This window comes from Lacinutrix sp. C3R15 (assembly GCF_018860825.1).
In the GTDB taxonomy this organism is placed as follows: Bacteria; Bacteroidota; Bacteroidia; order Flavobacteriales; family Flavobacteriaceae; genus Oceanihabitans.
Genome location: NZ_JAHKPZ010000023.1, coordinates 1 through 115,343, shown reverse-complemented (window position 1 = coordinate 115,343; position 115,343 = coordinate 1). Strand labels below are relative to the sequence as shown.

96 protein-coding genes and 2 tRNA genes (1 of these 98 running past the window's edge) are annotated in these 115,343 nt (G+C 31.6%); 40 read left to right on the top strand and 58 right to left on the bottom strand.

The window, feature by feature from the left end:
* Together KO494_RS16105 and KO494_RS08300 are read left to right on the top strand one after the other, a co-directional pair.
* Positions 1–5,788, top strand: partial view of an HYR domain-containing protein gene (locus KO494_RS16105; protein WP_215967140.1) — the 3' portion only. Its footprint begins 296 nt before the window's first position; only the last 5,788 of its 6,084 coding nucleotides appear in the window; its start codon lies beyond the left edge, outside the window; its stop codon occupies positions 5,786–5,788.
* A gap of 11 nt (positions 5,789–5,799) precedes the next feature.
* Complete coding sequence (locus KO494_RS08300) at positions 5,800–6,573, top strand: T9SS type A sorting domain-containing protein (RefSeq protein ID WP_215967139.1); 774 nt, start codon at positions 5,800–5,802, stop codon at positions 6,571–6,573.
* On the opposite strand, the gene KO494_RS08295 is transcribed toward KO494_RS08300, so the two are convergent.
* From KO494_RS08295 to KO494_RS08280, 4 genes are all read right to left on the bottom strand, one after another.
* Positions 6,563–7,258: a peptidoglycan DD-metalloendopeptidase family protein gene (locus tag KO494_RS08295; protein ID WP_215967138.1), complete on the bottom strand. Its 696-nt coding sequence runs from the start codon at positions 7,256–7,258 to the stop codon at positions 6,563–6,565. The two genes, KO494_RS08300 and KO494_RS08295, sit on opposite strands and share 11 nt — an antisense overlap.
* An 80-nt stretch (positions 7,259–7,338) precedes the next feature.
* Positions 7,339–8,844 carry a hypothetical protein gene (locus KO494_RS08290; RefSeq protein ID WP_215967137.1) on the bottom strand — a complete coding sequence of 502 codons (1,506 nt, stop codon included), beginning with the start codon at positions 8,842–8,844 and terminating at the stop codon, positions 7,339–7,341.
* Positions 8,845–8,856: 12 nt separating this feature from the next.
* Positions 8,857–9,420 (bottom strand): hypothetical protein, encoded by a 564-nt coding sequence (locus tag KO494_RS08285; protein WP_215967136.1) that lies wholly within the window; start codon positions 9,418–9,420, stop codon positions 8,857–8,859.
* Positions 9,404–9,955, bottom strand: coding sequence for an RNA polymerase sigma factor (locus KO494_RS08280; protein ID WP_215967135.1), 552 nt, complete (start codon positions 9,953–9,955; stop codon positions 9,404–9,406). The genes KO494_RS08285 and KO494_RS08280 overlap by 17 nt, the downstream gene beginning before the upstream one ends.
* A 174-nt stretch (positions 9,956–10,129) precedes the next feature.
* Here KO494_RS08280 and KO494_RS08275 point away from each other — a divergent pair, with 174 nt between their 5' ends.
* From KO494_RS08275 to KO494_RS08260, 4 genes are all read left to right on the top strand, one after another.
* Positions 10,130–10,684, top strand: a complete 555-nt coding sequence (locus KO494_RS08275; RefSeq protein WP_215967134.1) for a DUF2911 domain-containing protein — start codon at positions 10,130–10,132, stop codon at positions 10,682–10,684.
* Positions 10,685–10,788: 104 nt separating this feature from the next.
* The gene (gene meaB / locus KO494_RS08270; RefSeq protein ID WP_215967133.1) at positions 10,789–11,862 is read left to right on the top strand and encodes a methylmalonyl Co-A mutase-associated GTPase MeaB; all 1,074 of its coding nucleotides are present in this window, start codon (positions 10,789–10,791) and stop codon (positions 11,860–11,862) included.
* A gap of 205 nt (positions 11,863–12,067) precedes the next feature.
* Positions 12,068–13,027 carry a nucleoside hydrolase gene (locus KO494_RS08265; RefSeq protein WP_215967132.1) on the top strand — a complete coding sequence of 320 codons (960 nt, stop codon included), beginning with the start codon at positions 12,068–12,070 and terminating at the stop codon, positions 13,025–13,027.
* 12 nt (positions 13,028–13,039) lie between these two features.
* Positions 13,040–14,035: a phosphotransferase gene (locus tag KO494_RS08260; protein ID WP_215967131.1), complete on the top strand. Its 996-nt coding sequence runs from the start codon at positions 13,040–13,042 to the stop codon at positions 14,033–14,035.
* A 112-nt stretch (positions 14,036–14,147) separates the two neighbouring features.
* On the opposite strand, the gene KO494_RS08255 is transcribed toward KO494_RS08260, so the two are convergent.
* Positions 14,148–15,089 carry an NAD(P)-dependent oxidoreductase gene (locus KO494_RS08255; protein WP_215967130.1) on the bottom strand — a complete coding sequence of 314 codons (942 nt, stop codon included), beginning with the start codon at positions 15,087–15,089 and terminating at the stop codon, positions 14,148–14,150.
* A gap of 185 nt (positions 15,090–15,274) precedes the next feature.
* Here KO494_RS08255 and KO494_RS08250 point away from each other — a divergent pair, with 185 nt between their 5' ends.
* The 3 genes from KO494_RS08250 to KO494_RS08240 are packed head-to-tail and all read left to right on the top strand — an operon-like array spanning position 15,275 to position 18,235.
* A complete protein-coding gene (locus tag KO494_RS08250; protein ID WP_215967129.1) occupies positions 15,275–15,988 on the top strand; it encodes a glycosyltransferase family 2 protein in 714 nt (237 codons plus the stop codon).
* A complete protein-coding gene (locus KO494_RS08245; RefSeq protein ID WP_215967128.1) occupies positions 15,988–16,620 on the top strand; it encodes a lipid-A-disaccharide synthase N-terminal domain-containing protein in 633 nt (210 codons plus the stop codon). The genes KO494_RS08250 and KO494_RS08245 overlap by 1 nt, the downstream gene beginning before the upstream one ends.
* Entirely contained in the window at positions 16,604–18,235 is a 1,632-nt protein-coding gene (locus KO494_RS08240; protein ID WP_215967127.1) for a glycosyltransferase family 39 protein, read from the top strand. Before KO494_RS08245 ends, KO494_RS08240 begins: the two co-directional genes overlap by 17 nt.
* 7 nt (positions 18,236–18,242) lie before the next feature.
* On the opposite strand, the gene KO494_RS08235 is transcribed toward KO494_RS08240, so the two are convergent.
* The 16 genes from KO494_RS08235 to bshC form a co-directional block, all read right to left on the bottom strand.
* Positions 18,243–18,668 carry a response regulator gene (locus tag KO494_RS08235; RefSeq protein ID WP_215967126.1) on the bottom strand — a complete coding sequence of 142 codons (426 nt, stop codon included), beginning with the start codon at positions 18,666–18,668 and terminating at the stop codon, positions 18,243–18,245.
* A gap of 2 nt (positions 18,669–18,670) precedes the next feature.
* Positions 18,671–20,539 carry a PAS domain-containing sensor histidine kinase gene (locus KO494_RS08230; RefSeq protein ID WP_215967125.1) on the bottom strand — a complete coding sequence of 623 codons (1,869 nt, stop codon included), beginning with the start codon at positions 20,537–20,539 and terminating at the stop codon, positions 18,671–18,673.
* 328 nt (positions 20,540–20,867) lie between these two features.
* The gene (locus KO494_RS08225; protein WP_215967124.1) at positions 20,868–21,446 is read right to left on the bottom strand and encodes a phosphatase PAP2 family protein; all 579 of its coding nucleotides are present in this window, start codon (positions 21,444–21,446) and stop codon (positions 20,868–20,870) included.
* Between the two features lie 156 nt (positions 21,447–21,602).
* A complete protein-coding gene (locus tag KO494_RS08220; protein WP_215967123.1) occupies positions 21,603–21,830 on the bottom strand; it encodes a hypothetical protein in 228 nt (75 codons plus the stop codon).
* Entirely contained in the window at positions 21,817–23,202 is a 1,386-nt protein-coding gene (locus KO494_RS08215; RefSeq protein WP_215967122.1) for an MATE family efflux transporter, read from the bottom strand. The genes KO494_RS08220 and KO494_RS08215 overlap by 14 nt, the downstream gene beginning before the upstream one ends.
* A 57-nt stretch (positions 23,203–23,259) precedes the next feature.
* Positions 23,260–24,015 (bottom strand): hypothetical protein, encoded by a 756-nt coding sequence (locus tag KO494_RS08210; protein WP_215967121.1) that lies wholly within the window; start codon positions 24,013–24,015, stop codon positions 23,260–23,262.
* A gap of 4 nt (positions 24,016–24,019) precedes the next feature.
* Positions 24,020–24,961 carry a nitronate monooxygenase family protein gene (locus KO494_RS08205; RefSeq protein ID WP_215967120.1) on the bottom strand — a complete coding sequence of 314 codons (942 nt, stop codon included), beginning with the start codon at positions 24,959–24,961 and terminating at the stop codon, positions 24,020–24,022.
* Between the two features lie 196 nt (positions 24,962–25,157).
* Positions 25,158–26,345 carry a tRNA 2-thiouridine(34) synthase MnmA gene (mnmA, locus tag KO494_RS08200; protein WP_215967119.1) on the bottom strand — a complete coding sequence of 396 codons (1,188 nt, stop codon included), beginning with the start codon at positions 26,343–26,345 and terminating at the stop codon, positions 25,158–25,160.
* Positions 26,346–26,679: 334 nt separating this feature from the next.
* The gene (locus KO494_RS08195) at positions 26,680–27,378 is read right to left on the bottom strand and encodes a toxin-antitoxin system YwqK family antitoxin (RefSeq protein ID WP_215967118.1); all 699 of its coding nucleotides are present in this window, start codon (positions 27,376–27,378) and stop codon (positions 26,680–26,682) included.
* A gap of 99 nt (positions 27,379–27,477) precedes the next feature.
* Positions 27,478–29,376, bottom strand: a complete 1,899-nt coding sequence (yidC, locus tag KO494_RS08190) for a membrane protein insertase YidC (RefSeq protein ID WP_215967117.1) — start codon at positions 29,374–29,376, stop codon at positions 27,478–27,480.
* A 100-nt stretch (positions 29,377–29,476) separates the two neighbouring features.
* Positions 29,477–31,093: a CTP synthase gene (locus KO494_RS08185; protein WP_215967116.1), complete on the bottom strand. Its 1,617-nt coding sequence runs from the start codon at positions 31,091–31,093 to the stop codon at positions 29,477–29,479.
* 347 nt (positions 31,094–31,440) lie between these two features.
* Positions 31,441–31,674: a DUF3820 family protein gene (locus tag KO494_RS08180; protein WP_371742858.1), complete on the bottom strand. Its 234-nt coding sequence runs from the start codon at positions 31,672–31,674 to the stop codon at positions 31,441–31,443.
* A 2-nt stretch (positions 31,675–31,676) separates the two neighbouring features.
* Positions 31,677–32,213, bottom strand: a complete 537-nt coding sequence (locus KO494_RS08175) for a DUF922 domain-containing protein (RefSeq protein WP_215967115.1) — start codon at positions 32,211–32,213, stop codon at positions 31,677–31,679.
* A gap of 1 nt (position 32,214) precedes the next feature.
* Positions 32,215–34,152 (bottom strand): LysM peptidoglycan-binding domain-containing protein, encoded by a 1,938-nt coding sequence (locus KO494_RS08170; protein WP_215967114.1) that lies wholly within the window; start codon positions 34,150–34,152, stop codon positions 32,215–32,217.
* A gap of 228 nt (positions 34,153–34,380) precedes the next feature.
* A complete protein-coding gene (gene guaA / locus KO494_RS08165) occupies positions 34,381–35,916 on the bottom strand; it encodes a glutamine-hydrolyzing GMP synthase (RefSeq protein ID WP_215967113.1) in 1,536 nt (511 codons plus the stop codon).
* Positions 35,917–36,126: 210 nt separating this feature from the next.
* On the bottom strand, positions 36,127–37,734 hold the full coding sequence (bshC, locus tag KO494_RS08160; RefSeq protein WP_215967112.1) for a bacillithiol biosynthesis cysteine-adding enzyme BshC: 1,608 nt from the start codon (positions 37,732–37,734) through the stop codon (positions 36,127–36,129).
* Between the two features lie 155 nt (positions 37,735–37,889).
* On the opposite strand from bshC, the gene KO494_RS08155 reads away from it, so the two are divergent.
* Positions 37,890–38,645, top strand: coding sequence for a GDSL-type esterase/lipase family protein (locus KO494_RS08155; protein ID WP_215967111.1), 756 nt, complete (start codon positions 37,890–37,892; stop codon positions 38,643–38,645).
* A gap of 1 nt (position 38,646) precedes the next feature.
* On the opposite strand, the gene rimO is transcribed toward KO494_RS08155, so the two are convergent.
* Positions 38,647–39,948 carry a 30S ribosomal protein S12 methylthiotransferase RimO gene (gene rimO / locus KO494_RS08150; RefSeq protein WP_215967110.1) on the bottom strand — a complete coding sequence of 434 codons (1,302 nt, stop codon included), beginning with the start codon at positions 39,946–39,948 and terminating at the stop codon, positions 38,647–38,649.
* 129 nt (positions 39,949–40,077) lie between these two features.
* Between rimO and KO494_RS08145 the strand changes: the two genes are divergently transcribed.
* Both KO494_RS08145 and KO494_RS08140 read left to right on the top strand, forming a co-directional pair.
* Positions 40,078–41,154 (top strand): serine hydrolase, encoded by a 1,077-nt coding sequence (locus KO494_RS08145; RefSeq protein ID WP_215967109.1) that lies wholly within the window; start codon positions 40,078–40,080, stop codon positions 41,152–41,154.
* A 200-nt stretch (positions 41,155–41,354) separates the two neighbouring features.
* Entirely contained in the window at positions 41,355–43,538 is a 2,184-nt protein-coding gene (locus KO494_RS08140) for a T9SS type B sorting domain-containing protein (protein WP_215967108.1), read from the top strand.
* 123 nt (positions 43,539–43,661) lie between these two features.
* Here KO494_RS08140 and ftsY read toward each other — a convergent pair whose 3' ends face one another.
* The 8 genes from ftsY to KO494_RS08100 all read right to left on the bottom strand — a co-directional run bounded on the left by ftsY (position 43,662) and on the right by KO494_RS08100 (position 48,819).
* On the bottom strand, positions 43,662–44,636 hold the full coding sequence (gene ftsY / locus KO494_RS08135; protein ID WP_215967107.1) for a signal recognition particle-docking protein FtsY: 975 nt from the start codon (positions 44,634–44,636) through the stop codon (positions 43,662–43,664).
* 281 nt (positions 44,637–44,917) lie between these two features.
* The gene (locus tag KO494_RS08130; protein WP_215967106.1) at positions 44,918–45,070 is read right to left on the bottom strand and encodes a DUF4295 domain-containing protein; all 153 of its coding nucleotides are present in this window, start codon (positions 45,068–45,070) and stop codon (positions 44,918–44,920) included.
* Positions 45,071–45,107: 37 nt separating this feature from the next.
* On the bottom strand, positions 45,108–45,290 hold the full coding sequence (gene rpmG, locus KO494_RS08125) for a 50S ribosomal protein L33 (RefSeq protein WP_215967105.1): 183 nt from the start codon (positions 45,288–45,290) through the stop codon (positions 45,108–45,110).
* A gap of 25 nt (positions 45,291–45,315) precedes the next feature.
* A complete protein-coding gene (gene rpmB, locus KO494_RS08120) occupies positions 45,316–45,552 on the bottom strand; it encodes a 50S ribosomal protein L28 (RefSeq protein ID WP_072351244.1) in 237 nt (78 codons plus the stop codon).
* Positions 45,553–45,630: 78 nt separating this feature from the next.
* Positions 45,631–46,881 carry a competence/damage-inducible protein A gene (locus KO494_RS08115; protein ID WP_215967104.1) on the bottom strand — a complete coding sequence of 417 codons (1,251 nt, stop codon included), beginning with the start codon at positions 46,879–46,881 and terminating at the stop codon, positions 45,631–45,633.
* Positions 46,881–47,222 carry an Hpt domain-containing protein gene (locus KO494_RS08110; protein WP_215967103.1) on the bottom strand — a complete coding sequence of 114 codons (342 nt, stop codon included), beginning with the start codon at positions 47,220–47,222 and terminating at the stop codon, positions 46,881–46,883. The genes KO494_RS08115 and KO494_RS08110 overlap by 1 nt, the downstream gene beginning before the upstream one ends.
* On the bottom strand, positions 47,223–47,834 hold the full coding sequence (locus KO494_RS08105) for a fumarylacetoacetate hydrolase family protein (protein WP_215967102.1): 612 nt from the start codon (positions 47,832–47,834) through the stop codon (positions 47,223–47,225).
* Positions 47,835–48,042: 208 nt separating this feature from the next.
* Positions 48,043–48,819: a 3'-5' exonuclease gene (locus KO494_RS08100; RefSeq protein WP_215967101.1), complete on the bottom strand. Its 777-nt coding sequence runs from the start codon at positions 48,817–48,819 to the stop codon at positions 48,043–48,045.
* A 69-nt stretch (positions 48,820–48,888) separates the two neighbouring features.
* Here KO494_RS08100 and KO494_RS08095 point away from each other — a divergent pair, with 69 nt between their 5' ends.
* Entirely contained in the window at positions 48,889–49,512 is a 624-nt protein-coding gene (locus KO494_RS08095) for a glutaredoxin (protein WP_215967100.1), read from the top strand.
* A gap of 83 nt (positions 49,513–49,595) precedes the next feature.
* On the opposite strand, the gene KO494_RS08090 is transcribed toward KO494_RS08095, so the two are convergent.
* From KO494_RS08090 to recR, 3 genes are all read right to left on the bottom strand, one after another.
* Positions 49,596–50,918 (bottom strand): dihydrolipoamide acetyltransferase family protein, encoded by a 1,323-nt coding sequence (locus tag KO494_RS08090; RefSeq protein ID WP_215967099.1) that lies wholly within the window; start codon positions 50,916–50,918, stop codon positions 49,596–49,598.
* 102 nt (positions 50,919–51,020) lie between these two features.
* The gene (locus KO494_RS08085; protein WP_215967098.1) at positions 51,021–52,118 is read right to left on the bottom strand and encodes a glycosyltransferase family 2 protein; all 1,098 of its coding nucleotides are present in this window, start codon (positions 52,116–52,118) and stop codon (positions 51,021–51,023) included.
* An 8-nt stretch (positions 52,119–52,126) separates the two neighbouring features.
* Positions 52,127–52,744 carry a recombination mediator RecR gene (gene recR, locus KO494_RS08080; protein WP_215967097.1) on the bottom strand — a complete coding sequence of 206 codons (618 nt, stop codon included), beginning with the start codon at positions 52,742–52,744 and terminating at the stop codon, positions 52,127–52,129.
* An 81-nt stretch (positions 52,745–52,825) separates the two neighbouring features.
* On the opposite strand from recR, the gene KO494_RS08075 reads away from it, so the two are divergent.
* Positions 52,826–54,262 (top strand): sodium:solute symporter, encoded by a 1,437-nt coding sequence (locus KO494_RS08075; protein WP_215967096.1) that lies wholly within the window; start codon positions 52,826–52,828, stop codon positions 54,260–54,262.
* Positions 54,263–54,286: 24 nt separating this feature from the next.
* Here the strand turns inward: KO494_RS08075 and KO494_RS08070 are convergent, their stop codons facing one another.
* Entirely contained in the window at positions 54,287–54,649 is a 363-nt protein-coding gene (locus KO494_RS08070) for a CoA-binding protein (protein ID WP_215967095.1), read from the bottom strand.
* Positions 54,650–55,086: 437 nt separating this feature from the next.
* Positions 55,087–56,097 carry a 3-oxoacyl-ACP synthase III family protein gene (locus KO494_RS08065; protein ID WP_215967094.1) on the bottom strand — a complete coding sequence of 337 codons (1,011 nt, stop codon included), beginning with the start codon at positions 56,095–56,097 and terminating at the stop codon, positions 55,087–55,089.
* Between the two features lie 213 nt (positions 56,098–56,310).
* Here KO494_RS08065 and htpG point away from each other — a divergent pair, with 213 nt between their 5' ends.
* The 14 genes from htpG (at position 56,311) to KO494_RS07995 (ending at position 76,369) form a co-directional block, all read left to right on the top strand.
* Positions 56,311–58,221 carry a molecular chaperone HtpG gene (gene htpG, locus KO494_RS08060; protein ID WP_215967093.1) on the top strand — a complete coding sequence of 637 codons (1,911 nt, stop codon included), beginning with the start codon at positions 56,311–56,313 and terminating at the stop codon, positions 58,219–58,221.
* Positions 58,222–58,451: 230 nt separating this feature from the next.
* Positions 58,452–60,674, top strand: coding sequence for an ATP-binding protein (locus tag KO494_RS08055; protein ID WP_215967092.1), 2,223 nt, complete (start codon positions 58,452–58,454; stop codon positions 60,672–60,674).
* A gap of 89 nt (positions 60,675–60,763) precedes the next feature.
* Positions 60,764–61,726: a tRNA-dihydrouridine synthase gene (locus KO494_RS08050; protein WP_215967091.1), complete on the top strand. Its 963-nt coding sequence runs from the start codon at positions 60,764–60,766 to the stop codon at positions 61,724–61,726.
* A 242-nt stretch (positions 61,727–61,968) separates the two neighbouring features.
* Entirely contained in the window at positions 61,969–63,030 is a 1,062-nt protein-coding gene (locus KO494_RS08045) for a hypothetical protein (protein WP_215967090.1), read from the top strand.
* Positions 63,031–63,055: 25 nt separating this feature from the next.
* Positions 63,056–66,508: a pyruvate carboxylase gene (locus tag KO494_RS08040; protein WP_215967089.1), complete on the top strand. Its 3,453-nt coding sequence runs from the start codon at positions 63,056–63,058 to the stop codon at positions 66,506–66,508.
* Between the two features lie 208 nt (positions 66,509–66,716).
* Entirely contained in the window at positions 66,717–68,549 is a 1,833-nt protein-coding gene (locus KO494_RS08035; RefSeq protein ID WP_215967088.1) for a Xaa-Pro dipeptidyl-peptidase, read from the top strand.
* A 1-nt stretch (position 68,550) separates the two neighbouring features.
* Positions 68,551–69,132 (top strand): tRNA-(ms[2]io[6]A)-hydroxylase, encoded by a 582-nt coding sequence (locus tag KO494_RS08030; RefSeq protein ID WP_215967087.1) that lies wholly within the window; start codon positions 68,551–68,553, stop codon positions 69,130–69,132.
* A gap of 23 nt (positions 69,133–69,155) precedes the next feature.
* Complete coding sequence (locus KO494_RS08025) at positions 69,156–69,716, top strand: hypothetical protein (protein WP_215967086.1); 561 nt, start codon at positions 69,156–69,158, stop codon at positions 69,714–69,716.
* Between the two features lie 117 nt (positions 69,717–69,833).
* Entirely contained in the window at positions 69,834–70,511 is a 678-nt protein-coding gene (locus KO494_RS08020; protein WP_215967085.1) for a carboxypeptidase-like regulatory domain-containing protein, read from the top strand.
* Positions 70,512–70,525: 14 nt separating this feature from the next.
* The gene (locus tag KO494_RS08015; protein WP_215967084.1) at positions 70,526–71,287 is read left to right on the top strand and encodes a transglutaminase domain-containing protein; all 762 of its coding nucleotides are present in this window, start codon (positions 70,526–70,528) and stop codon (positions 71,285–71,287) included.
* Positions 71,278–71,532 (top strand): hypothetical protein, encoded by a 255-nt coding sequence (locus tag KO494_RS08010; RefSeq protein WP_215967083.1) that lies wholly within the window; start codon positions 71,278–71,280, stop codon positions 71,530–71,532. The genes KO494_RS08015 and KO494_RS08010 overlap by 10 nt, the downstream gene beginning before the upstream one ends.
* Before the next feature lie 75 nt (positions 71,533–71,607).
* A complete protein-coding gene (locus KO494_RS08005; RefSeq protein ID WP_215967082.1) occupies positions 71,608–73,866 on the top strand; it encodes an FUSC family membrane protein in 2,259 nt (752 codons plus the stop codon).
* Between the two features lie 108 nt (positions 73,867–73,974).
* On the top strand, positions 73,975–75,216 hold the full coding sequence (locus KO494_RS08000; RefSeq protein WP_215967081.1) for a DEAD/DEAH box helicase: 1,242 nt from the start codon (positions 73,975–73,977) through the stop codon (positions 75,214–75,216).
* Positions 75,217–75,385: 169 nt separating this feature from the next.
* On the top strand, positions 75,386–76,369 hold the full coding sequence (locus KO494_RS07995; protein ID WP_215967080.1) for a carboxypeptidase-like regulatory domain-containing protein: 984 nt from the start codon (positions 75,386–75,388) through the stop codon (positions 76,367–76,369).
* Between the two features lie 4 nt (positions 76,370–76,373).
* Here the strand turns inward: KO494_RS07995 and KO494_RS07990 are convergent, their stop codons facing one another.
* The gene (locus KO494_RS07990; RefSeq protein ID WP_215967079.1) at positions 76,374–77,039 is read right to left on the bottom strand and encodes a M15 family metallopeptidase; all 666 of its coding nucleotides are present in this window, start codon (positions 77,037–77,039) and stop codon (positions 76,374–76,376) included.
* Between the two features lie 59 nt (positions 77,040–77,098).
* Here KO494_RS07990 and KO494_RS07985 point away from each other — a divergent pair, with 59 nt between their 5' ends.
* The 4 genes from KO494_RS07985 (at position 77,099) to KO494_RS07970 (ending at position 81,401) form a co-directional block, all read left to right on the top strand.
* Positions 77,099–77,692, top strand: a complete 594-nt coding sequence (locus KO494_RS07985; RefSeq protein WP_371742859.1) for an alpha-ketoglutarate-dependent dioxygenase AlkB — start codon at positions 77,099–77,101, stop codon at positions 77,690–77,692.
* Positions 77,693–78,066: 374 nt separating this feature from the next.
* Positions 78,067–78,990, top strand: coding sequence for a S9 family peptidase (locus tag KO494_RS07980; RefSeq protein ID WP_215967077.1), 924 nt, complete (start codon positions 78,067–78,069; stop codon positions 78,988–78,990).
* A 309-nt stretch (positions 78,991–79,299) separates the two neighbouring features.
* Positions 79,300–80,610: a DUF819 domain-containing protein gene (locus KO494_RS07975; RefSeq protein WP_215967076.1), complete on the top strand. Its 1,311-nt coding sequence runs from the start codon at positions 79,300–79,302 to the stop codon at positions 80,608–80,610.
* A 98-nt stretch (positions 80,611–80,708) separates the two neighbouring features.
* A complete protein-coding gene (locus KO494_RS07970; protein WP_215967075.1) occupies positions 80,709–81,401 on the top strand; it encodes a DUF4369 domain-containing protein in 693 nt (230 codons plus the stop codon).
* Positions 81,402–81,691: 290 nt separating this feature from the next.
* Here KO494_RS07970 and KO494_RS07965 read toward each other — a convergent pair.
* The 13 genes from KO494_RS07965 to KO494_RS07905 form a co-directional block, all read right to left on the bottom strand.
* A tRNA-Thr gene (locus tag KO494_RS07965) sits at positions 81,692–81,765 on the bottom strand.
* Positions 81,766–81,823: 58 nt separating this feature from the next.
* The gene (locus KO494_RS07960) at positions 81,824–82,093 is read right to left on the bottom strand and encodes a hypothetical protein (protein ID WP_215967074.1); all 270 of its coding nucleotides are present in this window, start codon (positions 82,091–82,093) and stop codon (positions 81,824–81,826) included.
* 27 nt (positions 82,094–82,120) lie between these two features.
* Positions 82,121–83,086, bottom strand: coding sequence for a type I phosphomannose isomerase catalytic subunit (locus KO494_RS07955; protein WP_215967073.1), 966 nt, complete (start codon positions 83,084–83,086; stop codon positions 82,121–82,123).
* Between the two features lie 9 nt (positions 83,087–83,095).
* Entirely contained in the window at positions 83,096–83,506 is a 411-nt protein-coding gene (locus KO494_RS07950) for a 6-carboxytetrahydropterin synthase (protein ID WP_215967072.1), read from the bottom strand.
* 1 nt (position 83,507) lies between these two features.
* Positions 83,508–84,029, bottom strand: a complete 522-nt coding sequence (gene idi, locus KO494_RS07945; protein WP_215967071.1) for an isopentenyl-diphosphate Delta-isomerase — start codon at positions 84,027–84,029, stop codon at positions 83,508–83,510.
* A 59-nt stretch (positions 84,030–84,088) separates the two neighbouring features.
* Complete coding sequence (locus KO494_RS07940; RefSeq protein ID WP_215967070.1) at positions 84,089–84,364, bottom strand: ATP-dependent Clp protease adaptor ClpS; 276 nt, start codon at positions 84,362–84,364, stop codon at positions 84,089–84,091.
* A 53-nt stretch (positions 84,365–84,417) separates the two neighbouring features.
* Entirely contained in the window at positions 84,418–85,254 is an 837-nt protein-coding gene (prmA, locus tag KO494_RS07935; RefSeq protein WP_215967069.1) for a 50S ribosomal protein L11 methyltransferase, read from the bottom strand.
* A gap of 45 nt (positions 85,255–85,299) precedes the next feature.
* Positions 85,300–86,100 (bottom strand): class I SAM-dependent methyltransferase, encoded by an 801-nt coding sequence (locus tag KO494_RS07930; protein ID WP_215967068.1) that lies wholly within the window; start codon positions 86,098–86,100, stop codon positions 85,300–85,302.
* Positions 86,101–86,850 carry a triose-phosphate isomerase gene (gene tpiA, locus KO494_RS07925; RefSeq protein WP_215967067.1) on the bottom strand — a complete coding sequence of 250 codons (750 nt, stop codon included), beginning with the start codon at positions 86,848–86,850 and terminating at the stop codon, positions 86,101–86,103. It lies immediately after the preceding gene.
* A gap of 117 nt (positions 86,851–86,967) precedes the next feature.
* A complete protein-coding gene (locus KO494_RS07920) occupies positions 86,968–87,459 on the bottom strand; it encodes a TlpA disulfide reductase family protein (RefSeq protein WP_215967066.1) in 492 nt (163 codons plus the stop codon).
* A gap of 86 nt (positions 87,460–87,545) precedes the next feature.
* Positions 87,546–88,622, bottom strand: coding sequence for an ABC transporter permease (locus tag KO494_RS07915; protein WP_215967187.1), 1,077 nt, complete (start codon positions 88,620–88,622; stop codon positions 87,546–87,548).
* 95 nt (positions 88,623–88,717) lie between these two features.
* Positions 88,718–90,040 (bottom strand): BT_3928 family protein, encoded by a 1,323-nt coding sequence (locus KO494_RS07910; protein WP_215967065.1) that lies wholly within the window; start codon positions 90,038–90,040, stop codon positions 88,718–88,720.
* A gap of 91 nt (positions 90,041–90,131) precedes the next feature.
* Positions 90,132–90,668 (bottom strand): DUF1599 domain-containing protein, encoded by a 537-nt coding sequence (locus KO494_RS07905; RefSeq protein ID WP_215967064.1) that lies wholly within the window; start codon positions 90,666–90,668, stop codon positions 90,132–90,134.
* Positions 90,669–90,935: 267 nt separating this feature from the next.
* Here KO494_RS07905 and folP point away from each other — a divergent pair, with 267 nt between their 5' ends.
* The 3 genes from folP to KO494_RS07890 are packed head-to-tail and all read left to right on the top strand — an operon-like array spanning position 90,936 to position 93,276.
* A complete protein-coding gene (gene folP / locus KO494_RS07900; RefSeq protein WP_215967063.1) occupies positions 90,936–91,760 on the top strand; it encodes a dihydropteroate synthase in 825 nt (274 codons plus the stop codon).
* Positions 91,760–92,455, top strand: coding sequence for a hypothetical protein (locus tag KO494_RS07895; protein WP_215967062.1), 696 nt, complete (start codon positions 91,760–91,762; stop codon positions 92,453–92,455). Before folP ends, KO494_RS07895 begins: the two co-directional genes overlap by 1 nt.
* A 35-nt stretch (positions 92,456–92,490) precedes the next feature.
* A complete protein-coding gene (locus KO494_RS07890; RefSeq protein WP_215967061.1) occupies positions 92,491–93,276 on the top strand; it encodes a diadenylate cyclase in 786 nt (261 codons plus the stop codon).
* Between the two features lie 79 nt (positions 93,277–93,355).
* Here the strand turns inward: KO494_RS07890 and KO494_RS07885 are convergent, their stop codons facing one another.
* Positions 93,356–95,125 carry an ABC transporter ATP-binding protein gene (locus KO494_RS07885; RefSeq protein ID WP_215967060.1) on the bottom strand — a complete coding sequence of 590 codons (1,770 nt, stop codon included), beginning with the start codon at positions 95,123–95,125 and terminating at the stop codon, positions 93,356–93,358.
* Positions 95,115–95,864 (bottom strand): tRNA pseudouridine(38-40) synthase TruA, encoded by a 750-nt coding sequence (truA, locus tag KO494_RS07880; RefSeq protein ID WP_215967059.1) that lies wholly within the window; start codon positions 95,862–95,864, stop codon positions 95,115–95,117. Before truA ends, KO494_RS07885 begins: the two co-directional genes overlap by 11 nt.
* Before the next feature lie 143 nt (positions 95,865–96,007).
* Here truA and KO494_RS07875 point away from each other — a divergent pair, with 143 nt between their 5' ends.
* On the top strand, positions 96,008–96,499 hold the full coding sequence (locus KO494_RS07875) for a metallophosphoesterase (RefSeq protein ID WP_215967058.1): 492 nt from the start codon (positions 96,008–96,010) through the stop codon (positions 96,497–96,499).
* Between the two features lie 53 nt (positions 96,500–96,552).
* Here the strand turns inward: KO494_RS07875 and KO494_RS07870 are convergent, their stop codons facing one another.
* The gene (locus tag KO494_RS07870) at positions 96,553–96,963 is read right to left on the bottom strand and encodes a DUF4293 domain-containing protein (RefSeq protein WP_215967057.1); all 411 of its coding nucleotides are present in this window, start codon (positions 96,961–96,963) and stop codon (positions 96,553–96,555) included.
* A gap of 198 nt (positions 96,964–97,161) precedes the next feature.
* On the opposite strand from KO494_RS07870, the gene rho reads away from it, so the two are divergent.
* Together rho and KO494_RS07860 are read left to right on the top strand one after the other, a co-directional pair.
* Positions 97,162–98,814 (top strand): transcription termination factor Rho, encoded by a 1,653-nt coding sequence (gene rho, locus KO494_RS07865; RefSeq protein WP_215967056.1) that lies wholly within the window; start codon positions 97,162–97,164, stop codon positions 98,812–98,814.
* Positions 98,815–99,276: 462 nt separating this feature from the next.
* On the top strand, positions 99,277–102,414 hold the full coding sequence (locus KO494_RS07860; RefSeq protein WP_215967055.1) for a T9SS type B sorting domain-containing protein: 3,138 nt from the start codon (positions 99,277–99,279) through the stop codon (positions 102,412–102,414).
* 252 nt (positions 102,415–102,666) lie between these two features.
* On the opposite strand, the gene KO494_RS07855 is transcribed toward KO494_RS07860, so the two are convergent.
* The 4 genes from KO494_RS07855 to proS form a co-directional block, all read right to left on the bottom strand.
* Positions 102,667–103,137, bottom strand: a complete 471-nt coding sequence (locus KO494_RS07855; protein WP_303427421.1) for a GrpB family protein — start codon at positions 103,135–103,137, stop codon at positions 102,667–102,669.
* A 275-nt stretch (positions 103,138–103,412) separates the two neighbouring features.
* Positions 103,413–103,664 carry a 30S ribosomal protein S20 gene (gene rpsT / locus KO494_RS07850; RefSeq protein WP_215967053.1) on the bottom strand — a complete coding sequence of 84 codons (252 nt, stop codon included), beginning with the start codon at positions 103,662–103,664 and terminating at the stop codon, positions 103,413–103,415.
* Positions 103,665–103,696: 32 nt separating this feature from the next.
* A tRNA-Glu gene (locus tag KO494_RS07845) sits at positions 103,697–103,768 on the bottom strand.
* Between the two features lie 172 nt (positions 103,769–103,940).
* Complete coding sequence (proS, locus tag KO494_RS07840) at positions 103,941–105,419, bottom strand: proline--tRNA ligase (RefSeq protein ID WP_215967052.1); 1,479 nt, start codon at positions 105,417–105,419, stop codon at positions 103,941–103,943.
* Between the two features lie 101 nt (positions 105,420–105,520).
* On the opposite strand from proS, the gene KO494_RS07835 reads away from it, so the two are divergent.
* Together KO494_RS07835 and KO494_RS07830 are read left to right on the top strand one after the other, a co-directional pair.
* On the top strand, positions 105,521–106,498 hold the full coding sequence (locus tag KO494_RS07835; RefSeq protein ID WP_215967051.1) for a hypothetical protein: 978 nt from the start codon (positions 105,521–105,523) through the stop codon (positions 106,496–106,498).
* A 98-nt stretch (positions 106,499–106,596) separates the two neighbouring features.
* Positions 106,597–108,135 carry an OmpP1/FadL family transporter gene (locus KO494_RS07830; protein ID WP_215967050.1) on the top strand — a complete coding sequence of 513 codons (1,539 nt, stop codon included), beginning with the start codon at positions 106,597–106,599 and terminating at the stop codon, positions 108,133–108,135.
* A gap of 80 nt (positions 108,136–108,215) precedes the next feature.
* Here KO494_RS07830 and KO494_RS15985 read toward each other — a convergent pair whose 3' ends face one another.
* Both KO494_RS15985 and KO494_RS15980 read right to left on the bottom strand, forming a co-directional pair.
* The gene (locus KO494_RS15985) at positions 108,216–113,657 is read right to left on the bottom strand and encodes a T9SS type B sorting domain-containing protein (RefSeq protein WP_252730353.1); all 5,442 of its coding nucleotides are present in this window, start codon (positions 113,655–113,657) and stop codon (positions 108,216–108,218) included.
* A 248-nt stretch (positions 113,658–113,905) separates the two neighbouring features.
* The coding region (locus KO494_RS15980) for a T9SS type B sorting domain-containing protein (protein WP_252730352.1) at positions 113,906–115,343 on the bottom strand (1,438 nt) is incomplete at its 5' end.

Here is a 115,343-nt window from a genome sequence, read left to right as displayed (position 1 = left end):
ACAACAACGTTTAATAACAGGAATTGTTACTGCAGGAACGCCTACAAATCCTATTTTATACGTAACCTCATCAGACTTTTTATTTGGTGGTGGTGGCGCTGGTAGTGACACTAACCTAGACACCAATTCTGGTATTCTATCTAAATTAGAATGGAATGGTACTTCTTGGGATAAAGTAGACCTTATAAGAGGATTACCTCGATGCGAAGAAAATCATGCCATCAATGGTATGGACACTTTTGAACGCGCAGGAAACAAATACCTATTAATTGTGCAAGGTGGTAATACCAACAAAGGAGCACCAAGTAATAATTTTGCTGGCACTCCTGAGTATTTTCTTTCTGCTTCTATGCTTATTGTAGATTTAACTCAGTTAGAAGGTATGCCTACCTATACAGACCCAAGAAACAATACCGATTACGTATATGATTTACCTACACTTAATGACCCAACAAGATTAGATATAGATAAAACACATGCAGATTTTCCATATCCTGTAGGGCATCCTTTACGAGATGCAACCATAGATATAAACGATCCTTTTGGAGGAAACAACAGTTTAAACCAAGCTTTTCCAGAAGCTGGAGGCCCAATACAATTATTTGCTCCTGGTTTTAGAAATGCTTATGATGTTGTAGTTACCGACAACGGAAGAATCTACACTTCAGATAATGGACCTAACTCCCTTTGGGGAGGCGTTCCTAAAATTTATGACAGCGCAACAGACACCTTTTTAGGAGACGAAAGCACAGTTACTTACGATCCTTTAAATCATTACATAAAAAATGAAATGAATGAATCTGGAAGTAGTTTAATTGGCGATCCTTTACATTTTGTAGGTACAATAAACGATCCTAATAAAACATATTACGGAGGACATCCAATTCCTATTAATGCCTTTCCTTCTCGAGCAGAAGTAATTGCCTATGAAAAAATTAATGGTTCCTGGGTTGCTACTAGTACCAACACCTTACAATCTTTATTAACAGGAACTTCGGGATATTTTAATACTTCTTTTTCTATTAGTGATTTCCCAGATGACCCTCGTTTTGGAGAATACCTTGTAGATGAGCCTGTTGGCAGCACTAAAGTAAACATTCTAGATGTTAGACCCTCTTCTACCAATGGTATACTAGAGTTTAAAGCATCTAATTTTAGCGGTATTATGCAAGGCAACATCTTAACCGCTTCTTTTAATGGAGACATTAACAGATATGCACTAAATGCTGCTGGAGACACTGTTTTAGAGCAAGAAATTATTTTTAGTGGTTTTGGCGCTTTACCTTTAGATATTACAGCGCAAGGAGATACAGATATTTTTCCTGGTACTGTTTGGGCTGCTACTTATGGAGCAAATAACATTACTATTTTTGAGCCTTCTGATTTAGATTGTGCGCAACCAGGAGAACCAGAATACGACCCTCTTGCAGATAATGATGGTGATGGTTTTTCTAACCAAGATGAAATTGATAATGGCACAAACATTTGTTCTCAAGGGAGCAAACCTAACGATAATGATGGTGATTTTATTTCAGATTTAAATGATCCTGATGATGATAATGATGGCATATTAGACGTTAATGACGCTTTTGCTCTAGATGCTAATAACGGTTTAAACACGAACCTTCCTGTTCATTTTGCTTTTTGGAATAACGATCCTGGAACTGGTTTTTTTGGCTTAGGTTTTACAGGTTTGATGTTAGACCCTTCTGGAAGCACAGACTACTTAACACAATTTGATGAAGCAGACCTTTCCTTTGGAGGTGCTGCTGGTAAGGCTACAGTAGATTATGTAACTATTGGTGATGCCATAACTAATAATCAAGATAATGGGTTTCAATTTGGTGTACAAGTAGATAGCAATTCTAATCCTTTTACTATTCAATCTAAAATAGAATCTCCATATTTTGGTATTAATGGTTCACAAACACAACCCGTAGATTTTCAATCCTGTGGTATTAGTTTTGGTAATGGTGATCAAGATAATTATTTAAAGCTTGTTTTAATGAATGGCGTTAGTAATGCCGATACTGTAAATGGCTTACAAGTACTATTAGAAAATAATGGCGTGGTAACCATAAACAACACTTATGATGTTCCTAATATTTTAGATGCTGGCTCTGTAAACCTATATTTTAGTATAGATCCTTCTGCAAATACAGCGCAACCATTTTACTCTATAGATGACGGACAAACATTAATTGTTTTAGGAAGCCCCATAACCTTGCCGCTAAATTTTTTAGATGCTACAGATAATAAAGGCTTAGCAATTAGTATTATTTCTACCGCTAGAGATACTGGCGCTTCTGCAAACCCTTTTACTGCTACCTGGGATTATATTGAAGTTTACGAAAACCAAAACGGTATATTAGCAGCTACACCTAATCCATTAGATTTTGGATTAACTCCTACCACAAATTCTTTAAGAACAAAACCACTTAATATTAGTAATGAAGGAGGTCCAACAGATGACGCCATAACCATAACTGCTCTTAATTTTACTGGTACAGATGCTGCTATGTTTGCTACAGATATTGCTTTGCCTTTAACTATTAATGCAGGAACGAATGAAGATATTCCGATACACTTTATTTCTAATAGTAATATAGGTGTTAAAAATGCTTCTTTAGAAATTGTACATTCTGGAAACAACTCTCCTATTTCCATAAGTGTTACAGGTGAAATTACAGACACTTATTCTCCTTTAGTTAGAATAAATGCAGGAGGCCCTTTAGTTGCTGCATCAGATGCTGGCCCAGACTGGGAGGCAAACGATACAAACGGAACGTTTACTGGTACATCGTATGCAGTTTCTTCTGGATCTAGATACAATATTTCTACGCTTGACTACACAGCTAAAGACGCATCAATACCTTCATATATAGACCAAACAACCTACGAAACAGTAATGAATTCACAACGTAGCATTAGCGTGACTTCAATTCCTATGATATTTTCTATTCCTGTACCTAACGGAGATTATATTGTTAATTTTTATGTCGCTAATTTATACAATGGTACTTCAGATCCTGGTGAAAGAATTTATAGTGTAGACATTGAAAACCAACGCTTTTTACAAAATTTTGACCCTTCAGCAACCTATGGACATCGTGTTGCTGGTATGATTCAACACAATGTGCTTGTATTAGATGGTATTTTAGAAATTGAATTTTTCAGAAATATTGAAAACCCAATGGTAAATGCTATTGAAATATTGGCACTACAAGGTTCTGATATTATTATAGATCCTATTGCTGATATTACTAGTTGCGCCTCAGAAATTTCTGATTTTTCAGTTATTGCAAATGGTGGTGATGCTAACGAAAACTTCACTTACTCTATTAGTGGACAACCAAGCGGACTGCAAATGGAACCAACTAACGGGCTTATTTTTGGTACTATTGATTCTAGTGCTACTACAGGAGGATTAAATAGTGATGGTGTACACCAAGTAACTGTTACTGTTTCTAAAACAGGAAGTACAGATGCTATTGAAACTTTTATCTGGACCGTTATTGAAGACACTGAAGTTCCTATAATTACATGTCCTGAAAATATTACGCAAACAGCAGATGCAGCGCTTTGTGAAGCTACAGTAACGATTACAGAACCTACTGCAACCGATAATTGCGCTACTAGCATTACCTATTCTGGTGTTCGTGATGACGCCTTATTATTAACCGATCCTTATCCTGTTGGTGTTACAACCATTACCTGGACTGCAACAGATGCTTCTGGTAATGAATCTATAACTTGCGAACAGACTATTACAATTACAGAGGATGAAGCACCTGTAATTACTTGTCCTGAAGATATAACACAAGCCGCAGACACAGGACTTTGCGAAGCTACAGTAACGATTATAGAACCTACTGCAACCGATAATTGTTCTGCAGGCATTACCTATTCTGGTGTTCGTGATGATGCCTTATTACTAACAGATGCTTATCCTGTAGGTGTCACAACCATTACCTGGACTGCAACAGATGCTTCTGGAAATGAATCTTTAACTTGTGAGCAGACAGTAACCATTACAGAGGATGAAGTACCTGTAATTGTATGCCCTGAGGATATAACACAAACAGCAGACGCAGGACTTTGTGAAGCTACAGTAACGATTATTGAACCTACTGCAACCGATAACTGTTCTTCAGGCATAACCTATTCTGGTGTTCGTGATGATGCCTTATTGTTAACAGATGCTTATCCTGTTGGAGAAACAACCATCACCTGGACAGCTACAGATACTTCTGGAAATGAATCTATAACTTGTGAGCAGACTATTACAATTACAGATGATGAAGTACCTGTAATTACTTGTCCTGAAGATATAACACAAGCCGCAGACGCAGGACTTTGTGAAGCTACGCTAACGATTATAGAACCTACTGCAACCGATAATTGCGCTACTAGCATTACCTATTCTGGTGTTCGTGATGACGCCTTATTATTAACAGATACTTATCCTGTTGGAGACACAACCATTACCTGGACTGCAACAGATGCTTCTGGTAATGAATCTATAACTTGCGAACAGACTATTACAATTACAGATGATGAAGCACCTGTAATTACTTGTCCTGAAGATATAACACAAGCCGCAGACACAGGACTTTGCGAAGCTACGCTAACGATTACAGAGCCTACTGCAACCGATAATTGCGCTACTAGCATTACATATTCTGGTGTTCGTGATGACGCCTTATTGCTAACAGATCCTTACCCTGTTGGTGACACAACCATTACCTGGACTGCAACAGATGCTTCTGGTAATGAATCTATAACTTGTGAGCAAACAATAAGCATTACAGAAGATGAAGTACCTGTAATTACCTGTATGGAGAACATAACACAAACTGCAGACACTGGATATTGTGATGCTAACGTAACAATTATAGAACCTACAGCAACCGATAATTGTTCTGCAAATATTACCTACACAGGAGTACGAAGTGACGCCCTTTTACTAACAGATCCTTATCCTGTAGGTGATACAACTATTACCTGGACAGCTACAGATACTACAGGTAACGACTCAAGTACTTGTGAACAGACTATTACAATTACAGATGATGAAATACCTGTAATTACATGTCCTGCTGATATTGTTGAAACTATCCCTAATGGTACAACAGAGGCATCTATAACAATTATAGAACCTACAGTTACAGAAAATTGCACAGGAGCAATTACGTATACTGGCATACGAGACGATGCTTTATTACTTTCAGATCCATATCCTCTAGGAGATACCATTATAACCTGGACAGCAACAGATGCTTACGGAAACGTATCTACTTCATGTAATCAAACTATAACTGTAAAATCAACTTATATATTACACTTAAATGTTTCGCTACAAGCAAGAACCGATTATACTGGTAATTATACAGTTATTATTTATGATGAAAATGACTTAGTAAATCCTGCTTACAGTTTAAATGCAACTGCCAACCCTGTTGGAGCATTAATTTTAAGCACAGAAATTCTGCCAGGAAATTATAAAGTATTAGTAAAACACCCAATGTATTTACAACGTCTTTTAAATGTTAGTTTAACAGGAAATCAAACAGAAACAGTAAGCCCATTATTAGCAGGTGATGCTAATAATGATAACACGGTCTCTTTTTTAGACTATGGTATATTATCTAGTACCTACGGTTTAAATTCTACACAGATTGGTTATGATAGTCGCGTAGATTTTGACAATAACCAAACCATAAACTTTTTAGACTACGCCATAATTACTGGAAACTATAGCCTAACTGGAGAAACACAAAACGATTAAAAATTATAATTATGAAAAACATGCAAAAACTCAGACAAAAAATAGTATTCATACTAGGATTATTAATTTGCTCTTTAAGCTCATTTGCACAAACCGTTGACTTAGTCGCAAGTGTAGATGCTACTCCTCCTTTAGAGGTTGGAGAAACCTTTACCTATACACTTGAAGCTGTTGCAGGAACGACACCATACAGAGTGGTACAAATTTATTTAAACTACAATGATTCTGCTATACAATTAAATAGCTTTACTCCTGACAATACGTATTTAGATGCAATACAAACGATTACCTCAGAATCTGGATTGATAAAATACTCTGCTGGTAATTTATTTAACGACGTAACCGGAACCTCAACTGTATTTACTGCTGTTTTTGAAGTAGTTGCCACTTCTGAAAACATATTGATTACTCATGACATAGCATCTAATGGAAACCCTAATGGCAGTGGAGTAGCAAACACTAGCGGTATAGATATTTTAGGAACAGCAAACGACATAATATTAGCTACACTTACTACTGAAGAAAATAACTTTACTTCTAGTATTTCGGTATTTCCAAACCCTGTAAGCGATGTGATGTATATAAAAACAAATACCGTTTCAAATATTAAAAACATAAAAATACATACACTAGACGGTAAACTTATACAACAAATTAAAAATAAGAATATGAATGGTAATTCTATTGCTATTCCTATAAAACATTTAGAGGAAGCCTTATATTTTGTAACAATCACCTCTGTAGATGATGCAATTGCTACATTTAAAATATTAATCAATAATTAAGTTTAAGTAATGTGTTAGGATCTGGGCAGTTTATTTTAAATCTGTCCAGATTTTTTTTGCTGCAAACACCAGGATAATCGCCTACGTTATTTTCTAAATCTTTAATAATTTGAAAGTGTAGATGTGGTGCATAATCTCCATTAACAGAAGCATCTCCTAAAGTTGCAATACACTCTCCAGCTTTAAAATATTGCCCAACTTTTAAACCTTGAATGGATGCTACACTTAAATGTCCATACAGAGTGAAGAATTCTTCCTCATTAATAATGTGTTTTAAAATTATGGTTGGCCCATAATCTCCATAATGGGTATTATTTTTAAAACTATGTACAGTGGCATCTAAAGGAGTTAGTATTTTGGTTCCTGCAGCAACCCATAAATCTACACCTAGATGTATATTGCGTTCCTCCTCATTATTTTCTTGGTTAAAATAGGTACTACGCTTATAGATATTACGTTGTTCTAAATAGCCACCAAAGGCTATTTTTTTATGATGTTTTTGAAGATAGCGATCTATATATTCCTGCCAAGCAAGAGAAGAAGAAACATTAAAAGTATTTAGATCTATATTGTTTTCAGATACATTGATAGCAATATATTGCGATATGGGAATAGTTGCATCTATTACATGAATTGGCAGCGTAGAGATATTATTTAAGAGAGCGAAAAAATCTTTAGATTTCATTAGAAATTAGTTTCTTTCAAAAGTAAGCATAAATGTATAAAACTTGAAATCTATACTGTTTGTCTTTAGCATAAATACACTTATTTTTTTATTACCACATTACTATATTTTGCATTAATCACTATGGTTTTGTTACTATCACTATTTACTGTTTTACTAGAAGTACTTTTGTTATTAAATAAAGATTTTGTGCCTTTATAAAACAAGTTATAATCTGCTTGAGGCAGTTTTACATTAGCTTCGCTGTTTTCTAACATGAGACTAATATTTTTAAAATCATTAGAGATATTACCAATAACCAAATCACCAAAACTACCATCAATAACTGCCGTACTAGAAACAGTATTTATAGTAACATTTGAAGAGTTTGCACTTAACACTAAGCTATTTGCTTTTTCTATTTTTGCCTGATCTACATAATTTAGTTTTAATTCGCCTGCATTCCAGTTAACAATTGTTACCGGTGAATAAGAAATATTGATGGAAGACTGGCTTCCATCAATACTTTGCATTACTACTTTAGAGTGTGAAATATCTGCCTTGGCATTGTGTATTGAAGATGTAAGAATAAGTGCACCATGTCTTACATTCATTTTTAGTTTGGCATTTTTAGGCATTTTAATTTTAATAATCTTTTTTACTTTTAAGTTTGATGTTCTATAAGCAGAAAACGCATCTTCTGTAGCATTCTCATGGTTTGATTCTTCACCTAAAGAGCGCTCTAAAGATTCTTCAATACGCCTTCCTAATGCTTCTCCCCAAGCTTCTACATTTTCTTCAAAGTCACTTTCTTCTATAGATTTTTCAAGGTTTTCGGCCCAAGCTTCCATCTTTTTTTCAAAACTTTCACCAAAGGCTTCTCCCCATTCTTCCATTCGTTGTTCCAATTCATCGCCAAACTGTTCTTCAAAATTGTTACCAAATTTTTCTCCCCAAGCTTCCATTTTCTTTTCATAATCTTTCCAATCTTCTTCATCAAAATTTTTAGCCCAATTTTCCATTTTATTAGAATATGATTTTCCGTATTTGTCTTCGTATTCCTGGCTCCATTTTTCTAAATAATCCTCCCCTTCTTCCTGGTACTTTTCATAATCAAAATTAAAGTTAGTCATTCCTTCTGGCAATTCTGGAAGGTTTGGCATTTTTGGCATATCCTTAATATTTAAAGATTCCATAATCCCTTCAACCAAAGGCATTACTGGCAAGTCTGCTAATTTAAATTCTAATTCTTTAAGCGCCTCTAAGGAGTTATCATCAAAAAGAGCAATACCTTCATTAGACCAAGAGTTTAAAGACTCCTCTGTATTTATAGTTACCAATTGCTTAGTACCATCTACTTGTACTTGCCAAGCGTCATAAACTTTTTGCAATGCTTCTTTAGATAACTGATCGCTTTCTATATAAGCTTCTATTTCAATAATATCTTTATTCCATGTTTCTATTTCAACATTGGTATGGCTTGTATTTATAGCTATTGTAGCATTTTTATCTACATGTATAGACTTTGCTGTTTTTTCTAGTTTTTGTTGTGCTGTACTACTTATAGTTACAAAAAACAGAAGTATTGTTATTTTTATAGTGTTCATTTTTATATGTTTTTAAATTACGTCTTGATTGGTATCTAGCGTACTTAATGTTTTTAATTGTTCTTTTAATCTGTGTAATAAGTTTAATCTAAATTTTAAATTATCAATAAGCGCATTAATGGTTTGCTCTGTTGGCCCATCTTGGGTTAACTCTACAGATAATTTGTTGTATTCTTTTTTTAAATCTTCTAATCGCTGTACGTAGCCATCAAACATTTCTTTGTTTTCTGGTGTTAATTTTACTTTTGATAGTTCAAGATTTATATTTGCTAAATAATAATCTTCTACCTTTTTTAAATCTGGCGAGACATCTCCTAAAGTTTTAGTAGCAACTACCGTTTTTGTAGTAGTTGGTACTTGTACCAAAGGAGTATTAAAATACGTATAGACACCAAAACTTAAACCAACAAACACAGCAACACTTGCTGCTATTTGCAACCAATAATAGTTTGGTTTTTGCTTTTCTGGTAAAGCCTTGTTTAGTTTATCTAGAAATCTGGCTTCATGATTTTCTGGCATTTTAGTGTTTTGCTCTTGCAAATCTTGCTTTAATAAATCTCTAATATCTTGTGCCATCTTTTTTGTGTTTTAATAATTCTTGCAATTTTTGTTTTCCTCTAGATAATTGCGTTCTAGATGCAACTTGTGATATGTTTAATATTTCAGAAATTTCCTGATGATCATAACCTTCCATTAAAAAAAGCATTACTACATATCTATATTTATCGGATAAAGTATTAATAGCGTTTTTAACTTCTGTAATGGTAATTGCATCATCTACTAACCATTTGTCGTCGTTTGGAGTATCAATTACTTTTAAGTGCACTTCTTCTAAAGCAATAATTTGTTGCTTTTTAGATTTTATATAATCAATACTCTTATTAACAACAATGCGTTTTAACCAAGCTCCAAAAGTAACTTCTGCCTTGTATTGATGTAGTTTAGCAAACGCTTTAATAAAAGCCTCTTGCACTACATCTTCTGCCGCTGCTGCATCCTTTACAAATCGATGCGCAACAATATACATACCATTGCAATACTGGTTGTACAACTGCATTTGTGCTAGCCGATTGTTCTGTTTGCATTTTTCAATGATTTCTGTTTGAAACACGCTTTTATCTTTTGTTTTAGGTTGGTTTAATTTAAAGACGATTAAAAAATGATTGTGTTGCAAAAAAGATACTATTTTTTTAAAAATATGTTAAGAAAACCGCCTTAGCTTTTTAAAGATGCTTACTTTAAAGTATCTTTACACGGTTAATTTATTTAAAACAAACAAATAAAAATGAATAGGTTTTTAAAGTGGCTTATAGGCATATTAGCTATTGCATTGGTTGCAGTTTCTATATATTCATATAAAAACGATGGTTTATTTAGCAAAAAATTAAGCCCTGAAAAAACAGTGAGTTTTCAGGTAGAAGATATTAAGCTACGTGTTTTTTACAACAGACCATCTAAAAGAAATCGTGAAATTTTTGGAGCACTAGTACCTTATAATCAAGTTTGGCGTACAGGAGCAAATGAAGCGACTACTTTTGAAACTAATAAATCCTTAAAAATAGGCAAAGATTCGCTTCCTGCAGGAAAATATACTATTTGGACCATACCTAATGATACAGCGTGGAATGTAATGTTTAACTCAAAACAATATCCTTGGGGAGTAGACATGGAGATGAAACCTATGCGTGTTCCAGAATTTGATGTTGTAAACATTAGCGTACCTGTTAAAAAAATTGATACTAATGTAGAGCAATTTACTATTGGTTTTGACAATTCTACAGACAACCTGTCTTTAACAATGGCTTGGGATGACACAATGGTTGTGGTGCCATTGAAATAAGTTTACTTCACAGTATACAACTGCGCAGCTACCATTGAAATAATTAGTTATAAATTGATACAAAAGCCAAAAACATTTTATTTTAGCAATTAAAAAAAACAATATTGGCAAAACAAAAAAAATCTGCATTACAAGAACAAGAAGGGGTTTCACAAAGTGAAATCACCAATGCTAGTTCTATAAATAAAATTAAACAAAAACGTAAAGCACAACCAAGTGCTGCAGATTTAGTTTCGCAAATTTTAAAAGGAAACATTACCGCTTTAAGTAGAGCTATTACTTTAGTTGAGAGTAAAAACACCTCACATTTAGAAAAAGCAAACACCATAATTAAAGCTTGTTTACCACATGCTAACAAATCTATTCGCATTGGTATTACTGGAGTTCCTGGAGTTGGAAAAAGCACTTTTATTGAAGCTTTTGGATCTTATTTAACTGCTCAAGGAAAGAAAGTTGCCGTATTAGCAATTGACCCAAGTAGCTCATTAACCAAAGGAAGTATTCTTGGAGACAAAACCAGAATGGAAGACTTGGTAAAAGACAAAAATGCCTTTATAAGACCCTCTCCTTCTGGAGAATCTCTTGGTGGAGTTGCCAGAAAAACACGTGAAACTATTATTCTTTGTGAAGCTGCTGGTTTTGATACTATTATTATTGAAACGGTTGGTGTTGGCCAAAGCGAAACTGCGGTACACAGTATGGTAGATTTCTTTTTACTGCTAAAACTTGCAGGTGCAGGAGATGAGTTACAGGGTATAAAACGAGGTATTATTGAAATGGCAGATGCCATTGCTATTAATAAAGCAGATGGTGAAAATGCTAAAAGTGCAAAACTTGCTAAAGTAGAATTTAACAGAGCGCTGCACCTCTATCCTGAAAAAGATTCTTCCTGGCAACCAAAAGTAACTTTATGCAGTGCTTTACATAACCAAGGAATTGATAGTATCTGGAAAATAATTCAAGACTATATTAAAATTACTACCAAAAACAACTACTTAAACCACAACCGAAACGAACAGAATAAGTTTTGGCTCATTCAAACCATTGAAGAGCAATTAAAAAGTTCCTTTTTTAATGATGCTAAAATTAAGGATGCTTTACAAAAACAATTGCAACTTATTGAAGAAAACAAAACCACTCCTTTTGCGGCTGCAGATTATTTATTAGCATTAAAATAAAACCGTTTACTATAGGTTTAAAATTACTATTCGTTATAAAAGCAGTATTCTTTATAAAAAAACATTTCTTTATTAGTAATAAACTGTAGTTTTTACGACTCATACTTTTCATGTGCTTTTACTTCCCTAGTATAAACGTTACTAGTATTTTAAACACACATACCCTTTAATTAACCAACACCATAAAAGCACTTAGACTATTTTTATGATTTTTTACAAGTTTTTAAACCGAAGCAGACTATTAAAAAAAGGAAGCTTTTTCTTTTTTAGTGTTCTTTTTCTTTTTTGTTGTCTTTCTGTAAAAGCACAAGAAACCAACAAATTAAATTTAATTATTGATGCAGATACTGCAAATGAAGTAGATGATTTATACGCTATTGTAAGCGCTATTTTAGAACCTGCATTTAATCTACTAGCAATAAACTCAGCACAATTTCACACGTCTCCATTAGCTTCTGAAAACACAGTACTAGAAAGCCAGAAAATTAATGAAGAAATCATACAATTGATGCATGTTAAAGGAATTGCACTTCCGTTAGGAAGTAATACACCTTTAAAAGAATATGATAAACCAATGTCTTCTGAAGCTTCTCAATTTATCATAGAAACAGCGCATAAAATGAAACACAATGAAAAATTACATGTGGTTATTTTAGGCGCATGCACTAATGTTGCTTCTGCTATTTTAGAAGACCCTTCGATAATTTCTAAAATAAAAGTACATTATCTAGGCTTTTGGCACACTCCTAACACCAATGTATATAATAAAAAAGAATTTAATTCTGGCAATGACCCTATTGCTGTTGAAGTTTTACTCAATACCAAAACGTTAGATTTTAATGTAATGACAGCTACCACAAGTCAGCATTTAGTATTTACAAAACAAGAAGTAGATAGCCATTTAAAAAACAAAAAAGGGATAGCTAGTTATTTAGTAAACAGATGGGAAACATACGCTCGTTGGTGGACTAAAGAAGATCCTGAAAAAGAAAAATGGATTATGTGGGATGTTGCTATAATTGAAGCCTTAGCGCATCCAGAATTATCTACCATAAATTATTTTTTAACTCCACCTGAAAACACACAACGTAGCATTGGTATACACACTAAAATAGATGTAAATGCAATGACAACGCATTTCTGGAATACTTTAAAAAACCTATAATTACACACTTTTATGTTTATTGACCTACAAACTCCTAAGGAGGATATTAAAAAATTATTACAAGAAATTAATTTTTTTAATACTACCAATGAATACATAATAAATATTACCAAACCTGGTGAAGGTAATATGAATGTGGTTTTGCGTATTGAAACCAATATGCGTTCTTTTATTGCAAAACAATCGCGACCGTTTGTACAAAAGTATAAAGATATTGAAGCACCAATAAAGCGTATTGATGTGGAATATCAATTTTACAAAACCATTTCTAGCAATGCGTTACTAAACAAACATTTTCCTAAGGTTTTAAAATATAATGCCGAAAACCATTTACTAATTCTTGAAGATTTAGGCGCATGTGAAGACATGACTTATTTATATAATACTAGAACATTAGAAACAAAGCAACTGGAATTACTGGTTCAAATTGTTGCTAATATTCATAACGCAAAGGCACCTAAAGACTATCCGGAAAATAAAGAATTACGCTTATTAAATTACCAACATATTTTTGAACTACCATTTATAGAAAACAATGGTTTTTCTTTAAATGAAATACAAGCAGGATTAGAAACGCTTTCTTTACCTTATAAAAAAGATGCAGTACTAAAACAGAAAATTAAGGAGATTGGAAGTCAATATCTATCTGAAGGCACCACCTTAATACATGGTGATTTTTATCCTGGAAGCTGGATGACAAAAAACAATCAAATATATAGTATTGATCCAGAGTTTAGTTTTTTAGGTTTTAAAGAGTTTGATCTTGGTGTTCTTGCAGCGCATTCTATTTTAATATTACAGAATAAAAGTGCACTTGCTTTTATTAAAAAAAGCTACCCAAGTACTATAAACGCCATACTTTTAGAACAAGTTACAGGTATAGAAATTATGCGTCGCTTAATTGGTTTGGCGCAACTACCTATTACACGATCTCTAAAAGAAAAAGAAAACTTACTACAATTAGCATATACATTAATAATGAAAGGCACGACTAAAACAGATACTTAATAAATAAACCTTTAAAAGTTAAGTAAACAAAAAAGCACTGTTTTAAAAACAGTGCTTTTTTTTATAATAAAATATAGAACGATTTACATAGAAATAGCTCTAAAACAAAATTCTATAAAAAATTCTCTTTATACCAATTCACCTGAGATTCTACACCTTCTAACAAGGTAGTTTTCGGATTGTAATTTAGTAACTTTTTAGCCTTATCAATATTTGCTTTTGTACGTAATTGGTCTCCTACTCTAGCTTCTACATGATCTATAGTAATAGATTTTCCTATTACTTTTTCAACAGCCTCAATACCTTCTTGTGTAGTATGTTCTACCTCTGTACCAAGATTAATAATTTCACCATCTACTTTTTCTTCATTAGTAACAACAGCCACAACGCCATCTACAATATCACCTACATAGGTAAAGCTACGCAAGTGTGTTGCACTACCACTATATAAAGGAAAAGCATCTTTATTATATGCACAGGCAATTAACTTGGTGTACATTTTCTCTGGTCTTTCACGAGGTCCAATTACCGAGTATAAGCGCAAAGAACATGCTTTAAAGACTTTTTCTCTACTTTTTTGAAGCACTAACTGCTCTGCTGCTAATTTAGTAACGCCATAATGCGAAGCTGGTTTTGGAGCTACATTTTCAGGAAAAGTAGCCTCTAATCCGTAAATAGAAGAAGTTCCTATATTTACAAACAATTCTAAATCACTTAAAGTAAGCGCATAATCTATCAGGTTTTTAGTAGCAATTATATTGTTACTAAAATAATCTTCAAACGTAGATGTTTTAGATATTCCTGGCTGTGCAGCGTAATGAAAGATATAGTTTATGTCTTTTGGTAAAACTTCAGCTAAATCAGTATCACGCAAATCTTTATTTATAATGGTAATACCTTTTTCTGCAAGGGCTTTTTCATTTAACTTTTTTAGTTCTATACTATAATATGGTGAAAAATTATCTACACCAACAACTTCATGCCCTAAGTCTTTTAAACGTTCTGCTGTATGTGAGCCAATAAAACCTGCTGCTCCTGTTATTAAAATTTTCATGTGTCTATTCTATTTTTTTTTAACGGTCACATGGTGCTCCCATATGTAGTCAGGTCTTTTTTTATCAAAAGATCTTTATGGAAGGTTCATATAAAAGTATTATACTACAAAGAAACATATTTTTTTTTACAAAGAATTTCTATTGCCAAAAAAAGAATACATTTGCATTAATAAGTTTACATGATATGAATTTTGCTTTTACCATAGTTGTACCTGTTTATAATGAAGAAGATAATTTATTACGTGTTGAAAAAGAATTACTCTCCTATACAAAAATAGCCACAAAACCTACAAAAATTCTATTTGTTAATGATGGCTCTAAAGACAAAAGTCAGGAAATTATTGAAACTATTTGCAACAGAAACACAGTGTTTTCCTTTATTTCTTTTAAAGAAAACAGAGGCTTAAGCGCTGCTATTAAAGCTGGATTTGATCATACTACCACAGCACTTGTGGGTTATATTGATAGTGATTTACAAACTGCTCCTGAAGATTTTAATTTGCTGTTAGAGCATATTGACACTTATGATTTAGTTACAGGAGTTCGTGCTAAACGAAAAGATAGTTTTGTAAAAAACATGTCTTCTAAAATAGCAAACGGAATTAGAAGAAGTTTTACGCATGATGGTATGGATGATACTGGTTGCCCTTTAAAAGTTATAAAAACCGAATATGCCAAACGCATACCAATGTTTAAAGGTTTACATAGATTTTTACCAGCCATGATATTGTTGCAAGATGGTAAAATTACACAAATTCCTGTACAACATTTTCCTAGAATTGCTGGTCAAGCAAAATTTGGTGTTTGGAATAGATTACTTGGTCCTTTAGCAGATTGTTTTGCCTATTTATGGATGAAGAAAAAATACATTAATTACACCGTTTCAAAACAAGGATAATGAGTAACTGGCTAGTATATAGCATTGGGTTTGCTGCACAAATATTATTCTCTTCCAGACTAATTATACAATGGATAACTAGTGAAAAACAAAAAAAGGTTATTACACCAACCTTATTTTGGACCCTTAGCTTATTTGCCTCTTTTTTACTTTTTGTATATGGCTATTTACGTGATGATTTTGCTATTATGCTGGGTCAAGGACTTACCTATTTTATTTATATAAGAAATTTACAACTACAAAACCAATGGCAAAAATTTCCGAAAGTTTTTCGTTGGTTTTTACTTTTTGTTCCTGTTTTTATTTCTATCTTTTATTTTAATAATAATACCATAGATGTAGAACGCTTGTTTAAAAATGAAGCTATTCCGTTTTGGTTATTGCTTTTGGGTATTGTTTCGCAAATAGTTTTCACCTTACGATTTGTATTTCAATGGTTATATTCTGAAAAACAAAAAGAATCGTCTTTACCTTTTGGTTTTTGGCTTTTAAGCTTAATTGGTTCTTCGTTAATTTTAATCTACGCTATCATTAGAAAAGATCCTGTTTTATTTATTGGTCATGTTTTAGGTGCTATTATTTACAGCCGAAATTTAATATTATTAAAAAAAGATCATGTTAAAAACACTTGAAAAACACCCAATAATTAGCATTTGTATTTTGGTTGCTTTCATGCTTTTACCCAATTTAGATGCTATTCCTGTTTCTATTATGGAAGCGCGTAATTTTATAACTGCGCGTGAAATGGTTCAAGACAACCATTGGTTACTAACTACCATGAATGGAGAAGCGCGCTATGAAAAACCACCTTTACCTACATGGCTAGCTGCTATTTCTAGTTTTATTTTTGGAATTAAAAGTGTTTTTGGCTTACGTCTTCCTGCAGTACTTATGGTGATGCTTATTGGTAGTTTTATTTATAAACTCTCTCTGTTAATACTTAAAAACAATACCCATAGTTTTATTAATGCACTAATTACAATTAGCTCCTTTTATGTAATAGGAATTATTATTGAAGCTCCTTGGGATATTTTTACACATGGTTTTATGCTAGTTGCAATCTACCATTTATTCTTACTGTTTATTAAAGAAAAAAACTATTGGAAAAACACACTACTTGCAGGTGTATTTATAGGTTTATCTTTTATGTGCAAAGGGCCAGTATCTATGTATGCTTTGTTACTTCCTTTTTTAATTGCTTTTGGTATAACTTTTAAATACAGTAATTTTAAAAGAAAAGCTTTTTCATACTTTAGTATTTTACTACTTACTTTATGTATTGGTGCTTGGTGGTTTATATATGTAAGACTACAAGATCCTGCTACGTTTGAAGCTATTACTAAAAGAGAAACAGGTAATTGGTCTAGCTATAACGTAAGACCTTTCTACTACTATTGGAGCTTTTTTACTCAAAGTGGTTTATGGACAATTCCTGCTTTTATTAGTTTGTTATATCCGTATTTAAAAAATAAAGTAAGCAATAAAAAAGCGTATACTTTTTCTTTTTTATGGACAATTCTTGCGGTTGTTTTACTATCTATAATTCCTGAAAAGAAATCGCGTTACTTAATGCCTATATTAATTCCGTTATCTATAAATATTGGTTTTTATATAGAATACATCATTAGAAAATTTAAAGACTTAAAAGATAAAAAAGAAACCATTCCTGTATATTTCAACTTTGGTTTAATTGCTTGTATAGGAATTATATTTCCTGTAGTAGCATATCTGTTTTTAAAAGAAAACTTATCTGGTTACTGGTTTTGGTATCTGGTAGCCTCTGTTCTTTTAGTAACACTTGGTATTTCTATTTTAATACAATTAAAAAGGAAAAACATAGAACAGGTTTATATATATACTGTACTTTTCTTTGTTTCGGTTTTACTAACAGTTTCGCCATTAAGCAATGCATTAACAAGCACAAATTACAAACCTATTTTTAATTTAAAAGAAGAGGCTTCTGCCAAGAAAATACAAGTATATGGTTTTAATTATGTTGCTCCAGAAATGATATGGCAGTTTGGCAATAAAATTCCTGAAATTAAAAAAGACAATACTTTTCATTTTCCAAAAGAAAATACTTTTGGCATGTTAGCAAATGGCATAAGCCCAGAAGATCAAGCTATATTAAATACTTTATATACTATTGAAAAAGTTGCTACCTATGATTTAAATACAGCTTCAAAAGATTCTAGAAAGTATAACGGAAGATTAATGTGTGATTATTATATGCTTACTAAAAAATAATAGTTTTTTATTTTGTCTCTGTATTTTTTTCCTTCAGAAATATTTCAATAATAGATTTTATTTTACCCTGTTTAATAGGTTTAATAATATAATCTGAAATTTCACTTATTTCATGTGCTTTTTTAATATCTGTCTCATCTACAGAAGAAGATGCCATATAAATGGTTATTTTTTTACTTAATTTAGGTTTAATTTTTATAAATTCTTCCATAAACTGAAACCCATCCATTATAGGCATGTTTATATCTAGTAGAATAATATCAGGAAGCTCTTCTTCATTAGTAAGATTATCCAGCATAAAATGCAGCGCTTCTTCTCCATCTGAAAAGGCAATAATACTTTTGGAGTAATTTAAAGCTTGTATGGTTTTTTTTATAGTAAATTGATAGATATCATCATCATCAACAATACAAAAATTAAAATTTTTATTCATTATTATTCTTTAAAATTAACACTAAAAGTAGAGCCTACATTCACTTCACTTTCAACAGATATTGTACCTCCTAGAGATTCAATTTGCACTTTAGTCATAAACAAACCTACTCCATTAGCATCAGGATGTCTATGAAAAACTTTATTTAAGCCAAATAGTTTATGGCCATGTCTTTTTAAGTCAATACCTAGACCGTTATCTTTAAACTTAAGTTTTATAACTCCATCTTCAATAACAGAATAAATATAAATTTCTGGTGTTCTATCTTCAGACTTATACTTTATAGCATTACTCAACAAATTAAGAAAAATACTCTCTAAATACGATTTATTATAGTTAATATTTGAGACATCCTCAAAATTACTACTAATTTTTGTGTTTGTACTTATTATTTGACCAGAAAGAATCTGTATAGTTTTATCTAAAACTTCTTTAAAATCAAGTTTTTCAATAGGTATTGAAGTTCTATTTTTTGTCTTTAAGGCTTCAATTAAAGTATTTAGTGTCTCTGTAAGATGGTGTATAACAATTTCAAATTTTTGAAAAGCAATTATTTTCTCTTCTTCTGTTTCAGCTATGTTATAAAAGCCTAATAAAGAATTTAAATTACTCACAGGAGCACGCAAATTATGTGAGGTTATCTGCGCAAAATCTGCTAATTGTGTATTTTGTGCTGTAAGTTTATTTGCTAAAACTTCTAACCTCTCATTAGCTTCTAATATTTTATTTTCTGCCTTTTTTTGAACAGTTATATCTCTAATTGCAGCAGACACTAGTAAGCCTTCTTCTGTTTTAAGCGGACTTAAACTTATTTGTATAGGTATTTCTTTTCCAAATTTATTAACACCAAAAAGCTCTCTTCCTTCACCCATTTTTCTAGTTTTGGGAGCGTTAAAAAACAAACCTCGATGTGAGCTATGCTTACTTTTAAACCTATTGGGTATCAATAACTCTACTGGCTTATTAATTAGTTCTTTAGATGCGTAACCAAATAATTTTTCGGCTTGCTTATTTATTAGTTGTATAACACCAAGCTCATTTACAATAACCATAGCATCTGGTGCAGACTCTAGCAAACCTCTAAACTTAATCTCTGCCATTCTTTGTTCTGTAACATCTTGACAGGTTCCTATTAGTTCTATTACTTCTCCTGTATTTTCATCTAAAACAACTTCACCCAGTAATTGTATTGTTTTTATTTTACCATTTTTAAGTTTAATACGATGCAGAAGATCATAAAACTTTTTATCTTCTATAGATTTATCAAAAGACGCACTAACAATATCTTTATCTTCGGGATGCACAAAGCTAAAGTAGGTCTCGAAGTTTAATTTTTCTTTAGGGTTAACTTCAAAAATATTAAATAAATTACTAGACCATTCTACCTTGTTTATTACTGTATCCCATTGCCAATTACCCATCATGGTAATTTTCTCTGCTGCGTTTAAGACTTGGTTTTTTCTTAGCAAGTCGTTTTCTATATTTTTTTGATTGGTTATGTTTTTTAATATTCGCATAAAACCAACATTTTCTCCTTTATCACTTTTTAAAGGGATTAATGTGGAGTGCGCTATAAATCTAGTACCATCTTTTTTAACAACGGTCCATTCACGAGCATCATAATCATCATTTTGAGCTAAAATGGTATATGGATTAAAATGGGAAGTTTTTATTTTATATTTAGAAGCAATATCTTTTTTAAATTTTTCATACTCCTCATCGAGTATAAAAAAATTAGTTTTTTTTTGTCCTATTAATTCCGAAGCAGAATAACCTAATAGCTCTTCGGCACCATCATTAAACTGATAAATAATATCATCATTATTTATTGCTATTATAGCTATAGTTTCAGGATTTAAATTCGCTTTCATAAGACTCAAATAATAAACACATTTGCTTTTATAGCAATAAAAATCTTAAAAGAAGTGTTAGCTATAATGCTAAGTTAATTTAATTTTAATAAACTTTTTAGAACTTATGCATTAAAAAAACAACAATATCAGCAACAAACACCTCTTTCTATTATACTTTACTTAATACTAAGTAATTATAATTCTAGATTTTTATCACAAAAAAACAGTTGCTTAAGTAAAAAAGTGTGTTGCAAAAAAAAGGTAGAAGTTCTACAATACAAGTACCGTTATTACATTAGGCTTTTACATCTATTTTAAATTATAAAGTATAATCAATTCAAGTAAGTTAATTGTTTTTTTCTAAAACAAAACGCTTAATTACATACTGTAATATTTTATAAAACATAAAGCCAGAAAGAGCTCCAAAACTCATACCGCAAATAACATCTAAAGGGTAATGTACACCAACATAAATCCTGCTATATGCTACAGTAACACTCCAAAAAAGTAACATAAAAATAAGATTTTTGTAATAGGGTTTTAGTAATAAACCTGCAAAAACTGCAGCTGCCATAGTGTTAGAAGCATGCCCAGAAAAGAACCCATACTTACCACAACGTACTGCAATAAAACGCATTCTTTCCATTACCCCCTCTTGCCTACAAGGTCTTGCTCGTTGAAAACCATCTTTAAAAAGATTAGTAATTTGGTCTGTAAAAGTCACCATAAGCACAATTAACAAGATAGAAAACCCAAGAGTTTTAAGTCCGAATTTCTTATAAATAAAAAATAACAACAAGGCATATAAAGGAATAAAAGTAAGCTTATTGGTTATTATCAACCAGAAAGCATCCCAAGTTGGTGTTCCTAAATTATTTAAAAACAAGAAAAGTTCCTGATCATTTTGTATAAGTTGGTCTATCATTTTCTATTTTTTGGGTGTTACTTTTTGCTTATTGTATAATTTAGGTACCCAAACAAGTTGGGCACAAAGCATGTAGAATAGCAAAAAGTCAGGCTTTACATTACAATCTTTTTTATAAAAAATAAAAAAGGATTTTCATTGCAATCCTTAACACAATTAATCTTCATAACGAGCTACTTCTCTATCATAGAAAGCAGTCGCTTCTTTAATTAAATTTTCGGTTTCTAGTTCTAATTCCTTTTGGTCATGTTGGTCAAAATCTTCAAACCATTCTACTTCATCATCTTCCAGATTAATAATAAATCTAGGAAAATCTGTATGTATTACAAAAATAGCATTAGGATGATCTGTATTATCACCAAGAATAAATTTAGGTAGCGTCATGTGTTGAATGAATTAGTTTTTTAGTCAAATAATTAAAGCGAATATACAATAAAATAGCAGCTGTTGTTAGTCCTGCAAGTAGTCCTAACCAAATACCAAAACTAGCATAAGCAGATTCTTTACCTAAAAACCAGCTTACTGGAAAACCTACTAACCAATAAGAAACAAAAGTAATTATTGTTGGTATTTTTACATCTTGTAAGCCACGTAAAGCACCAAGAACAACTACTTGAATACTATCACTTATTTGAAAAACTGCTGCAGCAAGCATTAATTTTGAAGCTATAGCAACTACTTCTGTATTGTCTATAAGATTTTTAGTATCATCAAAATCTACATATAATTTTGGCAACTGATCGTGAAATGCAAAAAATAGCAATGCAAAACAAGTTGCAAAAAGAGTACCTAATAAAAACAACGAAAAAGCAATTCTGCGTAGCTCTACATAATTTTGTAATCCTTTTTGGTTACCAACACGTACCATAGATGCCACACTTATACCCATTGCAACCATAAAAGTCATAGAGCTTAAGTTTAAAGCTATTTGGTTTGCTGCTTGCGGATTTTTACCTAACAAACCACTTAGCCATATTGCGGCAGTAAAAATGGCTACTTCAAAAAACATTTGCATAGCACTTGGCGCACCTAAACCTATTAGTTTTTTTAACATGCTACGCTCTAACACAAAAATCTTAATATTGGTTACATAGTTTTTAGATTTTTCTTTTCCTTTTAATAACCACCAAATATAAAGTACCATAACTACACGAGAAGCTAAAGTACCATAAGCAGCACCAATAATACCTAGTTCTGGAAAACCAAACTTTCCAAAAATTAACAAGTAGTTTAACACCACGTTTATAACATTAGCTAAAATGGTGGCGTACATTGGGTATTTAGTCATAGATAAACCATCACTAAACTGCTTAAAAGCCTGAAAAATAATTAACGGAATTAAAGAAAAAGCCACTAAATCTAAATACGGAATAGCATAGGCAACCACTTCTTCTGGCTGTTGCATTAAGTACATAAGGGGTTTAGCAAAATACACCATAAAGAAAAGTGAAATTCCTAAAACGGTACATAAAAACAAACCGTGTTTAAATGCCGATTTCCCTTGTTTAAAATCGTTAGCAGCATCAGCCTCTGCTACTAAAGGTGTAATTGCAGTAGAAAAACCAATACCTAAAGACATGGCTATAAAAATAAAACTGTTACCAAGAGAAACAGCAGCTAATTCTGCGGTTCCTAATTGGCCAACCATAATATTATCTATAAACTGTACAAAGGTATGACCAAGCATACCTAGTATTACAGGTGCTGCTAGTCTCCAGTTATATTTAAATTCTTTTGTGTAATCAGATAAAATCATTTTGCAAAAGTAGTTCTTCGAATTGAAGTGTGCGAATTTTATTTTAAGTAAAGCATCTTAGTTTTCATACTTTTTAATAGAAACACCAAACCTTACATTTAGGTAAGCAGCTACTTTTTTTCCGTGATATTCTGCAACCAACCATTTCCCTTTTCTTGCATCTATTTCTTTGGTAATATACGCTATCATCACTTCATTTGAAATCGGCTTATTATATTTTATTTCACCCACAGTCCCATCCTTTTTTATTAAAATAGATATATCTACTAGGCTAAGATTAAGAGGTTTTTCTTTTTTATGATATGCTTTATAAAAAGCATGAAAATCAGTAGAAAGTTTTAACTCAAAATTAAAAACACCCCCAATAATAGAAGCCGATTTTTCTAGGGGTATACTTTTTAAAACGCCACCAACAAATACTTCTTGCACTTGATTATTCTCTTTAGACCATATTAAATCTTTAGTAGTATAATTATATAGTTGATTCTGTTTTCCTGTATTATCATAGAAAAACCATTCACCTACTTTTTTATTGTTTTCATAGCTTCCTTTACTTTTAACAATACTACATCCTGCATGATAATAGACCCAAACTCCCTTTTTTTTTCCATAAGCATATTCTCCTGTAGATATTACCGTTTTAGGATAATAACCTACTTTTGTATACGTACCATGTTTTAAATCTTTATTAGCTTTTAATACATAATACGTCTCTGTTTCTAATAAGGAATTCACTTCTGTTATTTTTTTCACTTTCTGTGCTTGAACAGAAACGAAAAACAATAAAATTAAAATGCTTACTATTTTTTTCACTAGACTACATTTTATGAATAATCTGCTTAGCATCATTAAACTCTTGTATCATATCTTCTACAATTTGCGCTGTTGGTTTAATGTCATGAATTAACCCTGCTATTTGCCCAATTTCTAATTCGCCATCTTCTAAATCGCCTTCAAACATACCTCGTTTTGCTCTTGCTCTACCTAGTAATTCTTTTAATTGCTCTGTAGTTGGAGACGTTTTATATAACTCTTGCAATTGGTTATAAAACTTGTTTTTTATCAATCTTACAGGCGCTAATTCTTTTAAGGTAAGTTGTGTATCGCCTTCCTTTGCATCTACTACTACTTTTTTAAATGCTTGATGTGCTGAGCTTTCTTCACTGGCCACAAACCTACTACCTACTTGTACAGCATCTGCTCCTAAAACCATAGCAGCTAACATAGCTTGCCCAGTTGCAATACCACCTGCAGCAATTAATGGTATTTGTAAATTTTCTTTTACCATTGGTATTAAGGTAAGCGTTGTGGTTTCGTCTCTACCATTGTGTCCTCCTGCCTCAAAACCTTCTGCAACAATGGCATCTACCCCAGCCTCTTGGGCTTTTAAGGCAAACTTTACACTGCTAACTACATGCACTACAGTAATTCCTTTTTCTTGTAACCATTTGGTCCATGTTTTTGGGTTTCCCGCAGAAGTGAATACAATTTTCACACCTTCTTCTACAATAATATTCATGATTTCTTCAATGTTAGGGTATAACATTGGTACGTTTACACCAAAGGGTTTATTGGTTGCTTGTTTACATTTCTGTATGTGTTCCCGTAAAACATCTGGATACATACTTCCTGCGCCAATAAGCCCTAAAACTCCTGCATTACTTGCAGCAGATGCTAGTTTCCAACCAGAATTCCATATCATTCCTGCTTGAATTATTGGGTGTTTAATATTGAATAATTGTGTGATTCTATTTTGCATTTTTCTGTATTTGTGTAACATGCTTCAACTACACTCAGCATGACAATAAATTTAAAGATGGTAATTTAAGAATTTGATTACACACTACCAATAGAAACCTTAGAGATGAGATAAAAGATGTTATTATAAACTTTTAAAAATAAAAAAAGCCTTTTTCTGTTGCAAAAAAGGCTTTACTTATACTACTAATTTTCATCTATGAAATTACTCCAGAACCTAAAAGTTCATCGTCTTGATACCAGGCTACAAATTGTCCTTCTTGTATTGCAGATTGTGGTTTTTCAAATTCCACATACATTCCAGAATCAACTTGATGTAATGTTGCTTTTTGTAGTTCTTGACGATATCTTATTCTTGCCAAGACTTCCATACTTTGGTCTACTTGAAGGGCTAAGTCTTCACGAATCCAATGCACTTCTTCATTAGCTACAAAAAGTGCTTTTTTATATAAACCAGGATGGTTTTTACCTTGTCCTGTATAAATTACATTTTCTGTAACATCAGTATCTATAACAAATAATGGTTCTACAGTACCTCCTACTGCTAGTCCTTTACGCTGTCCTTTTGTAAAATAATGTGCTCCCTGGTGTTTTCCTACTACTTTACCATCTGTTAAAGTATAATTTGATTTTTCTGCCAGGTATGCTAATTCTTCTTTTTTATTAGAAAAAACAGGTGTTGTTTTATGATACGCTTGATTATTTTCTGGTACTTCTACAATAACACCTTCTTTAGGCTTTAATTGTTGTTGTAAAAAATCTGGAAGACGTACTTTACCAATAAAGCATAAACCTTGAGAGTCTTTTTTATCTGCAGTAATTAAATCTTGTTCTGCAGCTATTTTTCTAACTTCTGGTTTTTGTAATTCGCCTACAGGAAATAATGCTTTTGCCAATTGCTCTTGTGATAATTGGCATAAAAAATAAGATTGGTCTTTATTATCATCTGCACCTGCAAGTAATTGGTAGGTTTCTTTTCCGTTATTTTCAATAGTTCCTTTTCTGCAATAGTGCCCTGTTGCAACATAATCTGCACCCAGCTCTAATGCTATTTTCATGAATACATCAAACTTTATTTCTCTATTACAAAGCACATCTGGATTTGGTGTTCTTCCTTTCTCATATTCATTAAACATATAGTCTACAATACGTTCTTTATATTGCTCACTTAAATCTACGGTTTGAAAAGGAATACCTAGTTTATCTGCTACCAACATTGCATCATTACTATCATCTAACCAAGGGCATTCATTAGAGATTGTTACCGTATCATCATGCCAATTTTTCATGAATAGGCCTATAACTTCATAACCTTGCTCTTTTAATAAATATGCTGCAACGCTTGAGTCTACTCCTCCTGAAAGTCCTACTATTACTCTTTTCATCTATTTATATGTTTTTATTTTGGGGACAGAAGTGATTATTTTTAAAAAAACGCATTAAAATATATGCTTTTAGGTGTTTTTTATGTGCTGCAAAATTACAAATAAAAAAAAATGGATTAGTCTTAAAAATATAATGCTTTGTTAAAAAAACATGCACTTTATCGAATAAAGTATTTATTACTTAATCAATCTTCAAATTTATTTTACTTTAGCAGGACATATTTAGGTACCCCTTTCATTTAGATTGATTAATAGCTTATTCATAAAAAAAATGATTACCTAAAGCAAACTCCTTACTTTGGTAAGGAGTTTTATATTTTAAAGCGGTTTGTAATTAATTTTTGTATGGATTTTTACTCTTTCTGGTAAAGTCTGTTTCTTTTACAAGCTTTCCGTTTTCATAGTATTTCCAGACACCATGTTTTTTATCGTTTTTATATTGTCCTTGTAAAATTACAACTCCATTTTGATCGTAAAATGTTGCTGGACCATGTAACTCGCCTTGATTATATACATACTCTTTTACCACAACACTCTTTTGAGTATACCAAACAGAAGGACCATGAAGCTTTCCGTTTACATAAGTTTCGGTTTGTGCCAAAACACCATCATCATAATACACTAAGCGTTCGCCATGCAGTTCACCTTGGTCATTGTAAGTATCTTTACTTAATATGTTTTTGGTTTTGTTCTGGTAATAAACCCAAGTGCCAATGTATAATTTACCATTCATTTGCCCTTCGCTAATTAACTTTCCTGTAGATGCGTAAAAAGAAACTTGAGCAATATTATTTTCTTTATTGAATTGCTTATTGGCTGCTAAAACAGCTTTACCATTTACATTTTTATAAAATTTAAAAACACCTATTTCTTTACCGTGAAAAAATTCTCCTTGGTAACGTAAAACATCTGTATTTTCATAATTCTTTTTCCAAACACCATGACGTTTACCTTCTGCATCAAATTGATTAACCTCTTGTGCAGAAGTAAAAAATGGTAATATTAAAATAAAAAGGAATAGTATATTTTTCATAATTTAATAACGTAATTAATTAACCATAATTGTAATAACAAAAAAGCTGCCAAAGTTTAAAAAACAAATAGCAGCTTGATTATTTTATTAGAAGTTAATTTACTTCTTTTTTTGTGCTTGCTTTTGTTTTTCTGCCTGCTCCATCATTTCAGCCATTTTCTTTTGAAACTTATTTTCTTTCTTAGGCTTCTTTTTATTTTCTTGAATTTTAGCATGTATTTTGTCTTCATCAAGGATATAGTTTTTAATAACTATCATGATACCAATACTAATCACATTAGAAATAAAGTAATACAAACTTAATCCAGAGGCATAGTTATTAAAGAAAAACAACATCATTAATGGGGAAAAGTATATCATATACTTCATCATTTTTGCCATATCAGGCATCCCTTCTTGGGTAGGTTGTGTAGCTACTTGTTGTCCTGTAGTCATTTTCATATAGAAGAAAATTGCTATAGATGCTAATATGGGAAATAAGCTAACGTGGTCTCCATAAAAAGGAATATGAAAAGGAAGTTCTGCTACAACATCATAAGACGATAAATCATCTGCCCAAAGGAAACTTTTTTGTCTTAAATCAAAAGCCGAAGGGAAAAATTGAAACAATGCATAAAACACAGGTAGCTGTATTAAAGCTGGTAAACATCCACTTAACGGACTTGCTCCTGCTTTAGTTTGCAAGGCCATCGTTTCTTGCTGAATTTTCATTTTATTGTCTTTGTACTTTTCTTTTATAGCATCTAACTCAGGCTTAATAATTTTAAGCTTTGCTTGCGATAAAAATTGCTTGTATTGTACAAAGGATAATAATAACTTAATGAATATAGTCATTACTACAATTGCTATTCCGTATGGTAAAAAGGAACTTAGCATAGAGAATAACGGGATAAATAAGAAACGATTTATCCACCCAAAAATCCCCCATCCAAAAGGAATACTGTCTTCTAAACCAATATCGTATTTTTTTAATGTATTATTATCTGTTGGTCCAAAATAAAATTTTAAAGGTTGGCTAAACTCTCCTGCTTGAAGTTCTAACGGTATTCTTGAGGTAAATATTTTTGTAGAAACCGTATCTATTTCTTCATCTAAAACTAAATTTTTAGATGTAATGTCTACTTTTTTCAAAGGGTCATCTGCAACTAATATAGAGCTAAAAAAGTGCTGTCTATACGAAAGCCAGCTTACATCTTCTAAAATTTCATCATCATCACCTGTAGGACTTAATTTATCAATTTTATCTTCTTCATGTTGGTAGGTTAATCTAGTATACCTGTTTTCATAAGAAATACTTTTATCATGTCTAAACGTTTTTAGTTTCCAGTCTAAATTAATTTGTTGCGAACCATTAACAACACTGCTTAATCCTTGTGATTTTATGGTAAAACCTACCATATAATCGTTTGGTTTTAATTCATATCTGTATTCTAAAAATTGTGTAGGAGAAACTTTAAGTTTCATAGAAACTATTGTGTTTTCACCGTTTTTAGTAACATTAGGCTCAAAAAACAGATCTTGAGTATTTAAGTTTCTGTTATCTGTTGTATTAAAACTAATATTAAAGTTTGTGTTTCCTTCTTTAATTAAGTAAATAGGAATAGAATCATAATCTACAAACTCTTTTAACTTAACCTCACTAAGGTAACCACCTTTATTACTAAATTTTAAAGCAAATTTTTCGGTTTCTACTACTGTTTCTTTATCTGTTGCAGAAGGTAATGTAGATGCATAAGCAAAAGCACCTAATTTATTTTTTAAAGCTACTAATTGTAGAGAATCTGTTGTAGAAGTTACCGAATAGTCTTCTGCTGTTGTTACCAAAGTACTTTCTTGGTTTTCTACTTCTTTAGCAGCTTCAACTTGTTCTTGTTTTGCTTTTTCTTGCGCTTCAAGCTCTTCTGGTGTTGGTTGGTTGGTGTACATCATGTACACTAAAATTCCGAATATTAGGATGAATCCTATTATTGAATTAAGGTCTAGTTTTTTTTCTTCCATATTTAATTAATTAAGCCCAGAATGTGTTAAAACTTTTCTAGACTAGAAAGCAGATTACTCAAAAAGCAATCCAATCTTACTTTTATGCCATAGTGACACTTTACTTCTTTTTTTTATGTTTTAATGCAGCTTTTACAAATGCCACAAATAATGGATGCGGATTAGAAACTGTACTTTTATATTCTGGATGATATTGCACACCAACAAACCAAGGATGTGCTGGTATTTCTACAATTTCTACCAAATTAGTTTCTGGGTTTAGCCCTGTTGCCAGCATTCCTGCTGCTTCTATTTGGTCTTTATACTCACTATTAAACTCGTAACGATGTCTATGTCTTTCTTTAATAGCTTCGGTTTTGTATACTTTTGCAACAATACTGTCTTTTTTAAGGTTACAATCCCAAGCTCCTAAACGCATCGTTCCTCCTTTATCTGTAATGGTTTTTTGTTCTTCCATTAAGCTGATAACAGGATTTTTACAAGTTTCATCCATTTCAAATGAATTAGCATCTTCTAGTTTTAGTACGTTTCTTGCAAATTCAATAACTGCCATTTGCATACCCAAACAGATACCAAAAAATGGTATATTATTTTCACGCACAAACTTAACTGCTGCTATTTTACCGTCTATACCACGCTCACCAAAACCTGGAGCTACTAACACACCATCCAGATGTGAAAGCTTCATTTTTATATTATCTACATTTAAATACTCAGAATGTATAGACTCAATATTTACTTTTACTTCATTTTCTGCTCCTGCATGAATAAACGCTTCTAAAATAGATTTATAAGAATCTTGTAACTCTACATATTTACCAATTAAACCAATAGTTACTTCGGTTTTTGGATTTTTATGACGTTGTAAAAACTTATTCCATTGGGTTAAATCAGGAGTATGACTCTCTAAAGCTAATTTTTTTAAGACCACTTTATCTAAGCCTTGTTCTAGCATAAGGTTTGGCACATCATAAATAGTAGAAGCATCTATAGATTGTATTACAGCTTCTTCTCTAACGTTACAAAATTTTGCTAATTTACTGCGTAAATCGCTTGGTAACTCGTGTTCTGTTCTACAAACTAAAATATCTGCCATTACACCACTTTCCATCAATGTTTTTACACTGTGTTGTGTTGGCTTGGTTTTTAATTCTCCAGCAGCAGATAAAAATGGTACAAGTGTTAAATGAATAACGATGGCGTTATTATCTCCTAAATCCCATTTAAGTTGACGTACAGCCTCTACATAAGGAAGCGATTCTATATCACCTACAGTTCCTCCTATTTCTGTAATTACAACATCAAAATCACCAGAGTTTCCAAGAATTTGAATTCTGTTTTTAATTTCGTCTGTAATATGCGGAATTACTTGAACTGTTTTTCCTAAAAACTCTCCTCGACGTTCTTTTTCTATTACACTTTGATAAATACGACCTGTAGTCACGTTATTTGCCTGACTAGTTGGTACGTTTAAAAAACGCTCGTAGTGTCCTAAATCTAAATCGGTTTCTGCTCCATCATCTGTAACATAACATTCACCATGCTCATAAGGATTTAATGTTCCTGGATCTACGTTGATGTAAGGATCTAATTTTTGAATTGTAGTTCTGTAACCTTGAACTTGTAACAGTTTAGCTAATGATGCAGCTATAATGCCTTTTCCAAGCGAAGATGTTACTCCTCCTGTTACAAATATGTATTTTGTTGTAGTTGTCATATTGCGGTGTTAAACGCGAGCAAATTTACAATTTTAAGTTTGAAAGTTTAAGCGTTTGGGAGTTTATTTTTAGAGGAATTAACACCTCGTTTTTGTTAATAATTAGACTGTAATTATAAAAAAACAAACTAAATTAGGTTAACGGTTGCAATAAACACAACAGACCTACAGGATAGAGCAATAAAAATTATAAATCAAATTTTGTATTCTAAAAAAAGGCCTTTGAATTATACAAAATTGTATTTTACAATTTTTAAAACACCTTAACTTAAATAACCATAAACACAAAGGTTATACACAAAAAGCTTAACAACTATAAATATAATTACAAACCAACCAGAATAACACTATTTTTTAGGAAAATTCTTTTGTATGTTTCGTATTAAGTTTTCTAAACCATTTAGTTTTAACATATAAACCGTTTCTAGCATTTCGCCAAGTTTTCCTTTTGGAAATCCTTTATTATGATACCATACCACATAGTATTCTGGCAACTCAATTAAATACCTACCTTCATACTTACCAAACGGCATTTTTGTATGTGCTAATTTTATAAGAAACTCTTTATCTGGCTGCAACATACTTATAACTTGTATTTATCTAGCTTGGCTAATTCTATTTCTATATGATTTTGCCAATGCGATTGAAGTTCATAATTTCTTGAAAAATCTGTTTCTGTATCATACAGTTCTTGAAAATTGGCAAGCTCTTGATTTATTTCTTGATGTATTTTATCTAGTACTACATTTACATCTTGCGACACCTGTAATTGTGCTACTCTTTGTCTAAACTTTCTTGCAAACAATTCTGTAATATTAAAATGAAATTGCTCATGTGCTAATATATGGTTGTCTGCTTGTTTTATTTTAACCCAAGATTTATTAGGATAAAAATGTGCTTCAATTTTAGTATTGAAGCCTACAATATCATTATTCCTTTTTTTTATAGAATAACCAAAAGTAATACCAGAAGCTGTAATTGCTACAGCTTTTGAATCTGATTCTGCTGCTGCTTTAAAATCTGCCCAAGAAAGTGTATTAGACGCACTCCAATTTATGCTTAGCTCCTTTTGTTGAAAAGTGAGAATGCTTATGCAAATAAGAAAGATTCTTAAAAACATTTTATTGCGCGTCTACAATTTGTAAATCGTTATATTTTACAACGTAAACAGTATTATTATAATAACCTCCAAATAAATTTTTATGGTAAGCAAATTTGTTCTCTAAATACTCGGTTAACGGAAATTGGTTTACCGAATTATAAATACTTTCTGAAGCTGAAAGACGTAAAACAACATCTAGCATTAAATCAAAACCTCTAACAGCTGTTTTGTTTGGTGTATCGCCATATTTTTTCTTGTATTCTTGAACAAAACCGTTTGTGTTCTCTTCTGTGTAGGTTTTTGAAACACTAGGAAAATGAAAATTTAGATTAGACAAGTGGTAGTTTGAAATTTCATCATTCTCAAAAGCACTATTCATATCTGTTGTGGCCAACACAATTTTATTCTCCTCATTGTTTAAGGAGTTTAAAATACTAGTAACGTTAGACACAAAAGTGTAGTTTTGGGTTTCTAAAAATATGATATTCTTTCCAGGCTTTAATTTACCTACAATATCATCTTTTAAAACATAATAAGAATCTTTTCCTTCTTTATCTTTTCTAGAATGTATTTGTGATGCTGTACTAAACTCTCTTTTTAAACCATTACTTGTTGCGGCATTTTTAGCATCTGCAATAATAATTACATGACTTTTTGTACTATCTGCCTTTACAAAATTAATCATTTTTGTTTTTAATAATGCAGAAGAAGGCATAGACTGAAATACGTTTTCTGATAATTTTAAATCCTTTAAATTAGGAGAAATTACAGGAACATTATTTTCTTTTAAATGGGAAGCTACATATTCAAAATTTTTAGGCATTAATGGACCTATAACAGCATCTGCATTTTCTAAATTTTTAGAACGTACTAAGTTAGAAACTTCGCTTAATTGATTTTTTGTGTCATACACATCTACCTTTAAAGAAATACCTAGTTTTTTTAAAGAATCTACAGCTAATAAAACTCCGGAATAAAAATCTAATGAAGTACTTAAAAAACGATCGCTTTGTATTTGATTTTTAGCATCAAAAACAGAATCGGCATTTACTCTGTTTAATCTAAAAGGCAATAGTATAGCAATGTTCTTGCTTTCAAAGTTTCTAATATTATTTATTAAACTAGTAGTAGCTACAGTAGTTGCAATTGTAGTATTGGTTACTTCTCCTGTTTCTGCTATGGTATTAGAATATGGTATTTTTAAAACCATACCTGATTTTAATCCGGTTTCTTTAAGTGTTGGGTTTAGAGCCTCTAATTCTTCTTGTTCTAGTTGTAATTTTAATTTTAAACGATAAAACCCTTCTTTTGGTAATACTGTATAATACGAATACCTATCATCTATTTGTTTTACTTCTGTAGTTTCAAGATTAGGTACTTGAATTACCTGCCCTACATTAAGTATTGCTGGCATATTTGGGTTTAAAGCGTCAAGCTCTTCTACAGTAATGCCATACTTATAGGCTATTCTCCACTTTCCTTCTTTTGGTAAAACCGTATAGTCTTTTGTTGTTTTTACGGTTTCTACAACGGTTTTTGTTTTATAAACTGGGATTTTAATTTTATCTCCTTTGCGTAAGTTATTTGCGTATAAGGATGGATTGTGTTTTTTTATTTCGTCTTGGGTTACATTATACTTTTTTGCTAAGCTATAAAGGGTTTCTTTACGTTTTACTTTATGCTCTATAAAATGCTGAAACTCTTTAACAGTTGTACTTGTAGTTTTAGGAGTTGCAATTTTAGACGCAGGAATAATAAGAACCGCATTTTCTTTTAGTTCTTTTTTAGCATCTGGATTTAAACTATAAATATCATAAGGAGTTACACTGTATTGCTTTGCAATGCTCTCAATAGTTTCTCCTGATTTTACTCGATGCGTATTATAGTTTTGTGCTTGTGCTTTAGTTGCACAACTGAATACTAAAACTAAACTAAATATGTATATTAAATTTTTCATATATTATTTATACGTTCTTAATTGCGTTAAGGATTGCAGTGTAAATCCTTTTTTATTTTTCTTAAAAAAGATTGCAACGTAAAGCCTGACTTTTTGTGCTTCTGCAAGGTTTTTTTTTAACCTTGTAGGAGCACAAAAAGGAACGCCCAAATAAGTATAACTTATTGAACATGGCTAATTAAAGATACATTTTTTGTTCCTTAATAAATCACCCGAAGTGTTTCTTTTTTATTCCCACTCAATGGTTGCTGGTGGCTTGCTGCTAATATCGTACACTACTCTATTAACGCCTTTTACTTTGTTTATTATCTCGTTTGAGGTTTTTTGTAAAAAATCATACGGTAAATTTACCCAATCTGCGGTCATACCATCTGTACTTTCTACTGCACGAAGCGCTACACATTTTTCATACGTACGCTCGTCTCCCATTACTCCTACACTATTTACTGGTAGTAAGATTGCTCCTGCTTGCCAAACGCTATCATATAGATTCCATTTTTTTAAGTTGTTTATAAAAACAGCATCTACTTCTTGTAAAATACGCACTTTTTCTGGAGTGATATCTCCTAAAATACGTATTGCTAGTCCTGGTCCTGGAAATGGATGACGACCTAATAAGGCTTTGTCCATATGCATTGATGCACCTACACGACGCACCTCATCTTTGAATAATGCTTTAAGAGGTTCTACAATTTTAAGTTTCATAAAATCTGGTAAACCACCTACATTATGATGACTTTTTATGGTTGCACTAGGACCTCCTGTTGCTGATACACTCTCAATAACATCTGGATAAATAGTACCTTGTGCTAGCCATTTTACGTCTTCTATTTGGTGTGCTTCATCATCAAAAACCTCAATGAACACGCGACCAATTGCTTTACGCTTTTTTTCTGGATCGCTTTCTCCTGCAAGTGCATCCAAAAAGCGTGCCGAAGCGTCAACACCTTTTACATTTAAGCCCATACCTTGGTATTGGTCTAATACACTTTGGTATTCGTTTTTACGTAATAAACCATTATTAACAAAGATACAGTATAGGTTTTTACCTATTGCTTTATGAAGTAACATTGCTGCTACAGAGGAGTCTACGCCTCCAGATAAACCTAAAACTACTTTATCGTCTTTTAATTGATCTTTTAAATCTTGAACGGTTTCTTCTACAAAAGAATCTGGTGTCCAGTCTTGTTCTAGATTAGCTATATTTACTAAGAAATTTTCTAATAATTGTTTTCCGTCTGTAGAGTGATATACTTCTGGGTGAAATTGTATGGCGTAGGTTTGCTCTCCTTCTATTTTATAGGCAGCATTTTCTACATCATGTGTACTTGCTAAAAGTACAGCGTTTGTTGGTAATGTTTTTATAGTATCACTATGACTCATCCAAACTTGACTGCCTTTTGAAATGGTTCCGAAAAAAGGATCATTTTCTTTTACATAGCTTAAATTAGCTCTACCATACTCTCTAGTATTTGAAGGTGCTACTTCACCTCCTGAGAAGTGAGCTAAATATTGCGCACCATAGCATACTGCTAGTAATGGTTTTTTGCCTCTTATTTTAGATAAATCTGGATGTAAAACGTCTTCTCCACGAACAGAGTTAGGGCTACCAGAAAGAATTACTGCTTTGTAATCTTCTATGTTTGACGGAATTTTGTTGAATGGATGTATTTCGGATAAGATGTTAAGTTCTCTAACTCTTCGCGCAATTAGCTGTGTGTATTGCGATCCGAAATCTAATATAAGTACCTTGTTGTGTTGCATGCGCAAAAATAGCAATTGATTTTTGAATGACGAATTACCATTTAGTATTTTTTAAAAAATTTTTTAAAAATTTACTTTCTAGAAAATGAAAGAGATGCTTTTACAAACTGCATCAACTTTTTCTAATAGTTATGTTGCTAATAAAACACCAACTATTGTCCTATATTTTTATTGAGTTACAGTAAAATAGTTTTGTTACTAACAACAACTTTACATGGTTAATATGGTGAAATTGCCTTGTAATGGTTTTAATTCTTCTATTAATTTTGGTACTAGTTGCTCTCCAAATTCTAAGTATAACTCAGAAAAATTAGTATTACGTTCTTGCAAGCTCGCATTAGGAAACAGCTGGTTTTGTAGCTCTGTCATGCGTGCTACCTGGTCTTTTAATTTGCGCTTTTGGGCTGTAAGTAATCTTTTTTCTAGATGTTGTAAACCGTTTAACTGCTTTTTTTCTTGTGCTGCAACTGCGCCAATAAAAGATTTATCTGTTTTTTGGGCTAATGCATATAAGTCTTTAAACTGTTGTTGTAATTGCTTTAATTGCTCAGAAAAATCAATATCTATATTAGATATTTGTCTTACTTTTTTGTTTATAAATGCATCACGCTTTAAAAAAAGATCTTCATTGGTAATATGTAGTTTTGTTAATTTATCTGCTTGTTTTTGTGTTTTTATTAAAACAGAATTACGCAATAACAGCATAGGAAAAGGAACCTGTAAAGCTTTAAAATTATCTTTTAATTGCAACCAATAGGCCAACTCACCACCACCACCTATATAACAAAGGTTTGGTAAAATAACTTCTTGATATAATGGTCGCATAATCACATTTGGAGAAAATCTTTGCGGATTTTCTTTTACCTCTTGTAATATTTCTTCTTTACTAAAAGAAATATTACTATTAAGCACTTTATATTCTTGGTCTTCATAAACAATACGTTCGCGAAGATTTTTGGTTAAATAAAATAAATTTATCTCTCTTGGGTTAACTTGTATTTTGTTAACATTTGGCAACTGGCTTAACTTTTCATTTGTTTTAGATACAACATTAAAGGAGGTTTGTTTTAAAAGTTCTTCTTCTATATAAGGAACAAATAGTTGTTTTAAGCTTTTGTTATTTGCTTCTACAACAACCAAACCGTATGCTGAAAACAAAGCATTTGCTAAATACAATGTAGCATCGGCAAGCGTATTGTGTTTTAAATAGGCAGATTGAAATAAATCTCTTAGCGTATCTGCATTTTTTCCTGCACCTAATTCTTTAGTAAAAACATCAAACACCTTATCTAAACCTTGGGTTGAAAGTTCACCAACAGCTCCTGAAGCTTCTCTATTCCATTGTACTTTTTTACCTTTAAAGTTGAAATAGTTAATTTCATCAAAATCATGATCTTCGGTTGCCATCCAATAGATTGGCACAAAATTACAATCTGGGTATTTTTGTTTTAATTGCGAAGCTAAATTGATCGTAGAAACAATTTTATATAAAAAATACAAAGGACCTGTAAATAGGTTTAGTTGATGCCCTGTTGTTATAGTAAAGGTATTTTCTAGCTTTAAATTTTCAATATTTTGAAGCGTTTTTGTAGAAGCTTCTATGTTTTTATATTGTTCTTTTATGGCTTTTGCTAAAATGTTTCGGTTATGTACAGAAACCATTTCTGATTGACGTTTTTCTTCTATCTGTGCTTTAAAATTTTCAAGCTTAGGAAAATTATTATAAAACGGCTGCAGTTCTTTTTTTTCTTCTAAATAATCGCAGATTAACGTTGAAAAATAATTAGTTTTTTTAAAAGTAATACATTCTGTTGGCATAGTTACCTTCAATATTTTTTTGTAAAGATACAGTGATTAATTATTTGTTTATAGGTATTCTATCTTCACTTTTATATTTTTTTATTTAAATTAAAAAGTAAATACCTTATCTTTAGTGTTTTATAAACCCTAAAACTGTTATAGTAAATATTTTCATGAAAAAAACAGCTATTCTTTTCCCGTTTCTTTTTTTAACAACAGTATTAGCGTTACAAGATTGTAACAAAAGTGATGAAAAATCTAATACTTTTATACAAAATAATGTTAATACTAACACAATAACCATATTACCTTTAGGTGATTCTAGAGTGGAAGGTGCTACCAGTAACTCTGTAAGCTACAGGTATGATTTATGGAAAAACCTAACATCTAACCAATGGAATTTTGATTATATAGGTACTCAAAATGACAATACTGTGTACCCTTTACTTTTAGGAAAATCTTTTGATCCTGACCACGAAGGCATAGGAGGTTCTGAAACCGAAGACATACTAGAAAACATAAATGAAGTTCTTGAAAGCTCAGGAACTCCTGATGTTGTGTTATTGGGTATTGGCGGAAATGATTTAGTTAGAAATATTCCTGTTACAGAAATAATAGATAACCTTAATCAAATTATAGATATTTTACAGAACGACAATACCAACGTTACTATATTTTTAGAACGTATTGCTCCTGGAAGATCTAATGTTATGACAAATGAAACTACAGAAACCTACAATGTATTTTTAGAAAACCTTGCCGTTTTATCTTTAGAACAAACCAATGAAACCTCTAAAATTATTCTTGTAGATATGGCTAGCAATTGGACCGATGCTTATATGGCAGATAATTTGCACTACAACCAATTAGGCGCAAAAGAAATAGCAGACAGGTATTATGAAGCTATTATTGAAAATTTAAACAAATAACTTATATCACTTCACCATACAGGTCAAAATCTTCTGCCTCTGTAATTTTTACAGTTACAAACTCTGCTGTTTTTAAATAGGTTTTACTAGCATCTATAAGTACTTCGTTATCTACATCTGGACTATCAAACTCCGTTCTACCAACAAAATAATTACCTTCTTTTCTATCTATAACTACTTTAAACTCTTCACCTATTTTTTGCTGATTCAATTCCCAAGAAATTTGTGATTGAATTTCCATGATTTGATTAGCACGATCTATTTTTACTTCTTCTGGCACATCATCTTCTAAGTTAAAAGCATGGGTGTTTTCTTCATGAGAATACGTAAAACAACCTAAACGCTCAAAACGCATATCTTGAACCCATTGTTTTAATTCTTGAAAATTTTCTTCGGTTTCACCAGGATAACCAACAATTAAGGTGGTCCTTATTGTCATATTTGGTACAGCTTCTCTAAACTGCCCTATTAGCTTTGTGGTTTTTGCTTTTGTGGTACCACGACGCATACTTTTTAGAATATTATCTGAAATATGTTGTAACGGAATATCTAAATAGTTACAAATTTTTGGTTCTCTATTCATAACATCTAACACGTCTAACGGAAACCCTGTTGGAAATGCATAATGCAAACGAATCCATTCTACACCTTCTACTTTTACTAAAGCTTCAAGTAATTCTGCTAAGTTTCGTTTTTTATATAAATCTAAACCATAATAGGTTAAATCCTGTGCAATAAGAATAAGCTCTTTAACGCCATTTGCTGCTAATTTTTCTGCTTCAACAACCAATTCTTCAATAGGTGTACTTTTATGTTTTCCACGCATTAACGGGATGGCACAAAAACTACAAGGTCTGTCGCAACCTTCGGCTATTTTTAAATACGCATAGTTTTTTGGAGTGGTTGTTAAACGCTCTCCAATAAGTTCATGCTTATAATCTGCACCTAAGGCCTTTAATAATTGAGGTAACTCTGTAGTACCAAAATAGGCATCTACATTAGGAATTTCTTTTTGTAAGTCTGGTTTATATCTTTCAGAAAGACAACCAGTAACAAATACTTTATCTACTTCTCCTGCCTCTTTTTTCTGCATGAAATCTAGAATAGTATTAACACTTTCTTCTTTTGCATTATTAATAAAACCACAAGTATTTATTACAACAACATTACCTTCTTCTTCATGTACAACCTCTTTGCCACTAGCTTTAAGTTGTCCCATTAGCACTTCGCTATCATACACATTTTTACTACATCCTAAAGTAACAACGTTGATTTTATTTTTTTTAAGTGACTTTGTTCTCATATATACATTCAAAAAAATGTTCCCAATTTATGGAATCATTAATTATACTTCTTCTAAAATTCAGGCTGCAAAGATACAACCTTAATTAAACCTTTTATATATTTAACCATCTTAAATTAAAACAACCACATGAAAAATAAAGGATATTTATTATTATTTACACTATTTGGCCTTTTTAGTTGTGCTACTTCAGATAACGAAATCGTTGAAGAGGACAATGCAGTTGATTCAATTTACTTTCCACCAATAGCATCTAATACCTGGGAAACAACTTCTATTTCTGAAATTGGCTGGAACGAAAACAACCTACAATCTCTATTGGATTTTTTAGAAGAAAAAAACACCAAAAGCTTTATCATGCTTTACAACGGAAGAATTGTTGTAGAAGAATATATGAATGACCACACAGCTACTTCCTCTTGGTATTGGGCTAGTGCAGGAAAAACACTAACAGCAACATTAACAGGTATTGCAGAAGATGAAGGCTTACTAGATATTAATAATAAAGTATCTGATTATTTAGAAACTGGATGGACCAGCGCTACTACAGAAAAAGAAAACTTAATTACAAGCAAACATCTATTGTCTATGAGTTCTGGTTTAGACGATAGTCTAGGAGACAATGTTGCACCAGAAAACCTACAATACATTGCAGATGCTGGACAACGTTGGGCGTACCATAATGTATATGTAAAATTACAAGATATTGTTGCGCAAGCAAGCAACCAAACATGGTCTACTTATTTTAATGAAAAATTAAAAGACAGAATTGGCATGTCTGGAAGCTGGTTACCTCTAGGAGACTTAAGCGTGTACTGGAGCAATACAAGAAGTATGGCACGTTTTGGTTTACTTGTTTCTGCCAACGGAAAATGGGATGACACTCAAATAGTATCACAAAACTTTTTACAAGCAGCTACTAACACATCACAAAACATCAATAAAGCTTATGGCTATTTATGGTGGTTAAACGGAAAAACCAGTTACCATTTACCTGCTACTCAATTAGAGTTTACAGGCTCCTTAATACCTAATGCGCCAAATGATATGTTTGCTGCTTTAGGTAAAAACGATCAAAAAATTTATGTAGTACCTAGTAAAAACCTAGTAGTTATTAGAATGGGTGAAGCTGCAGACGATTCTAATTTTGCGCTTTCTACATTTGATAATGATTTATGGGAAAAAATAAATCTTGTAATAAATTAAAACAACTACTTCTAACACCAAAATTGGCAAAACAAAACCTTTACTTCTTCTTTTAATATCTATTTACCCAAATTTTCATTTATTACTTTAACAACTTGTGCTAAATAGCGCAAGTTTTATACAAAGAACGCATCTTAAAGTTACAACAATACTCTAAAAAGCGTTTTCATTTTTTAGAGATACTCAAAAAAAATGATAGTTTGAATAGTAAATACCAACTAGTTTTCGTTATTCTTTTTTGTTTTACACTACAAATCCAGGCACAATTATGCGAAGGTAGCTTAGGAGATCCCGTTGTAGAAATAGATTTTGGCTCTGGATCAGGAACCGGAAGTGCTTTAGGCAGCAACATTACTGCTTTTACGTATAGTTCTGTTGGTGAATTAGACGAAGGAGAGTACACAATAGCAAACACAACAAGCGGCTTAAAAGGAAACGCATGGCATACAACTACAGACCATACAGGAAACACAAATGGTTATATGATGGTAATTAATAGTGCTGTACTTGCCGATGAAGGTATTTTTTACAACAAAACCGTAACAGGTCTTTGTGCAGATACTACTTATGAGTTTTCTGCTTGGCTTATTAATTTAATGAATCCAAGTGTTGGAACCGATGAATACCATCCTGATGTAACCTTTAGAATAAGCGACACCTCTGGTAATATTTTAGGTTCTTATAATACAGGAGATATTAATCAAACCTCTTCGGGTACTTGGTTACAATATGGTTTTTTTTTCACCTTAGAAAGTGAAACAGAAGCTGTAATAAGCATACTAAACTCTGCTCCTAGTGCACATCCTGGTAATGATATTGCGCTGGATGACATTACATTTAAGCCTTGTGGACCAACAATAACAAACAGTATTGCAGGAGAAGAAGACACAAGTTTAGTGGTTTGCCAAAATGAAACTATTAGCTACAATTTTCAAGCCTCTATTTCTTCTGGCTATTCTAATCCGCAATACCAATGGCAATACTCAGACGACAACGGATTAACATGGATAGATATTGCTGGAGCAACAACCACAACATACACCTACTCAGACACAAGTATTGCTGGAACGTTTTTATACCGATTAACCGCTGCTAATGGTAGTAATATTAATACAGAATCCTGCAGGATTACATCAGATATTTTTAATGTTGAAGTAATTGAAACTCCAGAAATTACTACCGCAGAAACAGAACAAACGTTCTGTACAACACAAAATGCAACCGTTAGTGATATTGAAGTAAGCGCAGCTGCTATTTGGTATGATGCACCAACAAATGGAAATGTACTACCCGAAACAACCAGTTTAGTTGATAATACTATTTACTATGCTACAAATATTAATTCAAACGGTTGTGAAAGCGAAGACAGGTTAGCTATTACTATACACTTGATATTTCCAACTTTAGTTATAAATGATGTATTACCAACTGTTTGTGATGCATATAATGATGCTACTGAAATTATAGATTTAACGAGCTACGAATTAGATATAACCGATTGTTTGGATTGTGAATTTAGTTATTTTACAACCTATGTATCAGCTGAAAATTATTTAGAAGATGACCTTATTTCTGCTCCAACAGATTTTGAATGGTTAGAAAACACATATAGTGTATATGTAAGAATTGACTCGTCTGACAATTGTTATCAAATTGCAGAAATTAGCATTCTTTTTCAAGAATCTCCAATCATACCAATAGCAGACTCTGTTGGTATTTGTGAAGGAGAAAACACAATTACAATAGATGCTGGAGCTGGTTTTGATAGTTATTTATGGTCTAACGGAAGTACAGCACAAGAAATTACCGTTGCTATTGAAAATATTGGTGAATACGCTGTAACTGTTACTCAAGATTATACAAATTACACCTGTTCTTCAACAAAAAACTTTGAAGTAGTAATATCTAACACTGCAGTTATCTCTAATATAATTGTAAAAGATTGGACAGATAACCAAAATACTATTACAGTTAATTTATCTGATTTAAGTTTAGGAGATTATGAATACTCTTTAGACGCAATAACTTATCAAGACAGTAATGTATTTACAGGGCTAACTCCTGGAGAATACACCGTTTATGTTAGAGACAAAAATGGTTGTGGTATAACAGAAGAACTGGTGTATATACTTAGTTATCCTAAATTCTTCACTCCTAATGGAGATAGCTATAATGACACTTGGTCTATTCCTTTTTCTGAAACGGAACCTAGCATGATTATTAAAATATTTAACAGGTATGGAAAGCTTCTAAAAACACTAAATGCTAGTTCTTCTTGGGATGGCACTTTTAACGGACAATACATGCCAAATTCAGATTATTGGTTTACCGTAAATCGAACTAATGGCAAAAGTAATTCTGGTCATTTTACCCTAAAAAGATGAAAAATATAATTTTACAGAGGTAAGATTACACTATTTACTACTGCTGTTAAATAGTAGTATATACTAAACATAAAAAAAAGCCTTAAGAATTACCTAAGGCTTTTTTTTTATGTTTTATAAATTTTATTTGAAAAACGAATCTACAAATTCAAATTTATTAAATACTTGTAAATCTTCTATACCTTCACCAACACCAATATACTTAACAGGTATTTGAAATTGGTCACTTATACCAATTACAACTCCACCTTTTGCAGTACCATCTAATTTGGTTACAGCCAAACTTGTTACCTCTGTTGCTGCTGTAAATTGTTTAGCTTGTTCAAATGCGTTTTGTCCTGTAGAGCCATCTAATACTAAAAGTACGTCATGAGGAGCGTCTCCTACTACTTTTTGCATAACACGTTTTACTTTGGTAAGCTCATTCATTAAATTTATCTTATTGTGTAAACGTCCTGCAGTATCTATAATAATAACATCTGCATCTTGATTAACACCAGACTCTAAAGCATCAAAAGCCACAGAAGCAGGATCACTACCCATTTCTTGTCGTATCATTGGTACATCTACGCGATCTGCCCAAACTTGTAATTGGTCTATTGCTGCTGCTCTAAAGGTATCTGCTGCACCAAGTACTACTTTTAGTCCTTGTTTTTTAAATTGGTAAGCCAACTTACCAATGGTTGTAGTTTTACCAACTCCGTTAACACCAACTACCATTAAAACGTATGGTGTTTTACTACCATCTTCTTGTTTTGGTAATTGCGGAATTACGTATTCTGTATCTTCACCAGAATTAGTTTCACTTAATAATGCAGCAATTTCTTCACGAAGTATTCTATTTAGCTCATCTGTGCCTAAATATTTATCTTTTGCTACTCTTTCCTCTATACGTTCAATAACTTTTAATGTAGTATTTACACCTACATCACTAGAGACTAATACCTCTTCTAGATTATCTAACACAGCATCATCTACTTTAGATTTTCCTGCTACAGCTTTACTTAGTTTACCTAAAAAACTTGTGCTAGATTTTTCTAAACCTTTGTCTAGAGTTTCTTTTTTATCTGAAGAAAATATTTTTTTAAAAAAGCTCATACCTATTTTATTGTTTGTTATTTAGTTATGAAGTTGTTACTTCATCTATTTCTGCGTTAAGGATTGCAGCGACATCCTTTTTGCTTTTTCTGCAAAAAGATATAGCGGAAAGCCTGACCCTCTGAAACTTTTAGTGTAAGAGGGTAACGCCATAATCTGTATAACAATAGTCACGCCTTTTTTAGCTTACTGAAATATTGTCATTAACTATGAAATGTAAATATAAAACAAAAGCCGCTTTCTTTAGGAAAGCAGCTTTAAAATATCTTTTTAAAGTAAACTTATTTTTTTGCTAAAAAATCGTTTACTAGGTCTGGTGCCATTACAGACTCAACAAACATGTAAGCTCCAGTTTTTGGAGACTTTACCATTTTTATTGCTTTTGTTAATCTTTTAGATCCTGTTTGTAATGATGCTACGGATTTCTTTGCCATGACTTAATGTTTTATAAGATTTATAAAAAATCTTTAATTATTTAATCTCTTTATGAACAGTCATTTTCTTTAAGATAGGATTGAATTTTTTAATTTCCATTCTATCTGGAGTGTTCTTTTTATTTTTTGTTGTAATGTAACGAGAAGTTCCTGGTTTACCAGACTCCTTGTGCTCTGTACACTCTAAAATTACCTGTACTCTATTGCCTTTTCTTGCCATTTTCTTAAACTTTTAAATGAGGCTATTATTTAATAAAACCTTTGGTTCTTGCTTCTTTTAATGCAGCAGATATACCTATTTTATTAATAGTTTTTAATGCTGATGTAGATATTTTTAATGTAATCCACTTATCTTCTTCAGGAATAAAGAAACGTTTTTTGATTAAATTAGCATCAAACGTGCGTTTAGTTTTATTCATTGCGTGAGACACGTTGTTTCCAACCATTGCCTTCTTTCCTGTAAGTTCACAAACTCTTGACATTGTTCTAAATGTATTATTGTTATTTCAAAACGAGGTGCAAATATACAAATTCTTTATGTTTAGACAATCATATTTCATCTATTTTTTAAAAATTTCTTTTTTTAACAATTCTAAGGCCTTATTTACGGCTCTATTTATCACCTTTTCTCTAGGTTTTCCAAAAGTAAATTTTTGTGAAAAAACTGCATTTTTGGTTGCTATGGCAATAAAAACAGTGCCTACTTCTTCTTCTGTTTTGTCTTTTGTAGGTCCAGCATTTCCTGTTGTTGCTATAGCATAATCTGTCTTAAAAATTTGTAAAACATTTCTTGCCATGGCTTCTGCTACTTCTGGACTTACTACAGAATGTTTTGCTATAAGTGTTTCTGGTACGTTTAAAACGTTTATTTTTATTTCTTTGGTATAACTTACTATACTTCCTTTAAAGTATGCAGAAGCACCTGAATGCCGTGTTATGCTTGCTGCTATTTTTCCTCCAGTACAACTTTCTGCTGTTGCTAATGTTTGGTTAGTATGGCTCAGTTTTTTTGCTATTAAGGCTTCTATAGATTCTTCTTGGTCTTCAAAACCTGTAAAATATTCTTCTATTTGAGGAAGCAGCAAATGGATTTGATGTTCTACTTCTTTTGTTATTTCTTCTTTTACATTTCCTTTTGCAGAAAGACGTAAACGCACTTTTCCTAAATTAGGTAAATAAGCTAATTTTATATGTTTTGGTAAATTATCTTCCCAAGTTTCTATTTTTTCGGCTAAATTACTTTCTCCTATTCCGTAGGTAAGTAACGTTTTATGCAGAATATATGGGAATTTGTATTTTTTACGAAGTCTTGGTATTACCTCATCATCTATTAATGCTTTCATTTCAAAAGGCACTCCTGGAAGCGAAATAAATGTTTTAGCACCTTTTTCTAGCCACATTCCTGGCGCACTACCCACTTTATTCATTAATGCAGTTGCCTTGCTTGGCATTAAGGCCTGATCTATATTAAGTTGTGAGAGTGGTTGTTTTATATAGTTTTTCCAGAGAGTTTCTATATTTTTTAAAACCGATGTATCTTGTACTAGTGTATCTTGAAAATAGGTAGCAATGGTATTTTTTGTAATATCATCTTTTGTAGGGCCTAATCCTCCAGTAAGGATAATGATATCTGCGTTTTCTTCTGCTTCTTTTAATGATTTTAAAATATGTTCTGTATCATCTTGTACTGAGGTAATTTGGTATACAGATACTCCTATTTTATTTAATTGTTGGGCAATAAATGCAGAATTAGAGTCTACAATCTGCCCTATTAGGATTTCATCTCCTATGGTTATTATTTCTGCTTGCATTATAAATTAAAATCTGAACGAATTTCGTTAGAAGCTTGTTCAATGGCTGCAAGCACTATTTCTAGTTTAGGAATTATATTAACTTCTTTTTTTTCATATTTTCCCCAATCTTGTACTTCTATTAAATCTTGAAGCACCCCTAACTCAAACATATCTATGGTTGGTTTCATTTTGTGTGCAGTTTGGTATGTTGCCAGATGGTTATTGCTTTCAACGGCTTCTTTTAAGATTTTTGCATCGGCAGGAACTTCTTCTAAAAAAGTCTGTGCTAGTACATTAATAAAATCCTGATCTCCGTCTGCTAATTCACGAACTCTAAATAATTTGTAATGTTGTTCCATTTATTTAACTGTTATTGAAAACATTTGTGTGTCTTCTATACATCCTATAAGTTTATCATTTGCATCGACCTTACCAACACCTGCTGGTGTTCCTGTAAATATAATATCTCCTATCTTTAAAGTAAAATATTTAGATACATATTCTATAATTTCGTCAATTTTCCATAACATATGGCTGGTATTGCCTTTTTGTACTATGGTTTCATTTTTTTGCAGCGAAAAATTTAAATTATCGACATCTTGAAACTGAGTTTTATCTAACCAATCTCCTATTACTGCTGCGCCATCAAAAGATTTTGCTTTCTCCCAAGGAAGTCCTTTATCTTTTAATTGCTTTTGTAAATCTCTTGCTGTAAAGTCAATTCCTAGTCCTATTTGGTCATAATATTTATGAGCAAACTTTTTTTGAATATGCTTACCTACTTTATTGATTTTTACAAGAATTTCTACTTCATGATGTACATCATTTGAGAAATCTGGAATAAAAAACGGTTGTTTTTTTAACAATATAGCCGTGTCTGGCTTTAAAAACACAACTGGGTCTGTTGGTTTTTCGTTTTCTAATTCTTTAATATGCTCTGTGTAGTTTCTACCTATGCAGATTAGTTTCATTAATAAGTGTTCATTTTCATTTCTGCTACAGCAGAAATCTTATTTATTTTATTTTAAAATCCAGAATATCAAAAACATTCTGTATTAATAGTCTTAAGACACGAATTATTTTTGGTTATCTATTACTAATTTTTAACTTCTCTTTCTTGTAATTTTGATGTATACAAACTACAACCCTGTCACTTATAAAAAAAAGATAAACTAAACTCTAGTCTAGTTTATTATTAAAAGTACTTAACTTAATTGCTGTAAGTACTTTTTTAGTATATAATGGAAAATCTGCATTTAACAACCAACCAAAATATCCTGGCTCATCATTTAGCACATCTAAAACACGCTTATTCTTGTGTTTACCAAAGGAAAAACATGCTTCTCCATTTTTGTTAAATATAAGAAATCCTGCAAAGTCTGCAAACTTTTTTCTCGAGCTAAAATCTGCTAAAAATTTGGTGTCATTTTCTAAGCTATCGTATTTTTCTATTTGTGCTTTTAACACTTCAAATGTAGCATTGGTATCTGCTGCTGCACTATGCGCATCTGTTAAGTCTTTATCACAATAAAATTTATAAGCAGCAACTAGTGTACGTTGTTCCATTTTATGAAAAATAGTTTGCACGTCTACAGAGACTCTATTTTTCATATCAAAATCTACTCCTGCTCGAAGCATTTCTTCTGCTAAAAGCGGAATATCAAAACGGTTTGAATTAAATCCGCCTAAATCTGAATCTTTAATTACAGTATTAATTTCTTTTGCCAACTCCTTAAATGTAGGCTTATCTGCTACATCTTTGTCTGATATGCCATGAATTGCTGTAACCTCAGCAGGTATTGGCATTTCTGGGTTCACTAACCAGGTTTTACTTTCTTCTTTTCCGTCTGGATATACTTTTAAAATAGCTATTTCAACAATTCTATCTTTTGAGATATTAACTCCTGTTGTTTCTAAGTCAAAAAAACAAATTGGTTTTATTAAGTTTAATTTCATTACATTAATATGGTTTATGCAAATATACTTTTTATTATATTTATCTTATTTTTTAATCCATATCAAATAATGAAAAATTTCACATTTTGCTTTTTACTTTTTTTTATATCTGTATTAAGTTTTGCTCAAAACAATCACACATATATTTCTATTGAGAAAAAAGAATCCGGAAAAAAAGTAGAGGTTTATGCTGTTAACTCCAGCAGTACAGACTATGAGGTTTTTTTAAAAATTAATGCTACAGGTTTTAGAAAGATAGCAGAAAACCCTATTACTAAAATAGTTCCTGCCAACTCTAAAATTAAAATGTTTACGCTATTAAAAATTTCCGAAGAGAACAATATTAGTTTTGGTTTAATTGTAAATGAAATTGCACACGACCAAGAAAAGCTAGCTAATGCAATTGATTTTACTTTTGAGGAAAGCAAAAAAAACAAACCTGTTATTCTTTTTATTAAAGATTATTGCGATTTATGCGAAAACACAATCAAATTATTTCGCGATAATAACATAGTACACACTATTTATAACATTGATGAAGACTTAGACTATTATCAAAAAATTCAACAAGAGCTTTTAAACAGAAAAAACGATAAAACCTCACTAGTACCAATTATAGAAATTGAAGATTCTATTTACAATAGACTAGAAAACAGAAACAAACTTATTGAAGCTTTAAAAAATCATTTTTAATTTACATGTTAAGCTACTCTATAAAAAAAAAGCGCAATTATTAAATTGCGCTTTTTTTATACTTGCTTTAAAAAAGAATTATTTTATATCTCTCTATTACTATCCCAATCTTCAAGATAATCTTTAACTGCTTTTATAAATTGCCCTCCTAACGCTCCATTAACAACTCTATGGTCATAAGAGTGTGACATAATCATTTTGTAACGTATACCAATAAAATCTCCTTCAGGAGTTTCTATAACTGCAGGCATTTTACGTATGGCTCCTAATGCTAGAATACCAACTTGTGGTTGATTAATTATTGGTGTTCCCATGATACTTCCAAAAGTACCAACATTGGTAACTGTATAGGTTCCTCCTTGTATATCGTCTGGTTTTAATTTGTTTTCACGAGCTTTATTAGCCAAGCTATTAACTTGTTTTGTCATACCAACCAGATTTAACTGATCTGCATTTTTAATTACAGGAACAATTAAATTACCATCTGGTAAAGCTGCAGCCATACCAAGATTAATATTTTTCTTTTTAACAATTGTATCTCCTTGAATAGAAATATTTAGCATAGGAAAATCACGAAGTGCTTTAGCAACAGCTTCCATAAAAATTGGCGTAAAAGTTAAGTTCTCTCCTTCACATTTCATAAAAGCATCTTTTACTTTCTTTCTCCAATTCCATATTTTAGTTACATCTGCCTCTATAAAACTTTGTACATGTGCGCTTTTTTGAACAGACTCTACCATATGATGCGCAATAATTTTGCCCATTCTTGTCATTTCAATAATTTCATCTTCGCCACTTGAAATAACAGGAGCTGTTTCTGTTTTTACAGCCTTATTTTTAACGGGAGCTACACCATTAGTTGCTGGAGCAACGCTTTTAGCTGGCTGTGAGCTTCTATTATCTAAATACGTTAATATATCATTTTTAGTAACACGTCCTTCTTTTCCTGTTCCAGGAATTGTATCAAGCTCTGCTTGCGCTATACCTTCTTGTTTTGCAATATTTTTAACTAAAGGAGAATAAAAACGTTCTCCACTAGTTATTACAGGTGCAGCTGTTTCTTGAGCAGCAACAACTGTTTGTGCTACTTCTGAGGCAACTTGCTCAGGAGCATCTTGTATTACTGTTTCTTTTTTAGGAGCTGCTGCTGTAGTAGCCGTATCTGCCTCTGTTTCTATAATAGCAATAGTTTGCCCTACTTGTACTACATCATCTACATTAAATAGTATTTCAACTAAAACACCATCTACTTCACTAGGCACTTCGCTATCAACTTTATCTGTTGCAATTTCTAAAATTGCTTCATCTTCTTCAATAGTATCTCCAACTTGTTTTAACCATGAGGTAATTGTTGCTTCTGCAACACTCTCTCCCATTTTAGGTAATTTTAGTTCAAATTTTGCCATATTTATAATCTAAGCCTTAGTTTTTATTTATGTTTTGCAAAATTAATAAAAAATGAATGAATTCATTCAATATTTATCAAATTTTAACAATCCTTTATTTTATTAAAAGTGAAGAATTTCCCCACGATTTTGAGAATCGTTGCTTCCGATGATAAAATTAGAATTTTTCGGAATAATTTTAAAAGTATGCGTATTATTTTTTTGTAAATGTAAAATATACGCTATAATTTGTTTACAAGTCAAGGTATTAGCATCAAAAATAACTTCGGCATGTGGTTTTACCATTTTTACATCAGTTACCTTATATGCTTTAAAAGGTAGCTTTTTTATAAAATCAAGATCTTTTTTATAAGTAAATACAGCGTAATTATTTACTGTTTTTGGTTCAATAGCTGGTGCTTTTCTAAAACGTATTGCAAACTCAATACCTAACCAAACTAAAGCATCAAAAACAAAATTACTTTTAAAATGCTTCATGTAAAAAATTTGCATGGCACCATAAAATCTTTTTACATACTCAGCATCTTTTAAAGTACTCTCTCCTTTGTAATGTATAATTGTAGTTTCCCCAAAATAAAAATTTTGATATCCAGCCTTTAATATTTTATAAGATAAATCTACATCTTCACCATACATAAAATAATCTTGATCAAAACCTTTTACTTGGTTATAAACCGAACGTTTCATAAGCATAAAGGCACCTACAAGAATATCTATTTCACCAACAGCATCTTCTTTTAAATGATTAGAATAATAATTCTTAGAAATACCAACCATTTTTTCAAAGGCTACTTTAACAACAGGAACATTGCGTTTACTTTCTGGAAGATAATTACCACTACCATCAATTAACCTGCATGCTATTGCTCCTATGTGATCTTGTTGTTCTGCAAATTTTAAAATTTTTGAAAAGGTATCTTCTGCTACTACTATATCTGGATTTAATATACAAATATACTCGCCTTTAGCTTGCGCAACACCAATATTATTTCCTTTAGAAAAACCTGAATTTTCTTTATTTTCAATAAGTTTTACATTTGGATAATTTTGCTTTACCATTGCACAACTATCGTCTGTTGAATGATTGTCTACTACAATAATTTCTGCATCTAAATCTGAGATAGCTGCCTGCACACTTTGTAGACATAAATCTAAAAAATAGCGAACATTATAGTTTAATATGATTATAGAGAGTTTCAAATAAATAGTTACGATTTTAAAGAGGTTTCAAACGGAATTCTGTTAATAATACTTCTACCAAGTGTTATTTCATCGGCATACTCTAACTCATCTCCTACAGAAATTCCTCGTGCTATTGTAGATGTTAGCACATTATAGTCTTTAATTTGTTTAAAAATATAAAAATTGGTAGTATCTCCTTCCATAGTGGAGCTTAGAGCAAAAATAAGTTCTTTTACTTGTCCTAATTTTACTTTTTCTACTAAAGATACTACATTTAAATCATGAGGTCCAATTCCATCCATAGGCGAAATTTTTCCACCTAACACATGATATAAACCTCTAAAAGAACTTGTGTTTTCAATAGCCATAACGTCTTTAACATCTTCAACTACACAAATTAATTCTTGATTTCTATGAGGATTTGCGCAAATTTCGCACAAATCTACATCACTAATATTATGGCAAGATTTACAAAACTTAATTTGAGAACGCATATTCTCTAATGCTTTAGAAAGTTTTAACGTCTGTTCTTCTGGCTGTCTTAACAGATGTAAAACCAACCGTAAAGCCGTACGCTTACCTATTCCAGGTAATTGTGACATCTCATTTACTGCGTTTTCTAATAGTTTTGAAGAAAATTCCATGGCTGCGAATTTAATATTTATTATCTAGTTGTTTAAGAAACTTTTAAAGTAATTTGTATTTTTCCACTTTAAAATCTATTTATGTCTGCTACGCAAATCATTTTACTCATTGCATCCTATTTTGGTGTGCTTATTTTAATCTCTTATTTTACTGGAAAAAAAACTGGTAACGATGCCTTTTTTAAAGGCAACAAACAATCGCCTTGGTATGTAGTTGCTTTTGGTATGATTGGAGCGTCTCTTTCTGGCGTAACGTTTATTTCTGTTCCTGGTTGGATTGAAGCTTCACAATTTAGCTACATGCAAGTAGTTTTAGGATATATTGTTGGGTATTTAGTAATTGGTACTGTTTTGCTTCCTTTATACTACAAACTAAACCTTACTTCTATTTATACTTATTTAGAAGAACGTTTTGGAAATTATGCGTATAAGACAGGTGCTTCTTTCTTTATAATATCTAGAATAGTTGGGGCAAGTTTTAGATTGTTTTTAGTAGCTAATGTTTTACAAATTATATTGTTTGATGAGTTAGGTATAGAGTTTTGGCAAACTGTTACTATTACTGTTCTTTTAATTTGGCTTTACACCTTTAAATCTGGAATAAAAACTATAGTCTGGACAGACACTCTACAAACCTTATTTATGCTTGTTGCTGTTGGTGTTGCTATCTATTTTGTAGGTAATGAATTAGGTTTAAGCGGAAATAATATTCTTAGCTTTGTATTAGATAGCGATTTGAGCAAGACCTTCTTTTTTGACGATTTTAAATCTGGCACATACTTTTGGAAACAATTTATTTCTGGAGCATTCATAGCTATTGTAATGACAGGTCTAGATCAAGATATGATGCAAAAAAACTTAACCTGTAGAACCTTAAAAGATGCACAAAAAAACATGTTTTGGTTTACAATAGTACTTACTGTTGTAAACTTTATCTTTTTAAGTTTAGGACTACTTTTAACAGTCTATGCGCAACAAAATGGAATTGATGCACATAAAGACGACCTATTTCCTTTACTTGCTAAAAACCATTTAGGATTTGGTGTTTTTATATTTTTCTTATTAGGATTAATTGCTGCTGCTTACAGTAGCGCAGATTCTGCATTAACCTCATTAACAACTTCATTTAGTATTGATATTTTAGACATTGAAAAAAAGCATAAGCCTGAAAAACAAGTACGCATTAGAAAACGTATTCATGTTTTAATTTCACTTATTTTAATTTTAGTTATAATTTCTTTTAAATATCTTATTAAAGATGCTAGTGTTATTGCTAAACTCTTTGTATTTGCAGGTTATACTTATGGTCCGCTTTTAGGTCTTTACGCTTTTGGTCTATTTACAAAATGGAATATTAAAGATAAATTTGTTCCTATAATAGCTATATTATCTCCTGTTTTATCTTATATCATTAGTGTGAATAGCTTAAAATGGTTTGGATTTGAATTTGGATTCTTTATCTTAATTATTAATGGCCTATTAACTTTTTTAGGTTTAGTATTAATAAAGAAAAACTAGTCACTAATTAAAGAGCTATGCTATTTAATACTGATTGGTAGAAAGTAAAACCAAAGTACAAGAAGCTTCAAAAGCTATATTTTTTTCTTTTAACATAGTGTAAAACTCAGGATTTTCGGTACCTGGATTAAAGATTACACGTTTAGGTTTTAAAGAAATGATATAATTATAATATGCTTTTTGTCTTTCAGGATTTAGATAAAGAGTAACTGTATGTATTCCTTTATAATCTTTTAATTCTGCATCTATTTGCACACCTGCTTCTTCTCCTGTTTTCAAACCAAATGCAACAGTATCGTGTTTGTAGTTTACTAGTTTACGCAATGCCATATTAGAGTATCTATCTGGTTTTAATGAGGCTCCAAATACTAATGTTTTTTTATTCATTTGTTAAAGTGTTGTTAAGTGTACTTAAAAAAGTAACAAATCTTAAAAATAGTCGTCTATAGTAGTAGTAACTAACAAGGTTAAAAAAAGTATTAAAATTAAATTTAATAACCTTCATAATAGTAGATGGTTAGTGTTAATATGTGGTTATTAAATTAGAAAACCCAAGGTGTTATTACCTTGGGTTTTTGTTTTTTCTTACAACAAGTGTTAAATTTTGTTAAATACTGAAAATCAACACAATAAAGAACAATAATTACGTTTTAAAGATACAACTACCAACTATTATATTTTGTTTGAATTAGTCCTTTTAATAATATTTAATTGAAGTGGTTGTTACTTATTTTAACAACAAGAAAAAATCCGAATTTGCTAAGTATTCGGGTTTTTTTATTTCTATATATTAGTAAAAAAGTAATATTCCATACTATTTTTAATTACCACTTTATAATAACGCTTCCCCAAGTAAAGCCACTACCAAAGGCAGCTAGCACAACGGTATCTCCTTCTTTTATTTTTCCTTCTTGCCAAGCTTCAGTTAAAGCAATAGGTATAGATGCAGCAGTTGTATTTCCGTATTTTTGAATATTATTAAAAACCTTATCGTCATCTAAGCCAAATTTTTTCTGTATAAACTGTGCTATTCGTAAGTTTGCCTGATGTGGTATTAACATATCTATGGCTTCTTTATCTAAATTATTTTTTGTTAAGCCTTCCATAATTACTTCACTAAAACGAACCACTGCATTTTTAAATACAAATTGACCGTTCATGTGCGGAAAATAGCTTTCATCATCAGGATTATTATCAGCCAAAATATCGGTTACCCAACGTTTTCCCATACCTGGTGCAACAAGTACTAACTCTTCTGCATGTTCTCCTTGGCTATGCAAATGTGTAGACAAAATACCTTTGCTAGTATCTTCTTCTCTTGTTAAAACAGCTGCTCCTGCTCCATCACCAAAAATTACAGATACACCTCTTCCTCGTGTAGTTTTATCTAAACCATGAGAATGCACCTCACTACCAATAACAAGAACGTTTTTATACATTCCTGTTTTAATAAAATTATCTGCAACAGCAATAGCATATACAAATCCTGAGCATTGATTTCTTACATCAAGAGCACCAACTGTTTTAATACCTAATGCATGCTGTACTTGCACACCTGGTCCAGGAAAGTACATGTCTGGACTTAAGGTTGCAAAAACAATAAAATCTATATCATCTTTATCTATACCTGCTCTTTCTATTGCAATTTTAGCAGCTTTCACTCCCATTGTTGCTGTAGTATCTCCTGACCCTGGTTTTACCCAACGTCTTTCTTTTATTCCTGTTCTTTCGGTAATCCAAGCATCATTAGTATCCATCATTGCAGACAAATCTTGATTTGTTACAACATTATCAGGAACATAATGACCAAGTCCTATTATTTTTGAATTATACATAGTGCTATTAATTTTACGTTGCGCAATTTAACTATTTACTACTAACAAATTTTTAAACGCAATCGTATTCGTTATGCATGCATAGTATAATAAAAAATGTCACTTTGTCACTTTTAGAGTATTGGCATTTTTGTTGCCTTGCTTTGTATAACATTATAAACATCAAATTAATCAGATTCCTGTATTTACTGGAATAAAAAAATAATTAAAATTATGTCAAAAGGAAAAATTAATGTTTCGGTAGAAAACATCTTCCCTTTAATCAAGAAATTTTTATATAGTGATCACGAAATCTTTTTACGTGAGCTAATTAGTAATGGTACAGATGCTACTTTAAAGTTAAAACACTTAACAAGTATTGGCGAATCAAAATCAGAGTACGGAAATCCTAAAATTGAAGTAAAAATTGATAAAGAAGGTAAAAAGCTTCATATTATTGATCAAGGTTTAGGAATGACTGCAGAAGAGGTTGAAAAATACATCAACCAAGTTGCTTTTTCTGGAGCTGAAGAATTTTTAGATAAATACAAAGATTCTGCTAAAGATTCTGGTATTATTGGGCATTTTGGACTTGGTTTTTACTCGGCATTTATGGTTGCTGAAAAAGTAGAAATCATCACTAAATCGCATAAAGACGAACCAGCTGCACATTGGACTTGTGATGGTTCTCCTGAATTTACTTTAGAAGCATCAGACAAAACAGACAGAGGTACAGAAATTATATTACACATTGCAGATGACTCTACAGAGTTTTTAGAAGAAGCACGTATTGGAAGCCTACTTTCTAAGTATAACAAGTTTATGCCTATTCCTATTAAATTTGGAACTAAAGAAATAAACGATCCTGAGCATACGCCTGCTACAACTAAAGATGCCGAAGGAAAAGAAACGACAGAACCTCAGAAAAAAATTACGGTAGATAACATCATTAACAATCCTAATCCAGCATGGACTAAACAGCCATCAGAATTAGAAGATGCAGACTACAAGAATTTTTACAGAGAGTTGTATCCTGCACAATTTGAAGAACCTTTATTTAACATTCATTTAAATGTAGACTATCCGTTTAATCTTACAGGAATCTTATACTTTCCTAAGATGACAAACGATTTAAACGTTCAAAAAGATAAAATTCAACTATACCAAAACCAAGTATTTGTTACCGATAATGTAGAAGGTATTGTTCCAGAATTTTTAACAATGCTTCGTGGTGTAATTGACTCTCCAGACATTCCATTAAACGTATCACGTTCGTATTTACAAGCAGATGGAGCGGTAAAAAAGATTTCTTCTTACATTACCAGAAAAGTTGCAGATAAATTAAAATCATTATTTAACGCAAATCGTGAAGATTTTGAAGCAAAATGGGATGATATTAAAATTGTAATTGAATACGGAATGCTTTCTGAAGAAAAATTCTTTGAAAAAGCAGATGCTTTTGCATTATACCCAACAGTAGACGGAAAACATTATACTTACGAAGAGTTATTTAATAAAATAAAAGCAAAACAAACCGATAAAGATGACAAGTTGGTTATTCTTTATGCTTCAAATAAAGACGAACAACACAGTTATATTGAAGCTGCTAAAGCCAAAGGTTATGAGGTATTATTACTAGACTCTCCTATTGTTTCACATTTAATTCAGAAATTAGAAAGCACCAAAGAAAATATTTCTTTTGCTCGTGTAGACGGAGACCATATTGATAACTTAATCAAGAAAGAAGACACTACCATTTCTAAATTAAACGAAGATGAAACTAAAGCATTAGACGAATTATTAAAAGAAGTCATTCCTGCTGAAAAATTTTCGGTACAATTAGAAGCTATGGATAGCGCAGCATCTCCGTTTATGATTACACAACCAGAATTTATGCGTAGAATGAAAGAAATGCAGCAAACTGGTGGAGGCGGAATGAACATGTTTGGTAACATGCCAGAAATGTACAACCTTATTGTGAATACAAACTCTGAATTGGTAGGTGAAATTTTAAGCACCAAAACCAAAAAGAAACAAGAGCGTTTAATTACACAAAGTTTAGACCTAGCAAGACTTTCTCAAGGATTATTAAAAGGAGAAGAGTTAACTAACTTTATTAAACGTAGTTACGAAATGATAAAATAAGCATATACAAGTTTCTTTAAAAAAGAGAATTTTAAAACTTATTATCCATAAAAACCACCTTAAAAGGTGGTTTTTATGTTTTTTACTTATTTATCTTTAAAAATAAAAGAACATGTAAATCATTGAATATAAATCAAAAAAGGATAATATTTATTAAAAATATCGCATTCGTTTAAACAAGTAACTTTCTGTTTTTTTCATTAATTTTGGCGTCCCTAATATAATTTCTTATGGCTAACCTACTCCTACATGAAAAAGTAAATTTACTTTTAAATAGCGCGTATTCTAAACGATCTAATAACATACAACAAAGTATTACTTTAGCCCAAAAGGCTTTGCTATTCAGTAAAGAGTTAAAAGATGATTCCTTAACAGGAAAAAGCTTAGAGCAACTTGCCTTTTTTTATATGATTATTAGCGACTTTGTAAATTCAAAAAAATACGTTCAAGAAGCTATAAGCTATTACACTGCTATTAATGACAAACTTGGTATAGCGAATGCTAAATACACTATTGCAAGCATACACTACAAAACAGACAATTACCACAAAGGTTTAATTCACTTAATTGAGGCGCTTAAGATTTATAAAAACCATGATGACTATACAAACATCTCTAAAGTAAAAAAAGCAATAGGTACAGCCTATGAATTCATTGGTGACCAATCTAATGCCTTCTCCTATTATAAACACGCTGTTAAATACGCTCAAAAAGCAAAATGCACAAGCCTTGAAGCTAATGCTTTAAACAACCTATCTGGACTTTTAATTAAAAGAAAAAAATATAATGCTGCCATGAAAATGATAACGCATTCTATAAAACTAAAAAAGCAATCTGGAGATACAAGAGGTTATGGTTTTGCTATTTATGGTCGCGGAAAAGTGTATTTAGCATTAGGTGATTATAAAAATAGTGAAGTAGATTTTTTACAAGCTATTGACACCTTTAACAAAGCAATTGAAGTTATTGGTTCTTGTATGGTATATAACAAACTAGGAAAATTATACTATAAGATTAATGATTTAGAAAAATCAAAAGAAACAGTGCTTAAAGGCTTAGAATTATCGGTTGCATACAACCTTTCCATGACTAAAGTAAAAGGATATTATTTATTATATAAAATTTTTAAAAGAAAAAATAAAATAAAAGAATCGTTTAAATACCTAGAACTATATCTTACTGAAAAGGAAGCTTCTATGAACACGCAAACAAAACATGTTATGGAAAACTATAACTTGATAAATAAAATGAATGTTTTAGAAAAAGAAGCCTTACACCAAAGAGAAAAACAAAAGATTATTGATAAAAAGAATAAAGGTGAGCAGCAAGCTCTTAAAGTAAAACAAGAGTTTTTATCTGTAATGAGTCATGAAATAAGAACCCCTTTAAATGCCATGACCACTATTGCTTCTATTTTAGAAGATCAAGTAGAAGGAGAAAACAAAAAACTTTTAAAAAGCCTTCAATTTGCTTCTAATAATTTAATTAACATAGTAAATAATGTGTTAGACTTTAATAAACTAGATGCTAAAAAAACCGCTCTTGAAGTAGCCAATACCAATCTTAATGATTTATGTAACTATATAGTAAACTTACATAGTAATGTTGCAAAACAAAAAGGCTTAGAATTGATTTTTATAAATAAAGTTCCTAATACCAGAAATTACCTTCTAGACGAAACCAAACTAACACAGATAATTAGCAACCTTTTAAGTAATGCTATTAAATTTACTGAAAAAGGAAAAATAGTTCTTAAGCTAAAACTTAAAAAGGAAGAAGAAAAACACGACTCTATTTTAATAAAAGTAAAAGATACTGGTGAAGGTATCTCTAAAGAAAACTCAAAAAAAATATTTACTAGTTTTTCTCAAATAAAACCTGTAATGACAAGAAAACAAGGAGGTACAGGTCTTGGTTTGGCTATTGTAAAAAAACTTGTAAAACTACATCAAAGTAAAATTTATGTAAAAAGTAAAGAACAAGAAGGCTCTGAGTTTTATTTTACACTTCAGTTAGAAAAAACAACACCAACTCCTATTGTAAAAAAACCAATTTCTGAGCAACTAAAAGGCAAAACAGTACTATTAGCAGAAGACACATTAATGAATGCTGTATTAATAAAAAAAGTACTTTTAAAATGGGGAGTTACCACAAAGCATGTTTCTAACGGAAAAATAGCTGTAGAATATGCTAAAACTAAAAAGTATGATTTTATTTTAATGGATTTACATATGCCAGAAATGAACGGCATTGATGCTACTAAATTAATTAGATTAAATACTATCAATAATAACACACCAATATTTGCAATTACAGCAGATGTAATGACCACACAAAACAAAGAGTATTCAGAGCTATTTAATGCTATTTTATGGAAACCCATTAATATTGAAAAATTACACAAAGCATTAACTACTAATAAAACCTTAGCATTAGAAAGTACTCTAGTTTAATACTTAAAAAACATAAAGAATATAAATACTTAAAAAACTACACGCATAAAAACAAAACAATTAGTTTATATTTGCGCCAAGCTTAAACCATGAGTATTAAACTACTTTCTTCTCCTTTACAAGGTTTTACAGATTTTAGATTTCGTAACGCCTTTCATCATTATTTTGGTGGCATTGACACGTTTTACGCACCTTATATAAGGCTAAACGGAAAACTAAAAATTAAGCAATCTTACCAATTAGATTTATTACCTGAAAACAATACCACTTTAGAGGTTATACCACAAGTAATGACTAATGATGCTGAAGAATTTTTGTTTGTTATTAAATACGTGCAAAGTTTAGGTTATAAAGAACTAAACTGGAATTTAGGTTGTCCTTATCCTATGGTAACAAAATCAGGAATGGGCTCTGGATTAATTTGCAACCCTACTAAAATTGATGAAATACTAAAAAGAGCGCATGAAGAAACAGATATTACTGTTTCTATGAAAATGCGTATGGGTTATGAACATGCAGCAGAAATTTTAGACACCTTCCCTATTCTTGACAAATACCCACTTAAAAACATAGCTATTCATGCCAGAATAGGCAAACAATTATACAAAGGTCCTGTTGATTTAGATGCGTTTCAAAAATGTATAGACGCTGCAAAACATGCACTATACTATAATGGCGACATTACCAGTGTTGCAGCGTTTAAAAAAATGGAAGCACGTTTTCCAAATATTGATCATTTTATGATTGGTCGTGGTTTAATTGCAGACCCTTTTTTACCTAGTATGATTAAAAACAATACCACAGAATATCCTAAAAACAGATGGGAAATATTCTCCAAATTTCATGATACCATATACCATCAGTATGACGAGTATCTTTCTGGACCAACACCTATAAAAATGAAAATGTTAGGCTTTTGGGAATTCTTTTCGCAATCTTTTTCCAATCCGCAAAAAACATATAAAGCCATAAAAAAAGCTGGTAATCCTGTAAAATATAAACAAGCAGTAAAAGAAATTTTAAATAAAGAACAAAAAAACACTTCTAAATAGAAGTGTTTTTTTATTAAAGCTTGTTTTCAACAAATACCGAATACACAAGAGCTTTTAAAGTTTCTAACTATTAAAAAAAATTAGCTCTTAAAATCTATTCTTCTCGTTAATCTTTAACAATTACATTAAAATCATAGTAAAGAATAACAAACCAATTTTTTTCATTTTAAAATAAAAAAAAAGCTATGCGCGCATTGTATTATGACAATAAAAAATTACCTTATAGACTTTAATTTACACCAATGAATGAGAAGTTAATATCTAAGAAAAAACCCGTATTTCCTATAACAAAACAACTGTCAGAATATCTTTCAGAAGAAGGGAGAAACATTCAAATTCCAATTTCCTATGATGATTTACTGCGTTTTCAAGGTGCTATTGAAATATTTGACAATAACGGAGACGATACGCTTTGGGTAGATTGTTATTACGCAGAATATGAACGTGACGAAATAGAACACAGCCTAAAGCAATTATATTCTATTCTTCACTCTAGTGGTGATGACAGTATTTTACCATATTTAAATATAGATAGTATTGCTTATTGTACCTTTGGCAATACAAAACCCTTTAGAATAAAAGTAAGAAACATAATAAATGATATTTACACATATCTTTATATTAAAAAGGCAGACGCTTCTAGAATTTATGGCTTAGAATTAGAACATTTACTTTCCCCAAACCATATTAATTTTTTAGTTCATAAAGACACACTAATAGAAGAACATATTTCTGGAATACCTGGAGACACCTATGTTAGTGAGCATCTTAATACTATTACAGAACAAGATAAAAGAGCTTTAGCAAAAGAATTTGTTAAATTTAACGAACGTTGCTTTGTAAGACTACTAGGAGATATGCGTTCTTACAATTATGTAATTGTAATTACCTATGATTTTGACCGTAAACAATATAGAATTCGCGCAGTAGATTTTGATCAACAAAGCTACGAAGGAAATGCTAAAGTATATAAACCGCAGTTTTTAAAAGAAAACTATCCGTTTGTTCATATGAGTTTAAAAGTTTTAACAAAAGAGTCTATTGAACAATATAAAAACGAAGAACGCTCACTACTTGCAAAACGCGCAAAGAGTGAACAAAAACGTTTGAGAAAATTAATAGAATGTATGAGACACGACAACATTTCAACCCTTGAAAAAATTAACGAATTAAAAACAGGACTTTTTAAACTTACTGGTGATGTAAAATTTAAAAAATCAGATAATATGGGTGATGTATTATACAATGCTCTAGATTTTATTGTTAGAAATTACGAAACAAAAAATCCTTATTTAAATAAATAAATAAACAACAACAACAAACAATATAATGAAAATCAAAAAAGTTCTTGTAGCCAACAGAGGCGAAATTGCCATAAGAGTACTTCGTGCCTGCTCAGAATTAAATATTACAACCGTAGCTGTATTTACCTATGAAGACAGATACTCACAACACAGAAACAAAGCAGATGAGTCTTACCAAATAGGAGAAGACAACCAACCCTTAAAGCCGTATTTAGATATTGAAGCTTTAATAGATTTAGCAAAATCTAAAAATGTAGATGCCATCCATCCTGGTTATGGTTTTTTATCTGAAAACTCAGAATTTGCAAGGCAATGTGCTGCTAATGATATTATTTTTATAGGTCCAGACCCTAAAGTTATGGATGCTTTAGGAGATAAAATTACAGCTAAAAAAGTAGCAGTAAAAAGTAATGTCCCTATTATTGAAAGCAATAAAAAGAAACTAACTTCTTTAAAAGTTGCCTTGTCTGAAGCAGAAACTATTGGCTATCCTTTAATGCTAAAAGCTGCTTCTGGTGGTGGAGGTCGAGGTATGCGTATTATTAGAAAAGACGAAGACCTAGAGTCTAATTTTAACTCTGCAAGAAACGAAGCTCTTAATGCTTTTGGTGATGACACCATGTTTTTAGAAAAATATGTTGAAGACCCAAAACATATTGAAGTACAAATTGTTGCAGATAACCATGGTAATATTCGTCATTTATATGAAAGAGATTGCTCTGTACAACGTCGTCACCAAAAAGTGGTAGAAATTGCACCTTCACATAATGTTAGCAATCAGGTAAAACAAAACCTATACAAATATGCCGTTGCCATTGCCAAAGAAGTAAATTATAACAATATTGGTACAGTAGAATTCCTGGTAGACAAAGAAGATAATATTTATTTTATTGAAGTAAACCCAAGAATTCAAGTAGAGCACACAGTTACCGAAATGGTAACAGGAATAGACCTAGTAAAAACACAAATTTTTGTTGCAGGAAACTACACACTAGACAGCCAGCAAATTAAAATTAACGAACAAGAATCTATAACAACCCATGGTTTTGCATTGCAATGCAGATTAACAACAGAAGATCCTTCAAACAACTTCACACCAGATTATGGTAATGTAACTACCTACAGAAGTGCTTCTGGAATGGGTATTCGTTTAGATGCAGGAAGCATATATCAAGGTTATCAGGTAAGCCCGTTTTTTGATTCTATGCTTGTAAAAGTATCTTCGCATGGTAGAACTTTAGATGGTGCAACACGTAAAATGGTTCGTGCTTTAAAAGAGTTTAGAATTCGCGGTGTTAAAACAAACATTCACTTTCTACAAAATGTAATTCAACATCCTACGTTTAAAGACGGAAAAGTAACTGTTAATTTTATACAGAATACACCTTCTTTATTTAAAATAAAATTACCACAAGATAGAACTTCTAAAGTCGTTAAATTTTTAGCAGAAGTTAGCGTAAACGGAAATTCAGACGTTAAGAATATAGAAGAAAACAAAGTCTTCCGAACGCCAAAAATTCCAAAATTTAGTTTATCAGAAGCGCATCCAAAAGGCACCAAAGACCTACTTACAGAACTTGGTCCAGAAAAATTCTGTGCTTGGTTAAAAGATGAGAAAAAAATTCATTTTACAGATACTACTATGCGTGATGCGCATCAATCCTTATTAGCAACCAGAATGCGAAGCTTTGACATGCTAAAAGTTGCCGAAAGTTTTGCCAAGAACCACCCTAATACCTTTAGTATGGAAGTTTGGGGAGGTGCTACTTTTGATGTATGCTTGCGTTTCTTACATGAAAGTCCGTGGACACGCTTACGCGAACTTCGTAAAGCAATACCTAATATTTTATTTCAAATGCTATTACGTGGTTCTAATGGTGTTGGCTACAAAGCATATCCTGATAATGTAATTGAAAAATTTGTTGAAAAATCCTGGGAAAATGGCGTGGATATATTTAGAATTTTCGATTCGTTAAACTGGGTAAAAGCCATGGAACCAAGTATAAATTATGTGCGCAATAAAACAGGCGGAATTGCAGAAGCTGCTTTAAGTTACACAGGTGATATTTTAGATGTAAACCAAACCAAATACAATTTAAAATACTACACCCAGCTTGCTAAAGATTTAGAAAATGCAGGAGCACACATGATTGCTATAAAAGATATGGCAGGATTATTAAAACCATATGCTGCTACAGAGTTGGTTTCGGCATTAAAAGATACCGTAAATGTGCCAATTCACCTACATACACATGACACCTCATCCTTACAAACAGCAAGTTATTTAAAAGCTATTGAAGCAGGAGTTGATGTGGTAGATGTAGCATTAAGTGGTTTAAGTGGTTTAACCTCACAACCTAGCTTTAATGCTGTGGTAGAAATGATGAAAAACCAACCAAGAGCACATGAATTTGATATGCCTAAACTAAATCAGTTTTCAAATTTTTGGGAAGACACTCGCGAGTTATACTACCCATTTGAGTCTGGTTTAAAAGCAGGAACTGCTGAAATTTACCAACATGAAATTCCTGGCGGACAATATTCTAATTTACGTCCGCAAGCCACAGCTTTAGGTTTAGCAGATAGGTTTGACGAGGTAAAAAAAATGTACGCAGACGTAAACAAACTATTTGGTAACTTAGTAAAAGTAACACCTAGCTCTAAAGTTGTTGGTGACATGGCTATTTTTATGGTAACTAATAACCTTACCACAGAAGATGTAATGCAGCGTGGTGAAGAAATTTCGTTTCCAGATTCTGTAATTAGTTTCTTTATGGGAGACTTAGGACAGCCAACAGGTGGTTTTCCTAAAAAACTACAAAAGATAATTCTTAAAAACAGAAAACCATATACCAATAGACCAAATGCACATTTAGAGCCTGTTGACTTTGATGCAGAATATCAAGCCTTTAAAAAGAAATTTCAAAAAGGATTTACTCGTGCTATTGAAATGGAAGACTTTTTATCATATACTTTATACCCAAAAGTATTTGAGCAAGCACATGAAAACTATAAAGCGTACGGTAATTTGGCATTAGTACCAACTAAAAATTTCTTCTATGGTATGAAATTACGTGAAGAAATATTAATAGAATTAGAGCCAGGAAAAACAGTAATCATCAAATTACTTTCTATTGGTATACCTAATGAAGTTGGTATGCGTACAGTGTTTTTTAAAGTAAATGGTGAAAATAGATTTGTTGAAATATTAGACAAATCTTTAAATATTAAAATAGAACAAAATAAAAAAACAGATCCTGCTATAGCCAACCAAATTGGAGCTCCTTTACAGGGTTCTTTATACAAGGTACTAGTTAAAAAAGGACAAGAAGTACAAGAAAATGATCCTTTATTTATAATAGAAGCCATGAAAATGGAAACTACTGTTACTGCTTTTAAATCTGGAAAAATTAAATCTATAAGTTTAAAAGAAGGTAGCATGGTAAAACAAGATGATTTAGTAATTACTATGGAGTAATTTTTAAACGTATGTTTTTCTGTTTGTAACAACAGATTCTAAAAAAATAAAAACCACCTTTTTGGTGGTTTTTTTATACAATATTTTAATGCGTATTTAAGCTTTTCTTATAGTCAAAAAAACATTTACAATTCCCTTAACATTCTGCGGTTACTCCTTTCGCAAAAAAATAACTACATTGTACCTTTAAATAAAATTAGTAATTATCATGAAAAAAAAGCATTCTATTTCCCTATTATTTAGCCTCTTCTTTTTAGTGGCTTCCTTTAGTTATGCACAAGAAAAAACCGTTCCTATTTTTAAAGACGGAGAAGCACAAATTGTAGAAGGTTTTAAAGATTATAAAGAATGGATACGTCATGATCTTTGGGTAGAAACTACCTTTAACACAGATGGTGATGACACCCTAGACAGAATGCATGTTGCTGTTACCAGACCAAAACAAACAGAAACAGAAGGCTTAAAATTACCAGTCATATATGTTAGTAGTCCTTATTTTGCAGGAGTTGCACCAGATGTTAATGGCATCATGTGGAATGTAGAGCATGAACTTGGTGAACCAGCAACACAAGAACGTGTGCATCCACAAGTAATACGTAAAGGAGAAAGACCAATAATATCTAACTCACACATTCGTAAATGGGTTCCTCGTGGTTATATTGTGGTACATTCTTCTTCACCTGGAACCGGATTATCTCAAGGCTCTCCTACTGTTGGTGGTATTAACGAGTCTCTTGCACCAAAAGCTGTAATAGATTGGCTTAATGGTCGTGTTAAAGGATATACTACTCCATATGGAAACGAAGAAGTAAAAGCAACCTGGTCTACTGGTAAAGTTGGTATGACAGGAACTTCATATAACGGAACCATTCCTCTTGCTGCTGCTACCACAGGAGTAGAAGGTTTAGAAGCTATTATACCAATTGCACCAAATACTGCTTACTATAATTACTACAGATCTAACGGATTAGTACGTTCTCCTGGAGGCTATTTAGGCGAAGATATTGATGTGCTTTTTGATTTTATTCATAGTGGTGACGAAAGCAAACGTCCATACAACAACAAAACCGTTAGAGATACCGAAATGAAAAATGGTATGGATAGAATTACTGGAGATTATAATGATTTTTGGGCAGGTCGTGATTATTTAAATCAAATGCAAGATATGAAAGCCGCTTTACTTATGTCACACGGTTTTAATGATTGGAATGTGATGCCAGAACATAGTTATCGTATTTTTAATCAAGCTAAAAAACAAGGTATACCTTCACAAATATATTACCACCAAAATGGACATGGAGGTCCACCACCAATGACAATGATGAACCGTTGGTTTACACATTATTTACATGGTATTGATAACGGTGTAGAAAACGATGCCGAAGCTTGGATAGTTAGAGAAAATGATAAGCCTGATAATCCTACTGCATATAAAGCATATCCAAACCCGGAAGCTAAAAACGTAAGTCTTTACTTAAATAAAGGCGGAAATACTGCTGGTTTTTTAACTTTACAAAAAGAGAAAAATCAAAAAACAGAAACTTTAATTGACGATTTTAATATCTCTGGTAAAGCGCATGCGCTTGCTGAAAAATCTAACAACAGATTATTATATGTTACTCCTAAATTAAAATCTGATCTGCATATTTCTGGACTAAGCGAAATTACTATTAGTGTTGCTAGCAATAAACCTGCTGTAAACTTATCGGTTTGGTTAGTATCACTTCCTTGGGATGAAACTACAAAAGTAATTACAGATAATATTATTACACGTGGTTGGGCAGATCCTCAAAATTATAAATCGCTTAGAGAAAGTGAAGATTTAACTCCTGGAAAATTTTACGATTTAAAATTCACCTTACAACCAGACGATCAAGTTATTGCTGCAGGACAACAAATTGGTTTAATGATTTTTTCTAGTGATAAAGAGTTTACTTTACACCCAAAACCAGGAACAGAATTAACTATAGACTTAGACAAAACAAGCATTTCCTTACCTATTGTTGGAGGGGAAGATGCATTAAAAAAAGCAACCAATTAATATGTTAGGGCTTAAATTAGAAACCGACCCTCGTTGGGCAAATATTGCAGAATCTAACATAGAAGAAATTTTAACGGATCATGCTTGGTGCGAGCAAAAAGCAGCAACCAATGCTATTAAATTAGTTTCACTAAACTCAGAACATGTAGATTTAGTAACCGAACTTCTTGTTATTGCTCAAGAAGAATTAGAACACTTTCAAATGGTGCATAATATAATTAAAGAGCGTGGGTACACTTTGGGTCCAGAACGTAAAGACTCTTATGTTAATGAGCTATTTAAATTTATTATTAAAGGCGGAAACAAACACCAACAATTGGTAGATAGACTACTCTTTTCGGCAATGATAGAAGCCAGAAGCTGCGAACGTTTTAAACTTTTATCTACAACCATAAAAGACCAAAAACTAGCCAAGTTTTATCATGAACTAATGGTTAGTGAAGCAGGACACTATACTACCTTTATAACCTTTGCAAGACAATATGGTAAGGGTGTAGATGTTGAAAAACGTTGGGAAGATTTTTTGCTTTTTGAAGGCGAACTCATCAAAAGTTATGGAAAAAATGAAACCATTCATGGATAATTTAATTATAAGCAATTAAACTTTTGAAACTTCCTTTTTCCTGCAGAAAGAAATTTATACTATCAGCCCTAAAACAACATTTAGGGCTTTTTGGTATTTGGTTGGTTTTTGTTTTATTTGGAAGTGCTTTTGCTTATTTAGGAAGCAACATAAAGGAAAACAAATACGGATTTATATTTTTTGGATTTGCCTTTATTATATTACCTACAGCTTTTATGCGCTATACACTTCCGTCAAGCATCCTGCATTACTACGAACAAGAACTTACTAAAAAATACGGAAGCTATACCTCAGCAAAAGTAACCAACAAAAAAATAGCTAATTACTCGCATACCACAAGTACTTTTGATGGAGGGAAATTAAAAAACATAAAAGAGTTTCTTTATGTTGTTGAATTTCAATTTTCATATAACAATCAAGTGTATGAAAGCGAATGTTTTTTTGAACACAAAGCAACTTTTGAAGCCATTAGCTTAGAAACCAAATTGCCTATTCAGTTTTTAAAAACCAATCCGAAGAAAATAACTTTAAGAAGAAGAAAATTAGCAAATCAATTAGGCATAAAACCCAATTTATGTAATTAGGCAAACTTACCCAAAAGCACACTTCACGTATTAAAAAGTAGCCTTAACTAATTGACTGTTTTAAAACAACTATACAATATATAGGTTTGATGCATATTAACATGAAAACCATATATTATGAAAAATCAAATCCATCTAAACATTAAAACTCCTTGTTCTGAAGATTTTAATCAATTTTCGTCAACTACAAAAGGCGGTTTTTGTGGCACTTGCCAAAAAGAAGTAATCGACTTCACCAAAATGAATACCTTAGAGATTAGTGCTTTTTTTAAAAATAAAGAAACAAAAAACACCTGTGGCAGATTTAAAAGCAACCAATTAACCGCATACAACCAACAGGCCAAAAAAAGCAAAGCACACAGTATCATTAGCGCAATTGGTTTAGCTTGTTTATCTCTTTTTAGCATAACTTTTGCACAAGCACAAGACAGCAAAAAAGTAGAAACAACAGGGAATTCTTCAGAAATTAGTGCTGCAGACCAACAACAAGAAATAGAAGTAAAAGGAACTATTGTAGACGAAAATGGGTTAGCATTACCAACAGCTACAGTTATTTTACAAAACTCAACCATTGGTACAACAACAGATTTTGATGGATATTTTGAGTTTCCTAAAAAACTAAAAAAAGGAGATGTTTTATTATTTAGTTACGTTGGCTATGAAACAAAAAAAGTTATAATAACCGAAGAAAATGCAACTTCTAAAATCAACCTACAGGTAGATATGAATATGGATACTTGCATCATTATGGGAAAAGTTGCTTCTAAAAAAGTTTATGCTTCTAAAAGAAAATAAAACACATAGACCTTATGAAAAACATTTTCTTTTATATCGCTATTTTCTTGATAAATAATACCATTGCGCAAGTATCCGATTTTAAAGAAACAGACTTTACTATTGCAGATAATACTGCAATGCTTCATCAAGGTAAAAGTTTAGAAAATCTTCCGTTACTTGCGCATCATCTTACCCATAAACTACCTACAGATGTTGAAAAATTTAGAGCTATTTACACTTGGGTTTGTAGAAACATAAAAGGAGATGCTAGTCAAGACAGCAAGGTTATTAAGAAAAGAAAAAAATTAAAAAACGATAGCTTAGCCTATATAAAATGGAATAATACATACAAAAAAACAGCTTTTAAAAAGCTTTTAAAAAAGAAGAAAACCATGTGTACAGGTTATGCTTATTTAATTAAAGAATTATGCTTTTTAGCAAATATAGAATGTAAAATTATTAATGGTTACGGAAGATCTACAGAGGCCAACATAAACCAACTAGAACTAGCAAACCATTCTTGGAATGTTGTAAAACTTAACAACAAATGGTATGTATGTGATGCAACCTGGTCTAGCGGTTACCTAAAAAATTATTCGTTATTTGTACCAGACTATAATGATGGTTACTTTTTAACAGATCCTGTTTTATTTGCACAAAACCATTATCCTTTAGAAAAAAAATGGTTGTTAGATAGTAGATTAATAGCTTCTAAATTTGTTGCTTCTCCTCTTGTTTATGGAGAAACATTTAAACATAAAATAATTGCTATTAACCCAAAAAAATGCAAATAGATTCTAAAATAAATAAAGAAATTGTATTTCGTTTTAAGACATTAAAAACGGCTAAAACAAATAAAATAAAACTTATTGAGTATACCGGAATATTAGAAAAAGCTTTTAAAATTGATAATCTTAAAAATGAAAACGGACTTATTACTTTTACCCATACATTTAAGCATAAAGGCCATTATGATGTGCATTTAAAATTAGAAGATGATATTGTTGTAAGCTACACCATTAATGTTTCTAAAAGTTAAACAATAAAATTTATATTGTTATAATTAACACAAGATTTACATCGCTTAAAACAATTAAACTACCTTTGCATCTACATGCAAAAAAAGCTAAAAAACTACATCACAACCACAGAACTTTTTCTTAAAGGCTCCAGCTTTTACAGAGGTGTTGTACTTACTATAGCTGTTGTTTTTCCTTTAGCTTTTTTTGGTGCTATAGATTTATTTCAATTTGCTCCAGCAATTGCTCTTGGTACTTTTTTAAATGCACCAAGTGATATTCCTGGTAGTTTAAGACGTAAAATTAATGGTATACTAATTAGTATAGCACTAACATTATTGGTTACTTTTATTATATTAATAACCAAACCTGTTTTTATTTTATTACTAATAGCTATTGCTGTTTTAAGTTTTGCTATAAGTTTAATTTCGGTATATGGTTTTAGAGCATCTTTAATCTCCTTTTCTGGTTTACTCGCTATTGTATTGGCTTTAGCTGTTGTAAAAACAGATGTAAAATCTATTCTTATACATGTTGGTTTATTAGGTATTGGTGGTATTTGGTATTTAACAGTATCGCTACTTTCTAATTGGCTATTTCCTAGAAAGGATGATGACCAATTACTTTCAGACACCTTATCCCTTACTGGTGAATATTTAAAAGTAAGAGCCAAGCTACTTACAAAACAAAATAAACGCGAAAAATTTTCAAAAAAAGCGCTAGTATTACAAACCCAAATAAGCGAAAAACACGAAACCTTAAGAGAATTACTTTTAGAGGGTAGAAAACGTTCTGGTAGGTCTTTTTCTAATGAGCGACGACTATTAATATTTATTTCTTTAATAGATATTTTTGAATTGGCTTTGGCAAACTCTTTAGATTATTCTAAAATAGACTCCTTATTTGGTGCGCACAAAACACATTTAAATACCTTTAAAAAAATGAATAAAGTAATGGGTAACCACCTCATTACTTTGTCTGATTTATTAATAAAAAAAGGAAAACTACCAGATATTGACCTATTAAACAAAAGTTATAACAAAACAGATATTGCTATAGAAGAATATGTTGCACAAGTACGCTTACCAAAAGCTCGTGAAGGAGCAATAACTCTTAGAAACATTCAAGACTACCAAAAGCAATTACTACAAGAAGTTAAAGCTATTAGACGTGTTTTAAAAAAAGTAAAAGACAATACAAAAGTTTCTTTAAAAACACAAGAGTCTAAACAATTTTTAACCTCACAAGACTATAGATTTAATATTTTATTTCAGCATTTTAGTTTAAAATCACCAATGTTAAGACATGCTTTAAGATTGTCTTTTGCTATTGTTTTTGGCTTTTTATTAGGTAGCTTTTTAGATTTAAAAAATGCTTATTGGATTGTGTTAACCATTATTGTTATCATGCGTCCTAATTATGGATTAACAAAAGAACGTTCAAAAAAACGTATTATAGGTACTATTATTGGTGCATTAATAGCAACAACTATTATTTTAATTACTAACAACAAAGCCGTTTACATTACACTAGCTATTGTTTCTTTAACTTTTGCTTTTTCGTTAATACAGCAGAGTTATAAAATAGGTGCTGCTTTTATAACACTTCATATTGTATTTGTGTATGCTTTAATAGATCCTAATGCTTTTTTGGTGGTTCAATATCGTGTTATAGATACTATAGTAGGAGCTTCTATTGCTGTTTTGGCTAATTATTTACTTTTTCCTAGTTGGGAATATAAAAATCTAGATACAGTTATTGTTAATGTAATTGTATCTAATAGTAACTACTTAGAAGCTACAAAAAAATTATACCATAATAAAGAAGCCAACAGTTTAGAATATAAACTATCTAGAAAAGAAGCTTTTTTAGCCATAAGTAATTTAAATGCGGCTTTTCAAAGACTAACACAAGACCCAAAATCTAAACAAAAAGAATCGTCTTTAATTTATGATATAGTAACATTAAACCATACCATACTTTCTGCAATTGCATCTATTGGTAGTTATATTTTAAACCATAAAACAACCTCTGCTTCTAGAGAGTTTGATACCATTATTCAAAATATTTCCAATTCTTTAAACCATACTGCTTCTATATTAGAAAGTAAGAAATCAGTCCATTTTCCTGAAGAAAAAGAAATAAATCAAGCTCATAAAAAATTACAAGAACGCTATCATAATTTATCACAAAAAAGAGATATTGCCATAGAAGCAGGACAGACTCAAATTGATACTAAATCTCTTTTAAATCTTCAAGAAGCGCATTTAATAAGCAACCAGTTACAATGGTTAGAAACCTTATCTGTTAATTTAACCAATGTTACTGTAAAGTATAAAGCTGTTTTTAATTAAATGAAATAACTTTCTTGTTTTACTTATAAGCATTTTACAAAAAAGGGATTCTTTTATATCTAATCTACAATTACTTTTAAGTTATCTTTGTAGCAAACTTTTAATTTTATGTCATTTAAAGACTTACAACTTAACAAACCTTTGCTACGTGCTATTGCAGAAGCAGGTTACGACAACCCTACATTAGTACAAGAAAAAACAATTCCGTTTGTACTAGACAAAAAAGATATTATCTGTTCTGCACAAACAGGAACAGGTAAAACTGCTGCTTTTGCTTTACCTATTTTACAAATGTTATATGATAAGCAAGAAGGCTCTAAAAAAGGAAAAAAGATTCGTGCATTAATTGTAAGTCCTACCAGAGAATTAGCAGCACAAATACAAGAAAACTTTAAAACCTATGCTAAAAACACCAGTCTAACAAGCACTGTTATTTATGGAGGAACAAGTATAGAACCACAAAAAGACATCTTAAAAAAAGGAGTAGATATTTTAATTGCTACACCTGGACGTTTGTTAGATTTACACAAACAAGATTGCCTCAACCTAGATTATATAGAAACTTTGGTTTTAGACGAAGCAGATTTAATGCTAGACATGGGCTTTATTGACGATGTAAAAAAAATAGAACGCCTTTGCCCAGAAGGAAAACAAATTTTATTATTCTCTGCAACCATACCTTTTAAAGTAGAGCAACTGGCGAATACTATTTTAAAAACCCCAGAACGCATTGAAGTTACACCTACCTCATCTGCCGCTAAAAACGTAAGCCAGGTATTGTATTACGTGCCAAAAAAGGATAAAATTGAATTGTGTTTACATTTACTACGTAATACTATAAAGGGAAATATACTTATTTTTAGGCGTACCAAGTTTGGTGTAGATAAATTAGAGAAAACACTTTTAAAAAATGACTTTAAAGTAGAAACTATTCATGGAGACAAAGCTCAAAATTTACGCCAAGATGCACTTAAAAAGTTTAAAAATGGTTATGTAAATATTTTAATTGCTACAGATGTTGCTGCTCGAGGAATTGACATCAACGAACTAGATGCTGTTATTAATTTTGATTTACCAAACGTACCAGAAACCTATGTGCATAGAATTGGTAGAACAGGTCGTGCAGGAAACTTTGGTAATGCATATTCTTTATGTTCTGCAGATGAAAAAACGTATATTAAAAGTATTCAGCAGCTAATAAATGTGCAAATTCCTGTAGAAGAAGAACATCCTTTTCCTTTAGATCCTAAAGCAAAACCTATTAGGCATACTTCTAAAAAAACAGGAAGTAAACATAAAAAAGGTAGAAAAAGCGAAGCTTCAAAAAAGAAAAAGAAACGTTGGTATTAAAATTTACTTAAGACTAAAACATATGCCATTTTAAACAATACTTATTAGATTACCACAAGAAACTTGTAATAAGCACTAAAATTATGTCAAGAAACACAGGGATTTCTATTTTTGTTTGCATGGTATCAAGAAGCGCTGTATTTTGTAAAACAGGAGTAAAACAATAAAAATGACAAAATACACAATTCTATTCGTTGCCTTTTTAATTAGCAACATCACCTTAGCGCAAACTACTATTGTAGACAAAGAAAATAAAAACCCTATTTCTTATGCTACTATTTCGTTTGGTAATGGAAACGGAATCTTTGCCGATGATGAAGGTCAATTTATTTTTACAAAAAAACTATATGCAGATATAGACACATTATATATTTCGGCTTTAGGATATGAAAATTTTAAAATAGCTACAACTAATCTTACAAAACGTATAGAACTAAACTCTTTTCAAGATGCTTTAGATGAAGTACTTTTAAACTATTTTCCAAAAGGAAAATCTAAAACCGAAACACTAAAACCAACCGTTCATGATGATTATTACAAATGTTGGTTACCAACTATAGAGAGTGAAATTGCTGTGTATTTTAAAAATGAAAATCCTGCTAAACCAAAAAAAATAAACACCCTCCTCTTACCTATAAAAGTAGAAGCGAAAGATTGGAGCAAACGCAAATCAAAAACCTCTAATAAAATACCCTTTTCTACCTTATTTAGAGTACAGTTTTACAAAAACAACAACGGACTTCCAGGAGATGTTTTAACTTATGATAAAATAGTTTTTAGAGTAACAGAAGCTAGTGAAAGTGTTTTTGAGGTTAATGTTACAAACAATGATATTTTTATGCCTAAAGAAGGTTTGTTTGTTTCGCTTCAAGTTTTGGGTTATACAGATAAAGCAGGAAAACTGTTGCCTAACAAAAAATATAGAGAAGTAAAAACAAGCAAAGGTATTGTAAAAATATCTACAACTTTTAGACCTCTATTGCCTTTTACTGATAAAATAAAAACTCCAAGAACTTTTGTAAAACGTGTATTTTTAAATAATAACCAATGGGTTTTATTTGATAAAAAAAATATTGAAGACTCTAATCTTTTAAAAGCGGGTTTAAATAATTATGCCATAGGTTTAGACCTAGAAGTCTATAAAGAGGAATAATAAACTACTCTACAGGAAAATTAAAATACTGATTTTTATAGGGCTCCCCTCTTAAGGTAAAATGCCACCATTCTTTTGGGTAATGTCTAAAACCATTAGTACTCATTACATTATGTAACAGGGCTCTATTCTCTTTTTGTTTTTTAGTTAAACCATCATATAAATACCACGAAGCTTTTCCAAAATAATCATAAGGCGTTCCCATGTCTAGTTCTTTTCCTGTTTTTAAATCTACAATTGTAAGATCTATGGTACTACCACTACTATGTCTAGAACGTGAAGCAATATAACCATCTCTAAACAAATTACGTTTATCTACTTCTGGATAATACTGCTGTTTCATTAAAGTATCATTTACATTTTTTGCCCATTCTGCAAAGTAATTTACAGCTTGTTGTGGTCTATAGGCATCAAAAACTTTTAAAGACAGGCTATCTTTTTTTAGTGCCTCTTGTACTTTTTTTAATGCATTTGCTGCTTGCGTAGTAAGTATACAAACCTCAGCACGATAACCAGCTACAGGTTCTCCAACAAAATTATTATGTAAACAGTAGCGCAACTCCAATTGTATATCAGGAATAACATCATCTACATACACAAAACCTTCTGGCAACTGTGCAAACGCAGACCATTGCAATAGAAAAAGTAAAAAAACTACCTTAATTTTCATATTAAAATCTTTAATTGCTAATTTAGGAAAAATATAAATGTATTCCTGAGCTATAAATGATGTTGTTTAACGAAACTATAAACTTACAATTAGAAGATGGTGAAGCAATCTATTATCCTGCATATTTCAAAAAAACAGAAGCTGACACCTATTTTAAAACATTGTTAAAAACTATTACTTGGCAACAAGATACCATAAAACTTTTTGGTAAAACACATTTACAACCAAGGCTAACAGCATTATACGCAAACAACAGTAAAGCTTATTCTTACTCTAATATTACCATGCATCCTAAGGCGTTTACAAAAGAGCTTTTACATATTAAACAGCATATAGAAACTATTTGTAACACACATTTTACTACTTGTTTAGCAAATTTATATCGAGACGGTAAAGATAGTAACGGCTGGCATGCTGATAATGAAAAAGAATTAGGAAACCAACCTATTATAGCTTCTGTAAGTTTTGGTGCTGAAAGAGCATTTCATTTAAAACATAAAACCAAAAAAGATCAAAAATTAAAAATGACATTACAACATGGTAGTTTATTAATAATGAAAGGATATACACAAGAAAACTGGCTACATCAAATACCAAAAACAAAGAAAAAGGTTGCAGAAAGAGTAAATCTAACTTTTAGAATTATTACATAAAAAAAAACAGAGGTCCCTCAACCTCTGTTCTTAGAATTTGCATATTATAATATGGTATGATTTAGGGTCACTAGTATCAACAACATAATGCAAATATCAATTAATTAATCCATTAAACTAAAAGTATGTCTTTAGCACGATTCAAAAGTATAAATATATTTAAGTAATAACGTTAAAAAACATTTATTTTCGATGAAATGCATTTATTTTTAACATTTAGTGTTCAAATTACACAAATAATCGATAAAATACATGCGCTAAAAGTTTAAAAAACTATTCTTTTTTTTTTATGATATGTAGATTATTTTCTTCTAATTTTACGTTATAAATACATTGTTAATTATTCAATGACATAAAACCTTAAAAGATAAGTTATGAAAATTAAATTTTTAATTCTTTCAATAGCACTCAGTTGTACTGCTATTGCGCAAGAAAAAACATTTATAGCAGAAGAAATTGCTATTAATAATTTAATAGATGGAACACTTTTAAAACCACAAGACAACAGTAAATCTGTTTTAGCAATTATTATTGCTGGTTCAGGTCCTACTAATAGAGATGGAAATCAGAATTTTTTAAAGAATAATTCCTTAAAAAAATTAGCTGAAGGCTTAACTAACCAAGGTATTTACACTTTTAGATATGATAAACGTATTGTAAAGCAAATACGAAAAGGGAAAGTTGACAAAAATATTATGTTTGATGATTTTGTAACAGATGCTATTTCTGTTATAGATTACTTTAAAGCGAAGAATATATATTCTAAAATATACCTAATTGGCCATAGCCAAGGAAGCTTAGTTGGTATGCTTGCAGCAAAAGAAAAAGCAGATGGTTTTATTTCATTAGCTGGAGCAGGACAAACCATAGACCTGGTAATACAAGAACAAATTGAAAAAACAGCACCAATGTTTGCAGAAGACACTAAAAAAACTTTTGCTGTTTTAAAAGAAAATAAAACAACTACAGACTATCCTCCTGCTTTAGCTTCTATTTTTGATATAAGCTTACAACCTTTTATGAGTAGCTGGATACAATATGATCCTACCAAAGAAATTAAAAAGTTACAAATACCTATACTTATTATTAATGGTACTAAAGATTTACAAGTAACAACTACGGAAGCAAACCTTTTAAAAGAAGCCAATGCAAATGCCCAAATTAAAATAATAGAAAATATGAATCACATTCTATTTACTATTGAAGGGGATAATTTAGAAAACTCTAAATCTTATAATGAAATTTCTAGAAAAATTAATCCAGAGGTAATTGAAAGTATTGTAGCTTTTATACATTAATATAATTTGCCTTCCTGAAAAAACAGCAATTTACAAGCAATAATAAATTAAGGCTACTATTAAAGTTAAAAAAATATAAATAAAAAGAACAGATAGTAGTCTGTAACATATTTGGCATAAAAAAAGAAAAGCATTCTAAAGAATGCTTTTCTTAACTAACCAACCAAAAATTAGTCACTACACTTTATTATAAAGTAACCACACTCTAAAAAAGCTTCTTGTAGTAACTGTAAAGTATATTTCAAATCTCATGCCAAACTTTTAAAATTCACATTTAATTTGGTATTTTGCGTGTATAAATTAACTAATATGGAAAACACACCACTAATTACCAATGACGCGATTGTTTTTGGCTTTTTAATGCTAGCACTAGGCTTTGTATTTTATACAGAAAATATAAAAACCGGATTTTGGTCTAAATTTTATAAAATAGTTCCAGGACTTTTTATGGCATATATGGTTCCTGCAGTTTTGACATCTTTAGGTTTAATTGCTCCAGAATGGCAAACAGTAGACCAAGCTGGTGAAATAGTGAGTCATAAAACAAGTATTTATCATGTAGCTAGTCGTTATTTGCTTCCTGCTGCATTAGTACTAATGACGCTAAGTATAGATTTAAAAGCTGTTTTTAACTTAGGATGGAAAGCCTTAATTATGTTTTTTACAGGAACTATTGGTATAATCATTGGTGGCCCTATTGCTATTTTACTTATTTCAACCGTATCTCCAGAAACAGTAGGTGGTTCTGGTTTTGATGCTGTTTGGAGAGGTCTATCTACACTAGCAGGAAGCTGGATTGGTGGTGGTGCAAACCAAACTGCCATGTTAGAAATTTACGAATACAACCAAAAATTATATGGAGGTATGGTATTTGTTGATATTGTAGTTGCTAACGTTTGGATGGCAATTATACTTATTGGTATTGGTAAACGCGACAAAATTAATAAATGGTTAAAAGCAGATACCTCTTCTATTGAAGCGCTTAAAGAAAAAGTATCTACTTTTACAGAAAGCGTAAAAAGAAACCCAAGCTTGACAGATTATATGTTAATACTTGCCATAGCTTTTGGAGCTGTAAGTTTTGCGCATTTAATCTCTGGATTCTTAGCACCATTTTTTGAAAATGCCGTTGCAGGAATAGCATCTGCAACCACCAGAAACATGCTTACCTTTTTAGGTTCTTCTTTTTTCTGGATGATTAGCATTGCAACGCTAATTGCTATAATACTATCTTTTACAAAGGCAAAAAATTACGAAGGTGCTGGAGCAAGTAAAATAGGAAGTATTTTTATTTACATACTAGTAGCTTCTATTGGTATGAAAATGGATTTAACCATGATTTTTGATAATTTAGGATTAATAGCAATTGGTTTTGTATGGATGACTATTCATGCTTTACTATTAATCTTTGTAGCAAAACTTATAAAAGCACCTTACTTCTTTTTAGCCGTTGGTAGTCAAGCAAATGTTGGAGGTGCAGCCTCTGCTCCTATTGTAGCATCTGCTTTTCACCCTTCACTTGCAACCGTTGGCGTATTGCTAGCTGTATTTGGATATGCTGTTGGAACTATTGCTGCAATAGGCTGTACTATTTTAATGCAATTAGCAGCAGCTAGCTAGTATATAAAAAATATTTATAGCATATTTGCGCAACTTAAAAACAACCATAATATGATTTTCGTTGACACGGAAAGGATACTGAAATAAATTTATTTTAAATGAAAAAAACAATATTTGTACTAGCATTAGCTGTTCTTTTTTCTTGCGGAAAAGAAAAAGATTTAACTGTAAAAGTGAACATTAAAGGATTAAAAAAAGGAACCGTTTATCTTAAAAAAGTACAAGACTCTACTGTTATAACATTAGACTCAATAGTTGTTCAAGGTGAAGCTCCTATTACTTTTAAAAGCGATTTAGAAACTCCTGAAATGTATTTTTTACAACTAAACAAAAATACTAGCGAGGATGAAACCATTTCATTTTTTGCAAATAAAGGGGTTACAGAAATAAATACAAATGTGAAAAATTTTGGATTAGATGCTAAAATTAAAGGCTCTAAAGAACAAAAAGCTTTAGAAGAGTACTTATTAGTTATGTCTAGATTTAACAACAGAAATCTTAACCTAATAAAAGAAGAGTTTGATGCAAAAATAGCTAAGGATACTGCTAAAATTATTGCCAATGCTAAAGCATATAATAACTTAATAAAAAGCAAGTACTTATATACTGTAAACTTTGCAATAGCAAATAAAGACAATGAAATTGCTCCTTATTTAGCATTATCTGAAATTTCTGATGCTCAAACGAAATGGTTAGACACTATTAATAAGGTTTTAACACCAAAAGTAAAAGCATCTAAATATGGTAAAGAATTAGAGGCTCTTATAGCAGAGAGAAAAAAGAATAATTAGTAGTTATAAGGTTTTAACGCCAAGGCTCTCTAAATAGGCCTAAAAAGAAGAAATAAGAGTAAAAACTAAAAATCTCAAACAGCAATGTTTGAGATTTTTTTGTTGAATTCATTTTATCAAGTAAAAGCACAAGAATGCACCTTAAATATACCTTTATGCATTTGCTAAAATACTTCACCCAAACTATAGTGTATTTAAAACAGCTTCTTTAGTGTAAGCTCAAGTAAAACTTTTTACCTCTAAGTATTTTGCATAAAAAAACCTCTCAATTATTGAGAGGTTTTTTAAAGAGCCGATGGAGGGACTCGAACCCACGACCTGCTGATTACAAATCAGCTGCTCTAGCCAGCTGAGCTACATCGGCAAAAACGAATGCAAATATAATCTTGAAAATGATATTAGCAAATGTTTTTACTAGAAATTTATCCTAGTTTATTAATTTTTTCAATTAACGCTAAACCTTTAGCTTCTAGTTCTTGGTTAATTGCTTTAAAATGAGCTTTTTTATCTTCTACACTTCTATCATTAACTTTTGCAATTAATTCATCAAATGTAGCAATTGCTTCATCAATAATTTCTTCGCTTCCTTTAGTGTCTTTATCTGAATTTGCATATTCCCAAACATAAACTGCTTCAATAATATCTCCTAACACATAGTTTATGTCTTTTTTTAGGATTCTTTTATTTGCCATAATATAAAATTTTAATTTGCTGCAAAATTAAACATAAACTTCTAATAGTTTCGCATTTTTAGAAGAAATTTGAAACGTTTTTATTGCGGCAGGAATTAATACTGTTTCCCCTTTTATAATTCGTTCTGTTGCTTGCGCTGTTTCAATTTCTACTTCACCAGAAACACACATGTAAATAATAAAAGAATCTATTTTATTTTCTTTTTTAATGGTATTGGTTATTTCTAAATAATTGGTTGTAAAATAAGGACAATCTACCATTTCATTTTCTTTATTAATGGTTTTAGAATAGTTTACTCTAAAATCATTTTTTAAATTAAAATCTATTGCATCTATAGCTAAATCGTTATGCAATTCTCTTTGGTTTCCGTTATCATCTACTCGATCCCAATCATAAACTCGGTAAGTTATATCACTGGTTTGTTGTATTTCTGCAAGCATCACTCCTGCTCCAATAGCATGCACTTGCCCCACTTCTATAAAATAGGAGTCTCCTTCATTTACCGTTTCATAATTTAAAATTTCTGGTAGCGTTTTTGCTTTTAGATGCTTTAAATAAGTCTCTGAGTTCATTTCTTGATTAAAACCTACTATTAGGTTTGCATCTTTTTCTGCTTGTAAAACATACCACATTTCTGTTTTACCAAAAGAATTATGGCGTTTGGCTGCTAGTGTATCATTAGGATGTAACTGTATAGATAAATCTTTTTTTGCATCTATAAACTTAATTAATAAAGGAAAAGTGTTACCAAAAACTTTGTAATTTTTAACTCCTATTAATTCTTCTTTGTAACTATTAAGAAGTTCTTTTAAGGTTTTGCCTTTTAAAACGCCATTATTTACAATAGAACTATCTTTGTTTATATCACTTATTTCCCAGCTTTCACCAATATTAGTTAAATCACTTTTTTTATTTAAAAGGGTTTTAAGTTTTTGTCCTCCCCAAATTTTTTCTTTTAAAATGGGTTCAAATTTTATAGGGTATGTTAGCATATTCAACATCTATATTCCAGAATAACTTACAAAATTTCTAGGTGTTTCATATAAAACAACCTCTAGTGTTAAATGTGCTGCTAGTTTACTTTTAATTTTATTGTATATTACAACTACTATATTTTCTGCTGTAGGGTTTAGTTCTTTAAATTCTGGCACTTCTATATTTAAGTTTTTATGATCAAAGGCGTCTTCTATTTCTGTTTTAATAATATCTTTTAAAACTTTAATATCTATTACATAACCTGTTTCTGGATCTATTTCTCCTGTTACACTTGCAATAAGTTCATAATTATGACCATGAAAGTTAGGGTTACTACATTTATCAAAAATTTCGGCATTTTTTTCATTGCTCCAATCTTTTCTATACAGTCTATGTGCTGCATTAAAATGTGCTTTTCTACTAACCGTTACTTTCATTTTATGTAATGTTTATGTGTTGGTAGAATTTATCAAAAATAATTTTAAACCAAGCCGTATATATTTCTGGCTGGTTTGCTATATCTTGTTTTACAGCTTCTAGAGACATCCATTTCCAGTCTGCAACTTCCTCTGGGTTAACAGATGGAACTGCATTGTATTTACCTATTAAAATATGGTCGTATTCATGCTCTGTTAAGCCATTATCAAAAGGTGCTTTGTAAATAAAAGAAATAGATTCTTCTAGTTCTGTTACAAAACCCATTTCTTCCTGCAATCTTCTTTTACCTGCTTGTATATTGTTTTCACCTTCTCTTTGGTGACTACAACAAGTGTTGGTCCAAAGTGCAGGTGAGTGATATTTACCTAAGGCACGTTGTTGTAACATGAGCTCTTTGGCATCATTAAATACAAATACAGAAAAAGCTCGATGCAATAATGCCTTTTCATGTGCTTCCATCTTTGGCATTAAACCAATTTGCTCGTTTTTTTCGTTTACAAGAATTACTTGTTCTTCCATCATATTGCAAAAGTACGAGTAAATTTTATAATCTTCTAATTTGATAAAATATTTGGAAATTTTTAAACAATTTCTGCACTTAAACCTGCGTCTAACAGCATAGTACAACGAGGTTCCAGCTCATCATAAACTCCTGTTTTTACGGTACACTGGCCTTTATAATGTACAAGAATAGAGCATTGTTCTGCTTGTTCTGGAGTATGATCACATGCATAAATAAGCGTATCTATAACATGATCAAAAGTATTTACATCATCATTATACAACACTATTTCATTGAGGTGCTGTGCTTTAGTATCTACCTGAACTTGTTCTTGTATTTTTTCTTTTGTGCTCATCTCCCAATTGTCTTTAAGATATTTTTTCTAAGGAAAAAGGTGTTTTTGTTTTACTAATTTATGAATTTTAAAGATACCCACTTATTTTTTTCTAACTTTTCAGCTAATTTTAACATATGTTTATTGCATTCTTCTTCTATAATAGGAATGTCATTATTGTAAAATCCGCTTAAAAAAAGCATTCCGTTTTTATTTAAAGCTGCTGCATAAGTTTCCATATCATTCAACAAGATATTTCGGTTTATATTGGCTATAATAATATCATATTTTTTACCTTTTAATAAACTTGCATCTCCTTCAAAAACCGAAATTTTATTACAATTATTACGCGCTACATTTTCAATACTATTTAAATAACACCAATTATCAATATCTATGGCGTCTAGTTTTGCTGCTCCTTTTTTTTCGGCAAGAATTGCTAAAACTCCTGTACCACAGCCCATATCCAGAACCGTTTTACCATTAAAATCGTTTTGAAGAACATGTTGTAACATCATGTGAGTAGTTTCATGATGCCCTGTACCAAAACTCATTTTTGGTTCTATTACAATATCAAATTTAGTATTAGGTTTTTCGTGAAAAGGAGCACGAACAGAACATAAATCATCAACTACTATTGGGTTAAAGTTTTTCTCCCATTCTTCATTCCAGTTGGTTTGTTCTATTTCATCAAAAGTATAGCTAATAGCAAACTCTGTAGAGTTTAATATTTGAATATCATTTAAAATATCTTCATTCCATTCTTCTTTTTGAATGTATGCTGTAACACCTTCTTCGGTTTCAACAAAACTTTCAAATCCTGCATAACCTAGTTCTGCAATTAAAATTTCTGTTCCTGGTTGTATAGGTGCTACTTTAAAGTAATAACCTATATATATTGTATTTGACATGTTTTTTAATGTATCTTTTAAATATTAATTAAAGAGGTTTACATTTTATACCTTTTTAATAACCCATGTGTCTTGAGATATTCCCCAATCTTCTTTATTTCCTTTAATATGCTCTACAATTTCAAATTTATTTTGAAACAGTTTTTTCATTAATTTAGGAGGATGGTATGCAGCATAGGTTCTGTGCCCTTCTAGTGTATTTGCTTCTACCACAAGTTGGTTAGCTTCAAATTTAAGTTGGTCTTTTTTTACTAACCGCTCTTTAAAAGCTTCTCCATGTGTTGTAATAATTAATATTGCATTTTTATTAGCAATTCGGTGCAACTCATTAATCCAATTATTGTGATTTGCTTCTGATAAATGGGTAAAAATAGATAAGCCATAAATAGCATCAAAAGTGTTTTCTTTAAAATCTGTTGGAGGATTTATAGCGTTATTATGAAACTGTACATTATGAATATTATCTACATTCCACGAAATACTTTTTTCATTATAATCTGTACCAAAAAACTGTGTATTTGGCAACAAATCTGGAAAATGCCTAATAACTCTTGCTGGACCACAGCCCCAATCTAGCACCTTTTTATTCTCTAGATTTATATGTTTTTCAAATAATTGTTTTAAATATTTAGCATCAATAATTCCATTTTTTATATACTCATTATAATTTAAAAGATGAGATTCATATAACAAATAATCTGGAGGTAATTTTACAGAAGGGTTTTCTTTTATAAACTTCCTATTTTCAGTTTTATTTTGAAATTTAACTACTAAATATCTAAGATTATCAGAAAGTTTAATAATTCCTAAATTTCTTAACAGCTCTTTTACTGAAGCTTTATCCATTTAAAAAGCGTTTACTATGGCATAAAAATCTTCGGCGTTTAATGCAGCTCCTCCTATTAAACCTCCATCTACATCTGGTTTAGAGAAAATTTCTTTAGCATTTGCTGGTTTTACACTTCCTCCATAAAGAATAGAAACATCATTTGCTGTTTCTGCTCCATATTTATTATTTAACGTTTTTCTTATAAATGCGTGCATGTCTTGTGCTTGCTCAGGACTTGCAGTTTCTCCTGTACCAATTGCCCAAACAGGCTCATAGGCTAAAACAATATTTTTAAAAGCTACAGCTTCTAAATGAAACAGTGCATTTTTTATTTGTGACGCTACAATATTTTCATGATTATTAGCTTTTCTGTCTGCCAATTCTTCACCAAAACAAAAGATAACGCGCATGTTATTTGCTAATGCAGCATCTACTTTTTTCGCTAGTAATTCATCTGTTTCATTAAAGTATGCACGACGTTCTGAGTGCCCTAAAATAACCGTTTGAACACCTACACTTTTTAACATTGCAGCACTAATTTCGCCTGTATATGCTCCATTTTCTGCAAAATGCATGTTTTGTGCAATTACCTCAATATCAGATTGTCTTAAAGCATCAAAAGCAGGCCAAAGATTGGTAAATGTTGGCGCAATCATTACTTCTGCAGTAGATGTTTGTGTTTGTTTTTTTAAGCTAGTTATTAAGGTTTCTGTTTGTGACAGATCATTATTCATCTTCCAGTTTCCTGCTACTATGTTTTTTCTCATAATCTTTTATCCTCTAAAGCGAAAATCTTTTTTTAAGTTAAACTAATTTATTACTATTTACTACAAAACTTCACTAAAGAAGTTTTGCTATTAAATATAGGTAAAAAACAAAAGTAACTAATTTAATGCTTTTAATAACTCACTATCATCAGCTTTTATGGCTTTATATAGTTTTATGTATCCTTGAGCGTCAATAATAAGGTATCTAGGAATCCAGTCTAAGTCAATAGATTTGCTAAAAGCACTTTTCATTCCTTTTGGCATAAAATAATGTGTTCCTTTAATTTGATACTTACTTATACCTTTTTTCCAGCTAGTGATAGATTTGTCTGCAGAGAGAAACAAAAACACCATCTCTGTATTGGTTTCTTGTAATGCTTTTACTTTTGGAATACCTTCTATACAGTCGCCACACCAAGATGCCCAAACATCTATTAAAATGGGATTTCCTTTATGTTTTTCTAAAATTTGTTTCAAGGAAATACTTTCACCTTCAAAAGAAATAAAAGTATCGTTTAAAGCTTCTTCTTTAAATTGTGTAGGTATTTCTTGTGCTTTACAGCTTATAAATAATATACTAACGAGTACTAATAATAGTTTTTTTTTCATGTTTTACAAGTAATTACTAATAGCAAACCGTGTATAAAAAAGGGTTTACTAATTATGAAAACAACTATAACCTTTTGATAATGATATTACTTTAACACCACTTTTGGGTCTAGCCATGTGTAGATTATGTCGACAAAAATATTAATAATTACAAAAAGGGTTGCAATAATTAAAACAGAACCCATAATTACTGGTAAGTCTAAGGTATTTAATGCGTTTACTATTTCTTTTCCTAAGCCATTCCAACCAAAAATATATTCTACAAAAACGGCTCCTGCAAGCATAGATGCAAACCATCCTGAAATTGCTGTTACTACAGGGTTTAATGCATTTTTTATAGCATGCTTTTTAATTATTTGAAACTCACTCAAACCTTTTGCTCTTGCTGTACGTATGTAGTCTTGGTTAAAAACTTCTAATAAGGAGTTACGCATTAATTGAATAATTACTGCTAGCGGACGAATACCTAGAACAATAGCTGGAAGTATTAAGTTTTTCCACTGTATGTGAAGTTTTTCACCATAATCATCTAATGCATAAAGACTACCTGTCATTTCTAAATTGGTGTATTTATGCAACACATAACCAAATAACCATGCAAACAATATAGCCGAGAAAAATGAAGGAACAGACATACCTATTGTACTTAATATTTGAATGGTTTTATCTAAAAAACTATCTTTTTTTAATGCAGAAACTACACCCAAAAACACACCAAGCAGCATAGCTATAACTATTGCTGAAACAGCTAAAACAAAAGTATTTGGCAATGTTTCTGCTAATACTTGACTAACTTTTTTACCTTGTTTGGTAAAAGATTCTCTTAAATATGGAAACTTTAAAACCGTTGTGGTATTGCCTACAGAAAACAGTTTGGTAGCTGTGTATTTACTAGGACTTAAGTAGGTGTAATTATTTTTGTTTTTAGAATGAAATGAAATGGGAGACAAATCATTTAAGTAATACAAATACTGCGTGCTTATTGACTTATCAAAACCATATTTTTGTTTAACTAATGCCAGTTGCTCGCTATCTTCATTTTGACCAAGCATCATTTGTGCTGGATCTCCAGGAAGTACGTTAAACAAAAAGAATATTACAGTTACTACACCAAATAAAGTGAGTAATGCATAACCGGTTTTATTTAATAAATAGCTTATCAGTTGTTTGTCGTTTTTTATTCTTTTTTTGTTTTAGCTACTTGTTAACACCTTTTGCTTCTCTTTTACAAATACCTAGAAGTGTTATGGTATAGCTTTTATTTTTTTAATATTATTTCTACTAGTGACACAAAAGAAGTGTTATTTGCTACATTAATAGAATCTAACAGATCGCCTTCTGTTCTTTCTTTTACCACATTAATTTTCTCAATAGTTTCTGGATCAAGAGCATCTGCAGCTTCTTTGCTTGCTATTTCATTATCGATTAAAAATAATACCGAAGCAAAATCTTCTTCTTTTTTAGGTTCTGGTTTTCTTTCTACAACAGGCAATTGTAAATCGTCAATATCATTCCAATGTACTTTTTGAGTAACTGTTCCTTTATGTAATTTTACCACTCCTGGATTAGAACGAACTACTGTTTTTAATGCTTTTTCATCACATAAATACCAATTAAAATTCAGCGCATAATCTGCATTTATTTTTAATTTCTCATCGGTTCCAGAAGCTGTTAAACCAATAACTGTATACCCATTTTTAATTGCTTTATCTGTTGCAGCTTTTAAAGCTTGTACACCTTCTGCTTCAGCAGTATCTAAATTATAAGAGATTACCATAATTAGGTTTTCTTCATTTAAAAACTGCTCTGTTAAATCTTCGTCATCACTTTCAATAGAAAAATCTTTAATTGGAGGATCATACCCTTCATCAATAATTTTAGTTTCTACACCTATATATTCGCCATCTACAGTAGGGTAGCTTCCGTTGGTTACAAATTCTTTTTCTTCTCCATTTACTTTAAATGTCCATGTGTATTCTTGAATTGCTTTTGGAGCATCTTCTGGAGTAGACATGCCTTCTTGAATATTTGCACCTACTTTATATGCTCTAAAATCCCAAGTTGGCAAATGCATTAACACGTGGTAACCAAACCAAAGACTTCCTAAAAAACCTACAAGTGCTAATAACGTAGTAGGAAACTTACCAAATATTGGTTTTATATATTTTAAACCTAGTAATAAAACAACTATTAAAACCAGTAAAAACAAGTCTTTCATAAAGCTTTCTATTGGTTTCATTGGTAAGAAATCACCAAAGCACCCACAGTCTTTTACTTTATCAAAATACCAAGCATAAAAAGTAAGAAAAGTGAAGAATACAATCATTGCAAAAAGGCTATAAACGGTAAATTTTGGTTTATAACCAATAAGTAAAAACACCCCTAAAACTACTTCTAATACCACCACAAAAACCGAAAGAGCTAAAGCATAAGGCTCTAAAAACGGAAGATTTAAAACGTCTGCACTAAAGTATTCTTGTAGTTTATACGAAAACCCTAATGGGTCATTTAGTTTTATTAATCCTGAAAAGATAAACAATCCTCCTACTAATATTCTAAAAAGGTGTGTGATGTATTTCATAAATTTTCTTATCCTTCCTGCAAAGGCAGGAAACTTGTTATTTTTAACTTAATTTTTATCATGAATTCCTGCTTTTGCAGGAACTACAATTTTATTCTTTTAAATGAATCATAGCAAAAATGGCATAATTAATCATGTCTTGATAATTAGCATCAATACCTTCACTAACAATAGTTTTTCCTGCGTTGTCTTCAATTTGCTTTACGCGAAGTAATTTTTGTAAAATTAAATCTGTTAAACTACTCACGCGCATATCACGCCAGGCTTCACCATAATCATGGTTTTTATCTTCCATCAGTTTTTTGGTAGTGGCTACTTTTTCATCATAAAGAGCAGTTGCTTCTTCGGTAGTCATATCTGGTTGTTCAACAACTCCTTTTTCTAACTGAATTAAAGCCATGATGCTATAATTAATAATACCTATAAACTCACTTACTTCTCCTTCATCTACTTTTCTAACATCATTTTGTTGTAAGCTTCTAATACGTTGTGCTTTTATAAAAATCTGGTCTGTAAGTGATGGCAAACGTAATATTCTCCATGCGCTTCCGTAATCAGACATTTTATTAATAAATAAGCTTCTGCACGTGTTTACAACAGCGTCATATTGTTTTGAAGTATCTTGCATATTTGATAAACTAATATTGGTTTTTTCTATTTCCTAAAAAAGGATTAAAATTCATTTATATTTTGTTACTTTATTATGGCATAGCCATACTGAGCCTTTCAAAAAGTATCTCATCTAAATAATTTTATCTCATTTTCGGTTAAAAACAAAAAATCAAGATGAGTTCAAAATCTATTTTGCGTAAATTTCGCATAAATAATTTTAAAGTTCAAAGTTTAGTGTTTAAAGTTTTGTATACTTTAACAAACAACCATTTACAAAGTACCAATGACAATTAACTGCAAAGGAAAACTTATAGATTTAACAAGCCCTAAAGTCATGGGAATATTAAATCTAACTCCAGACTCATTTTATGATGGCGGAAAATATAAAAACGAAAGCCAAATTTTAGCGCAAGTAGAAATGATGCTTAAAAACGAAGCCACTTTTATAGATATTGGTGCTTACAGCTCTAGACCAAATGCGCAACATATTAGTGAAGCCGAAGAATTAACACGTTTGCTTCCTATTATAAACTTACTTACTAAGGTTTTTCCTGAAATAATTATTTCTGTAGATACTTTTAGAAGCGAAGTTGCCAAACAGGCTATTACAAATGGAGCTGCTTTAATTAATGATATTTCTGCAGGAAAATTAGACCAAAACATGATGCAAACGGTTGCTAATTTACAAGTACCTTATATCCTGATGCATATGAAAGGAACTCCGCAAAATATGCAAGAACAAACCAATTACAAAAACATTATAAAAGAGCTTATCTTTTATTTTTCGGAAAGAGTTGCCGAAGCTAAAAAACTAGGCATTAATGATATGATTATAGATCCTGGTTTTGGATTTGCTAAAAATACAGCACAAAATTTTGAAGTATTAACCCATTTAGAACTTTTAAAAATAGTAGATTTACCAATACTTGCCGGAGTTTCTAGAAAATCTATGATTTACAAAACTTTAAAAAATACAGCGCAAGATGCATTAAACGGAACCACAGTTTTAAATACCATTGCCTTACAAAAAGGCGCAAATATTTTACGTGTTCATGATGTAAAAGAAGCAACAGAAACTGTTAAATTAATAGCACAACTTAACCAATAATGAAACATTTACAATACTTATTTATTATCCTTTTTATTAGCTCTTGTGGCAATGAAAAAACCATTCAATTAGCAGAAATTTCACATTCTAAAATCCAGGAAGTGCTAGACGTTTCTCCTGCTTATATTTTTTATGATGAAACCAAGCCAGATAGTTTAGAGCTAAACAGAAAAAACTTAATTAGCACTACCAATTGGCTAGTTAATGTAGATAAACGTTTAATGCTTCATCAAGCAATTCCGCAGATAATGTTTTTACAAGACAAAAAGGAAAATTCTAACCATAAAAAAGAAGGTGTTAAAAACTACTTTACCTGTAATGATACTAGTATTAAAAATTTAGGCTTTATAGAGTTTACTAATATTAATTACAAAACCAAAGAAGAGGAAACAGCCTTTAAAGAAAATACATCTATTTTTGATTTAACCGTTAGTATTAATAGTATGGATGCTATACTAATACAATCTTATTTACCAGAAACAGTACACACTAGTAACACGATAATTAAAGACCTTCTTTCTACATTACAAACCATAAAATCTGTAAACAATTTAGAATTAAACTCTAGTGATTTCACTGTAAACCTACGTTTTAATAAAAACCTTACCTTTCAAGAATACATTACTATTAAATCTTTATTTAGTGATTTAAATTCAGAAGGACCTAGTGTTTCAAATAACGAATATATTTATTAATCATATTTTACTACATTTACAAAAACACCCAAACTTTGGAAATATTTGATGACCTTTTAAAATTCACAATTTTAGACATTATAGATGTTATTTTGGTAGCTCTATTACTCTACTATGTTTACAAACTAGTTAAAGGTACAGTTGCAATTAACATATTTATAGGTATTGTAATTATTTATATTATCTGGAAAATTACACAAGCATTACAAATGCAACTTTTAAGTAACATTTTAGGTGGTTTTATTAGTGTTGGTATGTTTGCACTTATTGTAGTTTTTCAACAAGAAATTAGAAAATTTCTACTAATGATTGGTTCTACCAATTTTGGAAGCCGAAAAAAATTCTTTAAACAACTTAAGTTTTTACAAACCGAAACTAGCAATGCAACAAACATTGAAGTAGTTATTGCTGCATGTACTAAAATGGGAACCACAAAAACTGGAGCTTTAATAGTTTTAGAGCACAATAATAGTCTTGACTTTTTAAAAGCTACTGGAGATTTAATGAATATTGAGGTTACACAACCTATTATAGAAAGCATCTTTTTTAAAAATAGTCCATTACATGATGGCGCTATTATTATAGAAAACAATATTGTAAAAGCTACACGAGTAATTTTACCAGTAAATAACGAAAAAACCTTACCACAACGATTTGGTTTACGGCATAGAGCAGCTGTTGGTATTACTGAAAAAACAGATGCTTTAGCAATTGCTGTAAGTGAAGAAACAGGACAAATATCTTATTTTAAAGGCGGAAAATTTGTAATGTTTAAAGACACCGAAGAGCTTATTGAAATAATAAAGAAAGATTTAGCTTAAACCTGTACTACAAACTAAAAACATTTACTGCTTTTGGTTTTATGTATGCTAGATTTGTTTAAGAATTGGTAAGAAGATATTAAACTTCTGCTGCTTGCATAAACTGTACTTCGTATAAATTTTTATAATAACCATCTTGTTTTTTAAGTAGCTCTTGATGCGTACCTTCTTCCACAATTTTTCCAGCATCCATAACAATAATTTTGTCTGCTTTTTTAATAGTAGCCAATCTATGTGCAATTACAATGGAGGTTCTGCCCTTAGTAATTTTATCGGTTGCATTTTGTATAAGTTGCTCTGAATAAGAATCAACAGAAGAAGTAGCTTCATCTAATACCAAAATACTAGGATTGGTAACATAGGCTCTTAAAAACGAAATTAATTGTCTTTGCCCAGAAGAAAGCATTGCTCCTCTTTCTTTTACATTATAATGATACCCTTTAGGAAGGCTCATAATAAATTCATGTATACCTATATTTTTTGCTGCTTGCTGCACTTGTGCTTCGGTTATTTCAGGATTATTTAAAGTAATATTATTTAAAATAGTATCTGCAAACAAAAACACATCTTGCAATACTATAGCAATTTTAGAGCGTAAAGAAGTTAACGTTAACTGTTTAATATCAATATTATCTATGGTAATAGTACCCTCATTAATTTCGTAAAAACGATTTAATAAATTAATAATGGTAGATTTTCCTGCTCCAGTTGCACCAACAATTGCAATGGTTTCTCCTGCTTTTACGTTAAAAGAAATTCCTTTAAGCACCTCTTCTTCTTCTACATAACTAAAGTGTACTTTTTTAAAGGCTATATTTCCATTAAAATGAGAAACCTCTTGGGTTCCCGTATCTGTAATTTGTGAAGTGGTATCAATAACTTTAAATACTCTATTTGCTGCTACCATACCCATTTGCAAGGTATTAAACTTATCTGCTATTTGGCGTAGAGGTCTAAATAACATAGGAATAAACATAATAAAAGCAATTAAATCCCCTTGCGAAACGGTATTATCTAAAACAGCATTTAATCCTCCATACCAAACTACAAGACCTATAGTAATAGAAGAAGAAAGTTCTGCAATAGGAAAGAAAATAGAGTTATACCAAACGGTTTTTAACCATCCCTTTTTATGTCTATCATTAATTGTTTTAAAATTTTTATATTCTGTATCTTCTCTTGTAAAAAGTTGCAGAATTTTCATTCCAGTAACTCGTTCTTGTACAAAAGAGTTTAAATTAGAAATTTCGGTTCGTACTTCTTCAAAAGCACGTTTCATATACTTTTGAAAAATTCGAGTAGCAATCAATACTAAAGGTAAAAGAGCAAAAACAATAAGACTCAATTTCCAATTCATAAAAATCATAACACCAGAAACCACAATCATGGTTAATACATCTCTAAAAATCATGAATAAACCTTCGCCAAAAATATCTGCAATACGCTCCATATCTGTTACTGCACGAGTAATAAGTACACCAACAGAAGAATTATCATAATACTTCATTTTAAATTTAAGCATATGATTAAATAGCTTAACACGAATATCTTTTACTACGTTTTGACCTAGCCAACCTGCATAATAAATAAAAAACAACTGAAAAAAGGTTTGTGCTAGTAACAGCCCTAACATGATTAATACAAAAAATAAAAAACCTTCTGCATCTTGTTTTGCTATATTATTATCTACAACATATTGTGTTAAATAAGGCACAGCAGAACTTAAAGCCGCTAATAATACAACTGCTAAAAACACACCTATAAATACCCATTTATAAGGTTTTACATAAAATGAAAGTCGTTTTAAAAGACTAACGTCTAAAATTTTATCTTGCTTTTTATTTGACATATTTTATAGACTCTGGATATTCTACTTTTGTTAAGTAAAGCGCATGAGCAGGAACAGAAAAACCTGCTTCACATCTACTTTTAGATTTAATTATTTTATGCATGTTTGCTACTTCCATTTTACCTAATCCTATATTTACTAAAGTACCCACAATAGCTCTAACCATATTACGTAAAAAACGATCTGCTTTAATTGTAAAATGTAATTCATCTTTTACAATTTGCCAATTAGCATACATTAAATCGCAATTATAGGTTTTTACATCTGTATTGCTTTTAGAAAAACATTGAAAATCTTGATACTGCAATAAAATTTGCGCAGCTTCATTCATCTTTTCAACATCTAGTTTAGGCTTAACATAAAAAGTTTGGTCTTTTTGAAAAACATCTTTTTTAACAGATATTCTATACAAATAAGCTCTACTAGTTGCATGAAACCTTGCATGTGCATCTTCTTTTACTTTAAATACATCTTGAATAGCAATATCTTTTGGCAATAATGCATTTAACCTATATACTAGATCTTGTTTATTAAAATCTACATCTGTTTCAAAATGCGCAAACATTTCTGCCGCATGAACTCCAGCATCTGTACGTCCTGCTCCTAGAATAGGTGTTTCTTTTTTTAATAATACAGCCATTTTTTTTTCTATAACTTCTTGTACAGAAATAGCATTAGGCTGTTTTTGCCAACCATGATATGCTGCACCATTATAAGAAAGTTGTAAAAAATATTTCAAGTTAAAATTGTATTTTTGTAAAAGGCAAAGATAGAACTTTAATCTATCTTTAAATTTCAAATAAACGTTAATTAATAAAGAGATTTTTGCTTAATAAATCTTAATTTCAAAAAAATAGATTTCCACTTTCGTGGAAAGTACGTATGACAAAAATACTCTTACTTTCAGACACACATAGTTATATAGATGAAGCCATTTTAAAACATGTAAAACAAGCAGATGAAGTATGGCATGCTGGAGATATTGGCGATTTAAAAGTTACTGACACCATAAAACAATTAAAACCACTTCGCGCAGTTTATGGCAATATTGATGATGTCAAAGCAAGAATAGAATTTCCTGAAAACAATAGATTTATGTGCGAAGGTGTAGATGTATGGATTACACATATAGGAGGTTATCCAAATAGATATGATCTAAGAATAAGAGAAGCTATTAAAAAAAATCCGCCAAAATTATTTATTTCTGGTCACTCGCATATTTTAAAGGTGATGCAAGATAAAAAACTACAATTATTACATATGAATCCAGGTGCTGCCGGAAAACATGGTTTTCAAAAAGTAAGAACCATGTTACGATTTGTTATTGAAGGAGCAACTATAAAAGATTTAGAAGTCATTGAGTTTAAAAAATAAAAAAGCCCAAGATCTTCACCTTGGGCTCACGCACTAATACTAAGATGATAGGTTTATCGTAATCTATCCACAGATTTTACAAGATCTTCATCCTTCTTAATGGCCTTATTAGCTAACACTAATAACACGATAGAAATAATAGGAAGAAAAATCCCAATACCTTTCTCAGAAACGTTAGTTTCTCCAGATACGTTTAGCGATTGATACACAAATAATCCTAGTAAAATAAAGTTTAATATGATATTAAGTCGTCCCAACATAAATTGTGACTTCCTGTTTTTAAACAAAAAAATAGCTAGTAAAGATAAGGCTGCAGAGCCTAAAAACAACCCAAAATACAACATGTTATCTTTTGCAAAAACTATTGTATCATTTACAGTAGTCCATAAATTAAAAACAAAAGTTAAACCTGCAGAAACTCCTGCTGCCAATAAAAGATAAACACTTTGTATACGTTGAATCATAAATTTTTCTAAATACTGAGCACAAAAATAACAGTTTCTTTTATAAAAATAGGGTAAAAACTTAAAATAAAGTTGTATAATTGCAATAACAATATGTAACATGCACTGTTATACCTTGTTAATTCTTCAGAATAAGATCAATATCTCTTCGGAATAATTCAAATTCTATATCTAACACAAAATATTCAATTCAACATAATGTTTGAAATCACACAATTAAAAGAAATGAAGCTTCCTGAGTTACAGGAAATAGCTAAAACTTTAAAGGTATCTAAGTATCGTACCTTAAAAAAATTAGATTTAGTATACCAAATACTAGATCATCAAGCAGCAAATCCTAAAGCTGTTGCTGCAGTTGCTAAACCGGTTGAAAAAACAGCAGAAAAAACAGAAGCAAAGACAGAAGTAAAAAAACCAAGACAGCGAGTACAAAGAACAGCAGCAAAAAAACCTGCTCCTAAAACTACTCAAAAAAAAGAGGAAACTACAACTACTGAAACTAAAGTAGAAAACAAGCCTAAACACCAACCTAAGGCTTCTACTAAACCTCAAACAAAAAGAGAACCTCAAAAATCTCAAAAAGATAAATCTGCTACTAACGAAAAAACGGACAGACCAGAGAAATCTAGAGACAACAATCAAAATAAAAAAGCACAACATAAAAATCAAAATAAAAACTCTGGAAATAACGGAAACAAAGACACTAGAAACCGTTACAAAGAACCAGATTTTGAATTTGATGCTATTATAGAAAGTGAAGGTGTTTTAGACATCATGCAAGATGGTTATGGTTTTTTACGTTCTTCAGATTACAACTACTTATCTTCTCCAGATGATATTTATGTTTCACAATCACAAATACGTTTATTTGGTTTAAAAACAGGAGACACTGTTTTAGGTCATGTTAGACCTCCTAAAGAAGGTGAAAAATATTTTCCTTTAATTAAAGTAAGTAAAATAAACGGTCAAGATCCAAATGTAGTAAGAGACAGAGTTGCTTTTGAGCACTTAACTCCATTGTTTCCTCAAGAGAAATTTAATATTGCAGAAAAGCAAGCTACAATTTCTACTCGTATTATGGATTTGTTTGCTCCTATTGGTAAAGGGCAACGTGGTATGATTGTATCACAACCAAAAACAGGTAAAACCATGCTACTAAAGGATGTTGCAAATGCTATTGCAGCAAACCATCCTGAAGTATACCAAATGATTTTACTTATAGATGAAAGACCAGAAGAGGTAACAGACATGCAACGTAATGTTCGCGGAGAAGTTGTTGCTTCTACTTTTGATAAAGAAGCTCATGAGCACGTAAAAATTGCTAATATTGTTTTAGAAAAAGCAAAACGTTTGGTAGAGTGTGGTCATGATGTAGTGATTCTTTTAGACTCTATTACTAGACTTGCTAGAGCATATAATACAGTACAACCTGCTTCAGGAAAAATACTTTCTGGTGGTGTAGATGCTAATGCATTACATAAACCTAAACGTTTCTTTGGTGCTGCTCGTAATATTGAAAACGGAGGTTCTTTAACTATTATTGCTACTGCATTAACAGAAACAGGATCTAAAATGGACGAAGTTATTTTTGAAGAATTCAAAGGTACAGGTAACATGGAGCTACAATTAGACAGAAAAATATCTAATCGTAGAATTTTCCCTGCTATTGATCTTACTTCTTCAAGTACACGTCGTGATGATATATTACTTGACGAAACTACCATACAAAGAATGTGGGTGATGCGTAAATACCTTGCAGACATGAACCCTGTAGAAGCTATGGAGTTTATTAACGAAAGATTTAAACAAACCAGAAATAACGAAGAGTTTTTAATCTCTATGAATGGTTAATACCATAACAGTTATTTATATCATAAAAAAAGCCTTTAGAAAATCTAAAGGCTTTTTTTTATTCCGTATTAATTTCTTCTTTTTTAAAGGGAAACACTATAAATGGTTTCAGAGCTACTACATACCTGTTTGGTGTAATACCATCCTATTATTATCTCTAGCAAAATTACTTTGTAAGTAATTACTTAAAAGTGTTCATTGGCTTCCTTAAAAGCTTTAAAAAACTTATATCTCTTCAATTTTTATTATTCTATTAAACAATTAAAATTCAAACACTTAAGGACACAAGGGTATATCTCACTTTTTTTTAGCCAAAATAAACTTGTAACAACCAAAAAGTCACAATATATTTAACGAAAATTTTCACGAAGATTTTGTTAAATTTTTAAAAAAAAATCAACAAAATTAAAGTTTTAGTCTAAATTAACAGGCAATATATCCAATTTATTAAAATTATTTCAAATGCGTTTTTTCTTAATTATTTTAACTTTATGCTCGACATTTGCTTACGGACAACTTAGTGATAAACATTGGCTTCCGCCATTACACTCCAGAGGATTGACAGATTTTGATCAATACGTTTACCTTTCTACACCAGAACCAACCCCGTTTCAAGTAGTGGTTACTAATGGAAATGGTGTTCCTGTAGCCGGCTCTCCATTCACCATATCTCAAAATAATCCTGTTTCCTTTTCCGTGGGTACTGCACAACCCTCACTTATGTTAGTTGAACAAAGTGGTTTACATACAGCCTCTGGTAATAGCGGTCTTATTTTAGAAGGTACTAGTGATTTTTATGTAACCTTTAAAATTAACAGAGCTAATCACGGTGAAATTATAGTCTCTAAAGGAAGAGATGGTACCGGAACCAATTTTAGGTTAGGTAGTTTACCTCAAATATCAGATGATAGTTTTGCTAGACGAAACTTTGTATCAAGTTTTATGGCAACAGAAGATGCTACAACAGTAACAGTATCAGACTATGCTGCAGGGGTAACTTTTACCACAGCTGCAGGAACCACTAACGCGGCTTCACAAACGTTTAATTTAAATGCAGGCGAATCTGTTGTACTTTCTGGTTACACCAATGTTCCTGCTAATTTAACCGGTTTCATTGGGGCACAACTTTTGTCTAACAAACCTATTGCTGTAAATACCGGTAATATTATTGGAGGTACTATTGATGGTTTTAATGATATTAACTTAGATCAAATTGTTTCTTTGGAACAAGTTGGAACAGAATACATTTTTATACGAGGAAACGGTTCAGACAACACAGAACTACCTTTACTAATTGCTACCGATGACAATACAGAGGTTTTTATAAACGGATCAGCAACACCGTATACTACATTAGTAAATGCTGGGGATTACATAACGATCCCTTCAAGTTATTATCAAGGAACAGCCAATCAAAATGTTCATATTTTAACGAATAAACCGATATATTCCTATCAGGTTATAGCAGGAAGTACTGAAGACAGAACTACAGGACTTAATTTTATACCTCCAATTAGTTGCTCTTTTCCAACAGTTGTTGATTTAATGCCTAGTATAGATGAATTAGACTCTACTTCTGGAAACTCTTTTCCTACAGATCTATTTGTGTTAACTACGGTAGATTCTGCTATTTCTATAAACGGAACGCCTACAACTGCCTCCTCACAAGCTGTTTTAGGAAACCCAAACTGGGTTACTTACAGAATTTCAGGGCATACAGGAAATATAAAAGCAGAATCTACAGGCCCAATGTCTATAGGTATATTTGGCTCTAGCGGTACCGTTGGATATGCAGGTCATTATTCTGGCTTTAAAGAAATACCTATTGTAGACCTAGTAGAGGTTTGTCCTGAAGATACCGTAAATTTATTCGATGCTATTACAGGAGGTAACGTAGCTTCAGGAGGGACTTGGAGTCCTGCGTTAGCCAGCGGAACAGATATTTTTGATGCCAGTCAAGATAATACTGGTATTTATACCTATACAGTTTCACAAACTTGTGGAGATACCTCAGTAGATGTTACCGTTGCCCCTTTACCTGTACCTACCCTAACAAGCATAAGTAGTAACAGCCCAATATGCGAGAATGAAGATGCCATTTTCACTTTAAATGGTACACCCAATTCTACGGTTACTTACTCCATAAATGCAGGAGCAGACCAAACAGTAGTTTTAGATGCTTCAGGAAATATCGATATAAACCTAGGTCCTGTTGCAGAAGATCAATTTATAACAGCATCTCAAATAGAAAATTCTACTTTCGTATGCATTACAGCGCTTAACGAAACAGATAGTATTACAGTAAATCCCTTACCAGAATTAATTAATCTAACAAGCAATGGCCCTATTTGCGAAAATGAAGAGGCCATTTTCACTTTAGAAGGAACCCCTAACGCGATAATTACATATACAATAAACGGTGGAGCAGCACAAACTACAAACCTAGACAATAATGGAGATGCTACTGTTAATCTTGGCACGATGTCTACAGATCAAACCATAGCAGTATCACAAATAGAATCTGCATCATCAGGTTGTAGTCTGTCGATCACTGAAACAGAAACAATAAACGTATCCCCATTACCAACATTAACAAGTGTTACCAACAATAGTCCTATATGCGAAAATGAAGATGCTATATTTACAGTAAACGGAACATCCGATACCACACTTACCTACACTATTAATGGCTCTGCTATTCAAAGTATACTATTAGATAGTACAGGAGAAGCCATGATAGTTTTACCAAGTGCAACCGAAAACCAAATTTTAGAACTTGTTGCAATTACATACTCTTCTACTACTATTTGTGAAACACCTCTTAATGAAACACAGACCATTGCTGTAGGTACTATTCCGCAACCATTATTAGAAGGAGGGTCAAATTGCGTAGACCCAGACACAGGCTTGCTAACACAGAGTATTATTCTTAATTCTAACATACAAGGCGACTTAAGCAATTATGAGTTTAGTTGGTTTTATAATAATACTATAATTTCTGGAGCAACAGAAAGCACCTATGAAGCCGATCAAGTAGGTAGCTATTATGTTACTGTAGTTAACACCATAGCAAACTGTAGCAACACCTCTAACGTAGTAAGTGTAGATGAAATAGATGAAGCCACAGATTTCACCTATACCGTATCTAATGCATTTTCTAATAATCCTACAATAGTTGTTACTGTTATAGATGGAGATGGTACATTTTTATACCAATTAGATGATTTGAATTTTCAAAACTCCAATACCTTTACAGGAGTAAGCCCTGGAACACATACTGTAACGGTAATAGATATAGAAGGCTGTACTTTTTTAACCAAAGAAGTAACTGTAATAGATTATCCATTATTCTTCACTCCAAATGCAGATACCTACAATGATTACTGGAATATATTCTCTTTAAGTAATCAACCAGATGCTAAAATTTACATATTTGACAGATATGGTAAACTATTAAAGTTTCTAAAACCTACAGATGCAGGATGGGATGGTACTTATAATTCACAACCTCTACCTGCTTCAGATTATTGGTTTACTGTAGAATTTAGAGAAAATGAAAAAAAGAAAATTTTTAATGCGCACTTTTCATTAAAAAGGTAATAAAAAAACCTTGTATTCATCTTGAAGAATGCAAGGTTTTTTTTTATTTTTCTTAGTCTTATTTATTATTGCGCTTCCACTTCTACACTATATCGGTTACTTAACAAGGTATATTACCTAAGCTAGCTAAACAAACCAGTATTGTTTATGTATATGGAAAGTTACGTGTTTGTGCGCGAGAATTTTCGGAAGGAAAATCAGAAGCCAATAAACACGTAACTAACATTGGTTTAAGATAAAACTAGCAATTTTTTATATACTTTCTTGTGCGCTAGATTTTCCACTTATTATATCTAAAGTTTCATTCACAAAATCGGTCTTGCCAAGTACATAAGAACCTCTGTCGTTTTTGAATTTATTTGCTAATTCGAGTTTTAGATCTTCGTATTGCTTAGCTCTTTCAAGATTAGAATTTAGAAAGTCAATTTGTTTCCACATTAGGTTATCTTTTGGGCACATATGAATATGAAAAATCTGTTCTTTTTTTCCGTCAATATTATATCCTTTTCCGAAAGATGAGTACGCCTCGATATTGTCGCGAGCAGGAACTACAAAATGAGAATACCCCAATTCCGTAAAATTTGCGATTAGATTTTCGTCAAATAAAATTTCTTTTGGTATTTCTATCAACAAATCGATATATGGTTTTGATTTGACGCTAGGAATTGATGAACTCCCAAAATGCTCAACTCGCAAGATTATATCATTCCCGACGTTTTTTATAATTCTCTCTTTTTAGCTTTTATAAGTGTTTTTCCATTCAGGATTATGAGCAACCAATTCAATCGGAAAAAGTGTATTCCAATCCTCTTTGGTTAAATCATATAAAGTTTTTTTCATTGTATTTCGTTTTATTTTAACTTGGGTACAACTCTATTATAAGCAAGCCTTATCTACCCCTTACAGCCTTAATTCCCTTTATTTTTAATACATAATACATAACAAAAAAGCCTTTCCGTTTGGAAAGGCTTTTTTGTTATTTTTAAAGAAATTATTTCTTATAAAGCTGCTACATGTTTAGCTAAACCAGATTTAAGGTTTGCTGCTTTGTTAGCGTGTATTACATTTTTCTTTGCTAGTTTATCTAACATAGAAACAACAGAAGGAAATAAAGCATCAGCTTCTTTCTTATCAGTTAACTCACGTAATTTCTTGATAGCATTACGAGTTGTTTTGTGCTGATATTTATTTCTTAAACGCTTAGCTTCGTTACTTCTAATTCTTTTTAACGCTGACTTATGATTTGCCATTTGTTTCTTTTTTTCTTTCTTATTAAAAAATGTAGCCCGTAGGGGAATCGAACCCCTCTTACCAGGATGAAAACCTGGCGTCCTAGCCGATAGACGAACGGGCCATTTTGCTTTTGAGACTGCAAATATAATTAATTTTTTTAATTCTGCAATTAATTATTTTTTTTTTGCAATTTTTTTTCAAAAAACTAACAACGTTTCCATTGCGGATGCAAAAATACAACTATTTTTAAATGTTGCAACAGTAAAGCAATATTTTTTTTAAAAAAATTTAAATTAATATGCTTTTGCAAACAGCACTCTTCCTTTAGAAGGTTTCCCTGTATAGACACATTCTCCTTCTTCCTTTTCAGAATCTACTGGTATACAACGTATTGTTGCTTTTGTTATTTCTTTTATCTTATCTTCTGTTTCTGAAGTACCATCCCAGTGTGCAGAAATAAATCCTCCCTTATTTTCTAAAATTTCTTTAAATTCTTCAAAATTTTCCACTTTTGTGATATGTGTATCTCTATAATCTAGTGCTTTTTTATACAGATTATTCTGAATTTCTTCTAAAAGAGTTTCTACAGTAGTAGTTAAATTATCTAAGGCAATAACTTCTTTTGTCTTGGTATCACGTCTAGCGATCTCTACGGTACCCTTTTCTAAATCTTTTGGACCTATTGCAATACGTAATGGCACACCTTGTAATTCATGCTGAGCAAATTTAGCTCCTGGTCTATAGGTGTCTCTATCGTCATATTTAACAGAAATATTTTTAGCATACAGGTCACTTTTAATAAGATTAGCAATTTTACTAATTTCTTCAAATTGTTCTTCTGTTTTATAAATAGGAACAATTACCACTTGATTTGGTGCTAAACTAGGAGGTAATACCAAACCTTCATCATCACTATGCGTCATGATTAAAGCTCCCATTAAACGTGTTGAAACACCCCATGAAGTTGCCCAAACATAATCTTGTTTCCCTTCTTTAGATGTAAATTTTACATCAAAAGCTTTTGCAAAATTTTGTCCTAAAAAATGTGAAGTTCCGGCTTGTAACGCTTTACCATCTTGCATTAATGCTTCTATACAATAAGTTTCGTCTGCTCCTGCAAATCGTTCGCTTTCTGTTTTCACGCCCTTAACAACAGGAATAGCCATAAAGTTTTCTGCAAAATTGGCATAAACGTTATTCATTAACTCTGCTTCTTTTAAAGCTTCTGCTTTTGTGGCATGCGCAGTATGCCCTTCTTGCCATAAAAATTCTGCTGTACGAAGAAATAAACGGGTACGCATTTCCCATCGTACCACATTTGCCCATTGGTTTATTAATAATGGTAAATCTCTATACGATTGAATCCAACCTTTATAGGTATTCCAAATAATAGCCTCACTAGTTGGTCTTACGACTAATTCTTCTTCTAATTTTGCTTCAGGATCTACACGAAGTTTTCCTGGTTTATCTGGATCATTTTGTAATCTATAATGGGTAACAACTGCACATTCTTTTGCAAAGCCTTCCGCATTTTTTTCTTCAGCTTCAAATAAGCTTTTAGGTACAAAAAGAGGAAAATATGCATTTTGATGTCCTGTTTCTTTAAACATCTTATCTAATTCTGCTTGCATTTTTTCCCAAATAGCATACCCATATGGTTTAATTACCATACAACCACGAACTGCTGAGTTCTCTGCTAAATCTGCCTTGACAACCAATTCGTTATACCATTTTGAGTAGTCTTCTGCTCTACTTGTAAGTTTTTTGCTCATATACAGGGTTTTGGCACAAATATTGTGACTATGTTAAATAATGAAATAGTTCAGCAAAACTAACTATTTTTGTATTGTTCAACAATAAAATCTTAAGAGATATGCAATTAAAAAAATACATAAAAGCACAAATGCCATTTTTAGCACTATTAACTATTGCTTTTGTTATGAGCTCATGTGGTTCATCGCAATATGTAAACCAAGATAATGATGGCATCTATGGTTCTACCCAAGAACCTGTAGAACAAAATAATGTAGCTAGCAATAATACTTACTACAAAAATTATTTTCAAGAGGAATCTTCAGAATACGACTACATAACAGAAGAAAATGAAGATGAAGTTTTTACAGACATAGACTCTTATGAAGGTGATTATAATGAACAAGAAACTACAGAACAAGAATATTATGCTGGTTGGGGACAAGACAATAGTGATGTAACTATAAATGTATATTCTAACTACGGAGGTTTTTATGGCTATAACAATTGGTATAACCCTTATAGATTTGGTTATTCTCCTTTTTGGAACATAGGTTGGGGTTACGGATATGGCAATGCTTTTTGGGGTACTCCTTATTATGGATACTATGGTTATAATGGTTATGGAGGCTATTTCAACTCTCCTTATTGGTACAACTATGGCTATTACAACAATTATTACGGAAGAAACCGTGTTGCATATCACAACTCCAGACGTAACAACAGCTTATATAGATCTAATGCAATATATGGTAGAAACAATACCAATAACACCGTTAGAAGAAGCACCAGCACCAGCACTAGCACTAGATCTAATGCAACAACAATACCTAGAAGAAGTAGCAATACAACAACTACTAGCCCTAGAACTAATAACACTACCAGAACTAGAGTAAATACTACTAGAACTAGAACAAACACTACAACAACTCAACCAAGATCTAATTCATCATATTCAACTAGTCCTAGAACAAGAACAAACTCTTATTCTACTCCTAGATCTTCTACAACAAGAAGTAGTACTTCTACAAGATCTTCTTCTACAAGAAGTAGTTCCTCAACAAGAAGTAGCTCTTCTAGCAGAAGCAGTAGAAGATAAAATAAATTGCTAAATCAAAAAAAATCACAAACGAGCTAACTATCTATATTATTTAATGGTGTTAGCTCGTTTTATTTATAATAACTAAAAATTTATACATGAAAAAAGGAATCTTACTATGCATAGGTTTTATATCTATGTCACTAACTCAAGCGCAAGACATTACAGATGCACTGCGTTTTGCAAAAGATGATGTACAAGGAACTGCTAGATACAGAGCTCTAAGCGGAGCTTTTGGTGCACTTGGAGGAGATATGAGTGCTGTTGCCATTAACCCTGCAGGATCTTCTGTTTTTAATGATAGCCATATTTCTATTTCATTAACCAACCAAAACAATAAAACAGATACACAATATTTTAATGAAAAAAACAACACTACAGAATCTACAGTAGATTTAAACCAAATTGGAGCTGCCTTTGTTTTTGACATCAATCAAAAGAATTCTAATTGGAAAAAATTCACTTTAGGAATTACTTATAACAAAATAGAAGATTATAATAACGATTGGTTCGCCTATGGCACAAACAGCAACAACTCTATAGACTCTTATTTTTTAGAAAATGCTAACGGTTTAAGATTAGATGAAATTTCTCGTTTTCAAGGAGAAACATATGCAGATGCATATAGCGATATCGGGTATTTTTATGGAGATCAAAACCAACAAGCTTTTTTAGGGTATGAATCTTATATTTTAGAACCAGAAACAGATAGTGATGATAATACATTGTACTCTTCAAATATAGCAGATGGAGAATTTTACCAAGAACACACCTATGCTGCAACTGGTTATAACGGAAAATTCACTATTAATGCTTCTACACAATATGGTGAAAATTTATATTTTGGTTTAAACGTTAATACCCATTTTATTAATTACGAACGTTCTACCTATTTATTTGAAGGAAACAACAATGCCGGCTCTTTAATTAACGAAGTAGGTTTCCAAAACAACCTTAAAACAATTGGCTCTGGGGTTTCTTTTCAGTTTGGTGGTATTTTAAAAATTGCAAAACAACTTAGAGTAGGTTTAACGTATGATACACCAACTTGGTATACTATTGAAGACGAAACAAGTCAGTCTATAAAAACTTTAAGTTATGATGGTATTGCGCTAGAAGATGGAAGTACTTTTTATGACATAAATATTAACCCTAGAGTAATTAATGTATATGAACAATATAACTTAAGAACACCAGGAAAGTTAACAGGAAGCTTTGCTTATGTTTTTGGTACTAATGGTTTGATTAGTTTTGATTATTCTATTAAAGATTACGGAAACACTAAATTTAAACCAACATCTGACGCCTATTTTTCATATCAAAACAATATTATTAATGAAAATTTAACCACTGCTTCTACTTATAAAATAGGTGGGGAATATAAAATTAAACAGTTTAGTTTAAGAGGTGGTTATAGATTTGAAGAAAGCCCTTATAAAAACCAGGAAACTGTTGGAGATTTAAATGGTTACTCTTTAGGTTTAGGATATAATTTTGGAAATCTAAAATTAGACTTAACCTTTGACCAATACAAAAGAGAAACTAATTATCAACTATACCAAGTTGGTTTAACAGACGCTGCTAACTTAGATAGCAAAAACTCAAATGTTACAATGTCTGTAAGTTTTAATTTGTAATCCAAAAAAAAACTTTATACATAAAAAAACTGAACAATTATTGTTCAGTTTTTTTTATGTATAATTCTAAGTTTAAGTTTTTATCTTTTTAAGGTAAAGTGAGCTCTAAACTCTTTCCTACTTGTGTCATCTAAATTATTAGGATCTCTAAACTCTAAAGAAAACCAATAATCACTTGAAGGTAAAGGATACCCATTAAAGGTTCCGTCCCATCCTGCTCCACTAGGACTTAATTGTTTTAATAACTTTCCATATCTATCAAATATATAAATTGTAGCATCTAACTGATCACTAATACCTACTACTTGCCAAGTATCATTATGTCCATCATCATTTGGCGTAAAGAATTTAGGGTAATCTACTACCAATACCGTAGTACTATCATCTCCACAGCCATCAGCATCTCTTACCGTTACTACATGCTCTCCTGCAGAAACATTACTAAAGGTATACACATTTGTTCCATTACTTTCAAAAGGACCTCCATCTATACTAAATTCATAATCTGCTCCTGGCACACTATCTACACTAGCTTGTATAACATTGTTATTTGCAAATGTTTCTGAAACAACTGTAGCCGTTAAACCTGTTGGTGGAATACTATTTGTTACTACAGACAATGTATTAGGAGAACCTAAAACGGTTGAACAACCTGTACTTATATTAGTTACATATACACTATAAGTTCCTGCTAATATTGGCTCATAAAATGAATCTGTTCCTAAAACAACTGTTGGGTTACTAGTTTCTGTCCATTCAAAAGTATAATCTAGTATTGATAAACCTGTATCTATAACAGGTCCATTCACAAGGTTTCCATCATTATCAAAACATAATATAAAAGAATCTATAAGATCTACATCTGGTATTGGATGCACAGTAAATGATACTACTTGAGAATCCATACAAGTTCCTCCTGTTGTATATAACACAGAATAAGTAGCACCTGAAATTGCATTAAACACCTCTCCTGTTACACTATCAATAATAGATCCATCTGCAGGATCAACATCAAAAGTAAATACACCTCCTGAAGTTCCTGTTACAATAGCAGTTGCTCCATCACAATTTGGATTCATAGCAAAAGAAGCATCATCTGCAATAAAAACAGTTACGTTTTGCGTAGAACTTACTGAACAAGGTCCTGAAGTAGTATACTCCACTGTATAGGTTGCTCCAGATACTCCGTTGATAACCTCTCCTGTGGTTGCATTAATAGCAGCCCCATCTGTTGGCGCTGGATTAAATGTAAATACACCTCCCGAATCTCCTGTTATAGTAGCTGTACCTCCATCACAATTTGGATTCATTGAAAATGTGGCGTCTTCTTGTGGGTACACTGTTACAGACTCAATACTACTTGAAGGACAAGTTCCAGAAGTAGTATATTCAATATTATAAGTTACACCAGGTACACCATTAGTTACTTCTCCTGTATTCGTATCAATCGTCGCTCCATCAGTTACCGCAGGATTAAAAGCAAAAGTTCCTCCTGTATCTCCTGATATCACCGCTGTTCCTCCATCACATGTTGGTGTCATAGCAAATGTAGCATCGTCAGTAATTAAAACCGTTAAAACCTGAGTATCACTTGCAGGACAAGTTCCATTTGTTGTGTATTCTATAGTATAACTTGCTCCTGATGTAGCATTTGTTACTTCTCCTGTAGTTGCATCTATTGTTGCTCCATCTGTAGCAGATGGGTTAAAAGCAAAAGTTCCTCCCGTAGTACCAGAAACATTTGCTGTTCCTCCATCACAATTTGCTGTCATACTAAAAGCAGGATTGTCTGTAGTAAGTACAGTAACATTTTGCGTTGTACTTACAGAACAAGGTCCTGAAGTAGTATATTCTACAGTATATGTTGCTCCAGATGTACCATTAGTAACCTCTCCTGTTGCTGCATCAATAATAGCAACATCTGTAGGTGCTGGATTAAAAGCAAAAGTTCCTCCTGTATCTCCTGATATTACCGTTGTCCCTCCATCACATGTTGGTGTCATAGCAAATGTGGCGTCTTCCTGCGGATAAACTGTTACCGACTCTATACTACTTGAAGGACAAGTTCCAGAAGTTGTATATTCAATATTATAAGTTACTCCAGACACAGCATTAGTTACTTCTCCTGTATTTGTATCAATTGTCGCTCCGTCAGTTACTGCAGGATTAAAAGCAAATGTTCCGCCTGTATCTCCTGTTATAGTTGCAGTACCTCCATCACATGTTGGCGTCATTGTAAAGGAAGAATCATCAGTAGTTAATACTGTTAACACTTGAGAATCTGTAGCTGGACAGGTTCCGCTTGTTGTGTACTCTACAGTATAAGTAGCTGCAGAAGTTGCTCCTGTCACCAGTCCTGTATTAGCATCTATTACCGTACCATCTGTTGGCACAGGATTAAAAGCAAACGTTCCGCCTGTTGTTCCTGTTACGGTTGCAGAACCTCCATCACAAGTAGCTGTCATATTAAAGGAAGCATCATCTGTAACTAATACTGTTACATTTTGTGTTGAACTTACAGAGCATGGTCCTGATGTAGTATACTCCACTACATATGTTACTCCCGAAGCTCCGTTAGTTACCTCACCAGTAGCTGTATCTATTGTTGCTCCATCTGTTGGCACTGGATTAAATGCAAATGACCCTCCTGTATCTCCAAGAATAGTCATTGTTCCTCCTTCACAGTTTTCAAAAACAGAAAACGAAGCATCTTCTGTAGGTAAAACAGTTACCGTTTCAGTACTACTTGCTGCACAAGCTCCTGTTGTTGCATATTCTATAGTATAAGTTGTACCAGGAATACCATTAGTAACTTCTCCTGTAGCTGCATCAATAGTTGCTCCATCTGAAGGCACTGGATTAAACACGAAGCTTCCTCCTGTAGTTCCTGTTATGGTTGCTGTACCTCCATCACATGTAGCTGTCATATTAAAGGATGCATCTCCTGTTGTTAAAACAGTCACTGTTTGCGAACTAGTAGAAGGACAAGTCCCTGCTGTTGTATATTCAATAGTATAAGTAGTTCCAGATATACCATTAGTCACTTCTCCTGTAGCTGCATCAATTATTGCACCATCTGAAGGAACAGGGTTAAACACAAAAGTTCCACCTACATCTCCAGTAATAGTAGCAGTACCTCCATCACAATTAGGGTTTGTTACAAATGAAGCATCATCTGTAGTTAAAACTGTTACAGTTTGTGTTTCTGTTTCTGGACAAGGTCCTGCTGTTGTATATTCAATAGTATAGGTAGCTGAAGAGGTTCCGCTTGTTACTTCTCCTGTTGCTGCATCTATAGTTGCTCCATCTGTTGGTACTGGATTAAAAGCAAATGACCCTCCTGTATCTCCTGTTATACTAGCAGTTGCTCCTCCACATGTTCCTGTCATAGTAAATGAAGCATCTTCTGCTGGTAAAACAGTTACTGACTCTGTACTATTTGCAGCACAAGATCCTGTAGTTGAATACTCTATAGTGTATGTTGTACCAGGTGTTCCGTTTGTTACTTCTCCTGTAGTCGCATTTATTGTTGCTCCATCTGTAGGAGCAGGATTAAATGAAAATGTTCCTCCTGTTGTTCCTATAATAGTTGCTGTTGCTCCATTACAAGTAGCTGTCATATTAAAAGAAGCATCACCTGTTGCTAAAACAGTAACAGTTTGCGTGCTACTTTCTGGGCAAACTCCTGATGTAGTATATTCTATAGTATAAGTTGTTCCTGACACACCTCCTGTTACCTCTCCTGTTACTGCATCTATAGTTGCTCCATCTGTTGGCACTGGATTAAATGCAAATGACCCTCCTGTATCTCCTGTTATTGTAGCTGTTCCTCCATCACAATTTGCATTCATTGTAAAAGAGGCATCATCTGCTGGTAAAACAGTTACTGTTTCTGTTTCTGTTTCTGGACAAGGTCCTGCTGTTGTATACTCAATAGTATAAGTTGTACCAGTAACTCCATTAGTTACCGTTCCTGTTGTTGCATCAATTGTAACACCATCTGTTGGCACTGGGTTAAAAGAAAAACTACCTCCAGTATCTCCTGTTATTGTTGCTGTACCTCCTTCACAGTTTGCCGTCATGGTAAAAGACGCATCTTCTGCTGCTGTAACAGTAACTGTTTCTGTGCTACTTGCAGCACAAGCTCCTGTTGTTGCGTATTCTATAGTATAGGTTGTACCAGTAACTCCATTAGTTACCGTTCCTGTTGTTGCATCAATTGTTGCACCATCTGTTGGTACTGGGTTAAAAGAAAAACTACCTCCTGTATCTCCTGTTATTGTTGCTGTACCTCCTTCACAGTTTGCCGTCATGGTAAAAGATGCATCTCCTGAAGATAAAACGGTAAAAGATTCCGTACTACTTGCTGCACAAGCACCTGAAGTTGTATACACTACAGTATATGTTTCACCTGTAACTCCATTAGTTACCGTTCCTGTTGTTGCATCAATTGTTGCACCATCTGTTGGCACAGGATTAAATGAAAAAACTCCTCCTGTATCTCCTGTTATTGTTGCCGTAGCACCATCACAAGTGGCTGTCATGTTAAAAGACGCATCTCCTGCAGTTGCTAAAGTAACTGTAACAGTATCTGTATCTGTAAATACAGTATTATCACAATTAGTATATTCTACTTCTGCTGTATACGTTTCATCTGCTGTAGGACAAACATTAATTGTTGTATCATGACTTATAAAGTTTCCGCTACCATCATACCAAGATAATTCATAATTAGGTGCTCCATTTGGAGTAAATCTCCATGCTTCTATAGATGCTGACCAGTTTCCTGTATTTCTCCCTGGCGGTGTATAGGCTACTGTTCCTGCTGGATTTTGAATACCAATAACTGCATTTCCACTATTCCATGAAAAACAAGTTGGTTTATCTAATATATAAACATCAATAGCATTAGTACCTTCATACAATACTATTTGTTGCGATGTCTTTAAATCATTACATGAGAAATGTGCAACATTAAAATAACTTATTACAAAAGTTCTACATGGTGCTGTTCCTTTAATTTCCCATGCAATATCATGTGTACCATTACTAGCTGCAGGATCTATATCATGAACAGCTCCAAAAATATTAACATCTGAAAGTGCGACATTTGTACCATTATAAGGAATTTCGTTATTAAAAGACCAACCATTGTATTGACCAGCATTACTCACATCAAAACTAATACCTCCATTAGCACCAACAATCAATTGGTCATAAACCCCTCCAAAAAAACAAAAATTAAAAGGTAAATCTACTACACTACTCCATATATCATCTCCATTAACAAATAAAGAATTTGCCAATCCAACAAAATTCTCTGGTGGATTAAATGGTATTGCAGAAACTTCGTAAGAATTTGTGTCACCAGTTTCTAAAAAAGTTGCCGTTAAATCTGTACATGTTTCTGTACAATCTAAATTTATTTGTGTAGGTCCTGCATCAACATTAGCACAACCTGGCCCTTGAGCATAAGTAAATTGAACTAGAAATAAGCTTAAAATAGCTATTGATCTTTTCATGAAAAGAGTTTTTTTATTAATGATTTGGTAACAAAATCTCAATTTATGTTATCAAATATTTAACTTAGTTTTAAATAGTTTCGAAAATTAAGAAAAATTTAGCGAAACTTTAGTTAAATTTAACTGAAATAATAAGCACAAAGCGCTATACTAAACATGGAGTAATTTTTGCTTTTTTTTGCATTCACAACTTAAAAATGCAATCTTATTGAAATAGAAACATATAACCTTAAACAAACTCTTAACATTTACCTTTTTAAAGTAAAATGCGCTTTAAATTTTTTTTTAATATCTGCTTCAGAATTAGGATCTTTATATTCTAATTGAAACCAATAATCACTAGATGGTAACGCTTTTCCATTTAAGGTTCCATCCCAACCTAAACCATTAGGACTTATTTGTTTTAACAATTTACCATATCTATCAAAAATGTAAATTTTAGCTTCTAGTTGATTATTTAGCCCCAAAATTTGCCATGTATCATTGTACCCATCATTATTTGGTGTAAAAAATAAAGGGTAATCTATAATATAAATTGGTATACTAGCTTCTCCACATCCATCCTTATCTCTAACTATTACTAAATGTTCTCCTGCTGAAACATTATTATATATATATGAATTAGTATTGTTTGATTCAAAAAGATTACCATCTAGACTAAACTCATAAACAACGCCTAAAACTTCATTAACGCTTACCTCTACAGTATTTTCATCTGCAAATGTTTCCGAAGTAACAATAGCATTTAAACCTTCTGGCGCTGTACTGTTAATCACAATAGCTTGTGTATTAATATCTTCTAAAACGGTAGAACAACCTGTACTATTATTAGTTACCAAAACAGAATAGACACCTGCTTGCATTGGTTCGTAATAAGAACCACCCCCTAAGACATCTAATGGATTATTAACCTCTATCCACTGAAAAGAATAATCTATTTGAGATAATCCTGTTTCTATTCTTGGTTGATTTATAATATTTCCTTCGGAATCTAAACACAATACAAACTCATCTTCTAAATAAATATTAGGTGAAGGATAAACAGTAAAAGATTCAATTTGTGAAGCTGTATTACATATTCCTGAAACCGAATACTCAATAAAATAAGAAGAATTTGGAACACCATTAACAACTTCTCCTGTAGTAGAATTTATAGTTGCTCCATCTATTGGTAAAGGATTAAATGAAAAAACACCTCCTGGTGTTCCTAGCACTACAGCTGTTGCTCCATTACAATTAGGATTCATTACAAATGTACTATTAACCAACGGAATAACATTTACCGTTTGTGTATCTCCTAACAAAGTAGAACAACCTGTAGTAGAGTCTAATACTTGCTCTAATACTATTGTCTGATTCCCTACCACACCATTAACATAAATATCTATTTCTCCAGAATTACTAATAACTACTTGTTGTTGTGTTACTCCATTAATTGTGTATAAAATTTCATTTCCGGCGCCACCCATTACAGTAAATATAGCTGTATCACCTTCACAAACTTCTAAATTACTTGATAATGAGGTTATCGAAGGATTTACAAGCACAACTACGGTTTCCGTATTAGTAAGTGTTCCCGAACAACTCGTCGTTGGGTTAGTAACATTGGTTAAATTAATGGTTTGGTCTGTGGTTACTCCTGCTACTGTTATGGTTGCCATTCCGGAAGCATCCAAAGTTACTGGA

Coding starts and splice junctions, on each gene's coding strand:
- KO494_RS08070 (WP_215967095.1), bottom strand. CDS start 54,649: ATGAATAAAAAAACATTAGTATTTGGAGCCTCATTAAAACCAGATAGA.
- recR (WP_215967097.1), bottom strand. CDS start 52,744: ATGGAATTTTCTTCAAAACTATTAGAAAACGCAGTAAATGAGATGTCA.
- KO494_RS08065 (WP_215967094.1), bottom strand. CDS start 56,097: ATGTATAATTCAAAAATAATAGGACTTGGTCATTATGTTCCTGATAAT.
- prmA (WP_215967069.1), bottom strand. CDS start 85,254: ATGTCAAATACAATATATATAGGTTATTACTTTAAAGTAGCACCTATA.
- KO494_RS08290 (WP_215967137.1), bottom strand. CDS start 8,844: ATGAACACTATAAAAATAACAATACTTCTGTTTTTTGTAACTATAAGT.
- KO494_RS08255 (WP_215967130.1), bottom strand. CDS start 15,089: ATGAAAATTTTAATAACAGGAGCAGCAGGTTTTATTGGCTCACATACA.
- rpmG (WP_215967105.1), bottom strand. CDS start 45,290: ATGGCAAGAAAAGGCAATAGAGTACAGGTAATTTTAGAGTGTACAGAG.
- KO494_RS07870 (WP_215967057.1), bottom strand. CDS start 96,963: ATGATTCAACGTATACAAAGTGTTTATCTTTTATTGGCAGCAGGAGTT.
- KO494_RS08225 (WP_215967124.1), bottom strand. CDS start 21,446: ATGATAGACCAACTTATACAAAATGATCAGGAACTTTTCTTGTTTTTA.
- KO494_RS08000 (WP_215967081.1), top strand. CDS start 73,975: ATGTCATTTAAAGACTTACAACTTAACAAACCTTTGCTACGTGCTATT.
- KO494_RS08075 (WP_215967096.1), top strand. CDS start 52,826: ATGTCTGCTACGCAAATCATTTTACTCATTGCATCCTATTTTGGTGTG.
- KO494_RS08300 (WP_215967139.1), top strand. CDS start 5,800: ATGAAAAACATGCAAAAACTCAGACAAAAAATAGTATTCATACTAGGA.
- KO494_RS07970 (WP_215967075.1), top strand. CDS start 80,709: ATGAAAAAAACAATATTTGTACTAGCATTAGCTGTTCTTTTTTCTTGC.
- KO494_RS08005 (WP_215967082.1), top strand. CDS start 71,608: ATGCAAAAAAAGCTAAAAAACTACATCACAACCACAGAACTTTTTCTT.
- KO494_RS08250 (WP_215967129.1), top strand. CDS start 15,275: ATGAATTTTGCTTTTACCATAGTTGTACCTGTTTATAATGAAGAAGAT.
- KO494_RS08285 (WP_215967136.1), bottom strand. CDS start 9,420: ATGGCACAAGATATTAGAGATTTATTAAAGCAAGATTTGCAAGAGCAA.
- KO494_RS08155 (WP_215967111.1), top strand. CDS start 37,890: ATGAAAAAAACAGCTATTCTTTTCCCGTTTCTTTTTTTAACAACAGTA.
- KO494_RS08170 (WP_215967114.1), bottom strand. CDS start 34,152: ATGAAAAATTTAATATACATATTTAGTTTAGTTTTAGTATTCAGTTGT.
- rho (WP_215967056.1), top strand. CDS start 97,162: ATGTTTGAAATCACACAATTAAAAGAAATGAAGCTTCCTGAGTTACAG.
- KO494_RS07835 (WP_215967051.1), top strand. CDS start 105,521: ATGCAATTAAAAAAATACATAAAAGCACAAATGCCATTTTTAGCACTA.
- KO494_RS08050 (WP_215967091.1), top strand. CDS start 60,764: ATGAGTATTAAACTACTTTCTTCTCCTTTACAAGGTTTTACAGATTTT.
- KO494_RS08230 (WP_215967125.1), bottom strand. CDS start 20,539: ATGAAAGCGAATTTAAATCCTGAAACTATAGCTATAATAGCAATAAAT.
- KO494_RS08295 (WP_215967138.1), bottom strand. CDS start 7,258: ATGAAATCTAAAGATTTTTTCGCTCTCTTAAATAATATCTCTACGCTG.
- KO494_RS07960 (WP_215967074.1), bottom strand. CDS start 82,093: ATGGCAAATAAAAGAATCCTAAAAAAAGACATAAACTATGTGTTAGGA.
- KO494_RS07895 (WP_215967062.1), top strand. CDS start 91,760: ATGAAACATTTACAATACTTATTTATTATCCTTTTTATTAGCTCTTGT.
- bshC (WP_215967112.1), bottom strand. CDS start 37,734: ATGCCAACAGAATGTATTACTTTTAAAAAAACTAATTATTTTTCAACG.
- idi (WP_215967071.1), bottom strand. CDS start 84,029: ATGATGGAAGAACAAGTAATTCTTGTAAACGAAAAAAACGAGCAAATT.
- tpiA (WP_215967067.1), bottom strand. CDS start 86,850: ATGAGAAAAAACATAGTAGCAGGAAACTGGAAGATGAATAATGATCTG.
- KO494_RS08010 (WP_215967083.1), top strand. CDS start 71,278: ATGCAAATAGATTCTAAAATAAATAAAGAAATTGTATTTCGTTTTAAG.
- KO494_RS07860 (WP_215967055.1), top strand. CDS start 99,277: ATGCGTTTTTTCTTAATTATTTTAACTTTATGCTCGACATTTGCTTAC.
- KO494_RS08045 (WP_215967090.1), top strand. CDS start 61,969: ATGAATGAGAAGTTAATATCTAAGAAAAAACCCGTATTTCCTATAACA.
- KO494_RS07930 (WP_215967068.1), bottom strand. CDS start 86,100: ATGGATAAAGCTTCAGTAAAAGAGCTGTTAAGAAATTTAGGAATTATT.
- yidC (WP_215967117.1), bottom strand. CDS start 29,376: ATGGAAGAAAAAAAACTAGACCTTAATTCAATAATAGGATTCATCCTA.
- KO494_RS07995 (WP_215967080.1), top strand. CDS start 75,386: ATGACAAAATACACAATTCTATTCGTTGCCTTTTTAATTAGCAACATC.
- KO494_RS07905 (WP_215967064.1), bottom strand. CDS start 90,668: ATGCAAGATACTTCAAAACAATATGACGCTGTTGTAAACACGTGCAGA.
- KO494_RS07990 (WP_215967079.1), bottom strand. CDS start 77,039: ATGAAAATTAAGGTAGTTTTTTTACTTTTTCTATTGCAATGGTCTGCG.
- KO494_RS08090 (WP_215967099.1), bottom strand. CDS start 50,918: ATGGCAAAATTTGAACTAAAATTACCTAAAATGGGAGAGAGTGTTGCA.
- KO494_RS07940 (WP_215967070.1), bottom strand. CDS start 84,364: ATGAGCACAAAAGAAAAAATACAAGAACAAGTTCAGGTAGATACTAAA.
- KO494_RS08185 (WP_215967116.1), bottom strand. CDS start 31,093: ATGACAACTACAACAAAATACATATTTGTAACAGGAGGAGTAACATCT.
- KO494_RS08035 (WP_215967088.1), top strand. CDS start 66,717: ATGAAAAAAAAGCATTCTATTTCCCTATTATTTAGCCTCTTCTTTTTA.
- KO494_RS07955 (WP_215967073.1), bottom strand. CDS start 83,086: ATGCTAACATACCCTATAAAATTTGAACCCATTTTAAAAGAAAAAATT.
- proS (WP_215967052.1), bottom strand. CDS start 105,419: ATGAGCAAAAAACTTACAAGTAGAGCAGAAGACTACTCAAAATGGTAT.
- folP (WP_215967063.1), top strand. CDS start 90,936: ATGACAATTAACTGCAAAGGAAAACTTATAGATTTAACAAGCCCTAAA.
- KO494_RS08275 (WP_215967134.1), top strand. CDS start 10,130: ATGAATAGGTTTTTAAAGTGGCTTATAGGCATATTAGCTATTGCATTG.
- KO494_RS08265 (WP_215967132.1), top strand. CDS start 12,068: ATGATTTTTTACAAGTTTTTAAACCGAAGCAGACTATTAAAAAAAGGA.
- KO494_RS07875 (WP_215967058.1), top strand. CDS start 96,008: ATGACAAAAATACTCTTACTTTCAGACACACATAGTTATATAGATGAA.
- KO494_RS08030 (WP_215967087.1), top strand. CDS start 68,551: ATGTTAGGGCTTAAATTAGAAACCGACCCTCGTTGGGCAAATATTGCA.
- KO494_RS08015 (WP_215967084.1), top strand. CDS start 70,526: ATGAAAAACATTTTCTTTTATATCGCTATTTTCTTGATAAATAATACC.
- KO494_RS08245 (WP_215967128.1), top strand. CDS start 15,988: ATGAGTAACTGGCTAGTATATAGCATTGGGTTTGCTGCACAAATATTA.
- htpG (WP_215967093.1), top strand. CDS start 56,311: ATGTCAAAAGGAAAAATTAATGTTTCGGTAGAAAACATCTTCCCTTTA.
- KO494_RS07950 (WP_215967072.1), bottom strand. CDS start 83,506: ATGAAAGTAACGGTTAGTAGAAAAGCACATTTTAATGCAGCACATAGA.
- KO494_RS07910 (WP_215967065.1), bottom strand. CDS start 90,040: ATGAAATACATCACACACCTTTTTAGAATATTAGTAGGAGGATTGTTT.
- KO494_RS08215 (WP_215967122.1), bottom strand. CDS start 23,202: ATGATTTTATCTGATTACACAAAAGAATTTAAATATAACTGGAGACTA.
- KO494_RS08235 (WP_215967126.1), bottom strand. CDS start 18,668: ATGAATAAAAATTTTAATTTTTGTATTGTTGATGATGATGATATCTAT.
- KO494_RS08130 (WP_215967106.1), bottom strand. CDS start 45,070: ATGGCAAAGAAATCCGTAGCATCATTACAAACAGGATCTAAAAGATTA.
- KO494_RS08195 (WP_215967118.1), bottom strand. CDS start 27,378: ATGAAAAATATACTATTCCTTTTTATTTTAATATTACCATTTTTTACT.
- rpmB (WP_072351244.1), bottom strand. CDS start 45,552: ATGTCAAGAGTTTGTGAACTTACAGGAAAGAAGGCAATGGTTGGAAAC.
- KO494_RS07975 (WP_215967076.1), top strand. CDS start 79,300: ATGGAAAACACACCACTAATTACCAATGACGCGATTGTTTTTGGCTTT.
- KO494_RS08105 (WP_215967102.1), bottom strand. CDS start 47,834: ATGAAACTAATCTGCATAGGTAGAAACTACACAGAGCATATTAAAGAA.
- KO494_RS08100 (WP_215967101.1), bottom strand. CDS start 48,819: ATGAAATTAAACTTAATAAAACCAATTTGTTTTTTTGACTTAGAAACA.
- rpsT (WP_215967053.1), bottom strand. CDS start 103,664: ATGGCAAATCATAAGTCAGCGTTAAAAAGAATTAGAAGTAACGAAGCT.
- KO494_RS08020 (WP_215967085.1), top strand. CDS start 69,834: ATGAAAAATCAAATCCATCTAAACATTAAAACTCCTTGTTCTGAAGAT.
- KO494_RS08110 (WP_215967103.1), bottom strand. CDS start 47,222: ATGGAACAACATTACAAATTATTTAGAGTTCGTGAATTAGCAGACGGA.
- KO494_RS08220 (WP_215967123.1), bottom strand. CDS start 21,830: ATGACGCTACCTAAATTTATTCTTGGTGATAATACAGATCATCCTAAT.
- KO494_RS08040 (WP_215967089.1), top strand. CDS start 63,056: ATGAAAATCAAAAAAGTTCTTGTAGCCAACAGAGGCGAAATTGCCATA.
- KO494_RS08095 (WP_215967100.1), top strand. CDS start 48,889: ATGAAAAATTTCACATTTTGCTTTTTACTTTTTTTTATATCTGTATTA.
- guaA (WP_215967113.1), bottom strand. CDS start 35,916: ATGCAACACAACAAGGTACTTATATTAGATTTCGGATCGCAATACACA.
- KO494_RS07920 (WP_215967066.1), bottom strand. CDS start 87,459: ATGAAAAAAAAACTATTATTAGTACTCGTTAGTATATTATTTATAAGC.
- KO494_RS07885 (WP_215967060.1), bottom strand. CDS start 95,125: ATGTCAAATAAAAAGCAAGATAAAATTTTAGACGTTAGTCTTTTAAAA.
- KO494_RS08175 (WP_215967115.1), bottom strand. CDS start 32,213: ATGTTTTTAAGAATCTTTCTTATTTGCATAAGCATTCTCACTTTTCAA.
- ftsY (WP_215967107.1), bottom strand. CDS start 44,636: ATGAGCTTTTTTAAAAAAATATTTTCTTCAGATAAAAAAGAAACTCTA.
- KO494_RS07980 (WP_215967077.1), top strand. CDS start 78,067: ATGAAAATTAAATTTTTAATTCTTTCAATAGCACTCAGTTGTACTGCT.
- KO494_RS08055 (WP_215967092.1), top strand. CDS start 58,452: ATGGCTAACCTACTCCTACATGAAAAAGTAAATTTACTTTTAAATAGC.
- KO494_RS08240 (WP_215967127.1), top strand. CDS start 16,604: ATGTTAAAAACACTTGAAAAACACCCAATAATTAGCATTTGTATTTTG.
- KO494_RS08145 (WP_215967109.1), top strand. CDS start 40,078: ATGAAAAATAAAGGATATTTATTATTATTTACACTATTTGGCCTTTTT.
- rimO (WP_215967110.1), bottom strand. CDS start 39,948: ATGAGAACAAAGTCACTTAAAAAAAATAAAATCAACGTTGTTACTTTA.
- KO494_RS08205 (WP_215967120.1), bottom strand. CDS start 24,961: ATGCAAAATAGAATCACACAATTATTCAATATTAAACACCCAATAATT.
- mnmA (WP_215967119.1), bottom strand. CDS start 26,345: ATGAAAAGAGTAATAGTAGGACTTTCAGGAGGAGTAGACTCAAGCGTT.
- KO494_RS08260 (WP_215967131.1), top strand. CDS start 13,040: ATGTTTATTGACCTACAAACTCCTAAGGAGGATATTAAAAAATTATTA.
- KO494_RS15985 (WP_252730353.1), bottom strand. CDS start 113,657: ATGAAAAGATCAATAGCTATTTTAAGCTTATTTCTAGTTCAATTTACT.
- KO494_RS08180 (WP_371742858.1), bottom strand. CDS start 31,674: ATGTTGCAGCCAGATAAAGAGTTTCTTATAAAATTAGCACATACAAAA.
- KO494_RS07830 (WP_215967050.1), top strand. CDS start 106,597: ATGAAAAAAGGAATCTTACTATGCATAGGTTTTATATCTATGTCACTA.
- KO494_RS08115 (WP_215967104.1), bottom strand. CDS start 46,881: ATGCAAGCAGAAATAATAACCATAGGAGATGAAATCCTAATAGGGCAG.
- KO494_RS07985 (WP_371742859.1), top strand. CDS start 77,099: ATGTTGTTTAACGAAACTATAAACTTACAATTAGAAGATGGTGAAGCA.